Below are 114715 nucleotides of genomic sequence, written 5' to 3'. Positions count from 1 at the left end.
CCCCTATCCCTTGGGGCATATCGGCGACGGCAATCTGCATTTTTCGTTCATGGGGCCCAAAGGCATGGATCAGCAGACGCTGAACCAATATTCGGGGGCCATCACGCGGGCCGTGAACGATCTCATCACCTCCATGGGCGGCTCGATCTCGGCGGAGCACGGCATCGGTGTGGACAAGCTCGACGAGCTCAGTCACTACCGGTCGAAGACCGAGCTCGACATCATGCGAACGATCAAGCGCGCGCTCGATCCGCAGAACATCATGAATCCGGGCAAGGTGCTGCGGCTGTGATGACGCCGCCGCGCCTTACGGCCTGATCGTCATGTTCTCCGGAGGCCCCGGTTTTCGCAGCGGCTCGGCGAGCCTTGCGAACTCGCACAGCAGCGACCGCGTCTTGCGGGGATCGATGATCTCCTCGACCCAGAATTTTTCGGCCGAGCGGAACGGCGAGCGCAGCTTGTTGAGACGCTCCTCGATCTCCCTCAGCTTGCCCGCCTTGTCCTCGGCCGCGTCGATGTCGGCGCGGTAGGCGGCTTCGATGCCGCCCTCGAGCGGGAGCGAGCCCCAATAGGCCGAGGGCCAGGCGTAGCGGATCGAGAACCGGTCGGCGGGCTGATGCACCACGCCGGCGACGCCGAAGGCGTTGCGCAGGATCACGGTGCACCAGGGCACAGTCGTTTGATTTACCGCAGCCATGGCGCGAACACCGTGGCGGATGGTCGCCGCCTTCTCGGCGTCGAGGCCGATCATGAAGCCCGGGCAGTCCATGAGATAGACGACCGGCAGGTGGAAGGTCTCGGCGAAATCCACCCAGCGCACCACTTTCTGGCAGGCATCCGCGGTCCAGGAGCCGCCGTAGTGGAAGCTGTCGCTGGCAAGCACCAGCACCGCCCTGCCCTCGAGCCGGGCGAGACCGACGATGATCGGCTTGCCGAAGTTCTTGGCGACCTCGAAGAACGAGCCCTTGTCGACGACCGACTCGACAATGGGGCGCATCTTGTAGACCTGCTTGCGGTTGCGCGGCACCGCGTTCATCAGCGCTTCCTCGCTGCGCTCCGGATTGTCCGTGCAGGGCAAGGTCGGCGGCAGCTCGTAGACCGATGACGGCAGGTACGAGAGGAAGCGCCGCGCGCAGGCAAAGGCCTCCTCCTCGGTGTCGACGGCATGATCGACCGCGCCGGCACGGGTCTGGATATCGGCGCCGCCAAGCTCCTCCTTGGTGAGGTCCTGCCCGAGCGCCTTCACGACCGGCGGCCCCGCGACGAACATCGCGGACTTCCGGGTCATGATGGAATAGTGGCTGGCGGCAAGCCGCGCCGCACCGAGCCCTGCGACCGAACCGAGGCCGAGCGCGACCACGGGGACGCGCGACAGGTTCTCCGTCGTGAAGCGATACCAGCGCGTGCCACCGATGCCGCCGGGCAGATTGGCCGCGCCCTTGGTCTCGATGGTCTTGACCGAGCCGCCGCCGCCGGAGCCCTCGATGATGCGGACGATGGGCAGACGGAAATCGTGCGCCATCTCCTCCGCCATCAGCGGTTTTGCTGAAATGGAAGCATCAGCCGAACCACCGCGTACCGTAAAATCGTCGCCGACCACGACAACCGTGCGGCCGTCGACGCGCGCACGGCCGAACACGCAGTTCGCCGGCGTCAATTTCTGCAGCTCGCCGCTGGAATCGTACTCGCCGATGCCGGAGACGGCACCGATCTCGTGAAAGCTGCCCTTGTCGGTCAGTCTGTCGATACGCTCCCGAACAGTCAGTCGGCCCTGGTCATGCTGACGCTTGACCTTGTCAACGCCGCCCATCTCCTGCGCGAAGGCTTCGCGCCGGGCTAGCTCGTCGAGTTCCGGCTTCCAGTTCATTCACGCCCCCCGAGTTGATCGGCTTGTTATTATTATGCACGGCCATTGCGACCGGTTTGCGCGGGATGCGGTTGTTGAAGACGTCGCCTTCCGCGCCCTCCATCAGGCTGCCGAGCGAGCGGCCGAGCGCGAGCATCAGCGGCGCGACCTCGGCATGCAGACGCTGCTCGTCATACATCGACGACAGCAGGCCGATCGTGATGACGACGAAGGTCTGGTACTGCGGCGACCAGATCGGCACCGCGAGCCCGTTGATGTGCGGGCTCCAGATGCCGCACGCCGTGACATAGCCGCGCTCGCGCAGAGACTGCCGGTTGGCCTCGATGCGGGGCCTCAGGATCTTTGCAGCCTCGGGGGCTTCCCGTTCCATGTCGTTGATGAAGGCATCGCCCATTTCGGGCGCGAGTGCCGCGGTGTAGGCCGCGCCCGCGGCGGTCGAGGCCATCGAGATGCGGCTGCCGGTCCCCTCATGCAGGCCGAGCGCCGAAGCCGAGCGCGCGAACTGGAGATAAACCAGATGGAAGCGATCGGGGACGACGAAGCCGACCGTGCCCGGAAGCTGGTCGGCGACTTCCTGGAGCCGCTGCCGGATCATACTGCGCAGCTGCGCGCCCTTCATCATCGAGGCGCTCATCGCCACAGCGCTCGGGCCGATGCGATATTTCTGGTCGCGCGGCAGATAGACCAGCTGCCCCATGCGCGTCAGCGTGTGCGTGAGCCGCGACACCGTCGAGCGCGGCAGGCCGCAGCGATTTGAAATCTCGAGATTGCCGAGCCTGCTATCGTGGCCCTCGAAGCATCGCAACACGTCGAACGCGCGCGAGACCACCTGGATGACATCACCTTCGCCAGCATCGCCAGCGAGCGCGCCTTGCCTACTCAACCGCTCTGAACGTCGTCCCATGTTCCCTACCAGTTGTTCCGCTCTGCGGAATTAAATTCCACTTGCAGACGACGCTACCTCAGGCATTTTGCGACGACAACAAAAAGGCGATGGCATGCCAGATATAAAAATCGTCACCGAGGTCGCGGGACGCATCTGCGCCACTCCCGTGCAAGTTGGAGGAACCGTTGCGGATGGCGACGACGTTGTGGTCGTCGAAGCGATGAAGATGGAGATCCCCGTGCCCTCGCCCGCGAGCGGCACGATCACATCGCTTCTCGTCAAGCTCGACGACGTCGTTGCCGAAGGACAGGCGATCGCGATCGTCGCGAACTGACTGCGTTATCCGCCATTTCCGCGACAATCTGTCTGCCTCTTTCCTGCATGCGCGGTACGGCGTTGCCATCGCTCGATCGCGATGACATGATCTGTTTCAAACAAAACTGTGTTTCAAACAAAGAAAGAAAATCTTCGCGGCAAACGCGGGGATCATTGGAGGGAAACATGCTTCGTGGGCTGATCATGCTCGCGCCTGCCTTGGTTGCGGGCATTTCTTTTGCGTCTACACGCTATGCAATCGCCGAAGACATCAAGCTGCCGGCGACATTGACGTTCACCGCCTATGACACCGGAACCGCCGGCTTCAATATCGCGGTCGGCGTCGGCAAGATGATGAAGGACAAATACGGCACCGACGTGCGCGTGCTGCCGGCCGGCAACGACGTCGCGCGACTTGCACCACTGCGTGCCAAGCGTGCAGCGTCCGCGGCAATGGGATCGGGGACCTATTTCGCGCAGGAGGGCGTGTTCGAATTCGGCTCCAAGGAATGGGGTCCGCAGCCGCTTCAGATCATGCTCTCGTCCGTCGACTGCAATTGCGGTTCGCTTGGCGTTGCAGCCGATAGCGGTGTGAAAGATCTGAAAGACCTGAAAGGCAAGCGCGTCGGCTTCGTCGTCGGCTCGCCCGCGCTGAACCAGAACTCGCTCGCCGTGCTCGCCTTCGCAGGGCTGACGCAGAAGGACGTCAAGGCCGTCGAGTTCGCAAGCTACGGCGCAATGTGGAAAGGCCTGATCAACAACGACGTCGATGCCGCCTTCGGCACCACCATCACCGGCCCTGCCAAGGAAGCCGAGACCTCGCCGCGCGGCCTGGTCTGGCCGCCGCTGCCTGCCAAGGATAAGGAAGGCTGGGCGCGGATGCAGAAGGTCGGCTCGTTCTTCTTCCCGCAGACTGCCACCTGCGGCGCCGGCATCACGCCGGAGAAGCCGATCGAGCTCGGCAATTACCCCTACCCGATCTTCGTCGCCTACGCCTCGCAAGCGCCCGATCAGGTCTATGCGATGACCAAGGCGATGATCGTCAATTACGACGCCTACAAGGACTCCGCGCCCGGCGCCGGCGGGCTCGCCGCCGACCGCCAGACCAAGAACTGGGTGGTGCCCGTGCATCCCGGCGCCGTGAAGGCGCTGAAGGAGGCCGGCCAATGGTCCGATGCGCAGGACGCGCACAACAACAAGCTGATCAAGCGGCAGGAGGTGCTTGGCGCAGCCTGGGCCGATTACGGCAAGTCCAACCCGCCGGCGGATGACAAGGCATTCCTCGACGGCTGGATGAAGGCCCGCGCGGCAGCGCTCGCAAAGGCCGACATGCCGAACGGGTTTGAGGAATAGTCTTGCGATGGAGTTGATGGTTGCCCGGACTGCGGTGCACCCCCTTTTCCGCTTGCGACCCTCACCCGGCCCTGCGCACCGACCTCTCCCGCAAGCGGGAGAGGTTAAGCGCGCCCGCGGCCCGATCGGTTCACTCAACAACCACTTTGCTCTAGTCAGCAATTATTAGCCCACGCGCGGGGTCGATCATGTCGTCTGCTTCAGTCTCCACCGCCTCGCAGGACGAGGCCAAGCGGGTCGTGTTCGACGATCCGCACGGCGCCGCCGGCAACATGCAGGAAGCGGAAGTCACGCGCGTCCGCACGCTGCGCGGCGCCTGGCGCTGGACGCTCGTCGTCGCGACCGCGGCGACCATCCTGCTCTGCATCAACCAGCAATTCTCGCTGCGCTTCTTCATCGGCTACACCCAGCTCAACACGGAGTATTTTTACCTCCTGATCGCGCTGATGCTGCCGTTCACCTTCCTGATCTTCCCGGGGACGGAGCGCGCGCCGCTCGACCGCATCCCCTGGTACGACCTCGTCTGCTTCGTCGTCACCTTTGCCGCCGCACTGCTGTTGATGTCGAACGTGCGCAAGGCGGCGGAGGCCGGCTGGGAATTCGGCGGTGCGCCGAACACCGTGATCGCGGCGGGCCTCGTGATGTGGGTGATGCTGATGGAGGCGCTGCGCCGCACCGGCGGCTGGAGCCTGCTGCTAAGCGTGCTCCCCTTCACCGTCTATCCGCTGTTTGCGGAATCCAGCTGGCTCGGACCATTCCGCGGCACGCAGTCGACGCTGGAACAGGCCACCGCCTATCACGTGCTGTCGGGCGAGAGCTTGCTCGGCATCCCCATCCAGGCGTTTGCCGACACCGTCATCGGCTTCCTGGTGTTCGGCACTGCGCTGATGATGACCGGCGCCGGAAAATTCTTCATCAACCTCGCCTTCGCGCTGTGCGGCACGTTTCGCGGAGGCGCGGCCAAGGTCTGCATCTTTGCCAGCGGGCTGCTCGGCATGATGTCGGGCTCGATCATCTCCAACGTGCTGACCGCCGGCACCATGACCATTCCTGTCATGAAGAAGAGCGGCTTCCGCGCATCCTATGCCGGCGCGATCGAGGCCTGCGCCTCGACCGGCGCCGTGCTGGCGCCGCCGGTGATGGGCGCAACCGCCTTCGTGATCGCGCAGTTCCTCAATGTCAGCTACGCCGACGTCGCGATCGCCGCGATCATTCCCGCCGCGCTCTATTACATCGGCCTGTTCATGCAGGTCGACTCCTATGCTGCGCGCCACGGGCTGAAAGGCATTCCGCGCGCCGAGCTGCCGCGGATCATGGATACGATCAAGGACGGCTGGTACTACGTCTTCGTCATCGCGCTCCTGATCGTGATGCTGCTCTATTTCAAGCGCGAGAGCCACGCGCCGTTCTACGCCACCGCGCTGCTGCTGGTGCTCAACCAGCTCTTTTCCAAGGACACGCGATGGACGCTGGGCACGATCGGCAAATTCCTGGAGGTCAACGGACGCACCTTCGTCGAGCTCGTCGGCATCCTCGCCGGCTGCGGCCTGCTGATCGGCGCATTCTCGATGACAGGCGTGGTTTCGAGCCTCGCCAACGATTTGCTGCATATTGCCGGCGACAATCCCTTCCTGCTGCTCGGCATGTGCGCCCTCACCAGTCTCATCCTCGGCCTCGGGCTGACGACGACGGCCTGCTACATCTTCCTCGCCATCCTGGTCGCGCCCGCGCTCGAGAAGCTCGGGCTCAACAGGATGGCCGTGCACATGTTCATCTTCTACTGGGGCATGCTGTCGTCGATCACCCCGCCGGTCGCGATCGCGTCCTTCGCGGCGGCCGGCATCGCGGGCTCCCCGGCGATGAAGACGGGTTGGGAATCGATGTGGGTCGGCAGCATCATCTACTTCATCCCGTTTTTCTTCGTGCTCAATCCGGCACTGGTGCTGCAGGGACCGAGCCCCTATCTCGCTGGTCTCGGCCTGATGGGGCTCGCGGCGTTCGGCACGCTTTTCATCTGCGGCGGCATCCAGGGCTACCAGCCCTTCGTCGGGGATCTGCGCGGCACCGGTGCGCTGGAATGGCCGATCCGCGTGCTGCTGGTGATCGGCGGCTTCGTGGTGGCCACGCCCGGCGGCGGGATCATGCCGCTGTCGCAGATGCAGGTGACGCTGCTAGGGCTCGCCATCCTGGTGCCGACGGCTTTGATCGCCCTGGTTCTGGTCCGTCGGCGGACGATCGTGCCGGACGGGTTGCGCGCACCCTGATTGCGTTGCACAAAGAGAGGCGATGACACCGCTTTCGCCTCTCGCCTCCGCCTGGACCCGCTCGAAACCGCCCTTGCTGCGGTTTCTGGACATTTGCCTCAACGAATTCTCGGCGGAGAGCTCTGGCGCCGTCGCCGACTACATCCCCGAGCTGAGCAAGGCCGACCCTGCCCATTTTGGCATCAGCCTCGCGACGCTGGACGGCCACGTCTATGAGGTCGGCGACTCCAGGGTGCCCTTCACCATCCAGTCGATGTCAAAGCCGTTCGTCTTCGCGCTGGCGCTGGACCTGCTGGGCGCCGGCCGGGTCGAGAGCGCGATCGGCGTCGAGCCCTCCGGCGATCCCTTCAACTCGATCCGGCTCAACTCCGACAACCATCCGTTCAACCCGATGGTCAATGCCGGCGCGATCGCCTGCACCGGGCTGATCTACGACAGCAAGGGCCCGGAGGCCTTCGAGCAGATCCGGCTCGCGCTCAGCCGTTTTGCCGGACGTGACCTCGCCGTGGACGAAGCCGTCTACGCCTCGGAAAGCCAGACCGGCGACCGCAACCGTGCCATCGGCTATCTCCTCAAGACGAACGCCGTGATCTCGGACAATGTCGCCGGCGTGCTCGACGTCTATTTCCGGCAATGCGCGGTGCTGGTCACCGCGCGCGACATCGCCGTGATGGCGGCAACGCTGGCCAACCGAGGCGTCAATCCGGTGACGGGCGAGCAGGTGGTGACGCCCTACGCAATCTCGCGCACGCTGTCGGTGATGACGTCGTCAGGCATGTACGATTATGCCGGCGAATGGATCTACCGGATCGGAATCCCCGCCAAGAGCGGCGTCGGCGGCGGCATCCTCGCCGCCCTGCCTGCCCGCCTCGGGCTCGGCAGCTATTCGCCGAAGCTCGACAAGCACGGCAACAGCGTGCGCGGCATCAAGGTCTGCGAGGCGCTGTCCTCGCATTACGACCTGCACATGCTCAATCGCAGCGACGATGCGCGCAACGCCGTCATCGCCGACTACGACATCGGCAAGAGCCCGTCCCGCCGCGTCCGCCGCCCGCAGGAGCGCGAGATCCTGGCCGGGCATGAGCAGGAGGTGCGGGTCATCGAGCTGGTCGGCACGCTGTCGCTGTCGGCGGTCGACTACGTCTCGCGTCGGCTCGCCGGACAGCCGCGGCCGCAGATCGTGATCTTCGACCTCCACCGCGTCACCTCCACCACCCGCGCCGGAGCGCGGCTTGTGGCCGAAGCGTTCGAAGAGCTCGCGGCGCTGAACGTGACCGTCGTGCTGTCAGGCGTCAGGCGTGCCTCGAAGGAATGGGACAGCCTGCGAGAATGGACGGCGGAGCTGAAGAACGTCCGCGACTTCTATCTGCTCGACACCGCGATCGAATGGGCGGAAGACCAGATCGTCTATCGCTATGGCGGCTCGATCGATTTCCACGAGACCACCGAGCTTGCCGAACAGCCGCTGCTGTCAGGCATGAGCGAGGAAGAGCTGACCGACCTCGCCTCGATCTGCACGATCCGGACCTTTCAATCCGGCGCGAAAATTCTGACCGCAGGCGATCCCGCCGATTCCTTGTTCTTCCTGCGCAGCGGCGCCGTGCATGTCACCCTGCCTGACGGGGTGCGGCTGGCGACGCTGACCGCCGGCATGGCCTTCGGCGAGATGGCGCTGCTGGAGCCGACCCGCTCGGCCGACGTGTACTCGGACATGGCGGCGACGGCGTATGAAGTGCCGCTGAAGGATTTCGAGCGCTTCCGCAGGCAGCACCCGCGCGCGAGCGAGCGTGTCATGCGCAATCTGGCGCAGCTGCTGGCCGACCGCCTGATCGTCGCCAACGCGAAGGTGGATATCCTGACGTCGACGTAGGTGGCCTAGCGACTCGCGGCCTCGCTGAGCCGCCGCTTGATCTTGGCAGCGCTCGCCTTGAGCAGTTCGGACGGCTGCTGGCCGGTCGCTGCACACAGGCAGGCCCAGTAGTAGATGACGTCGCCGAGCTCATCGACCAGCCCCGCCTTGTCGAGCCAGTCATCGCGCAGCAGCTTCTTGATGTGGTCGGCGACCTCGCCGGATTCGCCGGCGAGGCCGAGCCCGAGATAGGACAGCCGCTCGTTGGACGGATGCTCATCGACTTTCGCAATGCTCGCGGCCCAGACCGCATATTCATCGATCGTCATGGACATCCCTCGCCGTGGTTTTCGGATCAGCCCACCACTTCGGTTACGGGCTGGAGGTCGATCTCGAAGGTCTCCAGAAACTTTGACGTCATGATGTAGAAGCCGACCGAAAGTTGCAGCTCGACCAGCGCGGCCGGCGTCAGCTTCGATGCGATCGCCTTGAACGTCGCATCCGTCGGCTTCTTCAGCTTCACGATCTCGTCGGTGAACGCGAGCGCGGCGCGCTGCACCTCATTGAAGCAGGTCGCTGCCTGCCAATTCTCGAGCGCTTCGTTCTGCTCGTCGGTGACCCCGACATTCTTTCCGATGCGCTTGTGCGCGACGATCTCGTACGGCGCCTCGCACAAAATGCCGGTACGGGTGATCGCGAGCTCGCGCACGACGGGATCGAGCTCGCCCTTATGCCGGATGGCTCCGCCGAGCCGGCAGTACTGCTCAAAGTAGCTGGGCGAGTGCGCCATCATGCGGAAGATGTTCGCGTTGCGGTTCTTGTCGAGAATTTCGCGGGTGCGGTCGGATGCCCTGGACGGGTCGCTGTAGGTGATGCGGGCCATGATTTACCTGAAGAATTTCCCTGAGCCTTTGATGCTTTTTGTCGTTAGGGGCGAAAGTTCCACGAAACTCTATTCTTACGCGACCGCAGGAGCAACATCATCGAGTCAAATTGCCGCCGCATTGCTGATCGACCTTGGCACAGTCGATATTCGCCGCGTGGGGACAAATCGCAGTGAGTACTCGAAGTGGGGTGTTCCGAGTAAAATAATTGACCGCCGGGTGCGCAGCGCGCGCAACGATGAGTCACGCCCAAGTCTAGGGAGAAAAAGGCATGAAGGAAGCCACCAAGGGGGCGGCCTCGGAAGCGCTCGCGCATATGCTGGCGGTGATGGCGATGCTCGTCATCGCCAGCATATTGTTCTACGGGCGTTAGCAAGAGTTGCGTAGAGTGTTTTCGTCATTCCGGGGTGGCGCCTCGCACAACGCCAAGCCCAGAAATCCCGTTCCAGGTTCGGTCCCTTGGACCGCCCCCGAATGACGGATCCTACTTTTTCCTTTTGCTGAAAAACGGCACGAGCTTGCCGGCGAACGTCGGGAAGCTCGCGGTGACCTCATCGCCGATAGCTAGATTCGTCTCGCCGTGCGCCATCATGCGAAAGCCCTCGGCGCAATCGACCAGCAGGATGTTGTAGGGTACGTGCGCGCGGGTCTCGGGCGTGGCGGCGCGGCACACCAGCGACGTCGCATACACCCTGCCCTTGCCGCTGGCACGCGCATCGCGCGGATCGGGCGCACCGCACGCCGCGCAAAAGGCGCGATGAAAATATTGCACATGGCTGCATGCGGCGCAGGTCTGGTAGGTGATGGCCTGCTCGCCTTTGGTCCAATCCGCCAGACGCTCGCTCATCGCACCCGCTCCAGAAACATGCTGACGTGCGACGACAGCACGCCGCCGTCGCCGTGCAGCAGTGCAATCGAGGCATCGCGCACCTGCCGATTCGCAGCCCGCTCCGTCATCTGCAAATGCGCCTCGACCAGATGCGCCATGGCGCCGCCGACCCCGCAATGACCGTAGCTGAGCAGCCCGCCATGGGTGTTGAGCGGCATCGCGCCGTCGCAACCGAAATGGCCTGATCGCACGCGGGCGGCGGCCTCGCCGCGGCCGGCAAGGCCGAGGTCTTCCAGCAGCATCGCGAGCGTGATCGTAAAGCTGTCGTAGATCGCGGCGTAGCGCACGTCCGAGATCGCAAGGCCCGTGGCCTCCCTGGCGCGAGCGATGGAGATTTCGGCCCCGAGCTCGCTGAGCGCGGGCGCGGCGGTGACATGCTGATGGGTATGCGCCTGCGCGCAGCCGCGGATGCGCACGCCGGCCTCGCCGGTCCGCTCGCGGCTGACAACGAAGGCGGCGCCGCCGTCGGAGACCGGGCAGCAGTCGAGCAATTTGAGCGGCATCGCCACCGGCTTCGAGGCCATGACATCGGCGACCGTGATGGGGTCGTGGAATTGCGCGCCGGGGTGGGTGCAGGCGTGGGCGCGCATCAGCACGGCGAATTCGGCGAGATCCTCTTCGGTCACGCCGTATTCGTGCATGTAGCGGGTGGCGACCAGGCCGTAATAGGCGGGAATGGTCGGCCCCAGCGGCACCTCGTAGTCGGGATGGCCGACCTGCGCCAAGGCCTGGATCGAGGCGTCGCGGCTTTGCCCGGTGAGGCGATTTTCGCCGGCGACGACGAGCACGTTGCGCGCAACATTTGCCTCGACGAGATGATGCGCCAGCATCGTCATCGCGAGCCCGGTGGCGCCGCCGACCTGCACAGCATGGGCGTAAGACGGGCGGATGCCAAAATGCTCGGCGAAGACGGTGGCCAGCATGATGTGCGGCGAGACGGTCGAATAGCCGCAGAGGATGCCGTCGATCTCGGCGCGCTTCAGCCCGGCATCGTCGAGCGCGGCTTGGGCGGCCTTGCTCATCAGGTCGAGCGAGGACGAGCCTTCGTGCTTGCCGAAAGGCGTGAGGCCGACGCCGGTGATGAAGCTCATATGCCCTCCCTACTCCGGCGGCGAACGCGTGACGCCGTCGCGGACCATGGCGGCGATCTCGTCCTGGGAATAGCCGATCCCGTGAAGAATCTCCGCGCCATGCTCGTTGAGCCGCGGCGCCAGCCTGACAGTCTCGGCCTCGGTCTCGGACCAGCTCGCCGTCACCTTCATGCTGCGGATCGGCCCTTCCGTCGGATGGTTCACGACCGGGAAGAAATTCGTCGCCTCCAGATGCTCGTCGTGCAGGATCGATGCGAGGTCGTGCATCGGCATGACAGGCACGTCGGCCTTGGTCAGCAGATCGATCCACTCGGCCGTGGTACGCGTCTCGAAGATGCGCGCGAGCTCGGCATAGACGACGTCGATGTTGGCGGCGCGGCCGGCGAAGGTCGCGAATTTGGGATCGGCGCGCAGATCGTCGCGGCTCGTTGCCTTGAAGAAATTCTCCCACTGCTTGTCGTTGTAGACGATGACGCTGAGATAGCCGTCCGAGGTCTTGTAGGGCCTGCGGTCGCGCGAGAGGTGGCGGGCGTAGCCGCCCTTGTCGAGCGGCGGCTCATAGGTGAGCCCGCCCATGTGATCGCCCATGACGAAGCCGGCCATGGTCTCGAACATCGGGATGTCGACGCGCTGGCCGCGGCCGGTGCGATCCCGATGCACGAGGCTGGCGCAGATCGCGCCGACGGCGGTGAGACCGACGATACGGTCGACCAGCGCGTTCGGCACGTAGCGCGGCACGCCGTCTCCGGTCTGCGCCATCAAGGCGGGGAGCGCGGTGGCGCCCTGGATCAGATCGTCATAGGCGGGCTTGGCGGCATAAGGCCCGTCCTGGCCGAAGCCGAACACGCCGGCATAGACCAGGCGCGGGTTGATTGCGGAGACGACGTCATAGCCGAGCTGAAGCCGCGCCATCGCCTGCGGGCGGACGTTGTAGACGAGCACGTCGGCGTCCTTCAAAAGCCGCAGCACGGCCTCGCGGCCCGCGGGCTTCTTGAGGTCGAGACAGATCGAGCGCTTGCTGCGGTTGGTGTTGAGGAACACCGGGCCCATGCCGGCATGGCGCATCGGACCGATCAGGCGGGTGACGTCGCCGTCGAGCGATTCCACCTTGATGACGTCGGCACCGTAGTCGCCGAGCATCTGGGTCGCATAGGGCCCCATCAGCACGGTGGTCATGTCGACGACCTTGATGCCCTTCAGCGGCCCCATTCATTCGCTCCCGATTGCGCGGGCTCAAGCGGGCCCCGCGATTTCGGTCCAGCTAAGGGCAGTCATGCCGCGCGCGCAAGGGCGGCCGGCGTATGGCCGCATGCGCGGCGATACGGCCGCTATTTCTTCTGGCGGGATTCGCGGATCTTGATGAGACGGTCGAGCTCGTCGTTCTGCTGGTTGATGCGGTCGGCGATCCGCGACTCGTTCTGCTCGCCGGAAGCGGCCGCGGCCTGCTCGATGAGCTGGCGGATATTGTCCTCGAGGATCGCGATGCGATCGTTGAGGGCTTCCATCGACAGCGAGTCTTCGTAGTCGTTGCTCATGATGCTTTTCCGCAAATCAATCAGGAGCGTCAAGGTGAGCAAAGCGAAGCGTGCACACCTTGATCTAGCGCAAGGAAAAAGGTGGGCACGGCGCAAACGCGCCTTTGCCCACCCTACGAGAGATTACTTCAGCGGCTCCAGCACGGAAACGTAGTTGGCAACGGCGGCGCCGCCCATGTTGAAGATGCCGCCGAGCTTCGCGTTCTTGAGCTGCATGCCCTCGGGCGCCTGCCCGGCGAGCTGCATCGCGGTCATCACGTGCATGGAGACGCCGGTGGCGCCGATCGGGTGGCCCTTGGCCTTCAGGCCGCCGGACGGATTGACCGGCAGCTTGCCGTCCTTGAGCGTCCAGCCTTCCTTGATGGCGCGGGCGCCCTGCCCCCTCGGCGTCAGGCCCATCGCTTCGTATTCGATCAGCTCGGCGACCGTGAAGCAGTCATGGGTCTCGACGAAGGAGAGATCGCTGAGCGCCACGCCCGCCTGCTCCAGCGCGCGCTGCCAGGCGATAGTGCAGCCCTCGAACTGGAGGATGTCGCGCTTGGACATCGGCAGGAAGTCCTGGGCATGCGCGGTGGCGCGGAAGCCGATCGACTTGCTCATGCCCTTGGCGGTCTCGGCATCGGCCAGCACCAGCGCCGCCGCGCCGTCGGAGACGAGCGAGCAGTCGGTGCGCTTCAGGGGACCGGCGACGTAAGGGTTCTTCTCGCTCTCGGCGCGGCAGAAGTCGAAGCCAAAGTCCTTGCGCATCTGGGCGAAGGGGTTGGCCACGCCGTTCTTGTGGTTCTTGGCGGCAATCAGCGCCAGCGCATCGGACTGGTCGCCATATTTCTGGAAGTAGGAGCTGGCGATCTTGCCGAACACGCCGGCGAAGCCGCCGACGGTGTCACCGTCCTCCGGCAGATAGGACGCCTTGAGCAGGTTCTTGCCGATCTCCGGCCCCGGCGTGCGCGTCATCTGCTCGACACCTACGACCAGCACGATCTTGGCCGCGCCTGCGGCGATCGCGCGCAGGCCCTGGTGTACGGCCGCCGACCCGGTCGCGCAGGCGTTCTCGACCCGGGTGGCCGGCTTGAAGCGCAGCTTCGGGTCGGCCTGGAGCACCAGCGAGGCGGTAAAATCCTGCGGCGAGAAGCCGGCGTTGAAATGGCCGAGCACGATCTCGTCGACGTCGCCAGCCGAGATGCCGGCATCCGCCAGCGCCTCGTTGGCAACGCGGGTGACGAGGCTTTCGACGGTTTCGGTGTCGAACTTGCCGAACGGCGTATGCGCCCATCCGACGATGCTGGCGGTCATGGTCTCTTCTCCCTGGGTATCTCGTACTGAGCTAAGTCTTAGCCCAGGGATGGCAAGACTTCACGCAGGTTTAAGGGCCTGAAGGGTGCGCTGGCAGATGGCAGTTATGCCGGCCCAGTTCCCGGCCTTGATCTCCGCCGTCGGGCATAGCCAGGAACCGCCGACCGCGACGACATTGGGCTCGGCGAGCCAGGTCCCCGCATTGGCCTCGCCAATGCCGCCGGTCGGGCAGAACCGCACGTTCGGGAACGGCCCGCCAAGGGCGCGCAGGCCCTTGATGCCGCCCGCCTGCTCGGCCGGGAAGAATTTTGCGACGTCGAGGCCGTAGGACAGCGCCATCATCAGCTCGGACGCCGTGGCAATGCCCGGCGCGAACGGCAAGGAGCTGTGGGCCGCAGCCTTCAGGAGATCGGGGGTCAGGCCCGGGCTGATGCCGAACGCGACGCCGAGCTTCTCGACGCGGGTGAAGTCGGCCGGATTGAGAATCGTGCCGATGCCGACCACCGCCTCGGGGACTTCGGCCATCATCGCCCGCGCCGCCTCGATCGCAACGGGGGTGCGCATGGTCACCTCCAGCGTGCGGACGCCGCCGGCGACCAGCGCACGCGCCAGCGGCACGGCATCCTGGATACGCTCGATGGTGAGCACGGGAATGACGGTCGCGGCCTTGAACAGCGCGGCGAGGTGGTTCTGTTGGGCGGTCGTGGTCATCTTGGCTTTCGTTTCACTTGGTCGCCTGGCGAGAACTCGCCGGCCGGTGCCGCTTCTTCGGTGGCATGGCATAGCCCGGAATGATGGCGCCGGGATAGCAGATCACGAGGCTGGCGAGGCGATGCCCGGCCTGGGCCGCCTCGATCGGATCTGAGCCGCCGAGCCGGGCCGCGATATAGGCCGCGGCAAAGCTGTCGCCGGCCGCCGTGGTGTCGACGACCGGCTTGGTCATGGGCTCGGCCCGGACCTCGCTGGTCCCGCCGGGGAAGCGCAGCAGGCTGACGGGCTCTGCCAGCCGGAACACCAGCTCGGGCGTGGGGATGCGCGCCATCAGTTGGTCGTGGCTCTCGCCGGGATGGAGCGCGAGCAGATCCTCGGTCGAGGTCAGCACGATGTCGGCAGCGGCGAAGGCCGCGGCAAACACCTCGCGCGCGACGTCGCGGTCCGGCCATCCGCGTGCGCGAAAATTGGTGTCGAACACGAAGCGCGTGCCGAGCAGGCGCGCGCGCTTGATCGCCGCGAACAGACGCTCGCGCCCGGGCGCATCGTAGATCGAGAGCGTGATCGCGGAGAGATAGACGATGTCGTAGCTCATCAGCGAGTTGAGCAGCTCGTCCGTCTCCGGCAGGCTCATGAGCTGACGCGCCGCCGCGCTGTCGCGCCAGTGGAAGAACTGGCGCTCGCCCTTCGCATCCGTCTGGATCATGTAGAGGCCGGGCAGCTTGCCCGGCAGCCGCGCGACGCGGCGGGTCCCGACGCCCTCCGCATTCCAGGCCCCGATCATCTCATCGCTCAAGGCGTCGTCGCCGAGCGCGGTGAGATAATCGACCTTGACCTCGAGCCGCGCCAGATACACCGCCGTGTTGAGGGTGTCGCCGCCGAAGCCGCGCGAATACAGGCCGCCGCCCTGCCCTTGCCCGCTGGACGGTCCGGCGGACTGTCCTCCTTGGGCCTGCCGGAGCTCGACCATGCATTCGCCGATGCAAGCAACGCTCGCCATCACTTTACCCGCTCAGTCAGAGATCAGGCGACGAAATTGCCGCCGAGCTCGTCTTCGATGTGAATGCGGATGATGTCGTCGAAGGTCTTCTCGGCGGTGGTGAAGCCGAGCTCCAGCGACCGCTTGGCATTGAAGTTGCGCGGCCAGCCGCCGACGATGCCGACGATGAAGGGATCGGGCTCGCGCTTGATGCGGGCGGCGACCTTTTCGCCCGCGACACGCTTGAGCGCCGCGATCTGCTCGCCGACCGTTGCCGACAGGCCCGGCATGGTCAGATTGCGGCGCGGGCCGACGGTCGCGAGGTCCATGGTGCCGGCATGCAGCAGGAAGCCGACGGCGGAGCGCGGCGTAGCGTGCCAGTGGCGGACGTCCTCGGAAACCGGGAGCACCGCTTCCTTGCCGGCCAGCGGCTCGCGCAGGATGTTGGAGAAGAAGCCCGATGCCGCCTTGTTGGGCAGGCCGGGCCGGATGCAGATGGTCGGCAGGCGAATGCCGATGCCGTCGAGGAAGCCGCGGCGCGAATAATCGGCGAGCAGCAATTCGCCGATCGCCTTCTGGGTGCCGTAGCTGAGCAGCGGGGTGTGGAAGAACTCGTCGCCGATCGCATCCGGGAACGGCGCGCCGAACACCGCGATCGAGGACGTGAACACCACGCGCGGCTTGTAGCCGCCGCCGACAAGGCGGATCGCGTCGAGCAGCATCCGCGTGCCGTCGAGGTTGATGCGGTAGCCCTTGTCGAAATCGAGCTCGGCTTCACCCGAGACGATCGCGGCGAGATGGAAGATCACGTCGGGACGGCCGGCGATCAGCTTCTCGGCAGCGCCAGGGACGGCGAAATCGCCCGAGACGGTCTCGACGGCGAAACCGGCCTTCTCCGGCTTCTTCGGCTCGACCACATCATGCATGGTCAGCTTGGTGACATCGCTCTTGCCGAGCCGGCCGTCGCGCAACAGCCGTTCACACAATTTGCGGCCGACCATGCCGGCGGCGCCCAGAACCAGAATGTGCAAGAGCCTACTCCTTCTTATTGGCCGGAGCGCACCGCCCTTGGGGCGTTCTCCTGGTGCGCTCTCGAGGCAGGCCCCGCGATCATTCCTTCACGGCGCCGGTCATCGCCGACACATAGTACTCTACGAAGAAGGAATAAAGGATAACTACGGGGACCGAGCCGGTCAGGGCCGCCGCCATCAGCGCGCCCCAATGGTAGACGTCGCCGCTGACGAGCTCGGTGATGGCGCCGACGGGAATCGTCTTGTTCTCCGACGAGGAGATGAAGGTCAGCGCGTAGATGAACTCGTTCCAGGACAACGTGAAGGCGAAGATACCGGCGGAGATCACCCCCGGGAGCGACAGCGGCAGCGTGATCTTAACCAGGATCTGGAGCCGCGTCGCACCGTCGATCAGCGCGCATTCCTCGAGCTCGTAGGGAATGGTGCGGAAATAGCCCATCAGGAGCCAGGTGCAGAACGGGATCAGGAAGGTCGGATAAGTCAGGATCAGCGCCAGATTGCCGTCGAACAGGCCAAGCTGGAACACGATCGCCGCCAGCGGAATGAACAGGATCGAGGGCGGCACGAGATAGCCGAGAAAGATCGCAAGGCCGACATAGCGCGAGCCCTTGTAGCGCAGACGTTCGATCGCATAAGCGGCGCAGACGCTGGCAAACAGCGAGATGAAGGTGGAGGACACCGACACGATCACGGTGTTCCACATCCAGAGCGGATAGTCGGTTTCGACGATCAGCTTCTTGATGTGCTCCAGTGTCGGATTCACGATCCAGAACGGATTGTACTTCTCGTAGTCGTACATCTCCGCGTCCGGCTTGAACGTCGCGACCGCCATCCAGTAGAACGGGAACAGCAGGAAGAAGATGATCAGGCCGAGCGGAAGGTAGACGCGGAGAAACTTCCGCGGGAAGCTCTCGAGGTAGTCCATTCCGACGCTTTGGTCGTCCACGGTGGCCATGGTCAGTCCCTCCCGCCCTGTTGCCAGCGAGAGCGCTGAAGCCCGAAGAAGCTGAGCAGGATCGCCGCGACCAGGAACGGAATCATCGCGTTCGAGATCGCCGCGCCCTCACCGAGATTGCCGCCGGTGATGGCGCGCTGGAACGACAGTGTCGCCATCAGATGCGTGGCATTGATCGGCCCGCCCCGTGTGATGGTGTAGATCAGCTGGAAGTCGGTGAACGTCATCAGCACCGAGAACGTCATCACCACCGCGATGATCGGCGACAGCATCGGCAGCGTGATGTGGCGGAAGCGCTGCATGTTGGTGGCGCCGTCGAGATTGGCGGCCTCGTAGAGCGAGGGCGAGATGGTCTGGAGGCCCGCCAGCAGCGTGATCGCCACGAAGGGTACGCCGCGCCAGATATTGGCAGCTATGACCGACCAGCGCGCATTCCAGGGATCGCCGAGGAAATCGATGTAGCGCGTGATCAGGCCCGCCTTGATCAGCACCCAGGAGATGATCGAGAACTGGCTGTCATAGATCCACCAGAACGCGATCGCGGACAGCACCGTCGGCACCACGAAGGGCAGCAGCACGATGGCGCGGATCATCGACTTGAACGGCAGCCGCTCGTTGAGCAACAGCGCCAGGTAAAGTCCGATCGCGAATTTCACGACGCTCGCGAACACCGTGTAGAAGATGGTGTTGAACACCGACAGCCAGAACACCGAGTCCTTCGAGAGCGAGACGAAGTTCGCAAAACCGATATAGCGCCCAGCCCCGCCGATCTTCGTGTCGGTCATGCCGAGCCAAAAGCCCAACGCCAACGGGTAGGCCAGAAACAGGATGAGGATGGCGATTGCCGGCACCATGAACATCGCGCCGAGAAAATTCCGGCTCTCGAATGCTCTGGTCCACAGGCTACTGCGCTTGACCTGCGCGGCGGCGGACTCGGCCATGACTGCCATGTCGGACTTCCCTCGAAAGAAGAGTCGCGGCGTCCGGCGAACCGGACGCCGCGGGGATTGGAGCTGATCAGACCTGGTAGTAGCGCTTGGCGCGCTCGGCGGCGCGCGCGGCCGCCTGCTTCGGCGTCGCCGAGCCCGAAGCCGCCTCGGCGAACATGTCGACGACGACGAAGTCGCCCATCACCGCCGCGGAGGCATAGCCGAGATCGCCGGCAAAGCCGTTGTCGCGGCAGCGCTTCAGGCAGTCGCGATACGGGGTGATCTTCGGGTCCGAGGTCCACACCGGGTTGTCGTTGTAGGCCGGCAGCGGCGGAGACACGTAGCCGTTGGAAGCGACCTCCCAGGCGTCGTAGTTCTCCTTGTCCATCATGAACTTGATGAACTCCTTGACCGCCTTCGGATACTTCGAGTGCTTGTAACCGTAGTAGACCAGCACGTTCTGCTGCTCGGTCGACACGCCAACCGGGCCGATCGGCATCGGCGCGTGGTTCATGTCCTTGGCGATCTCCTGCTGCTTCGGATCGGTCGAGTTCTTGCCGACGGTCCAGATCGAGATGCCGTTCAGCGTGAGGCTGAGTTCGCCGTTGAGGAACGCCTTGTTGTTGTTCGAGTCGTTCCAGGACAGCACGCCGGGGATGAAGGTCTCGTAGAGCTGCTTGACGTATTCGAGCGCGGCGATCGTCTCGGGCGAGTCGATCACGACCTCGTTCTTCTCGTTGACGACCTTGCCGCCGAACGCCCACAGCGCCCACTGGCACCAGCCATTGGCATCGCCCGTGGCATGGCCGAGCGCGAAGCCGGCCGGCGTGTTGTTCTTCTTCAGGGCCTGACACAGCTTGAGGAAGCCGGCGGTGTCCTTCGGGAATTCGTCGAAGCCGGCGGCCTTCACATGGCTGATGCGGTAGTTCAGGCAGCCGCCGGTCGCACCTTGCGGAATGGCGATCCAGCCATTGCCCTTCTTGCCGTACTTCTCGGCGACCGGATACCAGCCGCCATACTGCTTGCCGAGGTAGTCGGCGACGTCGGTCACGTCGATCAGCTTCTCCGGGAATTTGTGGGGATCATCGAGCGTGCCGATGATGAGGTCCGGACCGGCGCCGACATTGGCGGCGACCGCCGCCTTCGGGCGGATGTCTTCCCAGCTTTCGGCCTCGAGCTTCACCTTGACGCCGGTCTTCTCGGAAAACTTCTTGGTCTGCTCGGCGAACTTGTCGAATTCGGCCTGGATGAACTGCTTCCAGCGCAGCACGCGAATAGAGGCGTTCGGCTCGGGGGTGTTGGTCCACTCCGCCGCGCGGACCGGGACGATGCCCGGGCCGGCCAGCAGTGCTGCGCCGCCCAGGCCAGCTTTGAGCACACTACGCCTGTCGAAATCGCTCATCGTTCTCTCCCTTAAATTTTATATTTGTATTGGGTCGTTCTTCGGCGTCGCTACATGCGCTTGCCTGTCGCCTCGTCGAACAAGTGAACCAGCGACGGATCGGGCTTCAGCCGCACCTTGTCGCCCGGATTGAACTGGTGACGCTCGCGGAAGACCGCGACGACCTGCTCGCCGCCGACCTTGGCGAACACCTGGGTCTCCGAGCCGGTCGGCTCGACCACGATGATCTCGGCCTCGGCGCCGTCGTCGGCGATGGTGAAGTGCTCGGGCCGCACGCCGTAGACCGCGGGACGGCCGTCGGAATTGGCCGGCGCGCTCTTGAGCGGCAGCTTGACACCGTTCGGACCTTCGAAGGTCGCGACGCCGTTGACGCGCACATGGCCCTTCAGGAAGTTCATGGCGGGCGAGCCGATGAAGCCGGCGACGAACTGGTTTTCCGGCTTGTCATAGAGCTCGAGCGGAGTGCCCATCTGCTCGACGATGCCGTCATGCATGACGACGATCTTGTCGGCCATGGTCATGGCCTCGATCTGGTCGTGGGTGACGTAGACGGTCGTGGTCTTCAGCCGCTGGTGCAACTCCTTGATCTCGGTGCGCATCGCGACGCGCAGCTTGGCGTCGAGGTTCGACAAGGGCTCGTCGAACAGGAAGACCTGCGGATCGCGCACGATGGCGCGGCCCATGGCGACGCGCTGACGCTGGCCACCGGAGAGCTGGCGCGGATAGCGCTCGAGCAGCGGCGACAGCGCGAGGATCTCGGCGGCGCGCTTGACGCGCTTGTTGATCTCGTCGGAGCTCGCGTTCCGCAGCTTCAGCGAGAAGCCCATGTTCTCGCCGACCGTCATGTGCGGATAGAGCGCGTAGTTCTGGAACACCATCGCAATATCCCGCTCCTTGGGCTGGATATTGTTGACGACGCGGTCACCGATCGAGATCGTGCCGGAGGTGATGTTCTCGAGGCCTGCAAGCATGCGCAGAAGCGTCGACTTGCCGCAGCCGGAGGGGCCAACCAGAACGACGAACTGGCCGTCCTCGATCGGAATCGAAACGCCGTGCAGGACTTCAAAATTGCCGAACGATTTCCGCACATCGCGGATTTGCACAGACGACATCTAGCTCCCTCCTCGAAAGTCCACGACGCCTCTTGCGCCGCGACCGTCTTGTTTTTTCAGACTTCACCGAACGAAGCCCGATCTTACAGGGCGACATTGTCGGCAGTTTGTGCGGTTTTGGCAATTTGTCTTTGGTTAGTCGTTGCTGGTAGCGCTGTCAACGATCCTTTGTTTGCGGCAGTGGCTATGCTAAGAGCAGCAAATGGGTCGAAAACGCACCAAGTCAGGTAAAATCCGGCTGGCGGAAGTTGCCGAGCTTGCCGGCGTCAGCCCGATTACGGCGTCCCGGTTCTTTCGCAATCCGGAGGCGCTGTCGGTCGCCAAGCGGACGCGGGTCGAGAGCGCGGCCAAGGAGCTCGGCTATGTGCCGAACCTGGCGGCGCGGGCGCTGGCCTCGCAGCGCACTGAAGTGATCGGTGTCTTGATTCCGTCACTGACCAACAACGTGTTTTCCGACGTGCTGCGCGGCATCTATGACGCCTCCGAAGGCAGCCGGTACTCGATCCAGTTGTCCAACACACGCTACAGTATTCTCCAGGAGGAGAAGCTGCTGCGCCTGTTTCTCGCGCAGAAGCCGGCCGGACTGATCGTCACCGGCATCGACCAGACCGCGGAATCGCGCGCGATGCTGGAGGCGGCCGACTGCCCGATCGTGCAGATCATGGAGATCGGGCCCAATCCGGTCGACATGATGATCGGCTTTTCACACTATGATGCAGCCCGCGCGGCGATTGCGCACCTGTTCGCGCAAGGCCATCGCAAGATCGGCTTCGTCGGCGCGCGCATGGATCCGCGGGTGCAGCGGCGGCTGGACGGATATGTCTCGGCCATGAAGGACGCCGGACTGTTCGAGCAGCGCCTCGTCGTCACGACGGCGACACCGACCTCGGTGACGCTCGGCGGCGCCCTGTTCACCGATCTGCTGGCGCGGGAGCCCGACATCGATGCGGTGTTCTGCGCCAATGACGACCTCGCGCTCGGGGTGCTGTTCGAATGCCGGCGCCGGGAGATCGCTGTCCCCGAGCAGATCGCGATCGTCGGATTCAACGACCTCGAATTCATGGCCTCCGCCGTCCCTACCCTCACCAGCGTGCGCACCAACCGCTACGAGATGGGCAACACGGCCGCCACCATGCTGATCGAAGCGATCGACGGACGGCGCCCGGAGCAGCCGGTGCTCGATCTCGGCTTCAAGGTGATCGAGCGGCAAAGCTCGTCGTCGCGGCGTTCGGAAAGCAGGCCGGCCGCATCGGGCGCGGGCGCGCCGAACAAAATGATAGCGTTACCAAGTGGCCAAGACTAGTATCGCACTTGTGAGGAAACGACCCGCCAGCGGGACAGCAGATCATCGCTCGCGCCGTTGGGCATCGCACAAGCCGACACCATGAGACGGACGCCAGTGCGTTTGCATTGCAGGAGAAACCAATGACAAAAAAACCAACCAATGGGCACGCGCCCGCCGGCAACGGCGCTCGCCGCCACCTCCGTTCGCAGGAATGGTTCAACAATCCGCATAATCCGGGCATGACCGCGCTCTATATGGAGCGCTACCTGAATTACGGCCTCACCCGCGCCGAACTCCAGTCCGGCAAGCCGATCATCGGCATCGCCCAGACCGGCAACGACCTCTCCCCCTGCAACCGGCACCATATCGAGCTGGCCCACCGCGTCCGCGAAGGCATCCGCGAAGCCGGCGGCATTGCGATGGAATTTCCGACCCACCCGATCCAGGAGACCGGCAAGCGCCCGACCGCGGCGCTCGACCGCAACCTCGCCTATCTCGGCCTGGTCGAGATCCTCTACGGCTACCCGCTCGACGGCGTGGTGCTGACCACCGGCTGCGACAAGACCACGCCGGCCTGCATGATGGCGGCGGCGACCGTGAACCTGCCCGCGATCGTGCTGTCGGGCGGCCCGATGCTGAACGGCTGGCATGCCGGCGAGCGCACCGGCTCCGGCACCATCGTCTGGAAGTCGCGCGAGCGCCTCGCCGCCGGCGAGATCGACTATGAAGAGTTCATGGAGATCGTGGCCTCCTCGGCACCGTCGGTCGGCCATTGCAACACCATGGGCACCGCCTCGACCATGAACGGGCTTGCCGAAGCGCTCGGCTTCTCGCTGCCGGGCTGCTCGGCGATCCCCGCGCCCTATCGCGAGCGCGGCCAGATCGCCTATGAGACGGGAAAACGCATCGTCGACATGGTCTGGGAAGACCTCAAGCCCTCGGACATCCTGACCCGCAAGGCGTTCGAGAACTGCATCGTGATCAACTCGGCGATCGGCGGCTCGACCAACGCGCCGATCCACATCAATGCGCTGGCCCGCCACATCGGCGTCGAGCTGTCGATCGACGACTGGCAGAAGGTCGGCCATGACGTGCCGCTGCTGGTCAACATGCAGCCGGCCGGGTTCTATCTCGGCGAGGAATTCCACCGCGCCGGCGGCGTGCCGGCGGTGGTGCGCGAATTGATGAAGCACAAGCGCATCCACGAGGACGCGGTCACGGTCAACGGCCGCGGCATCGGCGAGAACTGCAAGCATGCGCCGGTCCCCGACAACGACGTGATCTGGAGCTACGACAAGCCGCTGGTGAAGGATGCCGGCTTCCTGGTGCTGAAGGGCAATCTATTCGATTCCGCGATCATGAAGACCAGCGTGATCTCCAAGGAATTCCGCGACCGCTATCTGAGCAACCCTGCGGATCTCAACGCCTTCGAGGGCCGCGCCATCGTGTTCGAGGGTCCCGAGGATTATCACGAGCGGATCGACGATGCCTCGCTGGACATCGACGAACGCTGCGTGCTGTTCATCCGCGGCACCGGCCCGATCGGTTATCCCGGCGGCGCCGAGGTCGTGAACATGCAGCCGCCAGCGGCGCTGATCAAACGCGGCATCCTGTCCCTGCCCTGCATCGGCGACGGCCGCCAGTCCGGCACCTCGGGCTCGCCCTCGATCCTGAACGCCTCGCCGGAAGCCGCCGCCAATGGCGGTCTCGCGATCCTCAGGACCGGTGACAAGGTGCGCATCGACCTGAACAAGGGCAGCGCCAATATTCTCATTTCGGACGACGAGGTGAAGAAGCGCCACGCCGAGCTGATGGCCGATGGCGGCTTCAAGCATCCGGCGAACCAGACGCCGTGGCAGGAGATCTATCGCAACACCGTCGGCCAGCAGTCGACCGGCGCCTGCATGGAGCTCGCCACGCGCTACCAGAACGTCGCCGGCACCTTTGGTGTGGCGCGGGATAATCACTGAAGCAGGCATACGTGGCCCGGGTGAGCGAAGCGACACCCGGGACATCCGCTCCCGGATATCGCGCTCGCGCGCTCATCCGGGCTACGGCAATGAGGAAATCGAGGAGAAGAAGAACATGGCAGACCGCCTCAAAGGAAAGCGCGCCGTCGTCACGGCTGCTGCGGCAGGCATCGGGCGCGCATGCGCCATTGCCTTCGCGCGTGAGGGCGCAACCGTAATCGCGACCGACATCAACGAGAGCGGCATCGCGAGCCTGGCCAAGGAAGGCATCGCCGAGGTCGCGAAGCTCGACGTCCGCAACACCGCCGACGTCAACGCCTTCGCCAAGCGTATTGGCAAGGTCGACATCCTGCTCAACGCGGCGGGCTTCGTGCACCACGGCACCATCCTGGAGTGCTCGGAAGAGGATTTCGACTTCTCGTTCGATCTCAACGTCAAGTCGATGCACCGGACCATCAGGGCGTTCCTGCCCGAGATGCTGGCGGGCGGCGGCGGCAGCATCGTCAACATCTCGTCCTGCGCGGCGCTGCGGCCGCCGGCCAACCGTTATGTCTACAGCGCCTCGAAGGCGGCAGTGTCGCTGCTGACGCGCGCGGTCGCGCTCGACTTCATCACCAAGGGCATCCGCTGCAACTCGATCTGCCCCGGCACCGTCGAGACCCCGTCGATGCTCGACCGCGCCGCAGCGCAAGGTCCGCAGGGCAAGGAAATGTTCGTCTCCCGCCAGAAGATGGGCCGGCTCGGCACCGCCGACGAAATCGCATCCATGGCGGTCTATCTTGGCAGCGACGAAAGCGCCTTCACCACCGGCGTCGACCTCGTCGTCGACGGCGGCTACATGCTCTGATCAACTCCTCATCCCGAGGAGGCGCGACAGCGCCGTCTCGAGGGATGGGCCACGGGCTCTATGGTTCGAGACGCGCGCCGAGTGCGCGCTCCTCACCATGAGGGATAGATAAGGGGATTTTTCAATGAACAAGATCGATCTCAACGACCGCGTCGCTGTCGTCACCGGTGGCGCGCAGGGCTTTGGCCGCGCCATCACCCAGCGCTTCGTTGCATCAGGCGCCAAGGTCGCGATCTGGGATTTCGACTCGGCCCTCGCCGAGAAGACCGCCCGTGAGATCAGCGAGAACGTTCGCGTCTTCAAGGTCGACGTCACCGACGCCGCAGGCGTCGAGCAGGCGCGCGATGCGACGCTCGCCGCCTTCGGCAAGATCGACATCCTCGTCAACAATGCCGGCATCGCCGGCGTCAACAAGCCGGTCTGGGAGACCGATCTCGAGGAATGGCGGAAGGTTCTGCGCATCAACCTCGACGGCCCCTTCATCTGCTGCAAGGCGATCGTGCCGACGATGCTCAAGCAGAAATACGGGCGGATCGTGAACATCGCCTCGATCGCCGGCAAGGAGGGCAATCCCAACGCCTCGCACTATTCGGCGTCCAAGGCCGGACTGATCGCGCTGACGAAATCGCTCGGCAAGGAGCTCGCCGCGCACGACATCCTCGTCAACGCGGTGACGCCGGCGGCGGCGAAGACCGCGATCTTCGACCAGATGACGCAGCAGCATATCGACTTCATGCTCTCGAAGATCCCGAAGGCGCGCTTCGTGCTGGTGGAGGAGCTCGCCGCGATGGCGGCCTGGCTCGCATCCGAGGACTGCGCGTTCTCGACCGGCGCGGTGTTTGATATTTCCGGCGGACGGGCGACCTATTGAGGACACCATGATCCGGGAAGGCGGATGCCTGTGTGGCGCGGTGCGGTTCAAGGCGGAGGGCGAGCCGCTCAACGTGCGCGTCTGCCATTGCCGCCTCTGTCAGAAGGCGATGGGCTCGCCCTATTTCGCCCGCGCGCAGTTCGACCAGCGCGCTCTGACGGTCGAGGGCGAGACCGACCGCTATGCGTCGTCCGAGAACATCGATCGCGTGTTCTGCAAGCGCTGCGGCACGCGCCTGTTCGCCTGGCGCCGTAACGGCACGCTGGCGGGCGTGTCGCTCACGACCTTCGACGACCGCAACGCCTTTGCGCCGACCGAGCACATCTGGGTCTCGGAGAAGCTGGCGTGGCTGAAACTCGACGACGGCCTGACGCAATATCAAACGACCATCCCGACGTGATGTGGCGATCAGCCTGAGGCGCCGGCCGTTTCAACGCGCCGTCCCGTTGTCGTCGCGATCCAGATCCCGGCAAAGACCGCGACGATGCCGGCTGCCAGATTCCAGCGCAGCGGCTCGTTCAGCAGCCAGGCCCCGACCAGCGATGCCGTGATCGGATTGACCGTCACAGAGATCGCGACGCGCGTGGGCGTCGTCCGCTCCAGCGCGAAGGCCCAGAGATAGAAGGTCAGCGCCGCGCCGAAGGCGCCGAGATAGAGGGCCGCCAGCCATTGCGGCGTGCCGAAGCCGGCCACGGGCGCAAAACTGCCGCGGACGCAAGACAGCAAGATGAGGCAGGCCGCGCCCGCCGCCATGCTCACCGTGGTGAAGGCGATCGGCCCGGAGCGCCGGATCAGCGGCTTCGACCAGATGCCGTAGAGCGCCATGCACAGCGCTGCCGCCATCATCAGGAGATCACCGCGCCAGGCGCCTGACGGTGCCGAGGTCAGGTCGGAGAGAAGCGCGACGGCAACCCCGCAAGTTGCGATCACGACACCGATTGATTTGCGCCAGGTCAGCACTTCGGCACCGAGCGCGGCCCCGATCACCAGCGACAGCAGCGGAAGCGTCGACAAGGCGAGCGCGCCGCGCGCCGCGGTCGTGAAGATCAGCGATGCATTGAACAGGATCGGAAACAGGGCGAAGAACAGAACGCCGAGCCCGATGGCGGCGGCCCAGTCCCCTCGCCCCGGCCAGCGATCGCCGCGCAGCAGCGTCAGCGGCAGCAGCAGGAGAAGGCCGATGCCGAAGCGGAACGAGCCGATTGCCAGTGGATCGAGGCTGCTCACGAGATAACGCGTGGCGCCGATCGAGGTGCCGCCAAGGCCGCTCGACAGCACGGCGGCCAGAACGCCAGAAATTTCGCCCACACGTCCTCCCGCCAATGCCTTGAACGCAGCATACGAGGCGCGCCGAAACAGGGAATGGAATTTCCGTCATGCCGGGATAAGATTTCGTCATGACCGCGTCCTCGCTCGATCCCGATCTGCTGAAGGCCTTTCTCAGCGTTGCCGAGTATCGCTCGTTCACGCGTGCGGCCGCGACGCTCAACCGGACGCAGTCGGCGGTCAGCGTCCAGATCAGGCGTCTGGAGCAGCGGCTCGGCACAAAGCTGTTTCAGCGCACCAGAGCCGGCGTCGCGCTGACCGCGGCGGGCGATGAGCTCCTCGTTTATGCAAGGCGGCTGCTCGACCTCAATGCAGAGGCCGTCGATGCGCTGCGGACGCGCAAGCGCGACGCCGTGGTCCGTCTCGGCGTGATGGATGATTACGGCACGATCGTCATTCCGCCCTTGCTCGCAAGCTTTGCCCGAAGCCATCCTGATATCCGGGTCGAGATCGAGACCGGGCTGACCGCGACGATGCCGGCACGGCTCGGCGAAGCCTATGACCTCGTCATCGCCATGCACCCGGAAGGACGCGGCGACGGCGAGTTGCTCCGGCGCGAGCAAGCGGTCTGGGCCGCGGCCAATGCGTATCCTGCCGCAGCGCACGGCACGCTGTCCGTCGCGCTCTACCCGCCGGGCTGCCTGTTCCGGCAATGGGCCGCGGAAGCCCTCGATGCCGTCGGCCGGCCGTGGCGGCTGGCGTTTGTCAGCCGGACGCTTGCAGCGGTGGAGGCGATCGCGGCCCAGGGCCTCGCGGTCACGGTGGTGAAAGCCGGCACCCTGCCCCCTCGCCTGCGCATCCTCTCCGAAGGCGACGGCCTGCCGCCGCTGCCGGCGGGGGACATCCACCTTCATCGCTCGCGCAACCTGTCGCATGCGGGCGGCCTGCTGGCGGATCATTTACAGGTTGGGATTTCGGAACCGGCGTCCCATATGCTGACCTGACGCGTCGCCCCACCACCGGATTGGCCGGATTGGCTGCAAGGCCGCGAGGCAGAACCGGGACGGACGAGCCGTGAACGTTTCCTTCTATGACATTTCGGTGTGGGTGCTGCCGCTGGTGCTCGCCATCACCTTCCACGAGGCCGCGCACGCCTTCGTCGCATACCGTCTCGGTGACAACACGGCTTGGCAGCTCGGCCGCGTCAGCTTCAACCCGCTCCGCCACATCGACCCGTTCGGCACCTTGATCCTGCCGGCGATGCTGCTTTTCGCGCATTCGCCGTTCCTGTTCGGCTATGCCAAGCCGGTGCCGGTCAATTTCCGCAAGCTGAACCACCCGAAGCTCGACATGGTCTGGGTCGCACTGGCCGGGCCGGCCACCAACATCCTGCTGGCGCTCGCGGCGGCCCTCGCCCTCCACGCCCTGCCCTGGGCGCCGGCCGGCTCCGCCCAATGGATCTTCGATAACCTCAAGAATGCACTGCTGATCAACGCGATCCTGGCGGTGTTCAACATGATGCCGATCCCGCCGCTCGACGGCGGACGGGTCGCGGTCGGGCTGTTGCCGCGGCCGCTCGCCATGCCGCTCGCCCGGCTCGAACCGTTCGGGATGTTGATCCTGATCGGCCTGTTGATCCTGCTGCCTCTCGCGGGCTCGCAGTTCGGTCTAAATCTTGATGTTATTTCAGCAATACTGCGAACGTTGACCGGTTATGTGATTCAGGCTGTTCTCTTCCTGACCGGCAATGCGTAGTTGAACAGCGACACCCGAACACACGCCGAAGGGCTCGAGGCCGACTTGGTCAAAGCTGCCGATATGCTGATCGCGCGACGCGCCGATACCCGCGCCCGCGCCGATTTTGCCACCTGGAAGATGATGGCCAAGCTCAACGGGGCATCCGCCCTGCCTCCGGAGGCCCAGGAGTTCCTCGCCAGCTACAAGAACCTGCTGGCGCAGATGAGCGAGGGCGAGGCCACCGAGGCCACCATCGGCGCGATCTACAAGGCCTACTATGCCGAGATGGGCGGCGCGGGAACCCCGCCCGACGTCCGCCCCCGCGCGCCTGAAACCGCGGCGGACAATGTTACCGCTTTCCGCCGCCCGGCCCCGAAGCCGAAGAAGATTGCCTCCTCCGGAGCGGCGGCGTTCGGTGCAGTCCAGAAAAGGCCGCTGCCGGTGGCGCTGATCTTCGCCTGCCTGGTCGTGGTCTATGTCGGGATCCGGCTCTACTGGCGCTGAGCCGACTTCTTCTTTTTCTTCTCGTCCGGCGGCTTGAACATGATCTCGACGGTGCGTTCGAACCGATCGTCGGTCAGCCCGGCAGGCGGTATCGGGAAAGGATCGGACTTGTGGACCATGGAGATCGCGGCGGCGTCGTAAGCCGCATCCCCGGACGACTCGATGACGTCGACCGAAATCACGTTCCCCCTTCGGTTGAGCGCGAAACTCACTTTTGCGGTCTGGTTACTGGGCACCTTGCCCTCCGGATTGACCTTGTGCGCGGATAGATGCGCGCTGATCTTGCGGTTCCAGTCCGCCGTAATCCTCAAGATGTCCTTGCCGATACCGATGACAGGCGCCAGCGCCTTCTCGGCCTCGCGCGCATCCTCATCGAGGGTCTGCCGTGCCGTCGCAACCGATTTCGGCGACGCCTCGGCAGCCGGAGTTTCAATCGCCTGAATCTTCGGTTCGTCTTCCGTCGGCTTCTTCGCGTTGTTCTCGGTCACGACCCGGTCGGGATCCTCGACCTCCTGTGACTGGTCTTTTGGAAGCTCGGTCTCCTTGGTCTCGGCCTTTTGCTCGGGAAGCGCCTGTTGCTCCTGCATGGCCTCGCTGTCGGGCCCGGGCGGCAGATCAGTCTCGGGCGCCTTGGGCGAGGCCATCTCCACGGCGAACTCTGCACCGATCGCGCCAAGGCCATCGTCGTCATCGTCGGTTCGCAAATGGGCCAGCGCAAGCGCAGCGCCGCCCAGATGGAGTCCGAGCGCCGCCACTGCCGCCAAAATCCAAAGCTTCCGGGATGGTCTGGGTTCGTCGGACATCGCGGGCCTCTAAGGCTGGGCGGCGCCTGCCGCGGGCATCCCCGGAGCGCCTTCCAGCGCAACCAGCTTCACCCGGGTATAGCCGCCCGCACGCAAGAGCTCCATGACGCCCATCAACTCGCCATACGGCACCGAACGATCGGCACGCAGGAAAACGTACTTGTCCTTGGCCATGTCGGACATTCCGTCGAGCGTCCCGATCAGCTCGGTCCGGTGGACCGGGTTCTCTCCGATGGCAAGCGTCAGATCCGGCTTGATGCTGAGATAGGTCGGCTTGTCCGGCTTCTTCTGCGGCGTGGCGCTCGACGTCGGCAGATCGATCGGCAGGTCGACCGTGGAGAGCGGCGCTGCGACCATGAAGATGATCAGCAACACCAGGATGACGTCGATGAACGGCGTGACGTTGATGTCATGCGTCTCGGAGAAATCGTCGTCGTCATCGTTGTCTGCGAGCGAAACACCCATGGTTCACTCCGCTGCGCGCGAATGCACGCTGCCGTGGCTGCGGTCGAGATCGCGCGACAGCAACCGCCCCGCCGCACCCGAGGCACGGCTGACGAGCTCGAGGTAGCTCTTCGTCATGCGCGAGAAGTGGTTGTAGATGATGACCGCGGGAATGGCGGCGACGAGACCGATCGCGGTCGCGAGCAGCGCCTCCGCGATGCCGGGCGCGACGACGGCAAGGTTCGTGGTCTGCGACTTCGAGATGCCGATGAAGCTGTTCATGATGCCCCACACGGTGCCGAACAGGCCGACGAAGGGCGACGTGGAGCCGATGCTCGCGAGCACGCCCATGCCGATGCGGATGCGCCGCGCCTCCGCGCGCACGATCTCGGAGAAGCTCGAGGCGGCGCGCTCCTTGATGCCGGCATCGCTGGACAGGCCGGCCGACATCCGCGCCTCGCGCAGCGCCGCCGCCAGGAAGGACGGCAGGACGCCCTGCTTGGCGCCGAGCGCCATCTGCGCTTCCGCGAGCGACCGTGCCTCCGATATCTTCTTCAGCGCCGACCGCAGCCTGGAGGAAGCGGCCGACAATTCGATCGACTTGGCGATGAAGACGGTCCAGGTCATCAGCGAGGCAAACGCAAGCCCGATCATCACCGCCTTCACGACGACGTCGGCCGACATGAACATCACCCAGGGTGACAATTCCTTCATGCCGGGCACGCCAACGGTCACGGCCTCCGCCTTCGCGGCCGCCGGGTTGGTGGCTGCAGGCGATGCCGTCTGAGCAGAGGGAGCTGTTGCAGCGGGAGCGGTCGAAGCCGCAGGCGCGGCGGCCAATGGCGCGGGAGCCGGGCTAGCCGGGGGCGACTGGACCTGTGCCGGCTGGGCCTGTGCCGGCGGCGCCGGTGCGGGCTGTGTCTGGGCAGAAACAGGGGATGCGAGCCAGGCGGCCGCCAGCATCACAGCGGCGGCAAGGCTTGCTTGGGGGGACATGATCTTCATACTTCGGCCCAGTAGCGAATGAGGTTGTGATAGATACCCGTCAATTTGACCGTCTCGGGATCGTCACGCCCGAGCCTTTCCACCAGCGCCTGTATCGCGGTGTCGAGGTCAAAGATCATGCTCCGGGCTTGATCGTCCCGTATCATGCTCTGAAGCCAGAAGAAAGACGCAACCCGCGTTCCGCGGGTCACCGGCGTGACGAGATGCAGGCTGGTCGAGGGATAGAGCACGCAGTCGCCTGCTGGCAACTTGACTTCGTGCGAACCGTAGGTGTCCTCGATCACAAGTTCGCCACCATCATACTCGTCCGGCTCGGCGAGGAACAGCGTGACCGACAGGTCTGTGCGGATGCGAAGACCTGTCAGGCGGTCGCCGCGGATCGCATTGTCGACGTGCAGGCCGAAATGGTGGCCGCTGCTCGCCGCATAGCGGTTGAACAGCGGCGGGAAGATCTGGAGCGGGATCGCCGCTGCCAGGAACCGCGGGTTCGACGTCAACGCCGAAATGATGCGGTGACCGAGCTTGCGCGCGACCTCGCTGTCGGGCGGCAATTGCTCGTTGCGCTTCACGATGGCCGACTGCGCACCCGCGGTGGAGCGGCCGTCCTCCCAGTCGCTGGCGTTCATGATGCGGCGGAAATCCGCCACATCATCTTTGCTGAGAACGCCAGGCAGGCACGTCAACATGATCAGAACTTCGCTGTTGTTACGATGTAGAATGCCCGGCCCGGCGCGACCGCCACGAACGGCGTCGCGCTGCGATAGAGCGTGTCGTAATAGAGCTTGTTGGTGAGGTTCTGGGCGTAGAACTTCATGGTCCAGTTCTTGTCGATCTTCTTCTCGATGAACGCGTCGAAGCGCCAGTAGCTCGGGATCAGCGTGCCGGTGTTGGCGCCGAAGGTGCCGCCATAGACCTTGGAGCGGAACACCGCCTGGCCGCCGAGCTCCCAATCGCCGTCGAACTTGTACTTGCTCAAGAGGCTAAACGACTGGTGGGCGACGTTGGCGAGCGGCAGGCCGACATTGCCGGCGATGTTGCTCTTGGTCACCTTTGACTCCATCAGCACGATGCCGCCGAAGATGCTCCAGCGGTCGGTCAGCTTGCCGCTGGCCTCGATGTCGATACCCTGGATCTGGTAGGCCGCACCCGATGTCAGCGTGGTGCCGACGGTCTCGCGCGCATTGTCCTTGGTGGTCCGGAACAGCGCGCCGCTGACCAGCAGGTGACGGTCGAACAGCTCCCATTTGGTGCCGACTTCCGCCGCCTTGTTCTGTTCGGGCCCGAGGATCGTGGTGCCGGTCGGCGGAGACGAGCCGTAATCCGTGCCGGTTGCGTCGAGCTCGGAACCGAACGGATTGGTCGAGGTCGCATAGGCCGCATAGAGGCTGCCGATCGGAACGGGCTTGTAGACGATGCCGGCGTTGTAGTTGACGAAGTCCGAGTCGACGCTGCTCGAAGCCGCGGCAATCGACGATTTCAGCTTATAGCTGTCCCAGCGCACGCCGCCGTTCACGATGATCGTGTCTTCCCAGTTCGCTGTGTCCATTACGTAGACGGCGCCGCTGTCGACGTTGTAGCGGGTCGGATCGCCGCCGAGCACCGGATTGAACGGGCCGGGAGTGTAGGTGTAGCCGGGTGAGTACATGTTCTGGAGCGTCAGGGCGCCATTGCTGTTGGAGCCGGCACCGAACGCTTCCGACGAAAGGCCGGTGTAGCGGCCAATGCCGATGCGTTCATTGGACACCTCGAGCCCGGTCACCGCCGTATGCTTGACCGATCCCGTGTTGAACTTGAACGCGGCCTCTTCCTGGTTGGCGATGACGTCAACCCACTGGTTGCGGCTCTGCGCGCTCGCGGTGATGGTCCACTTCGTCGGATCAGGATTGGTCGTGATCGGCGACTGCGGCAGCGTGCCGATATATTCCAGCGTCGACTGCTCCATGCGGGTCCGGCTGATCAGGGTGATGTTGTTGGTCGGCTTGTACTCGCCCGTAAGCGTGCCGAAATCCTGCCGCGCGGTCTGGAAGTCGCGATTGAGGAAGCCGTACCAGGTCCCGCGCGGAATGCCCGCTTCCGTGGCCGGCACGTTGCCCTGCTTGTAGTACGGCACGCCGAAATCGGGATAGCCGCTGAGGTCGGTGTGAACGTAGTTCGTGGTGATCTTGATGTCGGTGGTCGGGGTGTACTTGGTCGAGATGAAGGTACCCCAGCGATTGTCGGTCACGAAGTTGCGGCCGGCAACGTTGGCGTCCTGGAACAGGCCGCCAACGCGCACCGAGAAGGTCGGGTCGACGACCTGGTTGACATCGATCGTGACGCGCTTGGTCATGTCGGTGCCGAAGGTGGTCTCGGCGTTCTGGAAGTTGCGATCGGTCGCCTGCTTGGTGACGATGTTGATCGCACCGCCCGCAGTGCCGCGGCCGGCATAGGACGAGGCCGGGCCGCGCAGGATCTCGAGCTGCTCGGTGAAGAAGTTCTCGCGGATCGAGACCGCGGGATCGCGGATGCCGTCGATGAAGACGTCGTTGCGCGCGTCGAAGCCGCGGATGAAGAAGCGGTCGCCGAACGCGTTGCCACCTTCACCCGAGCCCAGCGTCACGCCCGCGGTCGAGCGCCCGATCTCCCTCAGCGTCGTGGCGTTCTTGTCGTCGAGGATTTCCTTGCTGAGCACGGTGATGGTCTTGGGCGTGTTCAGAAGCGGCTCGGGAAACTTGTTCGAAGCCTGGACGCGGTCGACCTTGTAGGGCGCGGCCGGGTCGGCATAGGGATCGGCGTCGGCGGGACCGGACGGCGTCGTGGGAGCCGTCTGCTGGGCCTGCTGGCGCTGTGCGGCGCGGCGAACCGCGTTGCGGGCGCGGACCTGCTCCGGCGTGGGCTTCGAGGCGGCCGGACGCGGACGTTCGACGGGAGCATCGACCGTCACCGGCGGCAGATTCGACTGCTGCGCCTGCGCGCCGCTCGACACCGACGCAGCCGCGATCAGGCTTGCGACTGCCGAAACCTTCTTGCCGGAAATTCCCGCGAACTTGTCATCCGTCGGATTGAACGCTGCGACCGAACGCAACGACTTCGGTGCGACCACCTGCCCCATTACCAAACGCCCCATATTCTTGTTCGCTCATTCACTTCGACGAACGATGGGTGTTGGTATCGGCCGCAAAATAGCCGGTCAATGCGGGCAACCCGCGAGAACCCCGGAATAAGTCCAGATCAAAACGATTCTAAATTGGACTTTGAAATCGTTCTAAATTCAGATTGGATTCATTCTAAAGCGAGCACGAAAAATACTGCCAGATCCGCGCCGCGCGCGCGGCATCAATCACTGCTCGGCGGCTTCATCAGCGAGAACAATTCGTCGACGGTTTTCTGCGCAACGGCGCGCACGCGGTCACTGTTGTCCATGCCGCCGATATTGACGCCGTTGACGACGGCTTTGATCTCGTCGCGGAAGTCGGTCAGGAATCGCAAGGGATCGCGCTGCTCGTTGGCGACGCGTGCGATCAGTCCCGTGATCAGAATCTGACACGCGATCAGCTTGCCGTTCAGCTCGTCCATCCTGCGCTCCCCTTGTGGCGGGGGCCGATATGACCGATGCGGATTTTCCTGACAACCGAAACGCCGCGCTCGCGATTTAGAACCGTTCTTGCAACTCGTCGCGTCCGGCTCATCTGCGAGGCGTGACCCGGCCCGCGCACACCACGTCCGAGCATTACCCAGGATTTGCGCGCGGATCGCTCGCGCCGGGAAAATGCAGCACTGCACACCGCCGCGCCAGAGGGTTGCCTAGGCGATGCAAAGCTTTCCAATTGTTTAGGATTCCCGACCGATAGTGCTGTTTACACTGGAACTTGGCGTGTATTATACAAGCGCGCTGGAACCCTATGATTGCCCCACAATTCGTAGTTTTGGGCACACGAGCCAACGAGCCGATATGAAAAAATCGCGGCCGCTTCTCTGGATTGTCATTGTCGCCGCATTGGCCACTGCGGGTTACTACGGTTGGCAGAAATACGGATCGCCCGAGGGCGGAAAAACCCAGACCGCCCAAAAGGGCCCGCCCCGCGCTTCGGCTATCCCGGTCAGCGTTTCGCCGGTCCAGAAGACCGACTTCCCGGTCTACCTGACCGGTCTCGGCACGGTCCAGGGCTTCAACACCGTGCAGGTCCGGAGCCGGGTTGACGGCCAGATCGACAAGATCGCCTTCACGGAAGGCCAGATCGTCAAGCAGGACGAGCTTCTGGTCTCGATCGACCCCCGGCCCTACCAGGCCACGCTCGACCAGGCCAAGGCCAAGAAGGCACAGGACGAGGCCAACCTCGCCAACGCCAATCTCGAACTCCAGCGCGCCATGAGGCTCGGGGAATTCGCGACCGCGCAGCGGGTCGATACCCAGCGCTCGACGGTCGCCCAGCTCAACGCCCAGATCGCCGCCGACGAAGCCGCGATCTCCAACGCCCAGACCCAGCTCGACTACACCCAGATCAAGGCGCCGATCACCGGCGTGGCCGGGCTGCGCCTCGTCGACATCGGCAACATCGTCAACGCCTCCACGCAGACGGGAATCGTCACGATCTCGCAGGTCGAGCCGATCTCGGTGATCTTCACCGCGCCGGAGGATCAGCTGCCTTATATCAGCGAAGGCCAGAAGGCTGGTGCGCTCAAGGTGATCGCGTTCACCACTGACGGCAAGAAGACGCTGGCCGAGGGCAAGCTCGCGGTCATCAACAACCAGGTCGACACGACCAGCGGGACTATTCGGCTCAAGGCGGTGTTCGACAACAAGGAACACACGCTGTGGCCCGGCCAGTCGGTTTCGACGCGCCTTCTGGTCCGCACCCTGAAGGACGCGACCGTGGTTCCGGACGACGCGGTTCAGCATTCGACCAACGGCCTCTACGCCTATACCGTCAATCAAGACAACAAGGCCGAAGTGCACAAGATCAAGGTCAGCTACGCCATCGACGGTCGTTCGGTGGTCGATGAAGGCTTGAGCCCGGGTCAGCAGGTGATCACCGGCGGTCAGTTCAAGGTCCAGCCCGGAAGCCTCGTCTCGACGGCCGTAGCAAGCTCGGATCCAAGCCAGAACAAGGTACGACAGGAATGACCGAGGGCGGGATTTCGGCACCTTTCATCCGTTATCCCATCGGCACCTCGCTGCTGATGGCGGGCATTCTGTTCGTCGGTCTCGTCGCCTATCCCCTGCTGCCGGTCGCGCCGCTGCCGCAGGTGGACTTCCCGACGATCCAGATCACCGCCAATTTGCCCGGCGGCAGCCCGGAGACGATGGCCTCGTCGGTGGCCCAGCCCCTGGAGCGGCAATTCGCCCAGATCCCCGGCATCGCCCAGATGACCTCGACGAGTTATCTCGGCACCGCCTCGATCACCATCCAGTTCGACCTCAACCGCAGCATCGACGGCGCCGCCAACGACGTGCAAGGCGCCATCAACGCCGCCAGCGGCCAGTTGCCGAAGAACCTGCCCTCACCGCCGACCTACCGCAAGGTCAACCCGGCCGACGCGCCGATCCTGCTGCTGTCGGCGACATCGGAGACGCTGCCGCTGACCAGCGTCAGCGACGCCGTCGACGCCCAGCTCGCCCAGCAGATCAGCCAGCTCTCGGGCGTAGCCCAGGTGTTCATCGGCGGCCAGCAGAAGCCCTCCATCCGCATTCAGATCGACCCGGCGAAACTCGTCGCCAAGGGCCTGTCGATGGAGGACGTGCGCAGCCAGATCGCAATCACCACGGTCGACAGCCCCAAAGGCAATATCGACGGGCCGAAGCGCGCCTATACGATCTACGCCAACGACCAGCTCACCCAGTCCAAGGACTGGAACGACGTCATCATCGCCTATCGCAACGGCGGCCCGTTGCGAATCCGCGACATCGGCCAGGCGGTCAGCGGCGCTGAAGACGCCAAACAGGCGGCCTGGGCCAACGGCAAGCGCGGCGTCTTCCTGGTGGTGTTCAAGCAGCCGGGCGCCAACGTCATCGAGACCGTCGACCGGATCAAGGCGACCTTGCCCCGGCTCGTCGCAGCAATCCCGCCCGCGATCAAGATCGAGCTCATCAGCGACCGCACGACGACGATCCGCGCCGCGGTCGAGGACGTCCAATTCACACTGCTCTTGACCATCGCCCTCGTGGTCATGGTCATATTCATCTTCCTGCGCAGTTTCTGGGCGACGGTCATTCCCACCATCACGGTTCCACTGGCGCTATTGGGCGCGTGTGCGCTCATGTGGGTGGCCGGCTATTCGCTCGATAATCTGTCGCTGATGGCGCTCACCATCGCGGTCGGTTTCGTCGTCGACGACGCCATCGTGATGCTCGAGAACATCACGCGCTACATCGAGGAAGGCGAATCGCCGATGGCGGCCGCCTTCAAGGGCTCCAAGGAAATCGGCTTCACCATCGTCTCGATCAGCATCTCGCTGGTCGCGGTGCTGATCCCGCTGCTGCTGATGGGCGGCATCATCGGACGCCTGTTCCGCGAGTTCGCCGTCGTGCTGGCGATGACCATCTTCGTGTCGATGTTCGTCTCGCTGACGCTGACGCCGATGATGGCTTCGCGGTTCCTGCGCGCCCATGGCGAGGTGACCCACGGCAAGTTCTACCAGTGGAGCGAACGCGGCTTCGACGGCTTGCTGCGCGGCTATGAATACGTGCTCGACCACGCGCTGGCCTGGCGGCGCACCACGCTCACGATTTTCTTCGCCACGCTCGCTTTGTCGGTCTACCTGTTCGTCCTGATCCCGAAGGGCTTCTTCCCGCAGCAGGACGTCGGCCTGATCACCGCGACCTCCGAAGCCTCGCAGGACATCTCTTTCGCCGAGATGCAGCGGCGCCAGGTCGAGCTCGGCAAGATCGTGATGGACGATCCCGACGTCGCCACGATCGCGATGAACATCGGCGGCAGCGGCCGCGCCGGCAACAACGGCAATATGTTCATCACGCTGAAGCCGCGCAACGAGCGCAACGCATCGGCGCAGGAGATAATTGCCCGGCTGCGTCCCAAACTCGAGAAGGTGTCGGGCGCCCGCCTCTACATGCAGGCGGCTCAGGACGTCCGGCTCGGCGGCCGGCCGACGCGTACGCAGTTCGAATTCACGCTACAGGATGCCGATCTCGCCGAGCTCAACGACTGGGCGCCGAGGATCCTCGCCAAGATGCAGACGCTGCCGCAGCTGCGCGACGTCGCGACCGACCAGCAGACGCAGGGCACCACGGTCCAGCTCAAGATCAACCGCGACACCGCATCGCGCTACGGCATCCAGCCGCAGCTGATCGACGACACGCTGTATGACGCGTTCGGACAGCGCCAGGTGACGCAATATTTCACCCAGCTCAACACCTACAAGGTGATCCTCGAGATCCTGCCGGAGTTGCAGGGCAGCCTCGAGAGCCTGAACAAGCTCTATGTGAAATCGCCGCTGACCGGCGACCAGGTGCCGCTGTCGACCTTTGCGACCTGGAGCACCGATCCGGTCCGCCCGCTCTCGATCAGCCATCAGGGCCAATTCCCGGCGATCACGATCAGCTTCAACCTCGCCCAAGGCGTCGCGCTCGGCCAGGCCACCGAGGCCGTGCAGAAGGCGATGGCCGATCTCGGCGCACCTCCGACCCTGAATTCGAGCTTCCAGGGCACCGCGCAGGCATTCCAGCAGTCGCTCGGCACCGTGCCGCTGCTGATCCTCGCAGCCCTCGTCGTGGTCTATTTGATCCTCGGCATCCTCTACGAGAGCTACATCCATCCGATCACGATTCTGTCGACCCTGCCCTCGGCCGGCGTCGGCGCGCTCCTGATCCTGATGGCGGCCGGCTTCGACTTCAGCCTCATTGCATTGATCGGCATCATCCTCCTGATCGGCATCGTGAAGAAGAACGGCATCATGATGGTCGACTTCGCGATTGCCGCCGAGCGCGACGAGCACAAGACGCCGGAGGAATCGATCCGCCAGGCCGCGCTGTTGCGCTTCCGGCCGATCATGATGACGACGATGGCCGCCCTGCTCGGCGGCGTGCCGCTGATGCTCGGCCATGGCACCGGCGCCGAGATCCGCCAGCCGCTCGGCTACGCCATGGTCGGCGGCCTGATCGTCAGCCAGGCGCTGACGCTGTTCACCACCCCGGTGGTCTATCTCTATCTCGACGAGCTCAATAACTGGTTCTCGGGCTGGGGCCGTTCGGGCGACGGCGAAGGTCACGAGACGCAAGAGCACGGCAGCGTTAAGCAAGCCGCCGAGTAAGCTTGCGCCGCGGCTCCCGCGACGCTACAGCGAGGCCCTCGGTTCACGCCAACGCGGTTTCGCCATGTCCATGCAATCCAAACTTGTAGCCCTCGCCGCCGTTCTGCTGTTGTCGACAGGCGGTGCGTCTGCCCAGCAGAGCGCCAAGAAGAACTCCCCTGCCCCGGCCGCTCAGCCCGCGCCTGCCCCGACGCAGCCACAGGCTGACGGTGCTCCGGCGCAGCAGGCGGGCTGGGTCGTGCGCTGCACCAGCGTCAGCCGCGAGGCGCCGCTCGAATGCGCGATGGAGCAGAACGCGGTGCTGACCAAGACCGGCCAGACCATCGTGCTGATCAACATCCGCATCGCGCCCGACACCCGCACGCCGGTGGCGCTGCTGCAATTGCCGCTCGGTCTCAACCTTCCCATCGGCGCCAAGCTCCAGGTCGACGAGGGCAAGTCCGTCGATCTCCAGATCCAGACCTGCGAGAACCGCGGCTGTTACGCCTCGACGCCCATCGCGGCGGACCTGCTGGGCGCCTTGAGGTCCGGCAAGCAGTTGAAGGTCTCCTTCCAGAACATGGCCAAGGAGACGATCGCGATCCCGATGCCGCTGGGCGATTTCGCGGCCGCTTACGACAAGATCAAGTAAGGACTTCCCCGTTACTGCCGGGCCATCTGCGCGTTGCCGACGGCATCGCCGTCGAGCCGCTGGTCGTCGTGCATGGTGACGGTGACGCGCAACAGCCGCCCCTCGAATTCGAACGGCGCCTCGTAGTGCGACACGGGGCTGCCGCGATCGCGGCCGATGTCGAGGCCGGACCACGAGATCAGCGTGTGGAAGCCGAGCTGGGTCTGGAGCGAACCCGCCGGCTCGCCGTCGATCAGCAGCATGTATTCGGTGACGCCGGTACGCGAGCCCTTGGCCGGCGGCTCCTTGCGCACGAGACGCTCGACATGCGCCCCGAGCCGCCGCGCGCCTGGCGGCACTTTCCGGTCCGACCGAACGATCTGATGGCTGCCGCCGATGTTGAGGTCGTGCACGAGGTGGCCGTCCTTGACGTACAGGCTGTAGCCCGACGTCGCATCGCCGTGCGAGATCAAGACGCCATCGCCGCCTTGCACGTCGATCTCGACATGCGCCTCGATCGTGTAGCTGCGGCTGCGCACGTCCGGCGCGACGTCGGTCGGCACGTGGCCCATGCCGGCGTGGAAGACGAAATGGTGACGCGCACCGTGGAAGCGCGCGGCGTTCTCGGCAAAGCGCGGCCCGAAGCGGTCGTCGAGCGGCAGCACCTTGTGCCTCTCGGCCTCCGCCCACCAGGTCGCAATCATCGCGGCGAGACGCTCCGGCTCCCTGGCCGCGAGATCGTTGGTCTCCGAGAAGTCCTCGTCGAGATGGAATAGCTCCCATTTGTCGTTCTCGAACGGCGTGCCCGAGGGATGGAAGGCGACCGCCTTCCACCCGCCCTGCCAAAGCCCGCGATGGCCGAACATCTCGAAATATTGCGGCGAGCTCTTTGAAGGCGCGGACGCATCATTGATCGAGCGCGCAAAGCTCTCGCCTTCCAGCGGCATCTGCGGACAGCCCGCGATTTCATTCGGCGCTTCGATGCCGATCAGTTCGAGCAGCGTCGGCGTGAGGTCGCAGGCGTGGACGAACTGGTGCCGCAGCTCGCCTTTGCTCGCGATCCTGTTCGGCCAGTTGATGACGAAGGGATCGCGGATGCCGCCGCCATGGGTGTTCTGCTTGTAGCGCCGCAGCGGCGTGTTCGACGCCATCGCCCAGCCATGCGGGAAATTGCTGTGGGTGTCGGGCCCGCCGATGTCGTCGATACGGGCAAGCTTCTCCGCGATCGGCTCCGGCTTGAAGTTGAAGGGACCCATCGCATTGACGAAGCCGAGCGGCCCGCCCTCCTGGCTCGCGCCATTGTCGGACATCACGATGATCACAGTGTTGTCGCGGATACCGGCGGTCTCCAGGAACGCGACGAGGCGCGCCAGATGCCGATCGGAATGGTCGAGCATGCCGGCGAAGGCCGCCTGCAGGCGCGTGAACACGCGGCGCTCGTCGGCCGAATGCTCCTCCCACGCCTTCACGCCGTCATTGCGCGCGGGCATCCGCGTTCCCTCCGGCACCAGCCCCATCGCCTTCTGCCGCGCCAGACGCTGCTCGCGCTCGACGTCCCAGCCATGCGCGAAGGCGGCATCGTAGCTCCTGATGATATCGGCCGGCGCCTGGTGCGGCGCATGGCAGGCGCCCAGCGCGACCCAGGTCAGCCAGGGAACGTCAGGACGATCGGCGACGTGATCGCCAATGAAGCGGATCGACTGGTCGATCAGATCCTCGGTCAGGTGATAGCCGTCGGCGTAGGTACCCGGAGGATCGATATGCGTGTTGTCGGAGACAAGCTCGGGCGCGTACTGGTCCGTCTCGGCATCGAGGAAGCCGTAGAAGCGATCAAAACCGCGGCCGAGCGGCCAGCCGTCGAACGGGCCGGTGGCGCCGCTCTCGGTCAGCGGCGTGACGTGCCATTTGCCGACCATGTAGTTGCGATAGCCATGGACGCGCAGCATCTCGGCCAGCGTTCCCGCCTCGCGCGCGATCTTGCCGCGATAGCCGGGATAGCCGGAATCGAAATTGGCCAGACACCCGACGCCGACCGAATGATGGTTGCGCCGGGTCAGCAGCGCCGCGCGCGTCGTCGAGCACATCGCAGTGGTATGGAAGCCCGAGTAGCGCAGCCCTTCAGCGGCGAGCCTGTCGATGGTCGGCGTCTTGATCGCGGAGCCATAGCAACCGAAATCGGAGAAGCCGACGTCGTCGAACAGCACGACCAGGATGTTCGGCGCGCCCGCGGGCGGCCGTGGCGCCTCCGGCCACCAGGGCTTTGAGTCCGCAACCGTCCTGCCGACGGTGCCGCGGAACGGCGCGGTGCTGCCTGCGCTCATCTGCTCCTCCCTGTGCATTTGGCCGCCGCGGTTGACCTGCGGCTCGCCCATAAATTATAATCCGAATTATGATTATGCTTTAGCACGGATGCAAGAGCGGATGCGGCTACTCCGAGAGGAATCCGAACTTCGCGATTTCGACCTGCCGGGCGTTGCCCCCTCGCGCCAGAAACGCAGCCGCGAGACGACGCTGGCGCTGCTCCGCGCCGGCGCCGGCATGCTGCGGACGCGCAGCCTTGCCGAACTCTCGATCGAGATGCTCTGCGCTGAAGTCGGCGCCACCGTCGGCGCCTTCTACAGCCGCTTCGAGAGCAAGGAGGCCTATTTCAACGCGCTGATGGCGCTCGCCGCGCGCGACGGCGAGCAGCGGCTGGGCGAGATCAGGCGGCCGTCAGCGGATACAAGCCTCGACAAGCTCTGCCATGTCATGGTCAGCGGCATCATCGCCTGGATGCGCAATCACGAGGGCGTGCTGCGCGCCGCGCTCCAGCACGACGACACCCGCCCGGACAAATGGACGCCGTTCAAGGCGCTCGCGAAAGCAACCACGATGCGCGCCACCCCTCTCCTGCTGCCGGCCATGGGAAAGGGCCGCAAGGCCGCCAAGACCCGCGCCATCGCCTTCGGCTTCCAGGTCGTGCTGGGCACGCTGGTGAACGCGATCCTCAACGATCCCGGACCGCTGTCGCTTTCGTCGAAAGAGATGGAAACGCGGCTTGCCGGTTGCCTGCTGCTGCTGCTCCAGGCGGAAATTAGTCAGTCTACGCCGAGATAGGCCTTCTGCACCTGCGGGTCCTCCGCGAGTGCCGCGGCCGTCCCAGACAGCACGCTCTTGCCGACCTGAAGCACCGTCGCAAAGTCCGACACCTCCAACGCCAGCTCGATCGACTGCTCGGCGAGCAGGATGGTCAGGCCCTCGCGATGCAAACGGCCGAAGGTCTCGTACATGGACTCGACCACCGCCGGCGCAAGGCCGAGCGATGGCTCATCCAGCATCAGCAGCTTTGGGTCGCTCATCAGCGCGCGGCCGACCGCGAGCATCTGCCGTTCGCCGCCGGACATGGTGCCGGCGCGCTGGTTGCGGCGCTCCTTCAGGCGCGGAAATATCTCGTAGACGCGTTCGAGCAACGTGGCCTGACGGGACTTGTCGTGCAGCGGCGTCGCGCCGAGCATGAGGTTGTTCTCGACGCTCTGCTGCACGAACAGCCGCCATCCTTCCGGCGACAGCGCAAGCCCCTTGCGCACGATCGCAAAAGCCTTCTGGCCGGCGATGTCCTCGCCGCGAAAGCTGATCGAGCCGGAATGCACGGGAATGAGGCCCGCGATCGCGTTCAGCGTCGTGGTCTTGCCGCCGCCATTGGAGCCGAGCAGCGCGACGACGCTGCCTTCGGGCACCTCGAGCGAGACATCGGACACGCCGATGAGGTCGCCGTAGCGCACCTCGAGGTGCTCGATCCTGAGCAATGGTCCGCTCATAGGTCCGGCCCGCCCATCAGCTCGACCGGCGTGTGCCCTGCGGCCGCCTTGGCGGCCCGGGTGCCGAGATAGGCGGCGATCACCGCCGGATTGGAGGTGACCTCGCGCGGCGAGCCGCGGGCGATCTCCTTGCCCTGGTGAAACACCATCACGCGGCTCGCCAGCGACATGATCACTTCCATGATGTGCTCGACGATGACGAGCGTGATGCCGGAACGGTGGATCTCGCGCACGAGATCGATGGCCAGTCTCACCTCATGCGCGTTGAGGCCGGCCATGGCCTCGTCGAGCAACAGCACCTTCGGTTCGGTCGCCAGCGCGCGGGCGATCTCCAGCCGCTTGCGGCCGGGCGTGCCGAGCGAGCGCGCCGGCGCATCCGCGAGCCTGCTCATGCCGACGCGCTCCAGCACCGCGCGCGCCTTGGTTTCGGCCTCGTGGCGGTGCGAGGTGCGCAGGAAGGCGCCGATCATAACGTTCTCGAGCACCGTCATGCCCTCGAAGGTCTGCGGCACCTGGAAGGTGCAGGCCAGCCCAAGCCCGGCGCGCTGCTCCGGCGCGAAGTCGGTGATGTCGGTTCCCTCGAACAGCACGCGGCCTGCGGTGGTCTCGAGGTCGCCGGTGAGGCAGTTGAAGAAGGTCGATTTTCCGGCGCCGTTCGGACCGATCAGGCCGAGAATGTCGCCCTGCTCCAGCGTGACGGACGCATCGTCCACCGCCTTGAAGCTGCCGAACGCCTTTGTGATTCCGCGTGCCTCAAGGAGCATGGCCGGCTCCCTTGTCAGCATTGGTCTTCCTGCGTCCCGCGAAAAGGCTGAGCAGGCCGCCCGGCTGGAAGCGCGCGATCAGAACGATGATCGCGCCGTAGACCACGAAGGTGAGGCCGGCGCCCTTGCCGCCGAGCCAGCTGTTGGAGATCTCCTCCAGTGGCACGAGGATCGCGGCACCGACCAGCGGACCGAACAGCAGCCCTGCCCCGCCCAGTGCCGCCATGATCAGGATCTTCACCGAGATCAGGATGCCGAGGCCGGACTCGGGATCGACGAAGCCGAACATCATCGCATAGAGCGCGCCGGCGACGCTCGTCAGCGCCGCGCTCAGCATGTAGGCATAGAGTTTGGTGCGGCTGGCAGGCGCGCCGAGCGATCTTGCGGCGCGCTCGGAATCCTTGATCGCGCGCAGGTAAAATCCCATCCGGCTGTTGGTCATCCACCAGGTGATCAGCAGCGTGATCACGAGCACGGCGAGGAAGAGATAATAATACGGCAGCGACGACAGGAACGAGAGATCGAAGATGTTGCGCGGCACGGTCGGACCGGAAAGACCGACGGCCGCACCAAGCCATTCGGTGTTGGTCACGATCAGCCGCATGGTCTCGGCCACCGCGATCGTCGCCATGCTGAAATAATGGCCGGACAGCCGCAGCGTCGGCACGCCGACGATCGCGGCAAGCCCGACCGCGAGCACAATACCGCCGGGAATGCCGAACAACGGTGACAGACCGAATTTTGCGTAGGAGCCCATCGCGGCATAGGCGCCGCAGCCGAAGAACACGACATGGCCGACCGAAACCTGGCCGGCATAGCCGCCGACGATGTTCCAGGCCGACGCGGCGATGGCATAGAGCAGCACCAGCGCGCCCAGGCGCTGCTGGAACGGCGAGGACAGCAGCAGCGGATAGGCGATCGCCAATGCGGCGACGACCGAGAGCCAGATCCAGCGCCGCATCACATCTTCCCCATCAGGCCCTGTGGCCGGAACCAGAGGAAGAACAGGAACAGCACATAGACCACGATGTCCTTGTAGACGGCTCCGATCAGATAACCGGACAGCGACTCGATTACGCCGATCAACAGGCCCGCCACGAGCGCGCCCGGCACGCTGCCAAAACCGCCGAGCGACACCGTGACGAAGGCGACGATGCCGAGCGTCTCGCCGACCGTCGGCACGATGTAGAAGAAGTTCGCGATCAGCGCGCCGGCAAGGCCCGTGGCGCCGGCCGCGATGGCCCAGGCGATCGCCTGCATGGTGTCGGGCCGGATGCCCATGAGCTGAGCCGCGGTCTGATCCTCCGCCACTGCCAGCATTTTCGAGCCCAGCGATGTGCGCGTCAGGAGCAGATGGAGGCCGAACGTCACCAGCAGCGCGACGACGCCGGCAAGCAGCCGCGAGGCCTCGATGCGCAGGCCCGCAAACGCATAGGTGCCGCCGACGATGTTCGGAGGCATCGACAGGAAGTTGGCGCCGAACCACCAGAACACGGAATAGCGCAACAGCAGCGCGAGCCCGAACGTGCCGAGGATCTGCGCCAGCATCGGCCCCTTCATGATGTCGCGGATCAGGGCGAAATAGACCACGACGCCGACGGTCGCGAGCACCAAGGTCGCCAGCGGCGCGCCAAGGATCGGCCCTCCCCCCATCAGGGTGTAGACGACATAGGCCACATACATGCCGAGCATGACGAAGTCGCCATGCGCGAAATTGACGATGTTCATCATGCCCCACACCAGCGTGAGGCCAGAAGAAAACAGGGCGTAGACGGCACCGAGCAGAAGCCCGCCGGCGATCACCTGCACGAGAACAAAGGACATGAGCTGCGTTGCTCTGATCAGATCATTCCGGGAAAGGCGGGACGCGCGGTCCCGCCGTCGAGCTCACCAGCCCTTGTAGGGCAGCACCGGCGCCTTCTCGGCATTGGCCTTCGGCCACACCGAGACATAGTTCTCGCCATCCTGAAGCTGGATGATGGCGCCGGACGCGAGGACGTTCTGGCCCTTGTCGTCGAACTTCACGCCCTTGTAGCCGATCATGAGCTGCTCGGGCTTCAGATCCGTCGCCTTCAGCGCGGCCTGGATCTTGGCCGGGTCGGTCGAGCCGGCGCGGTCGATGGCCTCGGCCAGCACGAAGAAGCCCTGCATCTGCCGGGCGACCGTGTCGTCCATCTCCTCGCCGCTCTTCTTCTTGTACATGTCGGCGATGATCGCGGACGCCGAGCCCGACGGCCCCACGACCCAGGACGAGCGGTTGAAGACGCCTTGCGAGATCTTGCCGACCGCCTTGGTGAAGGACGGATCGGAGTAGCCGGCATCGTCGGCCAGCAGCACGGGCGGCTTGTAGTCGAGCGACTGCATGGTCTTGGCGAACAGGATCGCATCCGACGTGTAGCTGATCATGATGACGACGTCGGGCTTCTTGTCCTTGAGCTGGAGCACCTGCCCCTGCAAGTCGGTCGCATTGACGGGATAGGCGACGTCGAGCGCGATCGGCTTACCCTTCTCCTTGAACGCGCCGGCGATCGTGTTGGCGACCGAGGTGCCGTATTCGGTGTTGTCATGGACCAGCGCGACGTTGTCGGTCTTGGCACCCTGCGCCTTGATGTCGGCAAGGAAGTCGACATAGATCTTGGCGAAATCGGTGGCGATCGGCGTGGTGCGGAAGAACCATTTGAAGCCGCGCTCGGTGAGATTGGCGGCGACCGACTCGGAGTTCAGGAAGGGAACGCCGTATTTCTCGGCGATCGCGCTCGAGGTCAGCGTGACGCCGGACTGATAGGAGCCGAACACGGCGGCAACCTTCTCTTCGGTGATCAGGCGCAGTGCCTGGTTCTGGCCCGTCGCCGGGTTGCCCTGGTTGTCGGCGAACACAGCCTCGATCTTGGCGCCGCCGAGGCCGGCAAGGCCGGCGTTCTTCGCCAGCGGCAGGTTGCCAAGCTCCGGATGGGCGTTGTTGATGATGTCCATGGCGACTTCGAGCGCCGCCTTGGCGTGCGCACCGATCGAGGCGGTGCCGCCGGACATCGGCATGATGACGCCGATCTTGACGACCTTATCCTGGGCCTGCGCGCCAGAGCCGAGCGTAAGGGATATCGCGGCCGCGCAAAGCAGCCCGGTGATGTGTTTCAAATTCATCAAATCAGACCTCCCAAAGGGTTTCCCCGCCAAGGTTTTTTTGGAAGCCTTGAGCTAAGCGCCCGCTTCCGTTTGTTTATGCCTGGCTGACTGAGGATGGCATGCCAGCCGGATACCGGCAAGGTGAAACGGGCTAGCATAATGCTGCATGGGAGGAAGCAAACGCGCCGGTGCGGACGGCGTTAAATCTGGCGTCGCACAATTGCCGCCGCGTTTTCCGCGGCAGCAGTAGTCCGGATGGGCGAAGCGATACCCGGAATAGCCGCGGCACCGCTCCCGGATGTCGCTTCGCTCATCCGGGCTACGGATATGCCCGCGGCGCTTCACTCAGCCGACGGCATCGCTCGCCCGCAGCAGCGTCGTGAAGCCGCCATAGATCATGCGCTTGCCGTCGAACGGCATGTCGGCGCCCTTGAACCGCTCATCGGCCATCACCTTCTTGTTGACGGCATCGCGGGTCTCCCGGTCGCGGTAGACAATCCAGGCGAACACCACGACCTCGTCCTCCTTCGCGATCACTGCGCGCGGAAACGAGGTTAACTCGCCATAGGGCACGTCGTCGCCGATGCACTCGACGTAATCGAGCGCGCCGTGCTCCATCCAAACCGCGCAGGCCTTTCGCGCCAGCGCCTTGTAGGCCTCGATCTTGTCCTTCGGCACGGCCAGCACGAAACCATCGACATAGGGCATCACGAATCTCCTTGGGTTGCCTGTCCCGAGGACGCAGCCGCGCAGGGCGATCCGACTCGTGATGGCATCTTCTAGGTGAGGCAAACTGTCGCGAGAATTCGTGCGCTACTTCACATTTGAAGCTCGCGGCGCCGTGACATCATCCCCGGCGTTTACGCTTGCATACCGGCTACTTCAGATTGCAGAAGGCAGCTTTCATGAGCACCCGCCTGTCGTTGCTTTGCGTCCACGGCGTCGGCCATGCGGAGATCGACGCCGAGTTCCGGAAGTCATGGTCCGAGGCCATCATACGCGCAGTTCAGTCAGTCGATCAGAGCCTCAACCCGGCCATCGACTTCCTCTCGTATGACGACCTGTTCGACAAGAGCCCGCCCAACCTCGTCACCTATGGCATCGCATTGGCGAAACTGCTGGCGAGCGCGACCGTCCATGGGATCGGCGATCTGCTCGCGGGCACACGCAGCCTCGACGATGTACCAACCCTGATCAGGTGGACCTCGGGCATGGTCGCCCAGTGGTCGGTGGATGAGCAGTTGCAGACCGCGCTGCGCAGCGCGGTCCTCGACAAGCTGAAGAGCGGCAATTACGACGTTGTCCTGGCTCACAGCCTGGGCTCGCTGATCTGCTACGACACGTTCGTGCGCAATCCCGCTGCGATCAAGGACAAGGTCTTTGTCACGCTCGGCTCGCAGATCGGTAATCCCGCGGTGCGCGACATCTTTGCAGGCCGCATTCAGGACCTTCCCTGCCGAAAATGGTACCATCTCTTCAATCGGGAAGATCGCGTTCTCACCTATCCGCTCGAGATCGCCGCGGATAATTTTCAGCAGGTGCTGACACCGTTCGATGTCCCCAACGATGTCCTGAATCACAATGCGACCTGGTACCTGTCGCGCCCCGAGACCGTCGCCACCGTCTGGCACGACGTGGTGCCGGTGCCAGCGTCACGCTCCATCGTCAGCGCGGCGCGGGGGATTGCCCGCATCGACACCCGGCCGACCCGCCGCGCCCTGCTGATCGGCATCAACGACTATCCCAAACCCGCGGACAGGCTGGAAGGATGCGTCAACGACGTATTCCTCATGAGCTCGGTGCTACAGGAAAGCGGCTTCAAGCCGGACGAAATTCGCGTCGTCCTCAATGAGCGGGCGACGGCGCAGGGCATCATGGAAAGGCTTCACTGGCTGCTCGAGGGCGTCCGCGACGGCGACGAGCGCATGCTGTTCTACTCGGGCCATGGCGCCCAGATTCCCAGATACAGTCCGAGCGGCGCACCGGACAGCGTCGACGAGTGCCTGGTTCCCTATGATTTCGACTGGACGCCAGAGCACGCGATTCTCGATCGCCAGTTCTGCCAGCTCTACTCGCAGCTTCCATACGACTGCTATTTCGTCGCCATGCTCGACTGCTGCCATTCCGGCGGCATGACGCGCGACGGCGGTCCACGCATCCGCGGCCTGACGCCGCCGGACGATATCCGCCACCGGGCGCTGCGGTGGGAAGCCAGCGAAGGCATGTGGGTGCCGCGTGAGTTCCCTCCCCTGAACGAGAGCCTGAGCAAGAGCAAGGACGGCGCCGACTATCTCGGCGACAACGGCGCCACGCAACGGCTCGGGCGCAGCATGGCGCTCCGCACCCAGCCCGACAGGGAATACAACAAGACGCGGGCCGCGCTCGGGCATCACGGCCCTTATCTGCCGATCCTCCTCGAGGCCTGTCAGGAGCAGGAGCTGTCCTACGAATATCGTGACGGCGTCACGTCGTATGGTGCCTACACGTTCTGCATGGCGAAGGTGCTGCGCGAACAGCGCGAGCGCGGCACCAATCCGTCGTTCCAGGAGCTGAGCGAGCTCGTCACGGCCAAACTACGTCGTCTCAAATACAACCAGACGCCCAACCTCGTCGGCGCCAAGACGCGTGTCGGCGCGAAAATTCCATGGGGGGCGGCGGATGCAGGTCGCGGCCAGCGACGGGCGCCGAAGAAGCGCGCCGCCAAGGCCGGCCGGAAGAAGCGCCGCTAGCAGATGAGGATCTCGGGGATTGCCCGGAACTGGCTGGGGAACCTGGATTCGAACCAAGACAAACAGAGTCAGAGTCTGTTGTGCTACCGTTACACCATTCCCCACCGAAGCACTTGATATCACAAGACTTTCTTCGGAAGTGCTGCAAGCCCCGGCAAAAGTTTTGCAAATCACCGGCTCGCAGGCCGCTCATATAGCCGCGTCGGCATTCGCGGTCCAGCCCTTCTGTGAACAACGACGCCTTGTTCTCTCTACGTTCACGGGCGGCGCGGCCGGCCCAACGCTGCCGGGTCGGCGGCGGCCCTCACAAGAAATCCGAGGTGCAATAAGACAGGCTTACGATCGCACCCGGTGCACGCGCCCAAGCTCGGATCGCAAGATTAGCGGCCCTCAAGACCGAGGGCCGTAAGATTTGAATCGCGTCGCGGATCGTTGCGCTCATGGGCTGGTGGAAGATCCGTCCGCGCAGTCGCGCAACCCGCAATGCACGCACCACCGTATCAGGATCGGGAAGCCGTCCCTTATCCTCCAAAAGGCTCCAGGTGAGGTGCTTGAGATCGACGGTCTCCTGGTCGATTTGGGGGAACGATCCTGTTGCCGTGATGGTCGCGTGGCTGGTCATGTCATAGAAGACAAGACCATCGTCTATAGCAACCATGTCGCCCTGGCAGGCGAGATCAAGAAAGAACAGCTGGTCGACGCCCCAGCTTATCGACTTGTAGTTTCGCATCAGACATCCGGCCCGGATGACGTTGGCATTGATCAGCAGGGTCGATGGAACAATCCCGAGCAGTCGGGTCTTGCCCGCCAAATAGAGATCCTCCAGGCACTGCTGGCTCGAATACAGATAAACTTGGCCCCCTCGCCGGTACTTTATACCCCCGTCATGGACCACATGGGATGTGGAGGTCATGAATGCAGCGGTCGGGTACGTCCGCGCCATCTCCGCGAAAGTCGCGAGCGATGCTGGCGCGAGCCAGTCATCGTCATGCAACACTTTGATCCAGCGGCCGCGACATGCGAGCATCGCGTTGTTGGTATTTTCGACCTGGCCCTGGCCGCGGTGGTTCTCGATGACGCGGATACGCCGATCGCTCCGCGCGTATTCGGACAGGATGCTCCAAGCCGCGCCTTCTGGGCCTTCGTCGTCGCTGATCACCATTTCCCAGTCGGAGAACTTCTGCAGCAACACGCTTTCAATCGCACGGCGCACCATCTCCGGTCGGCGGAAGGTTGGTATTGCCACCGAAATGAAGGGCCGCTGTTCCGAACTGTGAAAACTAAGCCGCTCGGCGTGCAACTGGTCCATTTCAGTCGTCCCTCATTCATCGAAACGTCGTGGCCGGATTTGGCATAGCCGCCCACGGCCGGAGCCTTTTGATGAACGTTCTCGAGGCTCGCGTGAATGCTAGGAAGAAGATTCGGACGCGGTCATCGTCCATTCGCAGGACAATGTTCCCGCAGGCCGCGACGTTTCGAAGCGGCTAGCCGGTTGCAACGAAAGACGAATTCCCGTCTGCGGCGAGTCCGAGCGGACTTCAACTGGAATGGTGTCCCGAATATCGACAGCCCGATAAAGACGACCCCGGCCGGGGGGGCTTGATAGGGGTGAAGGCCGGGGCCGCTTGGGGACGCTTGGCCCTTGGCAAAGGCCAAGCGGTTCCAAGCTTACCCTGCCCTCACAGCGCTTCTGTTCGCTTCAGCACATTCCCAGACCAAAATTACCAATCTTTCCCGAACCGATTCCCATACACGAACGTATCTCCAAGGAGGAACGGCTTCTCTATCGTCTTCGATTGGCAGATCATGGGACATGTAGTCTTGACTGACGAAACGGGCTCGCAGAGCAGATTTCTCATTCGGATGGGTGGCATCGGTTGGATGGTCTACGACCGGGAGCGCAGAGGCCCAGCGGTGATTGGAACAGAGTTGGCAGCCAGACTGACGAGGGATCAGGCCGAACGGCTGCTCCATCAGCTTCTCGTTCAGTGGACGATTAACCCCGAGCGGCCAACGTAAGTGCTCTCCCTTGGAGCCGCTGGCCTGGGCGTCGCACTCCCATTTGGCCAGCGGTCCATTTGGACTGCGCCCGATCGCGGCGGGCGAGCCGCAGTTAAGTCCGCCGCATTGCCAATAGTTCCCGCAACGGCATGTGGGGCCTCGCCGGCACTCACCGAGCCTTGACTTGGTCTCCAAGCATTATCTGCTGCTCGGCTAGTGAGCGCCGCAGATGCGAACCACGATCTCACCCGTGCCGCTCGCGATCATCACCTGGCCGTATTCGTCCTGCGGCGGACTCTCCTCATAGCGGAGCGGGATCGTGGTGATCCCTTCCTGCGTCTCGCCGCCCGGCTGCTGCGTGCTCACGTCGAGGATCAGGATCTTCGGATTGATGCCCTGCGGCGAGCGCCTGGTCAGCCGGGCCTGCCAGCCATCGGCCGGTACCCTCACGTCGCCGATCATGACCAGCTTGGGAGGCGCGCCCGGCGCGCGGTCGATCCAGGCCTTGAAGGTGTCTCTCAGCAGGACAGTCATGATGTCTCACCCTTGCCAAGTTGCGGACTGCGACCCCGCCTATCAAATCGACGTAACGTGACGGACAGTTGTCAGGCCCCGACAAATCACCCGAGCACCGCCCGCCGCTCGGACCGGGCTTTCAAGTCCCCGGCCGCGACTTTCGCGCGGATCGCGTCAGCGACCGCCGGAGCCTCACCGCCAAGCGCATTCACAGCCGGCAAGTTTCTTCGCCCCTGGACGATCTTGCCGCCTACTCCAGCTTGATGTTCGCGGCCTCGATCACCTTCTTCCACCGCTCGGTCTCGGAGGCGATGTAGGCCTTGAAAGGTTCGGAATCCACCGCAACCGCGGCCGCGCCGAGCTCGGCCATCTTCTGCACCGTCTCCGGCTGCTGCATGAAGGCACGGATCTCGGCCGAAAGCTTTTCGACGATCGGCTTTGGCGTCGCTGCGGGGACGAAGAAGCCGTGCCAGGCGACGGCCTCGAAGCCCGGCAGGAATTCGGCGACGGCGGGCACCTCGGGATCGAAGGCGGCGCGCTTCGGCGTTGCGGTCGCAAGCATCGCGAGCTGGCCGGTCTTCACCTGCGGCAGCAGCAGCGGCACGTTGTCGAAGGCGAGATCGATCTGGCCGCTCAATAGATCCGTCAGCATCTGGCTGGAGCCCTTGTAGGGCACGTGCACCATCTTGGTGCCGGTCATCTGCTGAAACAGTTCGGCGGCCAGATGCTGCGAGGTGCCGACACCGGCCGAGCCGAACGAGACCTTGTCCGGATTCGCCTTCAGATAGGCGATCAGCTCAGGAACGGAGCGCGCCTTGATCTTGTTGGGATTCACGACGAGGACGTTCGGCACGACGCTGATCTGGGCGACCGGCGCCAGATCCTTGTCCGGCTGGTAGCTGAGCTTCGGCCCGTAGAGCGTGGGATTGATCGCGAGCGCGGAGGTGCTGGCAAGGCCGAGTGTAATGCCGTCCGGCGCTGATTTCGCGAGCCGCGTCACACCGAGGATCGAGCCGGCGCCGCCGACATTCTCGACCACGAACGGCTTGCCGAGCTTCACCTGCAGATGGTTGGACACCATGCGCGCAAAAATATCGGCGGTGCCGCCGGCGGCGAAGGGAACGATCACCGTCACCTGCTTGGACGGATAGCCGTCCTGCGCCGTTGCCGGTGACGCCGCCAGCAACACGGCTGAGGCAAGAACAAGCCACATCGATCTCATCGAAGTTTCCTCTGTTTTCGGTGTTTGTTGATTGGCCGCCGCGAATGAGCGGCGGAGATGGCTAGAATGCGACCTCGTACATCGCCAGGATCGCATCCCGGCCGAGGTCGCGCGGATTGTTGTCGAGCAGGCGGCGGATGGCGTGCGCCTCGTCGGCCATCACGCCGAGATCATTTTTGGGCACGCCGAGCGCCGACAGCCGCATCTCGATGCCGAGATTCTTGCAGAACCCATAGGTCGCCTCGAGCGCAAGCTTCGGATCGCGTTGCTCCGGCAGGCCGAGCGCCGCGAGCACCGCGACCGTCTTCGTCTCCACGGCCGGCATGTTGAAGGCCAGCGTGTGCGGGAAGATTACGGCGCAGGCCAGGCCATGCGCGACGTGGTGGCGCGTGCCGAGCGGATAGGCCACCGCATGGCCGGCGGTGGTGTTCACCGGCCCGAGGCAATAGCCGCCATAGAGCGAGGCCAGGGCAAGACCGGCGCGCGCCTCGCGGTCGCCGCCGTCGGCCACGGCGCGCTTGAGATACTGCCCGACCAGCCGCGCGCCCTCGATCGCGTAGAGATCGATCATCGGATGCGCCTTGCGGCTGGTATAGGCCTCGACGCAATGGGCCAGCGCATCGACGCCGGTCGCCGCGGTGACCTCCTTCGGCACGGTCATGGTCAGATCCGGATCGACGATAGCAATGTCGGCCAGCATGAAACGGCTCTGCACCGCCTGCTTGTTCTGGCTGACGGGATCGGTGACGAGCGCGCGGGTGCCCGCCTCACTGCCGGTGCCCGACGTGGTCGGGATCTGCATCAGCGCGATGCTGCGGCCGGCCACCTTCTCCGGCCCGACGATGTCGGCAAAGGCCACGTCGCTCGTGCACATCACCGCGACCAGCTTGGCCAGATCCATGGCGCTGCCGCCGCCGAAGCCGATGACGAGATCGGGCTTGGCTTCGCGCGCCATCGCCACTGCCTTTTCGAGGTTGGGCAGGTCCGGCTCCGGCTTCACGTCGCCGAACACCTTGACGGCGCCCGGCAGCGCCAGCGCGTCGACGCGGCGTGCGTTGAACGGGTCGGAGATCACCAGCGGCCGTTTGGCGCCGATGCGCTCGGCAAAGCGCGCAGCAGCGGTGATCGTACCGCAGCCGAATTCGAGAACGGCGGGACGCTGGATTTCGATGGGCGTGAAGGCGTTGGTCATCGTGCGCTCGATCTCATGACTTGGATGCGGGAGTGCCACCAGCCAGCCGCTCGGCATAGTCGATGGCCTCGATCAGGCTATGCTCGTTGGCGATGCCCTTGCCGGCGATGTCGAAGGCGGTGCCGTGATCGACGGAGGTGCGGATGATCGGCAGGCCCAGCGTGATGTTGACGCCGGACAGCTCCTGCCAGCGGCCGGTCGCGGGATCGACCTGGAAGCCCAGCAGTTTGACCGGGATGTGCCCCTGGTCGTGATACATCGCGACCGCGGCATCGTATTGACCGGCGCGCAGCTTGACGAAGATGGTATCGCCGGGCACGGGGCCGACGACATCGAGGCCGTCCGCGACCGCTTTCGCGATCGTCGGCGCCGAGACGTCGATGTCCTGCCGCCCGAACAGGCCGCCCTCGCCCGCATGCGGGTTGAGCGCGGCAATCGCGATCTTCGGCTTGGCGATGCCGAGCCGCAGCAGCGCATCGTTGGTGAGATCGATCACCATGCGCAGGCGCTCCGGCGTCAGACGCTTCGGCACGTCTTCCAGCGCGACATGGGTCGAGACATGGCTGACGCGCATGTTGCCGTGGGCGAGCAGCATCACCGAGCCGCGCACGCCGGTGAGATGCGCCAGCATCTCGGTATGGCCGGGGAAGTGATAGCCGGCCTTGTTGAGCGCCTCCTTGTTGAGCGGCGCGGTGACAATCGCGGAAGTTCGCCCGGCCTGCGTCAGGCGCACGCCTTGCTCGATCGCCTTGTAAGCAAAGCGGCCGCCATCGGCGCTGAGCACGCCGGGCTTGATGGGATCACCTTCGGTGTCGGCCTGAAGGAAGCACAGGTTCGGCCAGTCGCGATCCCCGGTCTTCACTTCGGGGATGGCAATGTCGGCGCCGAGCGCGGCCTTCGCGCCATCGAGCGCAGCGCCGCTGCCGATGACCAGCAGGCGCAAATCGCCCGTCGCGATCCGGTCCTTCAGCCCGACGCAGGCCTTGACGATGATCTCGGGCCCGATCCCGGCGGGATCACCCATGGTGATGGCAAGATGACGAGAGGTCATGTCGGACTCCCCATGTTGAGCAAATGATTGTCCCGGAGCAGATCGCGCCACAGCTCGCGCGCGCCGAATGCGCCAGATTTGGAGATGATTTCGACGCCCGCCCAGCGGCCGCCTTGCAGCACCGAGCGCGGCAGCCCCGGCACGATACGCCCCGTCACCCGGAGCGCGCGCGCCCCGAGCGAAACGCATACGGCCTTCAAGGTCTCGCCGCCAGCGACGATCAGGGTTCCCGGCGGATCGAGCACCGCAACCAGCGCCGCCAGCTCGCGCGCGATCCGCTGTGCCGCCTCGGCGCGCGAAAGGCCATCCGCGAGTGCGAATTTCACCAACGCCACGCCATCGTCGGCCAGCTTGCGCTGAACGCGCGCGCCCCCCTCACCCTCGATCAGCGCAACGGTGGCTTCGCCACATGCTGCGAGCTGGGAGGCGGTCGCAGCCTGATCAGAACCGAACAGGCCGAGCACCGGCCGCTTCAACTGGCTCGGCGCATCGGCACGATGGCTGCGGGCGAGCGCGCCGGCGAGCCCGCCGCTTCCGCACCACAGCACCGGCCCCGGCATCCGCCGCGCCATCTCGACGATGCGATCGAGCTCAATGTCACTCTCGGCATCGAAGACCTGAACACCGCCTTGCGGCAGCGTATCAGCCCGACCCTGCCGTGCTTCAATGCCCTCGAGCCGCAATTGCGCGAGGAGATTGTCCCCGACGCGATGCCAGTCGCCTTGCACTGTACGCGCAAATTGCTGGCCACCTACGGTGCGGCGTCCCTGATAGTCGAAGGCCGGCGCGACCACGCACGATGCCCAATGGCCGCTGCGCAGGCAGGCGCCAAGCTCGGCCGCCCAGGCGCCGCGCAGCAGGCTGTCGACCTTCTTGTAGGCGATCGTCCCACCCTGAAGCTGCCGCGCCAGTCGTCCGACGATCTCGACGCTGTCGGCTTTCGACCGCTCGCGGGTGCCGCTGTCGATCGCGAGGCTTTGCGCGCCCGGGATCGCGGGCGCATCCGCCCAAGAGACGTCGAACGGTCCGCACAGGCCGACGAACTCCGCCGCGGTGTCGAGCGCGCCGGTGAGATCGTCGGCAAGCAGGCGAACGCTCGTCATCGTCATGCTGCTCCCGCGCCAAATATCTTGTCGGGATTCATCAGGCCGTTCGGATCGAGCAATCGCTTGATGCCGCGCATCAGCTCGATATCGAGCGGATCGGCGACGCGGGCCAGGCGGCCGCGGTTGGTGATCCCGATGCCGTGCTCGGCGCTGATCGCCCCGCCCTGCGCCGCGGTTTCGTCGTCGACGATCTCGTTGATTTGCGCGACCAGCGCAGCCGTCGCCGCCGGCTCCTGGCAATGCGCGCGGTCGATCAGGGCGATCACGTGGATGTTGCCGTCGCCGATATGGCCGTGCATCACGACCCGCGCATGCGGCACGGCGGCGTTGATCCGGGCTTCGACATTGGTGACGAAAGCGGCCTGACGCTCCAGCGGCACCACGCTGTCGTGCGACACCACATAACCGCTGCGCTTGTTGCCTTCGGACACGCTGTGCCTGACCGCCCAGATCGCCTTCGCCTGCGCAAGACTGGACGCCAGGATGACGTCTTCGGCGAGGCCGGCCTCCATCGCATCGGCGAGCACCGTGGCGAGTGGCTCGTCGAGATCGACGCCCGCGAGCGTGTCGGTCAATTCGACGATCAGGTACCACGGCGTCGTCAGCTCGAACGGGATCGTGACATGCGGCACGGTCTCCGCGATCGCTTCGATCTGCGCGCGCGACATGATCTCGAGGCTGCCGAGCCGGTCACCGACGGCGCCGCGCAGACGCGCCATGATCTCGAGCGCCTGTTCGACCCCTCGCAACTTCAGCAGCGCCAGGGCCGAGCTGCGCGGCGGCGAGAACAGTTTCAGCACCGCCGCGGTAACGATGCCGAGCGTCCCCTCCGCGCCGATGAAGAGCTGCTTGAGCGCGTAACCCGTGTTGTCCTTGCGCAGTGCGCGCAGGCCGTTGAAGACACGCCCGTCGGGCAGCACGACCTCCAGCCCGAGCACGAGATCGCGTGTCGGTCCATAGCGCAGCACGGCCGTGCCGCCGGCATTGGTCGAGATGTTACCGCCGATCTGGCATGACCCCTCGGCGCCCAGGCTCAGGGGAAAGTAGCGATCGACGGCGCGCGCGGCATTCTGGACCTCGGCGAGAATGCAGCCGGCCTCGACCGTGATTGTATTGGCAAGCGGGCTGACGTCGCGCACCGCTCGCATGCGGTCGAGCCGGATGACGACATTGCCGGAGCGATCGTCCGGGGTTGCGGCGCCACACATGCCGGTGTTGCCGCCCTGCGGCACGATCGCGAGCCGCTTATCGGCACAGAACTTGACGACAGCGGCGACCTCGGCGGTCGAGCCGGGCTTCACCACCGCGACCGCGCGGCCGCGATAGCGCCCGCGCCAGTCCACGATATACGGCTCCTGATCGGGCCCGGACGCGATGACGTGCTTATCGCCGACGATCGCGGCAAGCCCGTAAAGCGCAACCTGGAAGGTGTCTGACATCCGATCGCCTCGTCGCCGGTGCCCGCGCTAGCCAGCGGCGGCGAATGCCGCGGCATTCACAAGCAGCTCTTTCTCTTGCTCCGGCGGCAGGGATTCCAGCGGCGGCCGCAGGCGCTTCCATCCAGCATGCTTGGTGCGGTCCGCGGCCAATGCCTTCAACGAGGCCATCTGCGGGAACCGCGAGACCAACTCACGCGCCCTCACGATGCGCGCCTGCGCTGCCTTCAGGGCCGGATCATCGTCACTGTCGCCAAAATGCTTGAAGACGTAAGCAAGACTGCGCGCGACGACATTCGAGGTCGCGGTGATGCATCCCGCGCCGCCCTTGCGCAGCAGCGGCAGCATCAGCGGGTCGGCACCGCCCAGGACCGCGAAGCCGGGGAAACGCTCGACCATCGCGGTCATGTTGGCGAAGTCGCCGGACGAATCCTTGATGCCGGTGAACGTCGCCGGATAAGCCTTGCGCAGCCGCTCGATCAGCGCATGCGAGATCGGCTGCGCCGACATCTGCGGGTAGTGATAGAGGACAACCTTCAGGCGCGCATCGCCGACGCGCTGCACGATCTCGCTGTAGGCGGCATAAACGCCCTCGTCGCTGACGTTCTTGTAATAGAACGGCGGCAGCATCACGACGGTGTCGACGCCGACCGACAGCGCGTGACGCGTCAGCACGATAGTGTCGGTGAACGCGGCGACGCCGGTGCCTGGCAGCAGCTGGTTCGGCTTGATGCCGCCGGCGATCGTGGCCTCCAGCAGCGCGGTGCGCTCGGCGACCGAGAAAGAGTTCGCCTCCCCCGTCGTGCCGAGCATCGCGATGCCGTCGCAGCCCTCATCCAGGAGATAGCGGCAATGCGCGACGAAGCGTGCGTGATCGGGCGCAAGTTCGGCATCGAGCGGTGTCAGCGCGGCGGAGAAGACGCCATGAGGGTGCAGCGAAGATGTCGACAAAACTTCCTCCGATCGCCAGATTGATATTGTTCGGAATGCGAACATTTGTTATTTACTGATGCTGTCGTAAAATCAGCGCGTCCCCGCGTCAAGGGCGACGGCTGTGCTGGCGGGACATTCGAGCATGGCCAAGGTCGAAAAGAAGGCCGCAAAGCGCAAACCGGAAGCTAGCGCGAAGAATCCCAAGAATTATGTCGCTTCCGTCGGCAAGGCCTTTGCCGTGCTCAGGAGTTTCACGAGCGAAACCTTTGAACTCACGCTGAGTGAGATTGCCGCACGGGCCGATCTCGATCGCGGGACCGCGTTCCGCCTGATCCAAACCCTGGTCGAGCTCGGCTATCTCCAGACCGTTCCGCAAAGCCGCCGGTTCCGTCTCGGAGTTGCCTGTCTCGACCTCGGCTACACCGTGCTCTCGCGCGGTTCGTTGCGGCCGATCGTCGAGCCGCTGTTGCGCGATCTCGTCCCGGCCGTGGGCGATGCAGCCTCGCTCGGCATTCTCGACGGCGGCGACGTGGTCTATCTCGCACGCGTCGGTGCCGGTCTCGACCGTCACAAGATGGACCGGCGGCCGGGCACGCGCATTCCCGCCTACAGCGCCGCGCTCGGCCATGTCATGCTGGCGCATCTGGCCCGGGACCAGCAGATCGAGCGACTGGAATTGCGCCCTCGCGTAAAGCTGTCGGAGCGAACGCTGACCGATCTCGACGCCCTGCTCGCCCGGCTCGATCAGGTGAAGAAGAAAGGCCATGCCGTCTCCGACGGCGAGAATGCCTATGGGCTGCGCACGCTGGCAACGCCGATCTTCGACGCCCAGGGTCTTGTGGTCGGCGGCCTGAGCGTCACGGTCGATGCGATGCGCATGGACATGTCGGCCTTCCGCGACCAGGCGCTGCCGCGGCTGATGCAGGTGACGCGCCATGTGCAGGATCTCGCGATCAAGTCGGGATTGACGAGCTGAGTGCTCGTCGCGCCGACTAGACCACGATGTGATCGAAGTCGGCGGCGATCCGCGTGATCGGAAAGACCTTTGTCGCCTCAGCCAGGATCTCTTCGTCCGGATAGCGTCCCGACATATGGACCAGCACGAGCTGTTTGACATTATTTGCCGCGGCAAACGAGGCGGCCTCGGTTGCGGTGAGATGGCCGTAGTCCCGTGCAGTCGATGCGTCGCGATCGAGGAAGGTCGCCTCGATCACCAGCAAATCGGCATCAGCGACATGTTTGGATAGCCCATCCGTGGTTTCGGTGTCGCCGATCACGACGAGCCTTCTACCGCCGCTCGGCGGCCCCAGCACGTCTTCCGGATCGATCGTTCGATCGCCGATCACGACCGGTCGCCCTGCGGCGAGTTCTCCGCGCATGGGACCATCGGGGACGCCAAGCACTTCGAGGCGATCAGACAAGAGATGGCGGCGGGCGGGGCTCTGGAAGACGAAACCGAAGCTGTCGGTGTCGCGGTGCCGGACGGGAAAGCAGTCGATGGTAAAGTCACCGGCGTCGATGACCTGCCCCTCGGCCAGCGGCGCGAACTCCACAGGGATCGGCGCCCTGCCCGCGCCCCACAGGCCCGCGAGCATGCGAATGACGATGTCGAGCGTCCTCGGTCCGGCATGAATAGTCATCGCGTCGGCGCTCTGCCGCAAGCCCAGCGTCGAGAAGAGGCCGGGGATACCGAGCACATGATCGAGATGACCGTGTGTCAGCAGGATGCGGTCGAGCCGCCGAAAGCCGGCGCCGCTGCGCAGCAACTGGCGCTGCGTGCCCTCACCGCAATCAACCAGGATACGCTTGCCGGCGGCCTCCACGAGGAGGGCCGGATGGTTGCGCTCCACTGAGGGAACGCTTGCCGAGGTCCCGAGAAATGTCAGGGCGAACATGGGCGTCAGTGTCCAGAGGCCGGCCGCTCCCCGACAGCACCTCAAGGGTCCGCACGGTGGCTGGCCTCACCGCCCCCAATGCCACGCGAGCAGCAGCGCGTACAGTCCCATCGATCCCGCATAGAGCGTGGCAAGGAGCGCGTACCCCGCGACCTGGCGACCGAGCGCCGCCTTCGGCGTCACCCACCAGTCGAGCGCCCGGAATGCGGCCGGCACGAGGAACCAGCCGAGCAGTTGGGTGCTGACGAGATTGCCGACGAACAGCGACAGCCACACCGGCACGCCGTGGCTGTCGATCAGCGGCGCGCTGATGAAATAGCCCCAGAGGTAGACGACGGGATAGAGCACCAGGAGGACGATGAGGTTGCTCTTCCAGATCAGGCCAGGTCCTTGCTCCGGAGCCTGGACCTTGCCGGACGGGAACCAGAAATTGAAGCCGTAGCTCGCCCGCTTCACGCTCATGCCGGCGTTGAAGCGCTCGCCCTCCTTCAACAGGGTCTGCCGCACGGGCGAGTCGAGCCATGCGTTGAGATTGGCATCGCCGTCGAACGACAGGATGACGATCCATTCATCGTGCAGGCCCGGAATCGGCCGCTCGATCTTGTGGCGCAGGAATCCCCTGAACTCTGCCTCGGCAGCCTGGATGCGCTGTTGCCATTTGAGGAACTCGTCTTCGAGACCATCGGGCACTTTGAAGGAGATGACAGCGGAGACCGCGCTGTCGCGCTGAACGCCGGTGTCGGGCAGGATATGGACATCCTCCGAACCGACGAAGAAACGCTGCACCTCTCCGATCAGCCGCGCCCGCACATCGCTCTGAAGCCAGGCGCGTGCGGCGGCGGGATTCGCGAAACGCAGGATCGTCACCCAGTCCACATGCGCCGGCGGCTGCGGCGGCACCACCTCCTGGCTGAGGAAGCCGGGCCACGCCTTGAGCGCCTCACCGACCTCGCCGTTCCACCGCGCGAACGCGGCAAAGCCGTCGTCCGCGATGCGGCGCTGGATGACGAGCGCGACCGGCTGGCCGGCGGTGTCGGGAGATGCGCTCATGAGCGGCCGTCAGCTCTTCTTGTAGAGACGCTTGCCCATCACCCAGGTCTCGTCGACGCAGCGGTCGTCACCGACCATCATGACGGCGAACAGCATGCTCGCGGTCTCGTCCATGGTGCGCGGTCCGCCGCCGTCGGCGATCAGCGACTGGTGCCAGGGTTGCGCGGCTTGCCCGCCGTTCGGATCGAGCGCGACGAAATCAGCCTCCTTGCCAGGCTCGAAATTGCCGAGCTTGTCGTCGATGTAGAGGCCTTCGGCACCGCCGAGCGTGATCGACCAGAAACCGCGATAGGGCGAGAGCTTGTTGCGCTCGGCTTCCGCAAGGTCCTTGCGCGTGGGGTCGATGCTGCCGTCGAGCAGCGTGTTGTTGCACATGCCGACCTTGTAGGCGTCGTCGAGCACCGAGATCATCGAGAAGCGATTGCCGCCGCCGACATCGGTGCCGAACGACATCTTCACGCGATGCTCCGGATCGGTGGCCCGGCCGAGGCGGAACAGGCCGCTGCCGAGGAACAGGTTCGAGCACGGGCAGAACACCACCGCCGCGCCCTTCTTCGACATGCGGCGGAACTCGTTGTTCGAGAGATAGACGCCGTGGCCGCCGGAGAACTTCGGACCGACCAGGTCGAACTTCTCGTAGACGCCAAGATAGTCCTGGCAATCCGGGTGCTCGACAAGCACGCCGCTGCACTCGGCCGGATTCTCGGAGATGTGGGTATTGACCCAGCAATCCGGATGCTCGTGCTTGAGGCGCTGACATGCCTTCAGAAGCTCCGGCGAGGCGCCGAAGGCGAAGCGCGGCGTGATGGCGTAGAGATTGCGGCCCTTGTTGTGGTACTCGGCGATCAGGCGCTTGCTGTCGCGATAGAAATTCTCCGGGGTATCGACGAAGTCGGCCGGCGCGTTGCGATCGATGCCGGTGAGACCCGCGATCACGCGCATGTTGCGGCGGGCCGCTTCCTCGAACAATTCCTCGGTTGAAACAGGCGAGGAGCTCGTGAACGCCTGGCAGGTGGTGGTGCCGGACGCGAGCAGCGCATCGAGGAAACGCTTCACGCCCTCGCGCGCGTAGTTGCGATCCCGGTATTTGAGCTCTTCCGGATAGACCCACTTCTGGAGCCATGGCAGGAGCTGCTCGCCATACGCGCCGAGCACGCGGGTCTGCGGCAGATGGATGTGACCATCGATGAAGCCCGGGACGATAATGCGGTCCTTGATGTGGGTGATCTCGACGCCCGGATGTGCGGCGGCGATTTTCTCGTAAGGACCGAAGGCCTTGATGACGCCGTCGGTGACGACCATGAGGCCGTCCTGGTGGAAGCGCGCGGCCGCCTGCTCGTTGCCGACATGCTTCCAGGGATCGTCGACGAAGTCGAAGAACGTGCCGCGAATACCGACGGTGGTCATGAACTGGTTCCTTCCTTAAGTCTGTGTGGCCTGGCGCGCCGAGGGCAGCGAGATGGCAAGCAGCGTGCCCGCGACGGCGCAAAGGCCGAGATAGAGCCATCCGATCGGCGCCTGCGTCGCTTCCGGCAGCACCGCAGCGATCGCCATGGCGCCGCTGACCGCGAGATAACAAAGCGCGCTGATGAGGCCGCCGATCAGGCCGTGATCGCGCTCGAACAGGCCGAGCGCCATGCCGTACATCATCGGGCACAGCACGCCGCAGCCGCCGAGCACCAACGCGCCGCCGATCGTGATCGACGCAAAATCGAGACCGAGGGTCATCCCGGTCGCGGTCAGGACCGCGGCACCGGCAAGAAACAGCGCGAAGGCGCCGAACCCCATCACGCGGGCCGGCATGAAGCGCGCGAAATGGGCGCAGCCGAGCTCGCCTGCGAGATTGACGCCGCCAAGGCCGAGCGCAACGAGGCCGTAGATCGCCGCGGAATAGCCGAGGCCGGTCTGGTAGAAGAACGGCGCGACGACGCCGAATGCGAGCTGCGCGCTGGCCGCGGCGGCGAACACCAGCACGAAGGCCAGGAAGCCCGGGCGAACAAGCGCCTCGCGCAAGATACCGGCCGTGCGGCGCGGATCGAACGGCGCGCGCCGCTCCGCAGGCAACGTCTCGGGCAGGAGAAACACGACGATTGCGGCAACGATGGCCGCGGCGATGGCAATGATGACGAAGACGCCGCGCCAGGACGTCAGCTCGACGATGAAGCCGCCAGCCGCCGGTGCGAGCACGGGTGCGAGTCCCCAGGCTGCCCCGAGCAGGCCGGAGATCGCGGTAAGTTCACGGCCGCGAAAACAGTCGGCCGCAACCGCATAGGCGACGACGAGACAGGTACAGCCGCCGACGCCTTGCAAGAAGCGCAGCGCAAGCAACAGCGATGCACTGGTGGCCAACGCACAGGCGATGCTCATCGCGATGAGCACCGAGAGGCCGGCGAGCAGGACGTTGCGGCGGCCAAGCGTATCCGAGGCGATGCCGACCGGCACCAGCGCCAGACTCATGCCGAGCATGTAGGCGGTGACGGTGTTCTGCATCGATGCGGAATCGGTTGCGAGGTCCACCACCATCTGCGGCAGGCCGGGCGTATAGGCATCGAGCGGAATCTGGCTGAACGGCACGACGCACAGCAGGATCGGCACGATCCCACCCTTCGCGCGACCGGCGTCCGAAGCAAGTGCAGTCATGGCTTACGCCCCCTCGATGCCCGCGGGCCCCGTCTTTTCGTGCGCGCAATGAGACGCGACGATGCGGGTTGCGGATATTGACGCGCGGACCGTGCCAGAACTGTGTGTAAAAACTCTTAGGGGTTCCGCTTCAATACGGGCAGCGCCGTGAAGACGGCGTCCATTAACCGTTCGGAAGGCATCGCCGTTTCGAACGCAAGGTCAGCCTCAGCCAGGCGCAGATCAAAGCAGGAAACCCTCGAGAGCTCCGAGAAACTGTCGCGGCGACTGAAGCTGCGGCACGTGGGCGCAACCCTTGATGATCTTGAGTTCGGCGTACGGCAATCCGGCGGCCAGCTCATGCGACATCGGCGGCGGCGTCGCTTCATCGTGCTCGCCGACCAGGACGAGAACCGGGACTTTCACCGCGGCAAGCTCGGCGCGAAGATCGAGACCGGCCAATGCATCGCACGCGGCGCGAAAGACGTCGGGATCCGTCCGCAGGAACGCTGCACGACGATCCTGCATCAGCCCGGGATGCTGCGCCTGAAACTCGGGTGCGAACAGGCGCCGCATCGCGACATCGGTGATGGCCTCCAGTCCTTTCTCGCGCGATGCCTTCGCCATGTTGCGAAACGCTTCGCGGCCGGGCTCAGAAAAGGTTGCGCCGCTGTCGGCGAGAACGAGCTTGCCGGCGACCTCCGGATGCCGGATCGCCATCTGCAAAGCGACGAACCCGCCATAGCCGTTGCCGAGGACGATCGCCGGCGCGCCGCCCGCGGCATCGCGGACGGCCTCAGCCATCCGGTCTGCGACCGCGACAAGTCCGCCCGCGACCGCACCTGAACGGCCGAAGCCCGGCAGCTCCGGCACGATGGTCCGAAACGATCCTTCGAGCTCGGGCACGATCGCATCGAAACTCGCGCGGTCCGACAACAGCGAGTGGAAGAGAAACAGCGGCGGCCCCTCGCCCGATTGCGCTGCGTTGACGGTCCCGTTGGCAAGAAGCCTGTCCATGTCCGGTCTTTCCTTCATTTCGTCGGTCATACGCGTGCCCGAAGGCCCCGACCGATAAATCAACTGTCAGGGAATTCAAGCATTTGGCTCTTGACGTGAAATATCACGACTGAGATATTAACGCCAAGGAGAACTGAAATATGATGCTTTTGCGCGAGAATATCTATGATCGCCTACGATCTGATATTTTAGCATGCCGCTTTGCGCCGGGCGATGAAATGCGCGAACAGGATCTGGCCGAGCGTTATGAAGTGAGCCGGCAACCGGTCCGGGATGCGCTTCTGAGGCTGCAGCGCGAGCATCTGGTGACTGTGCAGCCGCGCCAGGGTTATCGGGTCACTCCGATCTCGCTGTCCGACGCCCGCGACCTCCTGCGCTTCCGTCTTGCACTGGAGCCGGCCTGCGTCACCGAAGCGATCGAGAGCGCACCCGACAGCGTTTTGAAATCGCTCGACGAATTTCGCCGCTTCTCCGGCAACCACGAAGACTTCATCGCCTACAACCGCGCCTTCCACACCGCGCTCGCTCACGCCTCCGGCAATCGCCGCATGGCGACGGCGCTGTGCGACCTGATCGGCCAGGCCGACCGGCTGGTCCGCGTCAGCATCTCCAATCTGAAGGGCCACGACCCGGCAAAGCTCGTCGCCGAGCACGTCGCCCTGATCGACGCCATGCAGCAGCGGGAGACGCGAACCGCGGCGCGCATCATCAAGGCCCATATCGGGGCCACCGAAAAACGCGTTCTGCCGGCGCTCAAGCGCAACGCCGTCATCGTCGAAGAGAGGTCATCATGAACATTCCCTCGAAACCCGCGTCGATCGACGTCGAAATCCACGGCAATTTCATCGATGGACGTGAAGTCGAAGCCGGAGGCGGCACGATGCTGGACGTCCGCAATCCCGCGACCGGCGACGTGATTGCCCGCATTCCCAATTCGACCGCCGAAGATATCGGCCGCGCCATGAAGAGCGCGCGTACCGCGTTCGAAGGCAAGGCGTGGGGCGGGATGGACACGCGCGCGCGTGCCAGACTGGTCAACAAGCTCGCCGACGCGTTCGAGGCCAATCTCGACAGCCTGTACCGGCTGGAGACCCTCAACAACGGCCGCCCGATCAACGAGACCCGCGCCCAGCTCTCCCGCCTGCCCGACTTTTTCCGCTATTTCGCGGGCGTTGCGCTGTCGCGGCGCGATTCCGTGATTCCCGTCGAAGGCGCGTATCTGAACTACACGCTCCGCACGCCGATCGGCATCGTCGCCAATTGCACGCCCTTCAACCACCCGCTGATGATCCTGTGCAAGTCGCTCGCCGTGGTGCTGGCGACCGGATGCGTCACCGTGGTCAAGCCGTCCGAATACACGCCGCTGACGACATTGAAGCTTGCGCAGATCTTCACGGAAGCCGGCCTTCCGCCCGGCGTCTTCAATATCGTGCTGGGCCTCGGCCAGAGCGCCGGCAAGATGCTGGCCGAGCACGGCGACATCAACAAGCTGGTCCTGACCGGCGGCACCGAAGCCGGCCGCATCGCCGGCAGCGCGGCCGCAAAGGTGTTCGCGCATCAGACCATGGAGCTCGGCGGCAAGACGCCGGTGATGGTGTTCGACGATTTCGACGTCGACCGCGCCGTCAACTATGCCGCATTCGGCGCCTTCATCGGCGCCGGCCAGACCTGCGTCTGCGCCTCCCGCCATCTCGTCCAGGCCTCGATCTATGACGAGTTCGTCGAGAAGCTGCAGGCCAAGACCCGCACGATCCGCGTCGGCGACCCCTTCGATGCGAACACCCAAATGGGTCCCGTGATCTCCGCCCGGCAGCGCGACCGCGTTCTCGCCTATGTGGGCTACGGTCACGAGGACGGCGCGCGTCTCGTCGCCGGCGGCGTTGCCGCGAAAGTGCCGGGTCACGACAATGGCTATTTCGTCGAGCCGACCGTGTTCGCCGACGTCACATCCGACATGCGCATCTTCCAGGAGGAAGTGTTCGGTCCGTTCACCTCGGTGACGCCGTTCAGGGACGAGGCCGACGCGCTGCGGCTTGCCAACGACTCGCCGTTCGGCCTCGCCGCCGCGATCCGCACCCGCGACGTCGCCCGCGCGCACCGCGTCGCCGCCTCGGTCAAGGCCGGCATCGTCTGGATCAACGATCATCACCGGCTTGACCCGGCCTCGCCCTGGGGCGGCGTCGACGATTCCGGCATCGGCCGCGAGTGCGGCACCGAAAGCTTCAACGACCACTTCAACACCAAGAGCGTGATGGTCGCGACCCACGAGCAGCCATTCGACTGGTACCGCGACACGGCTAATCAGAAGCGGCTGAACTAACAGAACTGCAAGCGGCCGACCGCCCATAGAAGGCGGGCCGCATCAACCAGAATAACAGTCAAGGGAGAGCGTATATGTCGACATCGGTGAACGCAGGCAGCCGTCTGGATCGGCTGCCGATCGGCCCATTCCACCGCCGCATCATGCTATTGATCGGCATCGGAATGTTTTTCGACGGTTTCGACATCTATATCGCCGGGACGGTGCTCAGCGTGACGCTGAAGACCGGCTTTTCGACGCTCGCCCAGAACGCGGTCTTCATCTCCGCAACCTTCGTCGGCATGATGCTGGGATCGTTCGGCACCGGTTTCCTCGGCGACCGCTACGGACGCCGCTTCACCTATCAATTCAATTTGCTCCTTTTCGGCGTCGCCTCCCTCGCCGCGGCTTTCTCGCCGAACATGGCCTTCCTGATCGCCTGCCGCTTCGTCATGGGCGTCGGGCTCGGTGCGGAGAACGTCGTTGGCTATTCGACGATGACGGAATTCGTGCCCGCGCGCACGCGCGGCAAGTGGCTCGGCTTCACGACCGTGTGCGTCGTCACCGGTTTGCCCGTGGCGCTATTGGTCGCATCCGTGGTGGTGCCGCAATTCGGCTGGCGCTCGATGTTCGTGCTCGGCGGCGTCGGCGCGCTCGTCGTGTGGTACATGCGCAAGTCGCTGCCGGAATCGCCGCGCTGGCTGGAAGCGGTGGGGCGCACCGCCGAGGCCGAAGCGCTGATGCAGGCCATCGAGAAGGAGGCGGCGCAAGGTCAGCCCTTGCCTGCTCCCGCGCCCACCACACCAGCCCCGGTCGCGGCTGATCTGGGCACGCTGTTCACCGCGCCTTTGCTATCGCGGATGATCGTCGGCGCGATCTGCCTGATCACGATCAACACCCTGCTCTACGGCTTCGTCACCTGGCTGCCCGTGTTCTTCGTCAAGCAGGGCCTCTCGATCGCGACCTCGTTCGGCTACTCGCTGCTGATGGCGCTTGGCGCGCCCATCGGCTCGGCGATCGGCGCGTTGACCGCCGACCGCTGGGGCCGGAAGCCGACCATCATTGGCGCGTCCCTGATCACGGTGGCGCTGGGCATCCTCTATCCCTCGATCTCGGATCCGATCCTGCTGCCCGCCGTGGGCTTTGCGCTGACCGTGCCGATCTACGTCCTGGTCGCCCTTCTGTTCGGCATCTACATTCCCGAACTGTTTCCGACCGAGGTCCGCCTGCGCGCGTCCGGTATCGTCAACACGCTGGGCCGCGGCGCCACGATCGTCACACCGTTCCTCGTCGTGTCACTGTTCGAGACGCGGGGCGTGGCCGGCGTCATGGCGCTGATGATCGGACTGCTGGTGGTGCAGATCATCACGGTCTGGGCGCTCGGCATCGAGCCGCGGCATCGCAGTCTCGAAGAGCTGAAGGCCGAGGAAACCGCTTCGCCGGTGCTCAAGGAAGCTTCCTGACACTCTCCACAACGTCATGGCCGGGCTTGTCCCGGCCATCCACGCTTTGACTGCCCAGCACCTAGAACGTGGATGCCCGGGACAAGCCCGGGCATAATGTCTTCCGTAGATTTTTCAAATACGCACGCCTCCCGCCCCGACAGGCGGGCAGATCTGGTTCCCGTTGCGCCGCCTCCTCATCTCGCCGCCAACATTGCATGTTCGATTCCCGGTTCGGTTCGCCGAGACCACGCAATGCAAGGGAGTTCGCGATGACCGCAGAGGCAGCTGACCTGAACTACGGCTCGATCGGCGCACTCCTTGGCGCCCTGTACGCGCGCAAGATCTCTGCGTCAGAATTGCTCGCGCATACGATCGCGCGCATCGAGGCGCTGGACGGGCGGATCAACGCCATCGTCGTTCGCGATTTTGATCGTGCAAGGGACGCCGCGCGCGCCGCCGACGCTGCGCTTGCCCGCGGCGAGCGGCAACCGTTGCTCGGCATCCCCGTGACCTTGAAAGAGCCGTTCAACGTCGCCGGCCTGCCGACGACATGGGGCTTTCCGCATTTCAGGGATTTCCAACCGGCGGAAGATGCCCTCGTCGTCTCGCGGTTGAAGGCCGCAGGCGCCGTCATCATCGGCAAGACCAACATCCCGATCGGCCTCAGGGATTTCCAGAGCTACAACGAGATCTACGGGGCGACGAACAATCCGTGGGATCTCGGCCGCTCGCCCGGCGGCTCCTCGGGCGGATGTGGCGCGGCGCTGGCCGCAGGGTTCGGTCCGCTCTCGATCGGCTCGGATATCGGCGGCTCGATCCGGGTGCCCGCACATTTCTGCGGCGTGTTCGGACACAAGCCGAGCCTCGGCCTGGTCCCGCTGCGCGGCTACAGCCTGCCGCCGGCGCCGCCCGTTCCCGGCCATGGCGATCTGGCTGTCGTCGGACCGATGACGCGCACCGCCGAGGATCTCGCATTGTCGCTCGACGTGATCGCCGGCCCCGACGAGACCCGCGACGGGATCGGCTATCGCCTTGCGCTGCCCGCCCCGCGCCATGACCACCTCAAGGATTTCAGGATCCTCGTGATCGATACCCATCCGCTGATGCCGACGGGCGACGCGGTGCGTTCGGCCATTGGACGGTTGGCTGAACGGCTCGAGCGTACCGGCGCTCGGGTCGCGCGCGCGAGCACGTCGCTGCCCGATCTCGCCGAATCCGCGCGGCTCTACATGAAGCTGTTGAACGCCGCGAGAAGCCCGCGCCTGACACCAGCCGCCCTCGCCGAGGCGCAACACGTTGCCGCAGCACTCGCGCCCGACGACCGCAGCCTGCAGGCCGAACGCGCCCGCGGTTGGGGCATGATCCATCGCGAGTGGCTGGCGATTGATGCGGCCCGCCTGCAACTGCAACAGAAGTGGTATCACCTGTTCCGCGAGTTCGACGCGGTGATCTATCCGGCCGCCGCCGTGCCGGCCTTTCCGCACGATCATTCCGAACCGTTCGACGCACGGCAACTGAACATCGACGGAAAGCTCTATAGTTACTCTGATGCGTGCTTCATCTGGGCCGACCCCGCCTCGACCTGCGGACTGCCGGCGACCGCCGTCCCGATCGAGCACGCGCCGTCGGGCCTGCCGATCGGCGTCCAGATCATCGGGCCATATCTAGAAGATCGGACGACGATTGCGCTGGCCGGATTACTCGAACGCGAGTTCGGAGGCTTCGTGCTACCGCCGTCGCTGCCGCCAATGCATTCGGCGAGCTGACAAAGGCGGTGGTGCCTCGACCGCCTCCACCTCCACATACCGCAGCGCTTGGCGATCAGCGCCATGTCATACACGTACGGCCATCGTCGCTGCATCACCGATACGACGGATCTGCCCGGCACGCGGTAGCACGTCAAAAAATATCCTTTGATTTGAATCAACGCGACCTCGTAGTGAGCGATCACCATTAGCGAGGTGCCTGGGGGCAATTTTACCTAGGAGATCGCCGATGATGAAAATAGTAGTGTTCGGAACAACTGCACTTTTCCTTACAGCATCGTCGATTGCCAGCGCGCAAAACTCGCAAACCTCTGCTTCCACGTCTCCGGATCGGTTAAATGCAGCGGACCGGAACAACCTGACGGACATGAGGATTGACCTGATAAAGGCCGCGTTGCAGCTGACACCTGAGCAGGAAAAGCTTTGGCCGTCTGTAGAAAGCGCTATTCGGGCCAGGGCGGAGGATCGGAAAGCGCGTGTTGCAAAAATCCAGGAAACGGTGGGCAGGCGGGTCGACGAAAGCCGCGTCGACGCGATGCGCAATCGTGACCCCATCGCGTTTCTGCAACGACGATCCGAAGCATTGGCTCAACGATCAGCCGACTTGGATAAACTCGCCGAAGCGTGGCAGCCACTATACAAAACGCTTAATCCCGAACAGAGGCAGCGCATGGCCGCCCTCGCGATCTTTGTACTCCACGATATGAGTGATGTCGTCGAACGACGTCGTGCACAGCTGGAGGACGAGGACTAAGCAACGTCATTCGATTCCGACCTGCAGCGTAGAGTCGGATCATACGCGGTTACCTGGCTTTGCGCCTGGGCGGTGCTTCGCGCGACCGCCCAGGCTCGAAAGCAAGGTCGTTGGCAAGCGCGCGGCGATGACCTCGCGGCGCTAACCGCGCATCTCGCCTTCGCAAATCGCATCACGTCTGCTGCTGACCCGGCGACAGATTGCGCTGCCGCACGAACTTGTTCGGTATCGGGCAAGCGGGCGTGACCTCGTCGCGTCAGGCCGACGATTTTATGGGCATACGGCCTGGGGTCTAGGCCTTTGCCGACTGCGCCTCGACCGCCTGCACTGCCACGCTCGCCACCTGCCGCAGCGCTTCGCGATCCGAGCCCGAAGACGCCATCACACCCATGCCGACCGACACAGCCGAGACATAGCGCGCAAGCGCGGCGGGATCGGACGTCGGCTTCAGATCGCCTTCGGCTTTTGCGCGAATAAAACGGTCGCGGAGCTGGTCCTCGTTCTGGGCGCGGCGGGCGGCGAGTTCGAAGGGAACGTTCTCCGAGCCGGTGCCGCAGGCGATGCCGCCCTGCACAAGCAAGCAGCCGGGCGGATTAGCGGGATCGGTCTGCTTGTCGGCGATGCCCATCAGCATCCGCTCGGCAACTGCGCGGGCGGTGGGGGCGGCAACCACCTCATCCATCCAGACACCGCGCAGCTTGGTGTAGCGGTCGAGCGCGGCCTTCAGCAGGCCTTCCTTGTTGCCGAAGCAGGCGTAGAGGCTCGGGGGATTGATGCCCATGGCCTCGGTGAGCTGGGCAATGGTGGCGCCCTCATAGCCATGGCGCCAAAACACTTCCATCGCCTGGTCCAACGCCGTTTCAGCGTCGAATTCGCGGGGGCGTCCCATGCCCATGTGCCTGTACTCCTCGGAATTGGCAGTCTGACGGAAGCTAACGCCAAATCCTATCTATTTGTTCTAGCTTTATTTTCTCAGCCACTTCCAATTCTTGCGGTATGTCGCTACAATTTTCTTAGTGAATGGTACATAAGTATCTTGCACTGCGACATCCAGCTCCACATCTGTAGTGAACACTACATATCTGGAGCGCGCAAATGCATCCCTCGCAAAACTCCCCCCGCACCGGCCGTTTCCGCCGCCTTCTCGGCGGCGTCGCCATCGTGGGCGCCCTCGCCGTGGCCGGCTCGATCGCGACCGGTCACTACTTCCATGCAGCCCAGGCGACGGCAACGGCCGCCGCGGCTGAACAGGCCGTTTCCGTCACCGTCGCGATGATCGAGCCGCGGCAAACCGTGCTGTGGGACGACTTCTCCGGCCGGCTTGAGGCCATCAACCGCGTCGAGCTCCGCCCGCGCGTCGCGGGTGCGATCCTTGCGACCAATTTTACTGAAGGCGCGCTGGTGAAGGCCGGCGATGTCCTCTTCAAGATCGATCCGGCGCCCTATTCTGCCGAGGTCGACAAGGCCAACGCCCAGCTCGAAGCGGCGAAAGCCCGCGTCGTGTTCACCCAGAGTGAGCTCGAGCGCGGCGCGCAGCTCGTCGGCAATGCCGTGGTCACGCGGCGCGACTATGACCAGCGCGACAACGCCAATCGCGAAGCCATCGCCAACGTCAAGGCCGCCGAGGCGACGCTCCAGACCGCAAAGCTCAATCTCGACTACACCGAGGTACGGGCGCCGGTGGACGGGCGCGTCGGCAAGATCGAGATCACCGTCGGAAATCTCGTCGCCGCCGGCACCGCCTCCCCGGTGCTGACCTCGCTGGTCTCGGTCAATCCGATCTACGCCTCCTTCGATGCGGACGAAGAGGTCGTGCTGCGCGCACTGAACTCGATCGCGGATGCTTCCGGCAAGCGCGGCAATCTCGACCAGATCCCGGTGGAGATGGCGACGTCAGGCGGTCTCTCGGCGAAGGGCCACATCCAGCTGATCGACAACCAGGTCAACGGCCAGAGCGGCACCATCCGGGTCCGCGCGGTGTTCCAGAACGAGGACGGGCGTCTCATCCCCGGCCAGTTCGCCCGCGTGCGCATGGGCCAGCCGAAGCAGCAGACGCTGGTGATGATCGACGAGCGCGCGATCGGCACCGACCAGGACAAGAAGTTCGTGATGGCCGTTGGTGACGACAGCCGTGCGGTCTACCGGCCGATCACCCTCGGCGGCGCCGTCGATGGTTTGCGTATCGTGACGGCGGGGCTGAAGACCGGCGACCGCATCATCGTCAACGGCCTTCAGCGCGTGCGTCCCGGCGCCCTCCTCAAGACGGAGGTCGCCGCGATGGGGGCGCGCGGGCCGCAACAGGCATCGAACCACAGCAACCAGGACGTGGTGCAACGCTAGTTACCTCGTTCCGGGCTACGCCTCGTGCGAGCCCGGAACAGTGAAGTCATCGAACGACCAGGACATCACTTTTCGATTCCAGGGGCGCGGGCCTGGCCCACGTCCTGGAATGACGGGAAAGCTGTCTCTCGCGCAGGGGCAAAGCCATGAATCTCTCGAAGTTCTTTATCGACCGTCCGATTTTTGCCGGCGTGCTGTCGGTCCTGATTTTCCTCGCGGGCCTGATCTCGCTGTTCGCGATGCCGATCTCAGAATATCCGGACGTGGTGCCGCCCTCGGTGCTGGTGCGCGCGACCTATCCCGGCGCCAATCCAAAAGTGATCGCGGAGACGGTGGCGACCCCGATCGAGGAGCAGATCAACGGCGTCGAGGGCATGCTCTACATGTCGAGCCAGGCGACCACCGACGGCGCGATGACGCTGACGGTGACGTTCCGGCTCGGCACCGACCCTGACAAGGCGACGCAGCTGGTGCAGAACCGCGTGCAGCAGGCCGAGCCGCGCCTGCCCGCAGTGGTGCGACAGCTCGGCATCATCACCAAGAAGTCTTCGCCCGACCTCACCATGGTCGTGCATCTGCTGTCGCCGAACAACCGCTACGACATGACGTATTTGCGAAACTATGCGGTGCTCAACGTCAAGGACCGCCTGGCGCGGATCGACGGCGTCGGCGACGTCCAGCTCTACGGCGCCGGTGATTATTCGATGCGGGTCTGGGTCGATCCGCAGAAGGCCGCCGAGCATGGCCTGACCGCAAGCGATATCGTCAAGTCGATCCAGGCGCAGAACGTCGAGGCCGCCGCCGGCGTCGTCGGCTCCTCCCCCAACGTCAAGGGCATCGACCTGCAACTGTCGGTCAATGCGGAAGGACGGCTGGCCAACGAGGAGCAGTTCGGCGACATCGTGGTCAAGACCGGCACGCGCGGCGAAGTCGTGCGCCTGCGTGACGTCGCGCGCATCGAGCTTGGCGCCTCCGAATACGGCCTGCGCTCGCTGCTCGACAACAAGCAGGCCGTGGCGATCCCGATCTTCCAGGCGCCGGGCTCCAACGCGCTGGAGATTTCCGACCACGTTCGCGCCACCATGGCCGAGATCAAGAAGAACATGCCGGAAGGCGTGTCCTACCAGATCGTCTACGATCCCACCCAGTTCGTGCGCTCCTCGATCGAGGCCGTCATCCATACGCTGCTGGAGGCGATCGCGCTGGTGGTGCTGGTGGTGATCCTGTTCCTTCAGACCTGGCGAGCCTCGATCATTCCGCTGCTGGCCGTGCCCGTCTCGATCGTCGGCACCTTCGCGGTGATGCACGTTTTCGGCTTCTCCATCAACGCGCTCAGCCTGTTTGGCCTGGTGCTCGCGATCGGCATCGTCGTCGACGACGCCATCGTCGTGGTCGAGAACGTCGAGCGCAACATCGAGGGCGGGCTGTCGCCGCGCGACGCCACCTATCAGGCCATGCGCGAGGTGTCGGGGCCGATCATCGCGATCGCGATGGTGCTGATCGCGGTGTTCGTGCCGCTCGCCTTCATCTCCGGCCTCACCGGGCAGTTCTACAAGCAGTTCGCGCTGACGATCGCAATCTCGACCGTGATCTCCGCCGTCAACTCGCTGACGCTATCGCCGGCGCTGTCGGCCCTGCTGCTCAAGGGACACAACGAGCCGAAGGACCGGCTGACGCTGATCATGGAAAAGAGCCTCGGCTGGTTCTTCCGTGGCTTCAACAAGGCCTTTGCGCGCTCCTCCGAGAACTACAGCGGCACCGTCACGAAGGTAATCTCGGGCAAGGCTGCGGTGATGGGTCTCTATGTGGTTCTGGTCGGCCTCACGGCCTTCCTGTTCCAGCAGGTGCCGAGCGGCTTCGTACCCGGCCAGGACAAGCAATATCTGGTCGGCTTCTCCCGCCTGCCTGACGGTGCAACGCTCGACCGCACCGAGGAAGTGATCCGCAAGATGAGCGACGTGGCGCTGACCCAGCCCGGTGTCGAGAGCTCCGTGGCCTTCCCCGGCCTGTCGATCTCCGGCTTCACCAACTCGTCCAACGCCGGCATCGTATTCTCGACGTTGAAACCATTCGACGAGCGCAAGGGTCCGGCCCTGAGCGGCAATGCCATCGCGGCCGACCTCAACAAGAAATATGCCGGGATCCAGGAAGCCTTCATCGCCATGTTCCCGCCGCCGCCGGTCAACGGCCTCGGCACCATCGGCGGCTTCAAGCTCCAGATCGAGGACCGTGCCGGTCTCGGCTATGAGGCGCTGAACGAGGCGACGAAGGCGTTCATGGCGGCGATGCAGAAGGCGCCGGAGATCGCCGGCGTGTTCTCGAGCTTCCAGGTCAACGTGCCCCAGCTCTTTGCCGACATCGACCGCACCAAGGCGCTCCAGCTCGGCGTGCCCGTGACCGAGGTGTTCAACACGCTGCAGATTTACCTGGGGTCCTACTACGTCAACGACTTCAACAAGTTTGGCCGCACCTATTCGGTCTACGTCCAGGCCGATGCGCCGTTCCGCGCACGCGCCGACGACATCAGGCAGTTGAAGGTGCGCTCGTCCTCCGGCGACATGGTGCCGTTGTCGGCGCTGCTCAAGATCCGCCAGAGCGCGGGACCTGAGCGTGCGATCCGCTACAACGGTTTTCTGTCCTCCGATATCAACGCAGCGGCAGCTCCCGGATTCTCATCGGGCCAGGCGCAGGAGGCTGCGACGCGGATCGCCGCGGAGACGTTGCCGCCCGGTTTTGCCTTCGAATGGACCGACCTGACCTATCAGGAGTTCATCGCCGGCAATTCCGGCCTCTGGGTATTCCCGCTGGCGATCCTGCTGGTGTTCCTGGTGCTGGCCGCGCTCTACGAGAGCCTGACCCTGCCGCTCTCGATCATCATGATCGTGCCGATGGGGCTGCTGGCGGCGATGTTCGGCGTATGGATCTCCAAGGGTGACAACAACGTCTTCACGCAGATCGGCTTGATCGTGCTGGTGGGCCTCTCCGCCAAGAACGCCATCCTGATCGTCGAATTCGCGCGCGAGCTCGAATTCGCGGGGCGCACGCCGATCCGGGCCGCAATCGAGGCGAGCCGGCTGCGGCTGCGTCCGATCCTGATGACGTCGATGGCGTTCATCATGGGCGTGCTGCCGCTCGTGCTCTCGACTGGCGCCGGCTCGGAGATGCGGCGCGCCATGGGCGTCGCGGTGTTCTCCGGCATGATCGGCGTCACCGTGTTCGGCCTGTTCCTGACGCCGGTGTTCTATGTGCTGCTGCGGACCGTCACCGGCATGAAGCCGCTGGTGCATCATGGCAGCGACACCAGCGCGGCGCCGGTGCAGGGCCTGAATCACGAAGGCGCGGGTCACTAGATCAGGGAAAGGCCCGATATCAGCAACAGAACGAGCACGGTCTTGCGAAAGACCGTCTCGTTGACCCGGTGAAAGGCGAGGACGCCGAGCACGGAGCCCGCGAACAGCGCCGGCAGGCTGATCGCGAGGTCGACGAAGACCTTTGACGACAGATCCTGGTGCCCGACCAGCAGCGCGATCGCAAAGAGCTGCATCGCGGCGATGAACGGTTGCACCAGGCCACGCTGCTCGCTCTTGGGCATGCCGCGCATGTCGCACCAGATCGTGGGGATCGCACCGGCATCGCGGTCAAGCCGCCGACCAGCCCTCCCCCGAACCCGATCAACGCGACCCAGTGCCGGCCGACGGCCTCGCCGGCCGTCACCAGCGTCGGCCGCAGCAGCATGTAGGCCGCATAGAGCGCGACGATGATGCCGAAGCCGCGCCGGAGCAGGTGCGTGTCCGTGGATTGCAACAGCGAGACCGCGATGGGAACGCCGATCAATCCGCCGACGATCAGCAGCAGGCTGCCCTCCCAACGGATGCTGCGCCGAAGCGCCCACAGATTTGTGGCCTGCACGCCGATGCTGCACGCCATCATCAGCGGCACGGCCTCCAGCGGCTGAAACACGCGGAGCAGAATCGCGCCCGCCACGGCCGAGAATGCGAAGCCCGAGAGCCCCGAGACGAAGGCGCCGGCAAAGACGGCAACGCTCACCAAAATGCTGGTCGTGATGTCAGGCACGATGCGTTCTCCGGGTCAATCGTAGGGCGTCTGCGTCGCCGGGACGTCGGCACTCCCCGTGCAGAGCTCGGCATCATGCGAATTCAGGAGAGGCTGAGAGACGGGCCGCGCGTGCGAACGCTCCAGCATAGCCAGCCCGGCCAGTTGAAGCGTGACGAGTGCCGCCGTCAGCGCGACAGCGACGATATTGACGTTACGCGCGTTCGAACGTGGTACGGCCGGTCGCGCGCTCGCGCGGATCAACTCCGTTGGCATTTTCAAAAACATCCTCTTCGCTGCAGACAGGAATAATTTCATTCAAACGCGGCGATTCATGCGGCTGCCCCAGCAAGTGGCGGTAGCGCTGCAACGCGCGTTTCGCGTCGATCTCGCGCTGCGCGCGGAATGCCGCGCCGATGCGGGCGGCGATGTCGCGGAACTTGCCGGCCAGGCCAGTTGACGCCGTTCGCATGACAACCTCATCTCAACTTTTGTGCGAGATTGATTGGATTCACTTCCGCTTGTTGTGAGTTGCTTCACACGAAGCTCGAACGCGCCGAACAAGAAAACGCGTGATCTCTCGTAGAAGAGAACGCGGACAATCGCGTCATACGATCGAACGACCCCCGATAACTTTCTAATGATGCTGCTGCTTGAACCTATTGCGAGCTGGAGCGACTCGCTCGCGCCTTCGAGCGCGCGTCAGTGCACGAGCGGATTGGAGAATCCCGCTGCAAGCTTGACGAGGTCCGCCTGACGCGAAACGCCGGTTTTCGCGAACACCCGATGCAGATGCGTCTTCACCGTTGTCTCGGCGATGCCGAGCGCAACCGCCGTCTCCGGCACGCCGCCGACCTCGACGATCGATTGCAGGACCCTCAACTCCGCAGGGGTCAGCGCGAACGTGCGGTCGATGAGGCCGGCACATGAGCGGCCGTCGAGCTCCGCCTTCCAGATGAACAAGGCACCGACGGCCGAATTGCGCTCCGCCGCGCCTTCGCGCAACAACGAGGGCAGCGCGATGACGTGCGCGACGTAATATGCGCCGTCATGCGACATCAGCGGAATCTTGCGCGCCGCTGCCGCCGCCACGGCAACCTCCCCTGCGTCCCGGAAGATATCGCGCAGGGCCGAATTTGCCGAGGACTGTCTTGCGACCAACCGGCCCGCAACGGATCGCAGGAAATCGTCGGCGGCCAGGATCGTGTCCCCGGCCGGATTGCTGTGAACAATGTTGCAGGAAGCATCGAGCAGGATCACGCCGGCATTCAGCCGATCCACGACGTCGGCGAGCGCGATCGCGCGCTGCTGCTTGCGCTCGATCGCCCGGTTGATCAGCAACGCCCGGCTCGCATGCGGGACCAAAGACTGCATCCGCGCGCGCTGCTCGGCGTCGAGCATCTTCCTGCCCGGGATCACGGTCAGCAGCATCGGACACGGTGACTTCGACTGTTCCAGAACCACGTTGGCGACATCGACGCAGCCCTGGGGCCGCAGCCATTCCTGATAGAACCGCCCGCGGCGATATTCCTCGAAATTCACGAGATCGGGAATGTTGCGAACCTCGCCATAGCGAGGAAGCCGCGCAAGCGGATCGTGGCGGGCGTAGGTCTCGGCATAGAGCTGGATGTAGTGCGGATCGACCCCGCAGTAGTAATGCGTCGCACCTGACTTGCTAACCGGATCCTTCGAGATCAGCCCGCAGGCCTGGCTGCCGATGAACGCATTGAGCTTGACGACGACCTCGCTCCACAACTCAGGGTGGAGACCTGCGTCGTATATATTCTCGATCAGCTCGGACTGTTGGGGAGGTGGGGGCATCGGAACAGCCAATGGTGACTTGGAGACAGCGAAATGTTCTTGATGCCCGGCGGCCTCTGTGAGTCTATCGCGGGAGCAAAAGGTTCAACTTCGGCGGAGATTGATCGATCAGTTGACGAGCGGATTGGAAAATCCAGCCGCGAGCTTGACGAGATCGGCCTGTCGGGAAACCCCGGTCTTGGCGAACACCCGATGCAGATGCGTCTTCGCCGTGGTTTCCGCGATACCGAGCGCCGCCGCCGTTTCCGGCACGCCACCGACCTCGACGATCGACAGGAACACGCGCACCTCGGCCGGCGTGAGATCGAACGTCCGTGCGATCAATTCGCCATAGGACTGCCCGCCGAGCGACACCTTGCGCAGCAGCAGCGCACCGGCGGCATCGACGACCCGCTCGTTGCCATTGCGCAGCACGGATGACAACGGCAGGATATGCGCGACGTAGCGCTCCCCGCTCGGCGACAGCAGGGGAATCGCATGGCCCCTTGCGGCAAGCAGGGCAATTTCGCTGCGGGTCACAAACGCCTCGCGCAGCGTCTGATTGGCCTCCGGGCTGGAGGTCACGAGCTGCCCGGCAACGGTTCGGACCACGTCGTCGGCGGCGAGCAAGGCATGGCCCGCCGAATTCGCATGCACCACCCGGCAGCAGGCATCGAGCAGGAAAATGCCCGACGCAAGGTTGTCCAGAACATCCGCCAATGCCGTCGCCAGTGTCAATTGCGAAGTCATGGCGCGGTTGATCAGCAGCGCGCGGCTGGCATGCGGCACGATCAGCGAGAGGCGATGCTTCATGGCCGGATCCACCATGCGCCGGCCCGACAGCACCGTCATCATCACGGGGCAGCTCGCATTCGATTTCTCGAGCACGACGTTGGCCGCATCGCTGCAGCCCTGCGGCTGCATCCATTCCTGGTAAAAGCGCCCTCTCCTATATTCGTCGAAATTGACGAGATCCGGGATGCTGACGATCTCGCCATGCGGCGGCAGCACCGTCAGCGGGTCGAACTTCGAATGGGTCTCGGAATAGAGCTGGATGTAGTGCGGGTCCGCGCCACAATAATAATGGGTGACGCCGAATTTGCTGATCGAATCCTTGGAAAACAGCCCGCAGGCCTGTCCACCGACGAAGTCGCGGATGCCGGCGACGACGTTATTCCACAGCGCTGGATCGAGGCCGGCGTCATAAATGGACTCGACCAGTTCGGGTAGTTTCCGAGCTTCGTGCATGGCTTGAAATGGCCTGAGTGATCAATATCACCAAACTACCACAACCACAGCATGCGGCGTCCTCCGATCGGAGGAGGCGCCGGCCGGGCAGATGGCGCCCGGCCGGCGGGCATCGTGTTCAGGCCGCCAGGGCTGATGCCGGCTCAGAACGCGACGCGAACGCCGCCCTTCGCCGTGCCGGTGCGGCTCTGGTCGGACATCATCATGCCCTCGACCGCGCCGAACACGGACACGTTGCGGCTGGTGCGGTAGTCGAAGCCGAAGCCCGCGACGGCGCCGACGGTGCTGCGGCTGCCGGGCGTGACGAAGGACAGGTTCTGGCCGAGCAACACCGTGTTGATATTGGCGTCGCCGACGCGCTGAAGCGCGATGACGCCGCCGTGGATGTTGGCCTTGAGCTCGCCGCCGGTGAGGCTCGTGACCCGGGAGAGATCGACCTCGCCGCGCTCCTCGAAATCCTGGAGCGTGCGACCGCCGACCGAGAGCCCTTGCGCCGAACCGGTCTCGCTGTAGCCGTCGAACCAGCCCGCGACGTAGCGCAGCCGCCCTGTCGGCGTGAGCAGATAGCCGTTGCCGATCTCGAGCCTGTAGCCGTAGGCGATCTCCGGGCTGACATACCAGCCGCTGTAGGTCGCCCTCGCCGTCTCCATGCCGCCGACAACCGCGTTGTTCAGCACCAGGCGGCGCGATCTGTTGTCGGCATTGCCGCCCTGGAAGGTGAAGTCGAAGAACTGCGAGGCCCATTCGAACCGGCCATAGGCACCCGCGAACACGTAGCTGGTGTCGACCGACTGCGAGTTGAGATCGACCGAGAGACCGCTCTGCCCGCCGCCGAGAAAGGCGCCGACCAGCCAATTCGGCTGCACTTTGCGATCGATTCCGATCGCCCCGCCCCACGCTATCGAGGTTGCACGCAGCGTCGAGGCCGTCTCGTCCTGAATGCGCTGGCCGCCAAAGCTGTTGACCCAAACCGTGATCGGTGCCGGATCAGTCCAGAGGCTGCGCGGCGCCTTGGTGAAGGGACCAGCCTGCGCCGTCTCCGGCGCATAGGCCATCGCCATCATGTTGCTGCCGGCCGCGCCACTGCCGCCGTCCAGGCGTCCCTGCACCAGCGAGGACACCCCTCCTGTGAAATCCATCAGCGTGCGGTCCGTTTGCGCGAGTGCGGTGGCATCGAGAGTCGCCAGCGTGCCACCGGCAAAGACCGACGGGCCGTTGAAGCTTCCGCCCGAGACATTGGTGTTGATGGTGCCGTTGAAGTTGACGAAGGTCGGCAGCTGGATGCTCGTCAGCGACGACACCCGGCTGCTCAGCGGGATGAAGTTGAGGTTCACGACATCGTTGCCGAAGCCGAAATCGACCACGCCGTTGATCTTCGAGCCCGGCAGCAACGTTAGCGTGTCGGCCCTGTTGGAGAGCTGAATCGCGACCCCGCCGGTGCCGGTGATCGTGCCCGAGTTCGTGACGTTTGATCCGTCGGTCGAGGTAATACCGCGCCTGGCGATGATGGTGCCGGAATTGTTGACTGTCGCCTGCGTCGTCAGGATGCCGTCGCCGTTGACGGTGGAGGCTTGAAGGAGGCCGGTGTTGGTCACGTTCGCCGTAACGGCATTGACGGCTGCGCCCTTCCCGATGATCGTTCCGGAATTGTTGACGTTGCCGAAGTTCGCATTGACACCGCGATCCGCCATCACGGTTCCAGAATTGTCGAGGTTCACGGTAACGCCGCTCAAGCCGAATCCGAGCGTCGTCGAAATAAGCCCGGTGTTAGTCGCGTTGACGGTGCTGGCAAAGATCACCGTAGATCCGCTGGACATTGTCCCGCTGTTCACCACGTTTGCGGTCTGGTTGGCGCTGATGGCGTTGAAGATCCCCGTGATCGTACCGCTGTTGCGGACGGTTGCGTTGCCAGAATCGGCGACAATGGCAACACCAGAGCTGCCGTCGGCTGTGATGGTCCCGGCATTGTCGATGACCGCGGACGTCCCGGCAAAGACCGCCGCATCATGCGCGATCACCGTGCCGCCGGCGAGGTTTGTCAGCTTGACGTTTGCACCATCGATACCGGACGAACCGCCTTGAATGGTCCCGGAGTTGGTGACGTCGGCGAGGTTGCTGGCGGAGATCACGGCTGCCAGCGACGTGGTCGTACGGATCAGTCCGGCGTTGTTGATCGTGATATTGCCCTTCCCGGTCGCCGGGTTCGCGTTCGTCGCGATGGTGTCGGCGCCTGCGGAAATCGTGCCGGATGCCGTATTGATCAGGTTGATATCGCCGGTTCGCGACACGATCGCGTTGCCGGTCGATTGGATCAGGCCCGCATTGCCAACGGAGACAGCTTCGTCCGCGATCACGGCGCTCGCGCCACTGACGGTACCGGAAGCAAAGTTCGACAGGTTGATGTTTCCGGCCGCTATGCCGGCTTCGTGGCCGGAAATCGTGCCGGAATTGTTCACCGTCGCCAGACGATCGGAGAAGATCGCGACGCCCGACGTCCGCGTCTGCGTGATCAGGCCTGAGCTGAGGTTGGTGATGGTTGCATTGCCACTGGTGTCGATGGCCCTGTCCTCGCCCCTGATCGTGCCAGCATTGCTGAGAACGATTGTCGTCGGCGTAATCGCGTTGAAGCCGGCAATCGTCGCCCCGACCAGGTTGGTGATCGTCATATCGCCGCCGGTAATACCCGCGGCATTCGATCCACTGATCGTGCCCGCGTTGATGAAAACGCTGTTGAAGCCAACCTTGAAACCAAAGTTGCTTCCCTGGACCGTCACGCCCGTGCGGATGTCGTAGGAATTGTTGTCGTCGTTGCTGGTACCGTAGCCCGTGCCGCCGCCCTGCTGGGTGTCGGTATCGCTTGCGCACACCACCGTCGCGTTGCTGACCGGCGCGGTTGGCGTACAAGCCGCCATGGCGGGCTCGCTGATGAACACTGGGATGACCAGTGCGGCCAGCGGCAAAAACCGTAGCGATCGCCACGCCAAACGCCATCGCGCAATACGGTCCACACCCGTCACAATCATTTTCGGTCCCTCGGCGCACAGCCTCATTGCCAGCGGCCTCCTTCGACTGGAGGACGCCAGCTCATGCGAATTTGGATTCGCTGAACACCAAGGTAGAAAAGGGCGCCGCTTCCGACTTGGACGGAGGCGACCGGGTCTTCGCCTCAAACGAACCGATGCCCTTTCGTGCCGCACTGATGCAGAGTTGCGACACCATCCCCCGAACGGATTACGCGTGGTCCCAGCCGACCTTCGCCGCGTTCTCCGACCAGACGGCGGCGCGATAGATCTCGCGCCCGCCGTTGTCCCTGACGCGGATCCAGGCATCGCGATCGCGCAGGTCGTCACGCCAGACGAACAGATGTCGCGCCATCTCGTCGGCCACGACGAACGTGGCCTTGGGCTGCTCGAAGACCATGCCGCCCGGATCGATCTTCACGACATTGTCGACCAGGAGATCAAAGAAGAAACGGCGCATTCAACACTCCAACTGCCGGCGCCGCCGCGCCCGCGCGTCTACGATCGGGGTCATCTCAAATCCTTCCTGATTGAAACCGACGGTTTGCTGGAATTCAGTCGCCCGCGTTCACAGAGCTTCGCCGCTCCTGACGCCGCTTGGCGTCGCGCCATAGGCCCGCCGGAAACAGCGGTTGAAATAAGAGAGATCGCCGAAGCCGACGTCGTAGGCGATCGAGCTCACCGGCCGCCCGGCGAAATCGGGCTCGCGCAGCATGCGATGGGCGCGCTTGAGACGCTGCTCGGTCAGGAAGGACGAGAACGTCTTTCCGTCGGCTTCGAACAGACGCTGAAGATAGCGCGTGGTCACACCGAACTCCTGCGCCACGGTCGCGACCGACAGCTCCTGCTGCCAGCAATGGTTGACGATGAAGGATTTCACCTTGCGCAGCCGCGCGGCCCTGACGCCGCGCCGCCCGGCCAGCTCGTGAACCTCATCGGTCGCGCCGAGAACGCGCGCCATCAGATCATGGATATGCGCAACGCCAAGCTGGCGCAGCACGGGCACCGCGAACGCGCGCTCCCGCAGCAGGGACGTCGCATAATCGACCAGCAACCGAAGTCCGGCGGCATGCTCCGGGATGATGCGCATCACGGCATCGTCGATATCCACGATCAGGGGTGCCAGCACCCGCCGCGGCACACGTATCGACAGACAATTCCCAAGCGAGAGACGCTCGTAGATCGTCACGTCCTCCGCGCTCGTCAGCACCGCGTCACCAGGATGCAGCCGCAGATCCCGTCCTCGCGCAGACACTTCGACGATGCCGGATCGGTTGACCATCAGGCCAAGGCTGTCGTTCCCGTCGATGACCAGTTGCTTGGTGCGGATGACGCGCGCTCCGATCAGCCCGCCGATCACCAATTGAGCATCCGGCGAACTATGGGACGTGAGATTCGCCGCGAACGGCTTTTCGTCCGTCGCCTCGACCTCCGATTTCAGCACGCCGCGGCAGTAGAATTCGCGCAGCAGCGGCACGCGCTCGTCTTCGGGAATGTGGTCCGTTGAAACATTATGAATGGAAAATTCGTCCTTGCCGCTCACTGCAATCTCTCCAACCGATGAACAGGATCGGCCACGCGTTGCTGTCTCTCCGCACCCGCGTCCGGTGCCGGCGCGCATTGTTCAGTGGCGCACGCTGCCCTTCTCATTCCAGGTGGCGCCATATACGAAAGTCTCAAACGACATGCGTCCTACGTTCGGAGGACCTGACGATCCCGCTCATCACAATGGATTGAGATTGCATCGTCCGACGGCGCGCGCTGTGAAATGAATCACACGTCGGCGTCGTCGCTGCTCGTCCGCCGTGCAAACGGCGCCGTGAATCCGGCGGCGATCTTCACGAGATCCGCCTGCCTGCCGGCTCCCGTTTTCTCGAACAGGCGGCCGAGATGCGTCTTCACCGTCGTCTCGGCAATGCCGAGCTTTGCCGCAATATCAGGGACGCCGCCGATCTCGACGATCGCCATCAGCACGCGCAATTCCGACGGCGTCAGCCGAAAAGCCGAGGCGATCGCGTCGGGCACGAGCGACGGCAGCATCGCCGCCCTCTGAACGAGGAGGACCGTGGCCGCGACATCGCGCGGCAGATTGCGCTCCCGCTTCAAAGGAAGGGCGTGGATGAGATAGTGTTGTCCATCGGCCGACGTCGCGAGTTCGATCCGGCGGCGACCGCTCGAATGAGCTCCAGAATCCGAGACGATTTCAAACAGGCCGCGGAATATTTTGTCGGTCTGGGTGTTACGGGCGACGATTCTGTCGCCGACCATTGCGAGCAGATTGGCATCGACGAACAACTGCCGGCACGCCGCGTTGGCGTGGACGACCCGGCCGTCTGCGTCGAGCAGGCAGATCGCCGTGCTGAGACCGTCCAGGACCTCGGCAAGGTCGTCCACGGTATGCGAGCGCGCCCGGATCTGCCGGCCCATGATCCTGGAACGCTGGATGTGGGGCGCGAGCAGCCGCATGCGCTCGCGCATCGCGTCATCGACGGTCCCACGCGATCGGTGACGCAACACCTGCAGGACCGTGGTGCGCGTGTCCGACCTTTCGAGCGTGACGGTTGCGAGATCGATCGCGCCCTGCGGCTCGACCCACTCGCGATAGAAGCTCGTCGCCACGAAATCCGCATGAGGCATGACATCGGTCACGCCGATGGTCTGCTCGGCAGCGATAGCGAGGTGGCGATCAAGCAGAGGATCCTGCTCGACATATCTGTCGCGATAGAGCTGGCGGAAGCGGGATTCGGTGCCAAAATGCTGGTGAATCTCGATCGAAAGCCTCGATGCATCGCGGGACAGGATGGTCGCGGCACATCCGCCGACAAAATATGAAACCTGCTCCAGCGCGCCGCTGCGCAGTGCAGGATCGGCCGCGGCATCGTAGATCTCTCCGACGAGCGACGAAAATCGATTTGCCTGGAGGATCGTCATCGCAGCGACGACGCGATCGGCGCGCTGCCCCGGCGGCAAAGGGGGCTCGCGCATTGAAAATCGGTGGAGGCGACAGACCGGTCGACCGTCGCCTTCGACGAGGAAAAAGCAGTGCAGCGAAATGCTGGAATATCGAACATCGTCCTTGCGTAACGTCAACCGCAGGGTGCGGCTTGGACGTTTTCGCCAAAGACTAGGATAAATACGAACAGCGCGCGGACTGTGTGCGTTGTATCACGCGCTCGCGCGCCGCCGGCAGATTTTGTTGCCACCAGTTCCCGCCGGCATCACCGTGGGCGTCGGCCATCTACTTCCGGTTCTCCTCGCAGAACTTCAGCGCGGCGAGCGCCTCGCCGGCGCGCGGGATCTGCATCTCGATGCTGTCCTCGTCATCGTCCTCGAAATCGAGCGAGAGACGCCGGGCCTTGGACAGCCGGTCCATGATCGACTGGTCGTATTCGAAGATGCCGCGCACGGTGGTCTTGTCCATGACCTCCCACTTCGCCTTCTTCATGATGTCGGCGTCGTCGGTGCCGACGTCGGCCCGGAGGATCTCGCCGACCTTGTCCCACTCCCAACCGTCATAGATCATCACGATCACGATGGCCTTTTCGGAATAGGTGATCACGATGACGTAGTCGCGGTTCTCGTCTTCCTTGTCCTTGTAGCCGCGGCTTGCATTGCAATGCGTATCCTGCGTGCGCTTCTCGATGGTCCAGTCGCCGACCCTGGATTGCTGCGCGAGCACCGGCCTGGTGCTCGAGACGGCTGCACCCAGGGCGCCCGCGGTCAGCAAAGCGGCAAGAAGGAATCGTTTCATGTCAGCCTCCAGCGTGTTCCCCGCACGGAGATGACCACCTCTCCCGGCGGCCCGCAAGAGCTTGAGACGGTGCCGGCCTTACACCCGCCGCGGAACGATCGCGATCGGGGTGAAGGTGTAAACTTCCTCGCCGTTCTGGTTGAACATCGTCCATTTCACCAGCGCTATGCCCTGCGGCTTCGACTTCGACGGCGTCAGGCTCATGACCTCGCCGACCAGATGCACACGGTCATTGGGCCGCACCGGGATGGTCCAGCGCAGGCCGTCGACGCCCGCGCCGATCAGCGGGTGCGGACCGAACGGGCGGGCCTGGATCGCAAGGTTCATGGCGATTGCGGCGGTGTGCCATCCCGACGCAGCCAGGCCGTTGAACAGGGTCTGCTTGGCGGCCTCGTGGTCGAGATGCATCGGTTGCGGATCGAATTCGGCTGCAAAGCGCTTGATGTCAGCTTCGGTGACCTGCACCTCGGGGGATTTGAACCGCATTCCGATGGTGAGATCGTCGAACCACTCGACCTGCGCCATGATTTTGCCTCGCAATCTGACGTGCCGCCCGCCGGAGAGGCGCGGCTGAAGGACTGAGGAGGAGCGGATTTAGCGGGTCTGCGGCGCACAAACCAGCCCCCGGTTCCCCGCGAAACCCGTTTCCGAAAACGACGAAACACGCCTGAAACAGATGGCCGGTTATCTAGTTGTCAAAATCATACAGGGACGGCCACCATGCAATTCTTCCTCGACCTCATCCGGGAATATTCTTGCTGCCAGAGCCTCGTCTCCCAGTCACTACGGGGGGATGAGCTATGATCGAGCTGATCTCAGCCCTGCTCGCCCTTTGCAGCGTCGGTGTCTTCGCGGCGCATGCGCTGGACGCCTATCGCACCACGCACTCCTGATCGGAAGTCTTCGCAGGAGTTCGGTTCACCTCCCCGAAGGGAGAGGTGAACCAAGGCGTGCCCGTATGCTCCGGCCCTAGAACGGGCGCCGATAGAAGTGCTCCGAATGCGTTGCCGGCGGAAACCGGTTGGCGAGCGCGATTGCTGCGTTCTCGTCGGTCTCGAGCGCGATCTTCTGCGCCAGCATCACGTCGCCGGGCACGAGAAAGCCTGACGGGACGAAGCACCATCCCATCATCGCATGTCCTTCGTCGTCGATTTCATGAACATTGGCGGCCGTGCCGTAGTGGATGCGATACGTCTTGCCGGTATCGCAGCCGATGACATCGAAATACCGATGCTGCTCGAATTGAGCGCGCTGCGCCGGCGACAGCCAGTCGGCCAAAAGCCGGCGGCCGCGGGCATCCGGCGTGTTCTCGCCGAAGAAGCGCCGATAGAGTTCGCGCAGCGCATGCAGACGCGCACGCGCCGGCGCACGGAGCCAAACTGCCGCGATCATGAGCAGCTCAGATCAACCGCCGACCAGGCGGGGATAGAACAGTGTTTCCTGCGCGGTCGGATCGAATGACTTGATACGGGTGACTTCACCGGGGCCGGTTCGATAGGCGGCGGTGAAGCCGGCTCCGGTCAGCTCACGAAAGCGCTGTTCGGCTCGCGCCAGCGCTTCGGCATTGCCAGGATCAAACTCGTGGCGCGTATCGCCAGTCTGGTCCATCACGATCTGGGTTGCCATCTTGAGTCTCCTCATGCCCAGCCCCGAACCTGATCAAAGCAAACCTCGTGCCCTCAGTTCCTGATGGCAACAACTTTCTCGTGCTGCCGCATCACGCCTTGCTGAACCGATTAACGCGAGGCCGCCGCCCCACCGCCCTCGTCGATCTGCCGTCCCATCAGGGCGATTGCCTTCTGATAGACGCCGGCGGCATTCCAGGCCTCGATCGCGGCAAAATTCGGCTCGCCCGGCTGGTAACCGGCTCCTGCGCGCCAGCCATGCGCTTTCAGGAAATTCGCCGTCGAGTTCAGCGCATTGGCCGCAACCTCGAGATTGCCGGTACCATAGGCCAGGATGTTCTTGGGCATGAACTGGGTCTGGCCGACCTCGCCATGCATGGAGCCGCGGGTCGCCCCCGACAGCGTGCCGCGGTCGATCAGCTTGAGGGCGGCGTAAAGCTGGTCGGTGAAGAATTCGGGACGGCGGCAGTCATAGGCAAGGGTCGCGATCGACGACAGCATGTTCTGGTTGCCACGCTGGCTGCCAAATCCGGTCTCCATGCCCCAGATCGCGATCAGCGGCCCGGGCGGGACGCCGTAGCGCTGCTGGATCGAGGCGAACAAGGCGGCCTGCGACTGCTTGAGCTGCCGCCCCTTGGCGACGATGGTGGTGGCGCCGCGCTTGGCGAGGAACTGGTCGAGCGTCAGCGAAAAACTGCGCTGCCCGCGGTCGGCTGCGATCGTGGCACTGGCGTAATTGGTCTGCATCAGAGCCGAGAGCGCGGTCTGGCCGACGCCCTTGCCCTGCGCCTCCGCGCTGAACTCGCGCTTCCAGGCCTCAAAACCCGCCGGCGAGCTGCCGCATTGCGCAGCCTCGGCCATGGATATCAGCGACATGGGCGCCAGCGAGAGAAGCAGCGCGGCAGCGCCAATCATGGCCGTCGCAACGGTCCTGCCCTTGGTCATTCCTTGGTCCTCTCGCTTAAAGGTGCGCGACCGGCTCGCGCGGGCGCATGATCCTACGTCGGCCCCGATCGCTCAAGCCCCACCCGTCGCAATGGACGCCTTGACACGGGCAAGGCGGCTATTCTCGGCCGTCGCGGCCAAGCAGGAAGTCCACCATGATGCCCTGGTGCTGCTGGTACATGTCCGTGCCGGTGCCCGTCACGCAGCCGGCCTTTCTGGCCGCCGCGATAAAGGGCGAGATCTCGGGCTTTGTGATGACACAGCCGCAATAGGCCGACGGCGCCAGCCGCGCGACATCGACCGGCAGCGGGTCGCCATGCTTCATCCCCGCGGGGGTCGCATTGGCGACAAAATCGAAGCCGGCCGGGTCCTCCGAGCCGATCCGCACGGGCGCCTTGCCGAGCCCGTTGAGCCGGCCGATCAGCCCGTCGCGGCGCCCAATCGCGCTGTCGTGAATTGCGAGATCGCTCACACCGGCCTCGACCAGCGCAAGTGCGATCGCCGATCCCGCGCCGCCGGCGCCGACGAGCAGTGCCCGCATGCCCCGGGGATCGATCCCCCTCGCCCGCGCCGCACCGACGAAACCGAGGCCATCGACCATATCGCCATGCCATGCGCCGTCGGCGCGGCGGCGCATCAGGTTCACGGTGCCCAGGAAATGCGCGCGCTCCGTCGCGCTTGCGCAGGCTCGGTAGCAGGCAAATTTGTGCGGAATGGTCACGACGATACCGTCGAGATTCTTCAGCCGTGTCGCCACAGAGAGAAAATCACCAAGGTCTGCAGCCGAAACCTGGGCCGGCACGAGAATGCCGTCATGGCCGCGCGCGGCGAAGGCGGCTGTTACGCCGGCCGGCGAACGCACCTGCGCGATGGGATCGCCGACGATGACGCAGAGCCGTGTCGCGCCCGTCGGGGCCGGGATCATGCCGGTCAAGCCGGGCCCCCGGAGGTCAATTCCAGCCCGTCCAGATTGCCTTCCTTGCGCCACTTGGCGAGCAGCCGGAGGAACGTCACCGGCCCGCGCCAGTACTGGCTGTTTCGCGCCGCGATCGGATCGAACACGCCCTCGTTGTTGTAGTAGCCCGGCGTGCATTCGGCGAGATAGGTCTGGCGGCCGAGCGCGGCCTTGACGACTTCGTCGACCCAGGCGTTCTCGGCGGCGAGCGTCGGCTCCAGGGTTCGCGCTTTGCGCCTGCGCGCCTCGGCGATCACATAGGCGATGTGCTGCGACTGCTCGTCGATGATGTGCGGAAAATTGGCGCTCTGGCCGGCCTGCACCGTGACGATCAGGAAGCAATTCGGGAAGCCGCGGCTGTAGAAGCCGTGCAACGTCTTGACGCCGTCGCGCCATCGCTCGGACAGGCTCATGCCGTCGCGACCGTAAACCTCGAAACCCATGCGGCGCGCGTAATCGGTGCCGACCTCGAAGCCGCTGGCATGGATCAAGCAGTCGAGCTCGTAGGCCTTGCCGTCGACCACGACGGCGTTCTCGGTGATGCGCTCAACGCCCTGCCCCCTGGTGTCGACGAGATGCACGTTGGGACGATTGAAGGTGTCGAGATATTCGTCGTGGAAGCACGGCCGCTTGCAGAACGCCTTGTACCAGGGTTTGAGCGCCGCCGCGGCAGCTTCGTCCTTCACGACCGTATCGACGCGCGCGCGGATCTCTTCCATCTTGCGGTAGTCTGCCTGCTCGATGACCTTCAGCGCCTCCTCCATCGAGGTCACCGGCTGCGGCTGCCGGCGCGGCGCGAGCAGGATCTCCCCGAGCAGGCCGGTCCAGCCATCCTGCACCAGATCCTGTTCGAACGGCTCACCCGAGATCACCGCGGTGAAATTGTCCATGCGCTCGCGCTGCCAGCCGGGCTTGAGGCTCTGCGCCCAGGTTGCGTCCGTTGGACGGTCGTCGCGCACGCCGATCGCCGATGGCGTGCGCTGGAAGACGTAGAGCTCCTTCGCCGAGCGGCCGAGATGCGGCACGCATTGCACGGCAGTCGCACCGGTACCGATGATGCCGACGCGCTTGTCTGAAAGACCGGCGAGGCCGCCTTCAGATGTCCCGCCGGTGTAGCCATAGTCCCAGCGGCTGGTATGGAAGCTATGGCCCTTGAAGGTTTCAATGCCGGGAATGCCCGGCAGCTTCGGACGGCTCAGCGGGCCACCGGCCAGGATGACGAAGCGCGCGCCGATGCGATCGCCGCGATCGGTCTCCACCAGCCAGCGTGCCTCGTCTTCTTGCCATTCCATCCGTGAGATCACGGTCTGAAACAGCGCCCGCTCATAAAGGCTGAAGTGCCGGCCGATGCGGCGGGAGTGTTCGTAGATTTCGGGCGCCCGCGCATATTTGCGCACCGGCATGTAGCCGGTCTCTTCCAGCAGCGGCAGGTAGATGTAGCTCTCGGTGTCGCAGGCCGCACCGGGGTAACGATTCCAGTACCAGGTGCCGCCGAAATCGGCGGCCTTTTCCACGATCCGGAAATCATCGATGCCGGCTTCGCGCAGGCGAGCGCCGCACAAAAGGCCGCCGAAGCCGCCGCCGACGATGAGCACTTCGGTCTGTTCACTCAGAGGTGCGCGTGCAAATCCGGGATCGGCCCAGGGATCGTCGAGGTAGCGGCCGAAATCGCCTGTGACCTCGACATATTGCGCCTTGCCCTCGGTGCGCAGGCGGCGGTCGCGCTCGTCGCGATAGCGCGCACGGAGCGCGTCAATGTCGACCCTAGATTCGCCGGCTCCACCGGTCTTGTGTCTTTCCGCTGACATCGATTTTCTCCACGGCGAATGCTGCTTCGCCGGCAGCTCAGGTTAGTTAGCCCCGAAAAAGTGACGCATGCAATCACGTCCAATGCTTTTTGCGTGAATGCCGCGTGACGTTCCGCTAACCTCACGCGTAAATCACAAGCGTATGCCGCGCAACGACGCGGCGGTCTGGAGGAGACCATGCAGGGATTGATGATGGACATGCCGCTCCTGATCAGCGGCCTGATCCAGTATGCCGCCGACTATCACGGCGAAGCCGAGATCGTCGCGCGCGAGATCGAGGGCGACATCCATCGCTACACCTATGCGGATGCCCACCCGCGCATCAAGCGCATGGCGCTGGCCCTGAAACGGCTCGGCATGAAGCGTGGTGACCGCGTCGGCACGCTGGCCTGGAATACGCACCGTCATTTCGAGATGTTCTACGCCGCGCCGGGCATGGGCTATGTGCTGCACACCATCAATCCGCGGCTGTTTCCGGAGCAACTCGTCTACATCATCAACCACGCCGAAGACCGGCTGCTGTTCATCGACCGCGCCACGCTGCCGCTCGTCGAGGCGATCGCGCCGCAGCTGAAGACGATCGAGGCCTTCGTCATGATGTCCTCGCGCGAGCGGATGCCGGAGACGAAGCTTGCGAACGTCCATTGCTACGAGGAGCTGCTGGGACGCGAAAACGACGCCGGCTTCGCCTGGCCCGAGTTCGACGAGAAATCCGCGTCCACCATCTGCTATACGTCGGGCACGACGGGTAATCCGAAGGGCGTGATCTACTCGCACCGCGCCGCGATCCTGCAGACCATGACCTGCTGCAATTTTGATTTCCTGCCAGGACATGTCGAAGGCGTGCGCGAGGTGATGATGCCGATGGCGCCGCTGTTCCACGGCAATGGCTGGAACATGCCGTTCACCGCGCCTTACACAGGGTCGAAGCTGGTGCTGCCCGGCCGCAACTACGAGCCCGACAAGCTCTACGAGCTGCTCGAAGGCGAGAGGGTGACGCTGTCGGCCGGCGTGCCGAGCTTCTGGCTGATCCTGCTCGACTGGCTCGGCCGCACCGGCAACAAATTCTCGACGTTGCGCGCGACATTGTCATCCGGATCGGCGCCGCCCCGCGCGATGGTCGAGAAGCTCAAGCGCGACTATGACATCGACTACATCCAGGCCTGGGGCATGACCGAGGCCTTGGGCTGCTCGATGCCAAGCTTGCGGCCGGGCTCCCAGCATCTCGGCGACAAGGAGAAGTTCGACCGGCGCCAGGTGTCGGGCCGGGCCTGCTTCGGCACCGCCTTGCGCATCGTCGACGACGGCGGCAACGAGCTGCCGCGCGACGGCAAGACCGTCGGACATCTGCGGGCGCGTGGCCCCTGGGTCGCCTCCGGCTACATGAAGCTCGATGAAGGCCTCGACCGCGACGGCTGGCTCATCACCGGCGACATGGCGGTGATCGACGCTCAAGGCCACGTCACGCTGACCGACCGCTCCAAGGACGTGATCAAGTCCGGCGGCGAGTGGATCTCCTCGATTCAGCTCGAGGACGTCGCCCTGTCACACCCCGACGTGCTTCAAGCCGCCGTGGTCGCGATCAACCACGAAAAATGGCAGGAGCGCCCCCTGCTCCTCGTCGTTCGCAAGAAAGGCGCGACCGTCGACGGCAAGACGCTGCTCGACCACATGCGTCCCAGGATCGCGAGCTGGTGGCTGCCGGATGCCGTCGAATTTCTGGACGAATTCCCCATGACCGGCACCGGCAAGGTGCTCAAATCCGCGTTACGCGAGAAGTTCAGGGAGTATCGCGTCGCGTGACGATACCTGATCGCGTGCGGACAATTCCGCGCGCGGTCTTCATCTTTTGGTAGATTCGCGGGCGATATATCGGAACGTCGCTAATCCCTTATCGAGGACACCATGGCGTTTTCCGGATTGGGCCTGCATCTCGGCAATCTGTCGCGCCTGTCGAACGCGCAGACGCGCTCGATCAGCCCCGAGAATTTCACCGGCGAAAAGGGCAAGGGCGGCATGTCGGTCGACGGCGCCGCCGCGCGCCAGGCCCGCGATCTCGGCCAGGGCTGGAAAGTCTCTCCTTACGTCGTCATCGAACCGGGCGCGACCTTCACGCTCGCCGACATCGACGGTCAGGGCGCGATCCAGCAGATCTGGATGACCCTGGCGCGCGGGCGGCTGCGCCATTCCATCCTGCGCGTCTATTGGGACGACCAGGAGCTGCCAAGCGTGGAATGTCCGGCCGGCGATTTCTTCGCCTGCGGATGGGAGGAGTTCGCGCAGGTGTCCTCGCTCGCGGTCTGCGTCAATCCCGGCCGCGCCTTCAACTGCTACTGGGAAATGCCGTTCCGCACGCGCGCGCGCTTCACACTGGAGAACCGCAGCGAGGAGCAGCTCACCGTCTACTACCAGATCAACTATACATTGACCGACGTTCCGGAAGAATGCGCGTACTTTCACGCGCAGTTCCGGCGCACCAATCCGCTACCCTATAAGGACGTCTACACCATCCTCGACGGCATCAGCGGCAGCGGCCATTATGTCGGCACCTACATGGCCTGGGGCGTCAACAACAACGGCTGGTGGGGCGAAGGCGAGATCAAGTTCTTCATCGACGGCGACGGCGCGTTCCCGACCATCTGCGGTACCGGCACCGAGGATTATTTTTGCGGCGCCTATAATTTCGATCCCCATGTCGCGCATGCCGGCCAGGGTCAATCCCGCTACGTCGAGTTCACCACCCCCTATGCCGGCCTGCCGCAAGTGATCCGCCCTGACGGCGTCTACAAATCGCAGCAGCGCTTCGGCATGTACCGCTGGCACATCCCCGATCCCGTGCGCTTCCGCTCCGACCTTCGCGTGACGATCCAGGCGCTCGGCTGGCTGCCGGGCGTCAAGGAAGCAAAATATCTTCCGCTACAGGACGACATCGCCTCGGTCGCGTTCTGGTATCAGACGCTGCCGACGGCGCCGTTCCCCAAGCTGCCGGGGCCGGACTATCTCGAAATAGGCTAGTCCACCGCCGATCGATCAAGGAGACCAGAGAGATGCTGTATCCAATGTCGCCCAAGGTCGTCGAGCTCAAGCGCAAGCTCGAGAGTTTCATGGACCGGCACATCTATCCGAACGAGGAGCGCTTCTATCGCGAGGCGGAAGAGCTCGGGCCGTGGAAGGTCTATCCAGTCGTCGAGGAGCTGAAGCCGCTGGCGCGCGCCGAAGGCCTCTGGAATCTGTTCCTGCCGGAGTCCGCCCACGGCGCGGGTCTCACCAATCTCGAATATGCCCCGCTCTGCGAGGTGATGGGGCGCTCGCATCTGGCGCCCGAAGTGTTCAACTGCTCGGCGCCCGACACCGGCAACATGGAGGTGCTGGAGCGCTACGGCACGGAGAAGGACAAGGAGCGCTGGCTGAAGCCGCTCCTCGCCGGTGAGATCCGCTCCTGCTTCGCCATGACCGAGCCGGCGGTGGCCTCGTCCGACGCGACCAACATCGAAAGCTCGATCGTGCGCGACGGCGACCATTACGTCATCAACGGCCGCAAATGGTACACGACCAATGCGACCGACCCGCGCTGCAAGATCTGCATCTTCATGGGTAAGACCGATCCTGACAATGCCGACCGCCACAAGCAGCAATCGATGATCCTGGTGCCGATGGACACGCCGGGCATCGAGGTGAAACGGCCCCTGCCCGTATTCGGCTTCTACGGCGTGCCCGACCGCGCCTCGGAAGTGATCTTCACCAACGTGCGGGTGCCGAAGGAGAACATGCTGCTCGGCGAAGGCCGCGGCTTCGAGATCGCGCAGGGTCGCCTTGGCCCCGGCCGCATCCATCATTGCATGCGGCTGATCGGTCTATCCGAACGCACGCTAGAAAAGATGTGCCGCCGCGTCCGCAGCCGCGTCGCCTTCGGCAAGCCGGTCTCGGAGCAGACAGTGACGCAGGAGCGCATCGCGGAAGCCCGCATCATGATCGAGCAGGCCCGGCTGCTGACGCTCAACGCCGCCTACGCGATGGACACGGTCGGCAACAAGGTGGCGAAAGCCGAGATCGCGATGATCAAGGTCGCCGTGCCCAACATGGCCTGCCAGATCATCGACTGGGCCATCCAGGCCCATGGCGGCGGCGGCACGTCGAACGATTTCGGCTTGACCCAGGCCTACGCGACCGCGCGCCTGCTGCGTCTCGCCGACGGACCGGACGAGGTCCACAGGAACCAGATCGCGCGGTTCGAGCTGAAGAAGTACTCGAATGCCTGACGAGCCATGGGCTCGTCAGGACTGGAGCCTTCGCATTGGGATCGGAGTCTAATCGAAGCCTGGCGTCTCCTCGATGGACGCAGGCGCACTCTGCTTCGAAATTGCTTCGAGTATCGCTCCGAAAATGATGATCGGCAGATAGAACGCAAGCATGATCGTATTCCTCCTGCTGTGACAACCTTGGCCTACAGGCCACGTTCCTCAAATTGACACTCGCCCGCGCTGGAACATTCTCGTCGCGTACAGGGCTACCGACGAAAACGTGGCACAGGGATTATCAGGAGCGCATCGCATCAATCGCATGAGCGATCAGAACGACTGCGCTCGCGGCAATGAGAAATACGAGCAACCAACTCACGTCCGCCTCCGATCCCGGAAGTGAACGCGCTCATCCATGCACAGTCAAAAACCATCGGTCTGGAACCGCTATTCAGCGTCTCGCTGATGCTTCGCGGCAACAAGTGCATCCGCTGTCGGCCCTATCGGCAGAATGCCAAAAGGAGCAACGCGCCGACGACGCAGACCGCTAGGACTAAAAACCAAACGCCCATACAGCTCCCCGACTCACACACGCGAGTCAGGATTAGCTCTACGATTTGGCATTGAAACGCTCGTTGCCGGTTTTCCCCAGGCCAAGTGCGATCCATCCGCTCGCTGCGTTAGTCCAATACCTCCACCGTCGCCGAACGTCCCGCAACGAGCGACATGCCCTCAGGCACAGGGTCCAGCGCGATGCGCACGGGCACGCGCTGGGCGAGACGCACCCAGCTGAAGGTCGGGTTGACGTTGGCAAGCAGGCTGGCGCCGTCGGCACGGTCGCGGTCCTCGATACCGGCGGCGATGCTCTCGACATGGCCTGACAGCGTGACCTTCTCGCCCATCAGACGAACCTGCACCTTGTCGCCGATGCGAATGCGCGCGAGCTTCGTCTCTTCGAAATAGCCCTCCACGTGCAGCGTGTCGGCGTCGACGAGCGCCATGACGCCTTTGCCGGCCGTGACGTAGGCGCCGGGACGCAGATCCATGTTGGTGATGACGCCGTTCACGGAAGCGTGGACCTCGCTGCGATCGAGGTTGAGCTGGGCGACCGCGCGGTCTGCGACGGCCTGATCGAACGCCGCCTTGGCCTGAAGCTGGGTCGCCAGAACCTGCTCCTGCTTCTGCTGCGATACCGCGTCCGTCGTCAGCGCGCTGTAGCGCTTCAAATCGGCATTGGCCTGATCGAGGGTGGCCTGATGACCGGCCACCGACGCATCGGCCTGCCGCAGCGCCAGCGCGAAGCGTTCGCGGTCGATCTTGAACAGCACGTCGCCGCGGTGGACCTTCTGGTTGTCCTTGACCAGCACCTCGGTCACGAAGCCCGACACATCGGGCGCGACCTGCACCACGTCGGCGCGGACCCGGCCATCGCGGGTCCAGGGCTGCTCCATGTAGTAGACCCAGAGTTCGCGGCCGACCGCGAGCGCGGCGACGACGGCCAGGACGGTCAGCGCAATGCGGCCAAGCCAGGCGACATTCCCTTTCATGGCAAAAACTCCGAGAGGTAGACAACGCCGCCGAGAAGACAGACGAAAATCGCGAAATCGAACAGCGCGCGGTGCCAGACCAGGCGATAGAGGTCGAAGCGTTGCATGAGCCGGCGCAGAAGCGCGCTCAGGACGTAAGCGACGATGATCCACAGCAGCAGCGCCGGCACGAGCACGCCGTAGATGTCGATCTGGTATCTCATGCCGCAACACTCTCGCCTGTACGCGGTCGATAGGCCGGCGCGTCGGGAAACAGGCCGCGCCTTATGCCGACGAGGCCGATCAGGGCATCCTCGCGCGCCTTGTCGTTGGGATCCTTCACCGCCCGGGCCAGCGCCTGATCGACGCTTGCCAGAAGCTCGAACGGCATTCTATCGCCCGCATATTTGCGGCAGGCGATGGCCAGCTGGTCGAGCATGTCGTCGATCACGGCAATGGTCGATACCGCCAGGCCATAGCGGGCGCGTCGCAGATCGATGATGTTCAGGCCGATGCGGAGCTGGACAAGGCTGTCGGTGTCGCGGCGATCGCTCTCGGACAGAAAGGCGATCCGCTGCACCAGAAGACCGAGCCGGTGCAGCATGAGGCCCGCAAATTCCGCCCGATCGCGCTTGCCGCGGCGTTCGGCAGCGACCGCGAGCGTCTTCCAGCTCGACAGCACCAGGCGATTGGCGATCCACTCTGCGCCCACGCCGCGCGCGATCCGGGTCACGAGCTCGGCGATAGCGACGCCGACAAAGAACGCGACCGCGGAGTTGGCGTAGGATGCGAAATCCGCGCTGTAGGTCGACTGCAGCGCCAGCAGCGTTGCGGTGTTGGCCGCGAGCGCCATGCCGGTGCCGGCCGTTGCAGGCCGCGCGATCAGGAAGCCGTAGAGCAGGAAGGTCGGCGCCAGCGCGAGAACCAGCACCTCGAGATGGGAGATCGCAGGCACCAGCGCGAACAGGTAGATCGCCACGACCACGATGGCGACCAGCGACCACAGGCCGAAACTGCGGATGAAACGCGCGGGCTCATCCTGTGCGGCAAAGAAGGAACACGCGACCGCCGCCATCATCGGTGCCGACGCGCCGTCCGGCCAGCCGGTCCCGATCCAGAATGCGCAGCAGATCAGGATCGCCGTGGCCGCGCCGGCCGCCGACCACAAGGCAAGGCCGCGGTCGCGATGGCGCACCGGCGCGGCACCGGCCTCGGAATGGAAGGCCAGATCGAGCGTTGAAACATCGTGGCTCCCGGCGATGGCCTCGCTCAGCGCGCGGCAGTCGCGCGAGAGGTCGACCAGCTCGCGCAGCCGCAACAGCAGGCTCGTGGTGATGATCCGCTCCCATGACGTGCTGTCGTCGAGCACCGCCTGACGCTCGGCGATCTCGGCGCGGATCCGCTTTGCCGGCAGCCGCGCGCCGACGTCGCTGGCAATCCACTGCGCCAGATCCTCCAGCAGCCGCTTCAGCTCGGGCTGCCGGCGCAGCGCCTCCTCCCCCAGCGCAGCCAGCCGATCCTCCAGCGAGGCGATCACCGGCAGAAGCATCAGCATGCGCAGCCGGATCTCGGCGAGGCCAGTCACCGCATTGCGATCGGTCAGCCGGTCATACGCAAGATGGGTGGAAAGCGTGTCGATCTCGACGATGTCGGTCGCAAGCTTCAATCGCCTGCCGCGGCGCGTTTCGCTCGTTCCCTGACGAAGCAGCACCGCCTCGCTCAGGCGCTGCGCATCCGACAGCCAGGCGTCGACGCGGTTGGCAACGGCCGGCGCGACGCTGCGAGGAAAGACGATGGTGGAGACGAGGCTCGCGCAGATGATGCCGAGGGAAATCTCCTCCACCCGCGCAACGGCGGTATCGAAGATGGCGCCGGGCTCGGAGACCGAGGGAAAGCCGATCAGCGCGACCGTGTATCCCGCCAGCATGAAGACGTAGCTTCGCGGCGTGCCATCCAGCAGCGACAGATAAAGGCACAGCCCAACCCAGAGCGCGATGGCAAGGCACAGGAGCTCGGGTGCATTGATCAGGTTCGGAACCAGCGCCACCGTCATGATGGCGCCGGCCAGCGTACCCATCACGCGGAAGAACGCCTTCGAGCTGGTCGCGCCCGCCAGCGGCTGCGAGGTGATGTAGACGGTCGCCATCGCCCAATAGGGCCGCGGCAAGTCCATGGCGAGTGCGATGACGAGCGCCAGGATCGACGCGGCAAACGTCTTCAAAGCAAAAATGAGGTCCGCGTGGCGGACCAGGAACGGCTCTTGCGCACGCATGCTATTTCGTCTCTGGACCGGTCTTGGTGTCCTGCAGGCGACTGGCGCGCTGCTCGATGCGCTGAAGAGTCTCGAAGGTTATCGCAAGTTCCTCGGGCCCGATATCCCTCAGCAGGCTTGCCCGAACGCGCCGCAAGATCCGGTTGGTCTCCTCGACCTTGGCCTCGCCCGCTTTCGTCAGATGTAGCGTTTTGGCACGGCGGTCGCTCGGATCCTCGCGGCGTTCAACCAGCCCCTCGGCCTGAAGCAGATCGATCAGGCGGACCAGCGACGGCCCCTCGATGCCGAGCTCGTCGGCGAGCACGCCCTGCCGCACGTTCTCGCCCTGCCGCGACAGCACCAGCAGCGGGATCGCGGTCGCATAGGACAGCCCGTGATCGGAGAGCGCCTGATCGGACTCGCGGCGCCAGACGCGGGCCAGGCGCGCGATGAGCCGGCCGATCTCGGCGTGGATATGAGCCTGCGAGGGAGCCATGCAAATTAGATAGGACGCGAACTATTAGCCTGCAACTATATAACCTCGTATAGTCGGATCGATCACGCAAAAGCGAACGAGGACAACGCAGATGGCATCGGGTTCCGCGACCGGGGCACGGGAGGCGATGGCGGGCGAGAGCGCGCTCACGCTGCTTCCGACCTTCGTCGTCGTGGCCGTGGATGCCACCGGCATGGGCATCATTCTGCCGCTGCTGCCGTTCTATTCGCAGCGGCTCGGCGCAACGCCCTTCCTGCTCGGCGCGCTGATCTCGGTCTATGCCGCCTGCCAGCTCGTTGCCGGCCCCGCGGTCGGCATGCTCTCGGATCGCTACGGGCGGCGGAAGGTTCTGCTGGTCAGCCAGATCGGAACGCTGATCGGGTTCGTGCTGCTCGCGCTGGCCGGCAATCTGACGCTGGTGTTCCTGGCGCGTATCATCGACGGCCTGACGTCAGGCAACATTTCGGTCGCGCACGCCTACGCCGCCGAGCACAGTGCGCCAGCGACCCGGAAGCAGGCGCTCGGCATGACCAGCGGCGCGATCGGGACCGGACTTCTGCTCGGCCCGGCACTGTCGAGCTTTCTGGTGCATTACGGCCAGACCGCGCCGGTCTGGGCCGCAGCAGCGCTCTCGCTGATCAGCATCGTCGCGACGACCGCCCTGCTCCCGCCGGATCACCCGGCATCCGAGCCGCTCCACCAGCACCGCGCGCCCGAGCCGACGCTGATGCGCAGCCTGCTCGGCCTACGCTACGCCTGGCGGCTGCTCGGCCTGCTCATCGTATTCTTCTTCGTCAACTCGATGTTCCTGTCGCAGATCGGCCTGTTCCTATCGGCGCGGTTCTCCTGGGACGGACATCCCTTCGGCGCACGCGAGCTCGGCTGGATGTTCGCCTATGCCGGATTCCTCAACATGGTGGTCCAAGGGCTTCTCATCACGCGCGTGAGCCTGATCGTCTCTGACCGCAGCATCGTGATAGCGGCATTCGCCTGCATGGGCCTCGGATTCGCAGGTCTTGCGGCGCGCGACAATGTCGGCCTGCTCGCAATCAACCTGACACTGATCATCGTCGGCACCATGTTCGCGCGCAGCACGCTGACGGCGGAATTGTCGCGGAGCACCGCGATCAACCGCCAGGGCATGATCATGGGCCTCAACCAGTCGCTGATGTCGGGCGCGAATATCAGCGCGCCCTTGCTGAGCGGCGCGCTGATCGGTCATCGGCTGTTCGTCCCGTGGGCGCTCGCAATGGCGGCGATCGCGGCGATCGGTGCGGCGCTGGCGGGGCAATTGCTGGACACGCCGCGGACGCGCTAGCGCCCTCGCCTCACTTCACCAGATACACGTCCGGATCGGCGCTCGAGCTCGGGTTCTTGAAGGCGTTGCGCAGGGCCGGAGACATCGGGACGTTGTAGTTGATCCCGTTCGGCGGCGTCGGCGATTCCAGCCATTTCCGATAGAGCACCTCGATCTCGGGGCTCGCATAGAGCTCGGCGGTGGCGCGATCGGCCAGCGCCTTGAACGGCGCGTCCTCCCGCCGCAGCATGATCCCGAAAGGCTCGGCCTTGGCAAAGGTCTCCTCGCTGATCATGAACAGGGCCGGCTCCTTCGAGCGCGCGATGGCGACCGCGAGTTGGACGTCGTCGAGCGCGTAGGCCTGGGCGCGGTCGGTTTCGAGCAGCAGGAACGCTTCTGCCTGATCCACGGCCGGCATGATCCTGATGCCGAGATTGCGCTCGGTATTGACCTTGGCGAGCTGGTTCAGGTTGACCGAGCCAGCCACGGCCGTCACCGCCTTGCCCTTGAGATCATCGATGGTGTTGATCTTCGCGGCTTTCTTGGCCGCAAACCGAGTCGCGCTGAGGAAGTGCGTGTTGGTGAAAGCGACCTGCTTCTGGCGATCGGCGTTGTTTGTCGTCGCCGAGCAGTGCAGATCGAGCGTGCCGTTGACCATCAGCGGAATTCGGTTCGACGAAGTCACGGCGAGATAGTCGACGGCGATGTCGGGCATAGCGAGCTGCTTCTTCACGGCATCGACAATCTTGAGGCAGATGTCCATGGCAAAGCCGACCGGCTTCTGGTTGCCGTCGAGATAGCTGAACGGGACCGAAGCCTCCTGATAGCCCAGCGTGATCTTCTTGGTCTCCTTGACCTTCTGGAGCGTGCCCGACAGGTCTTCGGCTGAAGCTGTGCCGGCAAGGCAGGTCAGGGCCAGGATAACGGTGGGAAGACGCATCGGCTGCTCCTAAAGGGGGTCATGGACCGCGCCGGCGCGCAGCCGCGCGTGTGATAACCCAGAGCCGGACCAATCGCCAGACGAGGTTCCGCCTATCAGCTATCGCGGTTTTATATCGGCCGGACCCAAGGGGGCGTCGTCCCCCATCCTATTCGCAGGTGAGCTGCTGCTCGAACCAGCCGCCCAGCCGCTCCGACAGCGGCGGCCATATCCGCTGGAAGCCTTCGAGCTTGCCGACATTGGCGCGGTACATGCCCCGCAGCTCCCGCTCGACGGCCGCGAGATCGACACCGGCACAGACCCCATCCCGCACGATCGACTTGCCGGCAACGACGACCTCCTTCACCAGGGACGCGTTGCCGCGCGCGAACAGCAGTGCCATGGGATCCACGGGCATGATCCGGTCGCGATCGAGACGGTCGAGATCGATCACGACGTAGTCGGCGGGATTGCCGCGCACAAGCTCGCCAGTCCCGGGCGAGCCGGTGGCGCGGCGGCCGTTGCGGATGGCGAGCCCGAACAGCTCGGCCGGCGTCCATGTCGCCCTGAAACCAAGCCCGCCATGGACCATCTGCACCAGTCGCATCTCGCGCAGGATGTCGTCGTCCTCGTCGAGCGCGAGACCATCGACGCCAACCGCGATGGCGCAGCCGCATTCATGCGCGGCGGCGATCGGGGCGAGCCCCGAGCGCAGATGCATGTTCGAGCTGAAATTGGTGACGATCCGTGTGCCCGAGGCCGCGATCATCTCCAGCTCGTCCGGCCTTGCGTGGATGCAGTGCGCCAGCGTCAGCCGCTCCGAGAGGAAGCCGATGTCGCGCAGCCACCGCACCATGTCCGGGAAATTCTGATCGGCCCAGGCGCGCTGATACACGGTTTCCAGGAGATGCATGTGGATGCGGCGGCCGGTTCGCGCCGAGTTTTCCGCCACCGCTTCCAGCAGCGGCTTCGAGCACCATTGCACGCCGGCAGGCCCGAGTTGCACATCAACCATCGGACCGGCGATGGCCGCGGCAATCGCGTCGGTCAGCTCGATATACGCCTTCGGCGACATCGGCGTGCGGACGAAGAGGTCTTCGATCGTCTTGTGGTCTTCGCTGGACAGACCCGAAAGCACCGGTTCGGCGTCGCCATAGACGATCGGGTTCTGGTCGCGCACTGCGATCGCGAAAGCGATGCGGATACCCACGTCAGACGCGGCCTTGGCGACGGCCTTAGCCTCGTCGACCAACGGCATCGTCCCGCTCGGGCGGGTATAGTGAACCATCATGGCCGCGCAGCCGGCCCTCGCCGACCGCGCGAAGGCAGAGGCTGCGGTCAGGTAAGGATCGACCGGCGTACCGAGCGCAGTCCGCAGGATCCAGCTTTCGAGGGGCATACCGACCGCACCGAAGGACGACGCGGTGGCGCGGGCGTGGTCATGGGCGTTGACGAAGGCCGGAATAACGAAGGAGCGCGGCCCACTCGCGGGCCCCACTCCTTCCGAGATGCCGGTGATGACACCACCGTCGTGCCGCAACACGACGTTAGCGCTGATGGCGAGGTCAGGGCCGCGGAACAGGCTGCTTGCCGCAATCTCCGTGGCCATGACCGTCGCTCCAAAGATCTGCCAGAGATCAGTTGGCAGTATACACCAACTCCCGCTCTGCACGCGGCGGCAGGAATTCGCGCGAGAACACCTCTGCCGGGGTCGGCGCGCGGCCGAGCTGATAGCCCTCGACCACGATGCCGATGGCGCGCGTCATGCGCTCGTCCTTGATGTCGCCGATGCCGATCTCCTTCATCTCAGGCGAGACGATCAGCTTGTCGAAGGAATATTGCAGCCGGCGCTTCTCGACCGCGACGTCGATCAGATTGTCATAGTTCAACGCGGCCTTCATGCCGGCGTTCTGGTCCTTGGCGACCGCGATCGCGCCCTTGTTGATGGCGCGCACGAGGCCGGCCACCGCCTTCGGGTTTGACGCGATCAGCTTCTTCGAGACCATCACGCCATTGGAATAGAGATCGAGGCCGTATTCACCGAACGAGAACCATTTGAAGTCCTTGTCGGGGTCCTGACGATTGAGCACGAGGTTGAAATAGCTGGTGATGTTGAAGACGAGGGCCGCATCGATGTCGCCCTTGATCAGCATTGGCTCCTGGAGGTTCGGCGCCATGTTGGAGATCTTGATCTTCTCGCCGTCGAGGCCGTTCTTGCGGGTGAACACCGGCAACAGGCGCGTCGTCGGCGTGCCCTGCGCGCCGCCGAGCGTGTGGCCTTCAAAGTCCTTGATGGTGTTGATGCCGCTGGTCTTCTTGGCGACGATCGCGAAGGGCGGCTGGTTCCACATCATGTAGACCATGACGGGCGCCTCCTGCGGCTTGGTCGAGGCGTTCTGGATGATGGCGTTGACGTCGCCGAAGCCGGCATCATAGGCGCCCGACATCACGCGCGTGACGGTGGCACCAGAGCCCTCGCCCTGATCGATGACGACGTTGAGGCCTTCCTCTTTGAAATAGCCGTTGTCCTTGGCGTAGAAGAACGCGGCGTCGCTGCCTTGGGTCTTCCAGCCCAGCGTGAACTTGATCGTGGTATCCTCGGCCGTGGCAGCGCCCGCGGACAGGGCCAATCCCAGCAGTGCGGCAGTTACGTTTCTCAACATCGAGACCTCCTCAAGCTTCGTTGCGTGACGATTGGAAAAATCAAGTTGCGATCACGTCGTTCTTGCGCGTGGCCCAGCCGGTGACGCGGCCCTCGATCAGCGAAAACACGACGTAGAGCGCGACGCCCAGACCGGCGAGCACGAACAGCCCGGCGAACACCAGCGGCACGTTGAAATTGGAGGACGCGGTCATCATGACGTTGCCGATGCCGCGGTTGGAGGCGACGGTCTCCGACAGCACTGCGCCGACGAAAGCGTAGGAGATCGCGACCTTCAGCGAGGCGAAGAAGAACGGCATCGTCCTGGGCAGCCCGACATTCCAGAGGATGTCGAGCTTGGTGGCGCCGAGCGCCTTCAACACGTCCTCGAGCTCGGGCTCAGTTGTCGCAAGACCCGTGGCGATGTTGACGACGATCGGGAAGAAGCAGATCGACAGTGCGGTCAGCACCGCCGGCACCGTGCCCGAGCCAAACCACAGTACGAAAATAGGTACCACCGCGACCTTGGGGATCGACGAGAAGCCAATCAGCAACGGATAGCAGGTGTCATAAGCGGTCTTGGAAACACCGATGATGGCGCCAAGTGCGACGCCGAGCGCAACGCCAAGGACGAAACCGAACATGGTCGTCGCAAGCGTCTGCACGATGTGCGGCCACAACACGGGGAAGCGTTGGAACAGTGTGGCGAATACCTGCGACGGCCGCGGCAGCACGAGGTCGGACATGCCCGTCATCAGGCAGAACAATTCCCAGGCGACGAAGAACAGCACGATCAGTCCCGCCGACCACGCCTTCTGCCTGACATTGATTCCGAACATCATCAGCCTGTCCCCTGCTCAGCCGCGCTGCGCGCATCCTCGATGAAGGCGCGCAGCTTCTGGTTCAGCGCGACGAAGTCCGGCTCGAAGGTCATGGCGACGGTGCGCGGGCGCGCGAATTCGACGCGGCTGTCGTCGAGAATGCGGCCGGGGCGTGCGCTCATCACACAGATGCGGCTGGCAAGGAAACCGGCCTCGCGCAGATCGTGCGTGACGAGCAGCACCGTCGGCTTGTGCGTCATCCAGAGGTTCTGGAGGATCGCCCACAGCTCCTCGCGGGTGAACTGGTCGAGCGCGCCGAAGGGCTCGTCGAGCAACAGCATGCGCGGCTCGTGGATCAGCGCGCGGCACAGATTGGCGCGCTGGAGCATGCCGCCGGAGAGCTGCCAGGGATAGCGGCTGCCAAACCCCTTGAGGCCGACCTGCTCCAGCAGCGCATTGGCCTTGTCGCGAAACTCGGTCTTGCGCAGCTTGCGGAAGTTCGAGCGGAACGGCTCGACGATCTTCAGCGGCAGCATGATGTTCCGCTCGATCGTCATCCAGGGCAGCATGGTCGGGTTCTGGAACGCCATGCCGACGCGCAACGCCCGCGCCGCGACCTCGCGGCCGCCGACGATGACGACGCCGCTGGTCGGCTGCACCAGGCCGCTGACGAGACGCAGGATGGTCGATTTGCCGCATCCGGACGGGCCGACCAGTGCGACAAACTCGCCGTCGCCGATCTTTAATGTGGTCTTCGAAAGAGCGGGCACCGCGCGGTCGCCGCGCCCGAAGGTCACGGAGGCCTCGGACAGCTCGATGGCGGTCGGGCCGGAGCCTTCAGGAACGGACTGGCCGTCGAATTGGGCGTTGGGTTGCATGCGCATCACAGCCAAAGTGCATGCAAGCTGGATGCCAGCCGCCGCCGCTGGGAAAATCAAGGGCGTGGCCGGATGGCGGGCCCGGTCGCCGGATTCGAATTAGGCAATCTGGACCGCAAACTGCATGCAATTGGAGCGCTGGATTGCGCTGGGCCTGTGCTACAGAGAGGTTTCGACCGCACTCTCAAGGATTCGCCGATGGCGGCGCGCCAGACCAGCAAGACTTCTGAATCATTGGACAAGGTCAGCGTGATCTGCCGCGCGCTCAGGCGCGCGATCATCGAGCAGGCGCTCGAGCCCGGCGCCAAGCTGCCCGAGGATTCGCTCGGCGAGCGCTTTGGCGTCAGCCGCACCATCGCCCGCCACGCATTGGGGCAGCTTGCCGCAGAAGGCCTGGTCGAACTCCGCCGCAACCGGATCGCGGTGGTGGCGACGCCGAGCTGGCAGGAGGCGCGCGATGCCTTCGACATCCGCATCGAGCTCGAACGGCTCGTCGTCCGCCAGCTCGCGGGCAAGCTGACGAAGGCCCAGATCGCCGAGCTGAACGCCCATGTCGACGCCGAGGACCGCGCGCGCGGCGGTACGGACGCGGCCTCGATCCGGCTCGCCACCGAATTCCACATCCTGCTCGCGCATATGACGAACAGCCCGATCCTGGTGCGTTACGTCAGCGAGGTCGCCTATCGCTGCTGCCTGACGCTGTCGCTCTACAGCCGGCCGCATTCGACCGAATGCGCCATCAACGAGCACCGTGCCATCATTGCAGCGCTGGCCAAGGGCGACGAGGCCAAGGTGATGGAATTGATGCATCATCATCTCGATTCCGTGGCCAATCGCGCGCTGGTCGCCCCCACGCCGCAGCGCGGTCGCGATCTGCTGGACATTCTCGCGCCCTATGCCGACGAGGTGACGGGCGCCCGCGTCGTCAAGCTGGCGAAGGTCGCACGGAGGAGCTAAGCCTCAATCCCGCGCTGGACGAGAATGCGCTCGGCGCTGTCGTTCCAGACGTCCATCTTCACGATCTGCCCGCCCCTGACGACGAAGCGATCGACATAACGGTTGCCCTCGAACGGCGCGCCATCCATCCATTCGCCATAGAGCGTGCCGACGCTGTAGACGACCGTCTCGTCCGCGCCGGGGCAGACGTCGAACCGGTCCATCTTCTTCTTGACCCAGCGATAGCGCTTCGCATTGAAGCCGGTCGGCCCGCGCGGATGATCGAACTCGCGCCCGCCTGTGAACGTGATCACCGTGCCCGGCTTCATATAGGCCGCGGCCGCATCGGGATTGGGGATCATCGAGGCCGTGAGATAGGCCTCCACGATCTCGGCGTCGGTCATCGGGCGTTCGGTTTTTGCGGGGGCAGACATGGCGGGTTCTCCGGGGTATCGATATCCTACAATTCATGCCCTAAACTGCATGCACATTTTTTGAACAATCTGGTGGCATAATTGCACACAATCTGGAGCTGCCCATTCCAAAACCTTCCGCTAGGCTATCACAGCTGAATTCGACGCCATGACCACGCAGATCGCCTTCGACCTGATCTTCCGCAACACGCTGTTGCGATCATCCGCCGCCCCCGTCGATATCGGCGTGAAGGACGGCCGCATCGCCGCGATCGGGCCCACCTGTGAAAAGCTTGCCTGCGAGGCCGTCGAGGTCGACGTCGGCGGGCGCCTGGCCCTGCCCGGGTTCGTCGACACCCACATCCACCTCGACAAGGCCTGCCTGCTCGGCCGCTGCGGGCACAATCACGGCAGCGTCTCGGAGGCCATCCGCGCCGTTGCCGGGATGAAGAAGGATTTTACGGTCGAGGACGTCTACGCGCGCGGCGCTCGCGTGCTCGAACGCGCGATCGTGCACGGCACGACGCGGATGCGGACCCATGTCGAGATCGACCCTCGCATCGGCCTGCGCGGCTTCGAGGCGGTCAGGTCGCTGAAGCGCGACTACGCCTGGGCGATCGACCTGTCGCTCTGTGTCTTTCCGCAGGAGGGCCTGACCAACGACCCCGGAACTGAGGAACTGCTGGTCCAGGCGCTGCGCGACGGCGGCGAGGTGATCGGCGGCTGTCCCTACATGGACACCGACCCGAACGCCCATCTCGAGCGCATCTTTGATCTCGCCCAGGCGTTCGACGTCGACGTCGACCTCCATCTCGATTTCGATCTCGATCCCTCCTGGTGGCATCTCGACGAGGTCTGCCGGCAGACCGAGCGGCGCAACTACGGGGGACGCGTTGCGATCGGTCATGCCACAAAACTCTCGGCGCTGCCGCCGGAGCGGCTGAAGGCGGCCACTGCACAACTGGCGAAGGCCGGCGTTGCCGTCACCGTGCTGCCCGCAACCGATCTCTATCTGATGGGCCGCGAAGCCACCCATAACGCACCGCGCGGGCTGACGCTGGCGCACAAGCTTGCCGGCGACGGCGTGCTGTGCTCGGTCGCCACCAACAACGTGCTCAATCCCTTCACGCCCTTTGGCGACGCCTCGCTGCTACGGATGGCGAACTTCTATGCCAATGTCGCGCACGCCTCCGTCAGCGACTTCGACACCTGCCTCGATCTCGTCACCGACCTGCCCGCGCGCCTGATGAACCTCGGCGATTACGGCATCAGGATCGGCAATCCCGCCGATCTGATCGTGCTCGATACGCAGGAAAGCCGTTTTGCCATTGCGGAGCTGCCCGACATCATGATGGGCTTCAAGGCTGGCCGGCAGACTTTTGCGCGGCAGCGGCCCACTCTGTTCAGGCCACGGAGCTAACTCCACCAACGGAGGAACCGGATGACGTTCGACACGATCTTCCTGAACGCACGCTTCGACGGCGGGGCGCGGCATAACATCGCGGTCAAGGACGGCCATATCGCCGCGATCACACCGGCTGACAAGCCGTCCGCCGGCGCCGAGACCATCGACCTCGACAACGCCCTCGTCGTTCCCGGCTTCGTCGAAGGCCACATCCATCTCGACACCAGCTTCTATGGCGACGCCTGGCGTCCGCACAAGCCATGCACCAACGGGTTCAACGTGCATGAGCGCGTCGCCTTCCAGGCCCAGAACATGGCCGTGTCAGCGCCGATGGATGTGCGCGCGCGCAATCAGCTCGATCTCTGCATCGCCCACGGCACCACACAGATGCGCAGCCACGTCATGGTCGACGGCTCGGTCGGCCTGAAATCGCTCGAGACGATTTTGCGCGTGCGCGAGGAATACCAGGGCCTGATTGATATCCAGCTCGTTGCCTTCCCCCAGAGCGGCATCTTGGCGAGCCCCGGTACGCCGCAACTCCTCGACGAAGCCATCGGGCTCGGTGCCGATCTCGTCGGTGGGCTCGATCCTGCGAGCTTCGATCGCGACATCGAGAAGCATCTCGACGTCGTGTTCGGCGTGGCCGGCAAACACGGCGTCGATGTCGACATCCATCTGCACGACATGGGTACGCTGGGCGCGTTCGAAATCGAGCAGATCGCAGCGCGCACGCGCGCGCTCGGCATGGAGGGACACGTTGCAGTCAGTCATGCTTACGGGCTCGGCGATATCTCCATCGATCAGCTCAGGAAGATCGCCGACATTCTCGCCCGCTCCGGCGTCGCGATCATGACCAACGCGCCGGGCGCACGGCCCTTCCCGCCCATCCTCGCCTTGCGCGACGCCGGCGTCACCGTCTTCAGCGGCAACGACAACATCCGCGACTCCTGGTGGCCCTATGGCGACGGCGACATGCTGCGCCGGGCGACGACGCTCGGCTATCGCTCGGGCTTCAACATCGACGAGGAACTGCGCGTCGCTTTCAATATCGTCACCGCAGCAGGCGCCAAGGCGCTCCGCCTCGAAGGCTACGGCCTGCGCCTCGGCGCCAAGGCCGACTTCGTCACGCTGCACGCGGAACATGTTCCCGAGGCCGTCGTCGCGGTGCCGCAGGGGCGCTCCGTCTACAAGGAAGGCCGGCTCGTCGCATTGAACGGTAAGATTGTCGGGAAACGCGACTGACTACCGGCCAATCCCATCCCATTTTACCCGTGATCTCGCTCACAATCCGAGTCCGGTAGAATCCCGGACCGTAACCGCGCGCCTTGCACGACCGCCCTTCCTGATCATACTAGCGGGTGCTCTGATCATCCGCATTCAATTGGGAAGCATGGACATGTTCAGCGCATTCAGCAGCATCGATTACCATTCCATTCGGTCCAGCACGCCCGCCGAAGCGGCTGTCAAGCGACTGAGCGGGATCGGCGAAGTTCTGTCGGGGTTCGACATCTCGGCGATCCAGACGCAGGACGACATCGCCCGCGCGCTCTGGACGCTCGATACCGCCGACAAGTGCATTCGCATGATCCTCGCCGAGTTCCGCAGCGAGCGCACAACGGAAGTCGTTCGCGAGGCCAAAAGCCTGATCGATTTGATCGAGCGCGCCCGCGACGAAATCTCGGACTATCGCGACGGTCGCA

102 protein-coding genes, 1 tRNA gene and 1 pseudogene (2 of these 104 cut by a window edge) are annotated in these 114715 nt (G+C 64.4%); 34 read left to right on the top strand and 70 right to left on the bottom strand.

From position 1 onward, the window contains the following. A protein-coding gene (locus NLM25_RS20225; protein WP_254138113.1) for an FAD-binding oxidoreductase crosses the window boundary here: on the top strand, positions 1-292 show its end. Its footprint begins 1184 nt before the window's first position; 292 of the gene's 1476 nt are visible here — the last part of the coding sequence; its start codon lies off the left edge, out of view; it ends in the stop codon at positions 290-292. A gap of 15 nt (positions 293-307) precedes the next feature. On the opposite strand, the gene NLM25_RS20220 is transcribed toward NLM25_RS20225, so the two are convergent. After that, entirely contained in the window at positions 308-1867 is a 1560-nt protein-coding gene (locus NLM25_RS20220) for an acyl-CoA carboxylase subunit beta (protein ID WP_254138112.1), read from the bottom strand. Further along, the gene (locus NLM25_RS20215; RefSeq protein ID WP_254118599.1) at positions 1797-2771 is read right to left on the bottom strand and encodes an IclR family transcriptional regulator; all 975 of its coding nucleotides are present in this window, start codon (positions 2769-2771) and stop codon (positions 1797-1799) included. Before NLM25_RS20215 ends, NLM25_RS20220 begins: the two co-directional genes overlap by 71 nt. 94 nt (positions 2772-2865) lie before the next feature. Between NLM25_RS20215 and NLM25_RS20210 the strand changes: the two genes are divergently transcribed. The 4 genes from NLM25_RS20210 (at position 2866) to glsA (ending at position 8555) form a co-directional block, all read left to right on the top strand. After that, positions 2866-3087 carry an acetyl-CoA carboxylase biotin carboxyl carrier protein subunit gene (locus NLM25_RS20210; protein WP_254118598.1) on the top strand — a complete coding sequence of 74 codons (222 nt, stop codon included), beginning with the start codon at positions 2866-2868 and terminating at the stop codon, positions 3085-3087. 167 nt (positions 3088-3254) lie between these two features. Further along, the gene (locus tag NLM25_RS20205) at positions 3255-4421 is read left to right on the top strand and encodes a TAXI family TRAP transporter solute-binding subunit (RefSeq protein WP_254138111.1); all 1167 of its coding nucleotides are present in this window, start codon (positions 3255-3257) and stop codon (positions 4419-4421) included. A gap of 188 nt (positions 4422-4609) precedes the next feature. Then, entirely contained in the window at positions 4610-6685 is a 2076-nt protein-coding gene (locus tag NLM25_RS20200) for a TRAP transporter permease (protein WP_254138110.1), read from the top strand. Between the two features lie 22 nt (positions 6686-6707). Then, entirely contained in the window at positions 6708-8555 is a 1848-nt protein-coding gene (gene glsA, locus NLM25_RS20195) for a glutaminase A (protein WP_254138109.1), read from the top strand. A gap of 5 nt (positions 8556-8560) precedes the next feature. Here glsA and NLM25_RS20190 read toward each other — a convergent pair whose 3' ends face one another. The 14 genes from NLM25_RS20190 to NLM25_RS20125 all read right to left on the bottom strand — a co-directional run bounded on the left by NLM25_RS20190 (position 8561) and on the right by NLM25_RS20125 (position 21345). Beyond that, positions 8561-8863, bottom strand: coding sequence for a nucleoside triphosphate pyrophosphohydrolase family protein (locus NLM25_RS20190; protein ID WP_014495972.1), 303 nt, complete (start codon positions 8861-8863; stop codon positions 8561-8563). A gap of 26 nt (positions 8864-8889) precedes the next feature. Continuing rightward, positions 8890-9417, bottom strand: coding sequence for a carboxymuconolactone decarboxylase family protein (locus NLM25_RS20185; protein ID WP_254118594.1), 528 nt, complete (start codon positions 9415-9417; stop codon positions 8890-8892). 485 nt (positions 9418-9902) lie between these two features. Beyond that, the gene (locus tag NLM25_RS20180) at positions 9903-10265 is read right to left on the bottom strand and encodes a Zn-ribbon domain-containing OB-fold protein (protein WP_254138108.1); all 363 of its coding nucleotides are present in this window, start codon (positions 10263-10265) and stop codon (positions 9903-9905) included. After that, on the bottom strand, positions 10262-11398 hold the full coding sequence (locus tag NLM25_RS20175; protein WP_254138107.1) for a thiolase family protein: 1137 nt from the start codon (positions 11396-11398) through the stop codon (positions 10262-10264). Before NLM25_RS20175 ends, NLM25_RS20180 begins: the two co-directional genes overlap by 4 nt. Positions 11399-11407: 9 nt before the next feature. Then, positions 11408-12607: a CaiB/BaiF CoA-transferase family protein gene (locus NLM25_RS20170; RefSeq protein ID WP_254138106.1), complete on the bottom strand. Its 1200-nt coding sequence runs from the start codon at positions 12605-12607 to the stop codon at positions 11408-11410. A 119-nt stretch (positions 12608-12726) separates the two neighbouring features. Further along, positions 12727-12933, bottom strand: a complete 207-nt coding sequence (locus tag NLM25_RS20165; protein ID WP_254118590.1) for a hypothetical protein — start codon at positions 12931-12933, stop codon at positions 12727-12729. A 123-nt stretch (positions 12934-13056) separates the two neighbouring features. After that, positions 13057-14226, bottom strand: a complete 1170-nt coding sequence (locus tag NLM25_RS20160) for an acetyl-CoA acetyltransferase (protein ID WP_254138105.1) — start codon at positions 14224-14226, stop codon at positions 13057-13059. A gap of 60 nt (positions 14227-14286) precedes the next feature. After that, on the bottom strand, positions 14287-14937 hold the full coding sequence (gene eda / locus NLM25_RS20155; RefSeq protein WP_254138104.1) for a bifunctional 4-hydroxy-2-oxoglutarate aldolase/2-dehydro-3-deoxy-phosphogluconate aldolase: 651 nt from the start codon (positions 14935-14937) through the stop codon (positions 14287-14289). A 13-nt stretch (positions 14938-14950) separates the two neighbouring features. Then, positions 14951-15937, bottom strand: a complete 987-nt coding sequence (locus NLM25_RS20150) for a sugar kinase (protein WP_254138103.1) — start codon at positions 15935-15937, stop codon at positions 14951-14953. Between the two features lie 23 nt (positions 15938-15960). Continuing rightward, positions 15961-16947 (bottom strand): D-erythronate dehydrogenase, encoded by a 987-nt coding sequence (denD, locus tag NLM25_RS20145; RefSeq protein ID WP_254138102.1) that lies wholly within the window; start codon positions 16945-16947, stop codon positions 15961-15963. A gap of 79 nt (positions 16948-17026) precedes the next feature. Then, positions 17027-17902: a carbohydrate ABC transporter permease gene (locus NLM25_RS20140; protein ID WP_254118585.1), complete on the bottom strand. Its 876-nt coding sequence runs from the start codon at positions 17900-17902 to the stop codon at positions 17027-17029. 2 nt (positions 17903-17904) lie between these two features. Continuing rightward, the gene (locus NLM25_RS20135) at positions 17905-18852 is read right to left on the bottom strand and encodes a carbohydrate ABC transporter permease (protein WP_254118584.1); all 948 of its coding nucleotides are present in this window, start codon (positions 18850-18852) and stop codon (positions 17905-17907) included. Positions 18853-18919: 67 nt separating this feature from the next. Then, entirely contained in the window at positions 18920-20233 is a 1314-nt protein-coding gene (locus tag NLM25_RS20130) for an ABC transporter substrate-binding protein (RefSeq protein WP_254118583.1), read from the bottom strand. A 50-nt stretch (positions 20234-20283) separates the two neighbouring features. Continuing rightward, positions 20284-21345 (bottom strand): ABC transporter ATP-binding protein, encoded by a 1062-nt coding sequence (locus NLM25_RS20125; protein ID WP_254118582.1) that lies wholly within the window; start codon positions 21343-21345, stop codon positions 20284-20286. A 202-nt stretch (positions 21346-21547) separates the two neighbouring features. Between NLM25_RS20125 and NLM25_RS20120 the strand changes: the two genes are divergently transcribed. From NLM25_RS20120 to NLM25_RS20100, 5 genes are all read left to right on the top strand, one after another. Then, positions 21548-22648 (top strand): LacI family DNA-binding transcriptional regulator, encoded by a 1101-nt coding sequence (locus tag NLM25_RS20120; protein WP_254138101.1) that lies wholly within the window; start codon positions 21548-21550, stop codon positions 22646-22648. A 122-nt stretch (positions 22649-22770) separates the two neighbouring features. Further along, positions 22771-24600: an IlvD/Edd family dehydratase gene (locus NLM25_RS20115; protein WP_254138100.1), complete on the top strand. Its 1830-nt coding sequence runs from the start codon at positions 22771-22773 to the stop codon at positions 24598-24600. A 115-nt stretch (positions 24601-24715) separates the two neighbouring features. Then, positions 24716-25447, top strand: coding sequence for an SDR family oxidoreductase (locus tag NLM25_RS20110; RefSeq protein ID WP_254118579.1), 732 nt, complete (start codon positions 24716-24718; stop codon positions 25445-25447). 124 nt (positions 25448-25571) lie between these two features. Then, positions 25572-26318: an SDR family NAD(P)-dependent oxidoreductase gene (locus NLM25_RS20105; protein ID WP_254118578.1), complete on the top strand. Its 747-nt coding sequence runs from the start codon at positions 25572-25574 to the stop codon at positions 26316-26318. A 7-nt stretch (positions 26319-26325) separates the two neighbouring features. Next, positions 26326-26718 (top strand): GFA family protein, encoded by a 393-nt coding sequence (locus tag NLM25_RS20100; RefSeq protein ID WP_254138099.1) that lies wholly within the window; start codon positions 26326-26328, stop codon positions 26716-26718. A gap of 8 nt (positions 26719-26726) precedes the next feature. Here NLM25_RS20100 and NLM25_RS20095 read toward each other — a convergent pair whose 3' ends face one another. Then, positions 26727-27626 carry a DMT family transporter gene (locus NLM25_RS20095; protein ID WP_254138098.1) on the bottom strand — a complete coding sequence of 300 codons (900 nt, stop codon included), beginning with the start codon at positions 27624-27626 and terminating at the stop codon, positions 26727-26729. Between the two features lie 89 nt (positions 27627-27715). On the opposite strand from NLM25_RS20095, the gene NLM25_RS20090 reads away from it, so the two are divergent. The 3 genes from NLM25_RS20090 (at position 27716) to NLM25_RS20080 (ending at position 29825) form a co-directional block, all read left to right on the top strand. Then, a complete protein-coding gene (locus NLM25_RS20090; protein ID WP_254138097.1) occupies positions 27716-28588 on the top strand; it encodes a LysR family transcriptional regulator in 873 nt (290 codons plus the stop codon). Positions 28589-28658: 70 nt separating this feature from the next. Further along, a complete protein-coding gene (locus tag NLM25_RS20085; RefSeq protein WP_254118574.1) occupies positions 28659-29339 on the top strand; it encodes a site-2 protease family protein in 681 nt (226 codons plus the stop codon). 63 nt (positions 29340-29402) lie between these two features. Beyond that, a complete protein-coding gene (locus NLM25_RS20080; RefSeq protein WP_254124292.1) occupies positions 29403-29825 on the top strand; it encodes a hypothetical protein in 423 nt (140 codons plus the stop codon). On the opposite strand, the gene NLM25_RS20075 is transcribed toward NLM25_RS20080, so the two are convergent. From NLM25_RS20075 to NLM25_RS20050, 6 genes are all read right to left on the bottom strand, one after another. Then, positions 29813-30628, bottom strand: a complete 816-nt coding sequence (locus NLM25_RS20075) for a TonB family protein (protein WP_254118573.1) — start codon at positions 30626-30628, stop codon at positions 29813-29815. The genes NLM25_RS20080 and NLM25_RS20075 overlap by 13 nt on opposite strands. A gap of 9 nt (positions 30629-30637) precedes the next feature. Next, positions 30638-31093: a TonB system transport protein ExbD gene (gene exbD / locus NLM25_RS20070; protein WP_254118572.1), complete on the bottom strand. Its 456-nt coding sequence runs from the start codon at positions 31091-31093 to the stop codon at positions 30638-30640. A 3-nt stretch (positions 31094-31096) separates the two neighbouring features. Next, positions 31097-32077 carry a tonB-system energizer ExbB gene (gene exbB / locus NLM25_RS20065; RefSeq protein ID WP_254138096.1) on the bottom strand — a complete coding sequence of 327 codons (981 nt, stop codon included), beginning with the start codon at positions 32075-32077 and terminating at the stop codon, positions 31097-31099. Continuing rightward, positions 32074-32763 (bottom strand): Fe2+-dependent dioxygenase, encoded by a 690-nt coding sequence (locus NLM25_RS20060; protein ID WP_254118570.1) that lies wholly within the window; start codon positions 32761-32763, stop codon positions 32074-32076. The genes exbB and NLM25_RS20060 overlap by 4 nt, the downstream gene beginning before the upstream one ends. Positions 32764-32765: 2 nt before the next feature. After that, positions 32766-35183, bottom strand: coding sequence for a TonB-dependent siderophore receptor (locus NLM25_RS20055; RefSeq protein ID WP_254138095.1), 2418 nt, complete (start codon positions 35181-35183; stop codon positions 32766-32768). A 209-nt stretch (positions 35184-35392) separates the two neighbouring features. Further along, entirely contained in the window at positions 35393-35632 is a 240-nt protein-coding gene (locus NLM25_RS20050) for a hypothetical protein (protein WP_254138094.1), read from the bottom strand. A gap of 376 nt (positions 35633-36008) precedes the next feature. On the opposite strand from NLM25_RS20050, the gene NLM25_RS20045 reads away from it, so the two are divergent. The 3 genes from NLM25_RS20045 to NLM25_RS20035 all read left to right on the top strand — a co-directional run bounded on the left by NLM25_RS20045 (position 36009) and on the right by NLM25_RS20035 (position 40955). Then, the gene (locus NLM25_RS20045; protein WP_254118568.1) at positions 36009-37181 is read left to right on the top strand and encodes an efflux RND transporter periplasmic adaptor subunit; all 1173 of its coding nucleotides are present in this window, start codon (positions 36009-36011) and stop codon (positions 37179-37181) included. Next, positions 37178-40324 carry a multidrug efflux RND transporter permease subunit gene (locus NLM25_RS20040; protein ID WP_254138093.1) on the top strand — a complete coding sequence of 1049 codons (3147 nt, stop codon included), beginning with the start codon at positions 37178-37180 and terminating at the stop codon, positions 40322-40324. The genes NLM25_RS20045 and NLM25_RS20040 overlap by 4 nt, the downstream gene beginning before the upstream one ends. Positions 40325-40388: 64 nt before the next feature. After that, positions 40389-40955 carry an invasion associated locus B family protein gene (locus NLM25_RS20035; protein WP_254138092.1) on the top strand — a complete coding sequence of 189 codons (567 nt, stop codon included), beginning with the start codon at positions 40389-40391 and terminating at the stop codon, positions 40953-40955. Between the two features lie 11 nt (positions 40956-40966). On the opposite strand, the gene NLM25_RS20030 is transcribed toward NLM25_RS20035, so the two are convergent. Further along, positions 40967-43255 carry an arylsulfatase gene (locus NLM25_RS20030; protein WP_254138091.1) on the bottom strand — a complete coding sequence of 763 codons (2289 nt, stop codon included), beginning with the start codon at positions 43253-43255 and terminating at the stop codon, positions 40967-40969. An 88-nt stretch (positions 43256-43343) separates the two neighbouring features. Between NLM25_RS20030 and NLM25_RS20025 the strand changes: the two genes are divergently transcribed. Continuing rightward, positions 43344-44030: a TetR/AcrR family transcriptional regulator gene (locus tag NLM25_RS20025; protein WP_375167838.1), complete on the top strand. Its 687-nt coding sequence runs from the start codon at positions 43344-43346 to the stop codon at positions 44028-44030. Here NLM25_RS20025 and NLM25_RS20020 read toward each other — a convergent pair. From NLM25_RS20020 to NLM25_RS19995, 6 genes are all read right to left on the bottom strand, one after another. Continuing rightward, positions 44012-44731: an ABC transporter ATP-binding protein gene (locus NLM25_RS20020; protein ID WP_254138089.1), complete on the bottom strand. Its 720-nt coding sequence runs from the start codon at positions 44729-44731 to the stop codon at positions 44012-44014. The genes NLM25_RS20025 and NLM25_RS20020 overlap by 19 nt on opposite strands. Beyond that, entirely contained in the window at positions 44728-45495 is a 768-nt protein-coding gene (locus NLM25_RS20015; protein WP_254138088.1) for an ABC transporter ATP-binding protein, read from the bottom strand. The genes NLM25_RS20020 and NLM25_RS20015 overlap by 4 nt, the downstream gene beginning before the upstream one ends. Further along, a complete protein-coding gene (locus tag NLM25_RS20010; protein ID WP_254118561.1) occupies positions 45485-46456 on the bottom strand; it encodes a branched-chain amino acid ABC transporter permease in 972 nt (323 codons plus the stop codon). The genes NLM25_RS20015 and NLM25_RS20010 overlap by 11 nt, the downstream gene beginning before the upstream one ends. After that, positions 46456-47319 (bottom strand): branched-chain amino acid ABC transporter permease, encoded by an 864-nt coding sequence (locus NLM25_RS20005; RefSeq protein ID WP_254118560.1) that lies wholly within the window; start codon positions 47317-47319, stop codon positions 46456-46458. Before NLM25_RS20005 ends, NLM25_RS20010 begins: the two co-directional genes overlap by 1 nt. Positions 47320-47382: 63 nt before the next feature. Further along, positions 47383-48636, bottom strand: coding sequence for an ABC transporter substrate-binding protein (locus NLM25_RS20000; RefSeq protein ID WP_254138087.1), 1254 nt, complete (start codon positions 48634-48636; stop codon positions 47383-47385). Positions 48637-48963: 327 nt separating this feature from the next. Continuing rightward, complete coding sequence (locus NLM25_RS19995; RefSeq protein ID WP_254138086.1) at positions 48964-49326, bottom strand: DUF1428 domain-containing protein; 363 nt, start codon at positions 49324-49326, stop codon at positions 48964-48966. Positions 49327-49523: 197 nt separating this feature from the next. Between NLM25_RS19995 and NLM25_RS19990 the strand changes: the two genes are divergently transcribed. Next, the gene (locus tag NLM25_RS19990; RefSeq protein ID WP_254138085.1) at positions 49524-51347 is read left to right on the top strand and encodes a caspase family protein; all 1824 of its coding nucleotides are present in this window, start codon (positions 49524-49526) and stop codon (positions 51345-51347) included. Between the two features lie 30 nt (positions 51348-51377). Here the strand turns inward: NLM25_RS19990 and NLM25_RS19985 are convergent. The 9 genes from NLM25_RS19985 to NLM25_RS19945 all read right to left on the bottom strand — a co-directional run bounded on the left by NLM25_RS19985 (position 51378) and on the right by NLM25_RS19945 (position 60822). Next, a tRNA-Gln gene (locus NLM25_RS19985) sits at positions 51378-51451 on the bottom strand. A 200-nt stretch (positions 51452-51651) separates the two neighbouring features. Next, positions 51652-52656 (bottom strand): glycosyltransferase family 2 protein, encoded by a 1005-nt coding sequence (locus tag NLM25_RS19980; protein ID WP_254138084.1) that lies wholly within the window; start codon positions 52654-52656, stop codon positions 51652-51654. 905 nt (positions 52657-53561) lie between these two features. Beyond that, entirely contained in the window at positions 53562-53882 is a 321-nt protein-coding gene (locus NLM25_RS19975; RefSeq protein WP_254138083.1) for a hypothetical protein, read from the bottom strand. A gap of 232 nt (positions 53883-54114) precedes the next feature. Further along, a complete protein-coding gene (locus NLM25_RS19970) occupies positions 54115-55086 on the bottom strand; it encodes a tripartite tricarboxylate transporter substrate binding protein (protein ID WP_254138082.1) in 972 nt (323 codons plus the stop codon). Positions 55087-55147: 61 nt separating this feature from the next. After that, positions 55148-56278, bottom strand: a complete 1131-nt coding sequence (locus NLM25_RS19965; RefSeq protein WP_254138081.1) for an iron-containing alcohol dehydrogenase — start codon at positions 56276-56278, stop codon at positions 55148-55150. Positions 56279-56291: 13 nt separating this feature from the next. After that, positions 56292-57329, bottom strand: a complete 1038-nt coding sequence (gene pdxA / locus NLM25_RS19960) for a 4-hydroxythreonine-4-phosphate dehydrogenase PdxA (protein ID WP_254138080.1) — start codon at positions 57327-57329, stop codon at positions 56292-56294. Further along, entirely contained in the window at positions 57326-58432 is a 1107-nt protein-coding gene (locus NLM25_RS19955) for a four-carbon acid sugar kinase family protein (protein ID WP_254138079.1), read from the bottom strand. Before NLM25_RS19955 ends, pdxA begins: the two co-directional genes overlap by 4 nt. A 2-nt stretch (positions 58433-58434) precedes the next feature. Further along, positions 58435-59874 carry an FAD-binding oxidoreductase gene (locus tag NLM25_RS19950; RefSeq protein WP_254138078.1) on the bottom strand — a complete coding sequence of 480 codons (1440 nt, stop codon included), beginning with the start codon at positions 59872-59874 and terminating at the stop codon, positions 58435-58437. A 27-nt stretch (positions 59875-59901) separates the two neighbouring features. Then, on the bottom strand, positions 59902-60822 hold the full coding sequence (locus NLM25_RS19945; RefSeq protein ID WP_254138077.1) for a dihydrodipicolinate synthase family protein: 921 nt from the start codon (positions 60820-60822) through the stop codon (positions 59902-59904). Between the two features lie 124 nt (positions 60823-60946). On the opposite strand from NLM25_RS19945, the gene NLM25_RS19940 reads away from it, so the two are divergent. Then, positions 60947-61780, top strand: a complete 834-nt coding sequence (locus NLM25_RS19940; protein WP_254138076.1) for an IclR family transcriptional regulator — start codon at positions 60947-60949, stop codon at positions 61778-61780. Positions 61781-61796: 16 nt separating this feature from the next. Here the strand turns inward: NLM25_RS19940 and rnz are convergent, their stop codons facing one another. The 5 genes from rnz to NLM25_RS19915 form a co-directional block, all read right to left on the bottom strand. Further along, positions 61797-62699, bottom strand: coding sequence for a ribonuclease Z (rnz, locus tag NLM25_RS19935; RefSeq protein WP_254138075.1), 903 nt, complete (start codon positions 62697-62699; stop codon positions 61797-61799). Positions 62700-62765: 66 nt separating this feature from the next. Next, on the bottom strand, positions 62766-63749 hold the full coding sequence (locus NLM25_RS19930) for an antibiotic biosynthesis monooxygenase (RefSeq protein WP_254138074.1): 984 nt from the start codon (positions 63747-63749) through the stop codon (positions 62766-62768). Positions 63750-63758: 9 nt separating this feature from the next. Beyond that, positions 63759-65156 carry a guanine deaminase gene (guaD, locus tag NLM25_RS19925; protein WP_254138073.1) on the bottom strand — a complete coding sequence of 466 codons (1398 nt, stop codon included), beginning with the start codon at positions 65154-65156 and terminating at the stop codon, positions 63759-63761. 15 nt (positions 65157-65171) lie between these two features. Then, a complete protein-coding gene (locus NLM25_RS19920; RefSeq protein WP_254118536.1) occupies positions 65172-66389 on the bottom strand; it encodes a multidrug effflux MFS transporter in 1218 nt (405 codons plus the stop codon). 222 nt (positions 66390-66611) lie between these two features. Further along, the gene (locus NLM25_RS19915; protein ID WP_254138072.1) at positions 66612-67385 is read right to left on the bottom strand and encodes an alpha/beta fold hydrolase; all 774 of its coding nucleotides are present in this window, start codon (positions 67383-67385) and stop codon (positions 66612-66614) included. Between the two features lie 143 nt (positions 67386-67528). On the opposite strand from NLM25_RS19915, the gene NLM25_RS19910 reads away from it, so the two are divergent. The 5 genes from NLM25_RS19910 (at position 67529) to NLM25_RS19890 (ending at position 73649) form a co-directional block, all read left to right on the top strand. After that, complete coding sequence (locus NLM25_RS19910) at positions 67529-68179, top strand: GntR family transcriptional regulator (protein WP_254141223.1); 651 nt, start codon at positions 67529-67531, stop codon at positions 68177-68179. Beyond that, on the top strand, positions 68176-69705 hold the full coding sequence (locus tag NLM25_RS19905; protein ID WP_254138071.1) for an aldehyde dehydrogenase: 1530 nt from the start codon (positions 68176-68178) through the stop codon (positions 69703-69705). Before NLM25_RS19910 ends, NLM25_RS19905 begins: the two co-directional genes overlap by 4 nt. A 74-nt stretch (positions 69706-69779) precedes the next feature. Then, on the top strand, positions 69780-71147 hold the full coding sequence (locus tag NLM25_RS19900; RefSeq protein ID WP_254118533.1) for an MFS transporter: 1368 nt from the start codon (positions 69780-69782) through the stop codon (positions 71145-71147). Between the two features lie 251 nt (positions 71148-71398). Further along, the gene (locus NLM25_RS19895) at positions 71399-72895 is read left to right on the top strand and encodes an amidase (protein WP_254138070.1); all 1497 of its coding nucleotides are present in this window, start codon (positions 71399-71401) and stop codon (positions 72893-72895) included. A gap of 229 nt (positions 72896-73124) precedes the next feature. Next, positions 73125-73649 carry a Spy/CpxP family protein refolding chaperone gene (locus NLM25_RS19890; protein WP_254138069.1) on the top strand — a complete coding sequence of 175 codons (525 nt, stop codon included), beginning with the start codon at positions 73125-73127 and terminating at the stop codon, positions 73647-73649. A 292-nt stretch (positions 73650-73941) separates the two neighbouring features. Here the strand turns inward: NLM25_RS19890 and NLM25_RS19885 are convergent, their stop codons facing one another. Next, positions 73942-74544, bottom strand: coding sequence for a TetR/AcrR family transcriptional regulator (locus NLM25_RS19885; protein ID WP_254118528.1), 603 nt, complete (start codon positions 74542-74544; stop codon positions 73942-73944). A gap of 200 nt (positions 74545-74744) precedes the next feature. Between NLM25_RS19885 and NLM25_RS19880 the strand changes: the two genes are divergently transcribed. Together NLM25_RS19880 and NLM25_RS19875 are read left to right on the top strand one after the other, a co-directional pair. Continuing rightward, the gene (locus NLM25_RS19880; RefSeq protein WP_254118527.1) at positions 74745-75989 is read left to right on the top strand and encodes an efflux RND transporter periplasmic adaptor subunit; all 1245 of its coding nucleotides are present in this window, start codon (positions 74745-74747) and stop codon (positions 75987-75989) included. Positions 75990-76135: 146 nt separating this feature from the next. Beyond that, on the top strand, positions 76136-79339 hold the full coding sequence (locus tag NLM25_RS19875) for an efflux RND transporter permease subunit (protein ID WP_254138068.1): 3204 nt from the start codon (positions 76136-76138) through the stop codon (positions 79337-79339). On the opposite strand, the pseudogene NLM25_RS19870 reads toward NLM25_RS19875, so the two are convergent. From NLM25_RS19870 to NLM25_RS19800, 15 genes and pseudogenes are all read right to left on the bottom strand, one after another. Further along, positions 79336-80063 (bottom strand): annotated as a pseudogene (locus tag NLM25_RS19870) (sulfite exporter TauE/SafE family protein). The gene NLM25_RS19875 and the pseudogene NLM25_RS19870 sit on opposite strands and share 4 nt — an antisense overlap. A gap of 193 nt (positions 80064-80256) precedes the next feature. After that, positions 80257-80514 carry a hypothetical protein gene (locus tag NLM25_RS19865; protein ID WP_254138067.1) on the bottom strand — a complete coding sequence of 86 codons (258 nt, stop codon included), beginning with the start codon at positions 80512-80514 and terminating at the stop codon, positions 80257-80259. Between the two features lie 230 nt (positions 80515-80744). Continuing rightward, positions 80745-81863: a helix-turn-helix transcriptional regulator gene (locus NLM25_RS19860; protein WP_254138066.1), complete on the bottom strand. Its 1119-nt coding sequence runs from the start codon at positions 81861-81863 to the stop codon at positions 80745-80747. A 108-nt stretch (positions 81864-81971) separates the two neighbouring features. Further along, positions 81972-83090, bottom strand: coding sequence for a helix-turn-helix transcriptional regulator (locus NLM25_RS19855; protein ID WP_254138065.1), 1119 nt, complete (start codon positions 83088-83090; stop codon positions 81972-81974). Positions 83091-83233: 143 nt separating this feature from the next. Next, positions 83234-86002: an autotransporter domain-containing protein gene (locus NLM25_RS19850; protein ID WP_254138064.1), complete on the bottom strand. Its 2769-nt coding sequence runs from the start codon at positions 86000-86002 to the stop codon at positions 83234-83236. Positions 86003-86321: 319 nt separating this feature from the next. After that, positions 86322-86570 (bottom strand): DUF6894 family protein, encoded by a 249-nt coding sequence (locus NLM25_RS19845; RefSeq protein WP_254138063.1) that lies wholly within the window; start codon positions 86568-86570, stop codon positions 86322-86324. Positions 86571-86678: 108 nt separating this feature from the next. Beyond that, positions 86679-87653 (bottom strand): AraC family transcriptional regulator, encoded by a 975-nt coding sequence (locus NLM25_RS19840; RefSeq protein ID WP_254138062.1) that lies wholly within the window; start codon positions 87651-87653, stop codon positions 86679-86681. A gap of 230 nt (positions 87654-87883) precedes the next feature. Next, the gene (locus NLM25_RS19835; protein WP_254141222.1) at positions 87884-89041 is read right to left on the bottom strand and encodes a LuxR C-terminal-related transcriptional regulator; all 1158 of its coding nucleotides are present in this window, start codon (positions 89039-89041) and stop codon (positions 87884-87886) included. A gap of 307 nt (positions 89042-89348) precedes the next feature. Next, complete coding sequence (locus NLM25_RS19830; protein ID WP_254118518.1) at positions 89349-89861, bottom strand: hypothetical protein; 513 nt, start codon at positions 89859-89861, stop codon at positions 89349-89351. 78 nt (positions 89862-89939) lie between these two features. Next, a complete protein-coding gene (locus NLM25_RS19825) occupies positions 89940-90386 on the bottom strand; it encodes a MaoC family dehydratase (RefSeq protein WP_254138061.1) in 447 nt (148 codons plus the stop codon). A 444-nt stretch (positions 90387-90830) separates the two neighbouring features. Further along, positions 90831-91253 carry a hypothetical protein gene (locus NLM25_RS19820; protein WP_254118516.1) on the bottom strand — a complete coding sequence of 141 codons (423 nt, stop codon included), beginning with the start codon at positions 91251-91253 and terminating at the stop codon, positions 90831-90833. A 12-nt stretch (positions 91254-91265) separates the two neighbouring features. Beyond that, positions 91266-91487 carry a hypothetical protein gene (locus NLM25_RS19815; protein ID WP_211409289.1) on the bottom strand — a complete coding sequence of 74 codons (222 nt, stop codon included), beginning with the start codon at positions 91485-91487 and terminating at the stop codon, positions 91266-91268. 110 nt (positions 91488-91597) lie between these two features. Continuing rightward, positions 91598-92431: a lytic transglycosylase domain-containing protein gene (locus tag NLM25_RS19810; RefSeq protein ID WP_254118515.1), complete on the bottom strand. Its 834-nt coding sequence runs from the start codon at positions 92429-92431 to the stop codon at positions 91598-91600. A gap of 118 nt (positions 92432-92549) precedes the next feature. Further along, a complete protein-coding gene (locus tag NLM25_RS19805) occupies positions 92550-93356 on the bottom strand; it encodes a shikimate dehydrogenase (RefSeq protein WP_254141221.1) in 807 nt (268 codons plus the stop codon). A 5-nt stretch (positions 93357-93361) separates the two neighbouring features. After that, on the bottom strand, positions 93362-95194 hold the full coding sequence (locus tag NLM25_RS19800; RefSeq protein WP_254138060.1) for an NAD(P)/FAD-dependent oxidoreductase: 1833 nt from the start codon (positions 95192-95194) through the stop codon (positions 93362-93364). A 177-nt stretch (positions 95195-95371) separates the two neighbouring features. On the opposite strand from NLM25_RS19800, the gene NLM25_RS19795 reads away from it, so the two are divergent. From NLM25_RS19795 to NLM25_RS19785, 3 genes are all read left to right on the top strand, one after another. Next, positions 95372-96997 (top strand): long-chain fatty acid--CoA ligase, encoded by a 1626-nt coding sequence (locus NLM25_RS19795; RefSeq protein ID WP_254138059.1) that lies wholly within the window; start codon positions 95372-95374, stop codon positions 96995-96997. Between the two features lie 102 nt (positions 96998-97099). Next, positions 97100-98209 carry a glycoside hydrolase family 172 protein gene (locus NLM25_RS19790; protein WP_254138058.1) on the top strand — a complete coding sequence of 370 codons (1110 nt, stop codon included), beginning with the start codon at positions 97100-97102 and terminating at the stop codon, positions 98207-98209. Positions 98210-98241: 32 nt separating this feature from the next. After that, positions 98242-99453 (top strand): acyl-CoA dehydrogenase family protein, encoded by a 1212-nt coding sequence (locus tag NLM25_RS19785; RefSeq protein WP_254118511.1) that lies wholly within the window; start codon positions 98242-98244, stop codon positions 99451-99453. A 659-nt stretch (positions 99454-100112) separates the two neighbouring features. Here the strand turns inward: NLM25_RS19785 and NLM25_RS19780 are convergent. From NLM25_RS19780 to NLM25_RS19765, 4 genes are read right to left on the bottom strand one after another with little or no spacing between them, the layout of a single operon-like run. Then, positions 100113-100979: an HlyD family secretion protein gene (locus NLM25_RS19780; protein WP_254118510.1), complete on the bottom strand. Its 867-nt coding sequence runs from the start codon at positions 100977-100979 to the stop codon at positions 100113-100115. Further along, positions 100976-101182, bottom strand: coding sequence for a DUF1656 domain-containing protein (locus tag NLM25_RS19775; RefSeq protein WP_254138057.1), 207 nt, complete (start codon positions 101180-101182; stop codon positions 100976-100978). The genes NLM25_RS19780 and NLM25_RS19775 overlap by 4 nt, the downstream gene beginning before the upstream one ends. Beyond that, positions 101179-103230: an FUSC family protein gene (locus tag NLM25_RS19770; protein ID WP_254138056.1), complete on the bottom strand. Its 2052-nt coding sequence runs from the start codon at positions 103228-103230 to the stop codon at positions 101179-101181. The genes NLM25_RS19775 and NLM25_RS19770 overlap by 4 nt, the downstream gene beginning before the upstream one ends. Position 103231: 1 nt before the next feature. Then, positions 103232-103705, bottom strand: coding sequence for a MarR family winged helix-turn-helix transcriptional regulator (locus NLM25_RS19765; protein ID WP_254138055.1), 474 nt, complete (start codon positions 103703-103705; stop codon positions 103232-103234). Positions 103706-103796: 91 nt separating this feature from the next. Here NLM25_RS19765 and NLM25_RS19760 point away from each other — a divergent pair, with 91 nt between their 5' ends. Continuing rightward, a complete protein-coding gene (locus NLM25_RS19760) occupies positions 103797-105023 on the top strand; it encodes an MFS transporter (protein ID WP_254138054.1) in 1227 nt (408 codons plus the stop codon). Between the two features lie 10 nt (positions 105024-105033). Here NLM25_RS19760 and NLM25_RS19755 read toward each other — a convergent pair whose 3' ends face one another. From NLM25_RS19755 to NLM25_RS19735, 5 genes are all read right to left on the bottom strand, one after another. Beyond that, on the bottom strand, positions 105034-105942 hold the full coding sequence (locus tag NLM25_RS19755; protein ID WP_254138053.1) for an amino acid ABC transporter substrate-binding protein: 909 nt from the start codon (positions 105940-105942) through the stop codon (positions 105034-105036). A 148-nt stretch (positions 105943-106090) separates the two neighbouring features. Next, positions 106091-107530, bottom strand: a complete 1440-nt coding sequence (locus NLM25_RS19750) for an amidohydrolase family protein (RefSeq protein WP_254138052.1) — start codon at positions 107528-107530, stop codon at positions 106091-106093. Positions 107531-107558: 28 nt separating this feature from the next. Further along, the gene (locus NLM25_RS19745) at positions 107559-108584 is read right to left on the bottom strand and encodes an ABC transporter substrate-binding protein (RefSeq protein WP_254138051.1); all 1026 of its coding nucleotides are present in this window, start codon (positions 108582-108584) and stop codon (positions 107559-107561) included. A 40-nt stretch (positions 108585-108624) separates the two neighbouring features. After that, positions 108625-109401, bottom strand: coding sequence for an ABC transporter permease (locus NLM25_RS19740; protein WP_254141220.1), 777 nt, complete (start codon positions 109399-109401; stop codon positions 108625-108627). Positions 109402-109403: 2 nt separating this feature from the next. Further along, entirely contained in the window at positions 109404-110261 is an 858-nt protein-coding gene (locus NLM25_RS19735; protein ID WP_254138050.1) for an ABC transporter ATP-binding protein, read from the bottom strand. Between the two features lie 198 nt (positions 110262-110459). Here NLM25_RS19735 and NLM25_RS19730 point away from each other — a divergent pair, with 198 nt between their 5' ends. After that, positions 110460-111218, top strand: coding sequence for a GntR family transcriptional regulator (locus NLM25_RS19730; RefSeq protein ID WP_254138049.1), 759 nt, complete (start codon positions 110460-110462; stop codon positions 111216-111218). Here NLM25_RS19730 and NLM25_RS19725 read toward each other — a convergent pair. Continuing rightward, positions 111215-111631 carry a nuclear transport factor 2 family protein gene (locus NLM25_RS19725; protein WP_254138048.1) on the bottom strand — a complete coding sequence of 139 codons (417 nt, stop codon included), beginning with the start codon at positions 111629-111631 and terminating at the stop codon, positions 111215-111217. The two genes, NLM25_RS19730 and NLM25_RS19725, sit on opposite strands and share 4 nt — an antisense overlap. Before the next feature lie 148 nt (positions 111632-111779). Here NLM25_RS19725 and NLM25_RS19720 point away from each other — a divergent pair, with 148 nt between their 5' ends. The 3 genes from NLM25_RS19720 to NLM25_RS19710 form a co-directional block, all read left to right on the top strand. After that, positions 111780-113030: an amidohydrolase family protein gene (locus tag NLM25_RS19720; RefSeq protein WP_254138047.1), complete on the top strand. Its 1251-nt coding sequence runs from the start codon at positions 111780-111782 to the stop codon at positions 113028-113030. A gap of 21 nt (positions 113031-113051) precedes the next feature. Beyond that, complete coding sequence (locus tag NLM25_RS19715) at positions 113052-114257, top strand: amidohydrolase family protein (protein ID WP_254138046.1); 1206 nt, start codon at positions 113052-113054, stop codon at positions 114255-114257. 154 nt (positions 114258-114411) lie between these two features. Continuing rightward, positions 114412-114715: the 5' portion of a hypothetical protein gene (locus tag NLM25_RS19710; RefSeq protein ID WP_254138045.1), read on the top strand. Its footprint extends 26 nt past the window's final position; only the first 304 of its 330 coding nucleotides appear in the window; the start codon lies at positions 114412-114414; the stop codon falls past the right edge of the window.

Source organism: Bradyrhizobium sp. CCGB01 (assembly GCF_024199795.1).
Taxonomy (GTDB): Bacteria; Pseudomonadota; Alphaproteobacteria; order Rhizobiales; family Xanthobacteraceae; genus Bradyrhizobium.
This window is presented reverse-complemented; position numbering and strand designations above follow the sequence as displayed.

What these genes read in the sequence shown, in the direction of transcription:
- NLM25_RS20220 (WP_254138112.1), bottom strand. Translation starts at nt 1,867, where the DNA reads ATGAACTGGAAGCCGGAACTCGACGAGCTAGCCCGGCGCGAAGCCTTC.
- NLM25_RS20215 (WP_254118599.1), bottom strand. Translation starts at nt 2,771, where the DNA reads ATGGGACGACGTTCAGAGCGGTTGAGTAGGCAAGGCGCGCTCGCTGGC.
- NLM25_RS20210 (WP_254118598.1), top strand. Translation starts at nt 2,866, where the DNA reads ATGCCAGATATAAAAATCGTCACCGAGGTCGCGGGACGCATCTGCGCC.
- NLM25_RS20205 (WP_254138111.1), top strand. Translation starts at nt 3,255, where the DNA reads ATGCTTCGTGGGCTGATCATGCTCGCGCCTGCCTTGGTTGCGGGCATT.
- NLM25_RS20200 (WP_254138110.1), top strand. Translation starts at nt 4,610, where the DNA reads ATGTCGTCTGCTTCAGTCTCCACCGCCTCGCAGGACGAGGCCAAGCGG.
- glsA (WP_254138109.1), top strand. Translation starts at nt 6,708, where the DNA reads ATGACACCGCTTTCGCCTCTCGCCTCCGCCTGGACCCGCTCGAAACCG.
- NLM25_RS20190 (WP_014495972.1), bottom strand. Translation starts at nt 8,863, where the DNA reads ATGACGATCGATGAATATGCGGTCTGGGCCGCGAGCATTGCGAAAGTC.
- NLM25_RS20185 (WP_254118594.1), bottom strand. Translation starts at nt 9,417, where the DNA reads ATGGCCCGCATCACCTACAGCGACCCGTCCAGGGCATCCGACCGCACC.
- NLM25_RS20180 (WP_254138108.1), bottom strand. Translation starts at nt 10,265, where the DNA reads ATGAGCGAGCGTCTGGCGGATTGGACCAAAGGCGAGCAGGCCATCACC.
- NLM25_RS20175 (WP_254138107.1), bottom strand. Translation starts at nt 11,398, where the DNA reads ATGAGCTTCATCACCGGCGTCGGCCTCACGCCTTTCGGCAAGCACGAA.
- NLM25_RS20170 (WP_254138106.1), bottom strand. Translation starts at nt 12,607, where the DNA reads ATGGGGCCGCTGAAGGGCATCAAGGTCGTCGACATGACCACCGTGCTG.
- NLM25_RS20165 (WP_254118590.1), bottom strand. Translation starts at nt 12,933, where the DNA reads ATGAGCAACGACTACGAAGACTCGCTGTCGATGGAAGCCCTCAACGAT.
- NLM25_RS20160 (WP_254138105.1), bottom strand. Translation starts at nt 14,226, where the DNA reads ATGACCGCCAGCATCGTCGGATGGGCGCATACGCCGTTCGGCAAGTTC.
- eda (WP_254138104.1), bottom strand. Translation starts at nt 14,937, where the DNA reads ATGACCACGACCGCCCAACAGAACCACCTCGCCGCGCTGTTCAAGGCC.
- NLM25_RS20150 (WP_254138103.1), bottom strand. Translation starts at nt 15,937, where the DNA reads ATGGCGAGCGTTGCTTGCATCGGCGAATGCATGGTCGAGCTCCGGCAG.
- NLM25_RS20140 (WP_254118585.1), bottom strand. Translation starts at nt 17,902, where the DNA reads ATGGCCACCGTGGACGACCAAAGCGTCGGAATGGACTACCTCGAGAGC.
- NLM25_RS20135 (WP_254118584.1), bottom strand. Translation starts at nt 18,852, where the DNA reads ATGGCAGTCATGGCCGAGTCCGCCGCCGCGCAGGTCAAGCGCAGTAGC.
- NLM25_RS20130 (WP_254118583.1), bottom strand. Translation starts at nt 20,233, where the DNA reads ATGAGCGATTTCGACAGGCGTAGTGTGCTCAAAGCTGGCCTGGGCGGC.
- NLM25_RS20125 (WP_254118582.1), bottom strand. Translation starts at nt 21,345, where the DNA reads ATGTCGTCTGTGCAAATCCGCGATGTGCGGAAATCGTTCGGCAATTTT.
- NLM25_RS20120 (WP_254138101.1), top strand. Translation starts at nt 21,548, where the DNA reads ATGGGTCGAAAACGCACCAAGTCAGGTAAAATCCGGCTGGCGGAAGTT.
- NLM25_RS20115 (WP_254138100.1), top strand. Translation starts at nt 22,771, where the DNA reads ATGACAAAAAAACCAACCAATGGGCACGCGCCCGCCGGCAACGGCGCT.
- NLM25_RS20110 (WP_254118579.1), top strand. Translation starts at nt 24,716, where the DNA reads ATGGCAGACCGCCTCAAAGGAAAGCGCGCCGTCGTCACGGCTGCTGCG.
- NLM25_RS20105 (WP_254118578.1), top strand. Translation starts at nt 25,572, where the DNA reads ATGAACAAGATCGATCTCAACGACCGCGTCGCTGTCGTCACCGGTGGC.
- NLM25_RS20100 (WP_254138099.1), top strand. Translation starts at nt 26,326, where the DNA reads ATGATCCGGGAAGGCGGATGCCTGTGTGGCGCGGTGCGGTTCAAGGCG.
- NLM25_RS20090 (WP_254138097.1), top strand. Translation starts at nt 27,716, where the DNA reads ATGACCGCGTCCTCGCTCGATCCCGATCTGCTGAAGGCCTTTCTCAGC.
- NLM25_RS20080 (WP_254124292.1), top strand. Translation starts at nt 29,403, where the DNA reads ATGCTGATCGCGCGACGCGCCGATACCCGCGCCCGCGCCGATTTTGCC.
- NLM25_RS20075 (WP_254118573.1), bottom strand. Translation starts at nt 30,628, where the DNA reads ATGTCCGACGAACCCAGACCATCCCGGAAGCTTTGGATTTTGGCGGCA.
- exbD (WP_254118572.1), bottom strand. Translation starts at nt 31,093, where the DNA reads ATGGGTGTTTCGCTCGCAGACAACGATGACGACGACGATTTCTCCGAG.
- exbB (WP_254138096.1), bottom strand. Translation starts at nt 32,077, where the DNA reads ATGAAGATCATGTCCCCCCAAGCAAGCCTTGCCGCCGCTGTGATGCTG.
- NLM25_RS20060 (WP_254118570.1), bottom strand. Translation starts at nt 32,763, where the DNA reads ATGTTGACGTGCCTGCCTGGCGTTCTCAGCAAAGATGATGTGGCGGAT.
- NLM25_RS20055 (WP_254138095.1), bottom strand. Translation starts at nt 35,183, where the DNA reads ATGGGGCGTTTGGTAATGGGGCAGGTGGTCGCACCGAAGTCGTTGCGT.
- NLM25_RS20050 (WP_254138094.1), bottom strand. Translation starts at nt 35,632, where the DNA reads ATGGACGAGCTGAACGGCAAGCTGATCGCGTGTCAGATTCTGATCACG.
- NLM25_RS20045 (WP_254118568.1), top strand. Translation starts at nt 36,009, where the DNA reads ATGAAAAAATCGCGGCCGCTTCTCTGGATTGTCATTGTCGCCGCATTG.
- NLM25_RS20040 (WP_254138093.1), top strand. Translation starts at nt 37,178, where the DNA reads ATGACCGAGGGCGGGATTTCGGCACCTTTCATCCGTTATCCCATCGGC.
- NLM25_RS20035 (WP_254138092.1), top strand. Translation starts at nt 40,389, where the DNA reads ATGTCCATGCAATCCAAACTTGTAGCCCTCGCCGCCGTTCTGCTGTTG.
- NLM25_RS20030 (WP_254138091.1), bottom strand. Translation starts at nt 43,255, where the DNA reads ATGAGCGCAGGCAGCACCGCGCCGTTCCGCGGCACCGTCGGCAGGACG.
- NLM25_RS20025 (WP_375167838.1), top strand. Translation starts at nt 43,344, where the DNA reads ATGCAAGAGCGGATGCGGCTACTCCGAGAGGAATCCGAACTTCGCGAT.
- NLM25_RS20020 (WP_254138089.1), bottom strand. Translation starts at nt 44,731, where the DNA reads ATGAGCGGACCATTGCTCAGGATCGAGCACCTCGAGGTGCGCTACGGC.
- NLM25_RS20015 (WP_254138088.1), bottom strand. Translation starts at nt 45,495, where the DNA reads ATGCTCCTTGAGGCACGCGGAATCACAAAGGCGTTCGGCAGCTTCAAG.
- NLM25_RS20010 (WP_254118561.1), bottom strand. Translation starts at nt 46,456, where the DNA reads ATGCGGCGCTGGATCTGGCTCTCGGTCGTCGCCGCATTGGCGATCGCC.
- NLM25_RS20005 (WP_254118560.1), bottom strand. Translation starts at nt 47,319, where the DNA reads ATGTCCTTTGTTCTCGTGCAGGTGATCGCCGGCGGGCTTCTGCTCGGT.
- NLM25_RS20000 (WP_254138087.1), bottom strand. Translation starts at nt 48,636, where the DNA reads ATGAATTTGAAACACATCACCGGGCTGCTTTGCGCGGCCGCGATATCC.
- NLM25_RS19995 (WP_254138086.1), bottom strand. Translation starts at nt 49,326, where the DNA reads ATGCCCTATGTCGATGGTTTCGTGCTGGCCGTGCCGAAGGACAAGATC.
- NLM25_RS19990 (WP_254138085.1), top strand. Translation starts at nt 49,524, where the DNA reads ATGAGCACCCGCCTGTCGTTGCTTTGCGTCCACGGCGTCGGCCATGCG.
- NLM25_RS19980 (WP_254138084.1), bottom strand. Translation starts at nt 52,656, where the DNA reads ATGGACCAGTTGCACGCCGAGCGGCTTAGTTTTCACAGTTCGGAACAG.
- NLM25_RS19975 (WP_254138083.1), bottom strand. Translation starts at nt 53,882, where the DNA reads ATGACTGTCCTGCTGAGAGACACCTTCAAGGCCTGGATCGACCGCGCG.
- NLM25_RS19970 (WP_254138082.1), bottom strand. Translation starts at nt 55,086, where the DNA reads ATGAGATCGATGTGGCTTGTTCTTGCCTCAGCCGTGTTGCTGGCGGCG.
- NLM25_RS19965 (WP_254138081.1), bottom strand. Translation starts at nt 56,278, where the DNA reads ATGACCAACGCCTTCACGCCCATCGAAATCCAGCGTCCCGCCGTTCTC.
- pdxA (WP_254138080.1), bottom strand. Translation starts at nt 57,329, where the DNA reads ATGACCTCTCGTCATCTTGCCATCACCATGGGTGATCCCGCCGGGATC.
- NLM25_RS19955 (WP_254138079.1), bottom strand. Translation starts at nt 58,432, where the DNA reads ATGACGAGCGTTCGCCTGCTTGCCGACGATCTCACCGGCGCGCTCGAC.
- NLM25_RS19950 (WP_254138078.1), bottom strand. Translation starts at nt 59,874, where the DNA reads ATGTCAGACACCTTCCAGGTTGCGCTTTACGGGCTTGCCGCGATCGTC.
- NLM25_RS19940 (WP_254138076.1), top strand. Translation starts at nt 60,947, where the DNA reads ATGGCCAAGGTCGAAAAGAAGGCCGCAAAGCGCAAACCGGAAGCTAGC.
- rnz (WP_254138075.1), bottom strand. Translation starts at nt 62,699, where the DNA reads ATGTTCGCCCTGACATTTCTCGGGACCTCGGCAAGCGTTCCCTCAGTG.
- NLM25_RS19930 (WP_254138074.1), bottom strand. Translation starts at nt 63,749, where the DNA reads ATGAGCGCATCTCCCGACACCGCCGGCCAGCCGGTCGCGCTCGTCATC.
- guaD (WP_254138073.1), bottom strand. Translation starts at nt 65,156, where the DNA reads ATGACCACCGTCGGTATTCGCGGCACGTTCTTCGACTTCGTCGACGAT.
- NLM25_RS19920 (WP_254118536.1), bottom strand. Translation starts at nt 66,389, where the DNA reads ATGACTGCACTTGCTTCGGACGCCGGTCGCGCGAAGGGTGGGATCGTG.
- NLM25_RS19915 (WP_254138072.1), bottom strand. Translation starts at nt 67,385, where the DNA reads ATGGACAGGCTTCTTGCCAACGGGACCGTCAACGCAGCGCAATCGGGC.
- NLM25_RS19910 (WP_254141223.1), top strand. Translation starts at nt 67,529, where the DNA reads ATGCTTTTGCGCGAGAATATCTATGATCGCCTACGATCTGATATTTTA.
- NLM25_RS19905 (WP_254138071.1), top strand. Translation starts at nt 68,176, where the DNA reads ATGAACATTCCCTCGAAACCCGCGTCGATCGACGTCGAAATCCACGGC.
- NLM25_RS19900 (WP_254118533.1), top strand. Translation starts at nt 69,780, where the DNA reads ATGTCGACATCGGTGAACGCAGGCAGCCGTCTGGATCGGCTGCCGATC.
- NLM25_RS19895 (WP_254138070.1), top strand. Translation starts at nt 71,399, where the DNA reads ATGACCGCAGAGGCAGCTGACCTGAACTACGGCTCGATCGGCGCACTC.
- NLM25_RS19890 (WP_254138069.1), top strand. Translation starts at nt 73,125, where the DNA reads ATGATGAAAATAGTAGTGTTCGGAACAACTGCACTTTTCCTTACAGCA.
- NLM25_RS19885 (WP_254118528.1), bottom strand. Translation starts at nt 74,544, where the DNA reads ATGGGCATGGGACGCCCCCGCGAATTCGACGCTGAAACGGCGTTGGAC.
- NLM25_RS19880 (WP_254118527.1), top strand. Translation starts at nt 74,745, where the DNA reads ATGCATCCCTCGCAAAACTCCCCCCGCACCGGCCGTTTCCGCCGCCTT.
- NLM25_RS19875 (WP_254138068.1), top strand. Translation starts at nt 76,136, where the DNA reads ATGAATCTCTCGAAGTTCTTTATCGACCGTCCGATTTTTGCCGGCGTG.
- NLM25_RS19865 (WP_254138067.1), bottom strand. Translation starts at nt 80,514, where the DNA reads ATGCGAACGGCGTCAACTGGCCTGGCCGGCAAGTTCCGCGACATCGCC.
- NLM25_RS19860 (WP_254138066.1), bottom strand. Translation starts at nt 81,863, where the DNA reads ATGCCCCCACCTCCCCAACAGTCCGAGCTGATCGAGAATATATACGAC.
- NLM25_RS19855 (WP_254138065.1), bottom strand. Translation starts at nt 83,090, where the DNA reads ATGCACGAAGCTCGGAAACTACCCGAACTGGTCGAGTCCATTTATGAC.
- NLM25_RS19850 (WP_254138064.1), bottom strand. Translation starts at nt 86,002, where the DNA reads ATGGCGGCTTGTACGCCAACCGCGCCGGTCAGCAACGCGACGGTGGTG.
- NLM25_RS19845 (WP_254138063.1), bottom strand. Translation starts at nt 86,570, where the DNA reads ATGCGCCGTTTCTTCTTTGATCTCCTGGTCGACAATGTCGTGAAGATC.
- NLM25_RS19835 (WP_254141222.1), bottom strand. Translation starts at nt 89,041, where the DNA reads ATGACGATCCTCCAGGCAAATCGATTTTCGTCGCTCGTCGGAGAGATC.
- NLM25_RS19830 (WP_254118518.1), bottom strand. Translation starts at nt 89,861, where the DNA reads ATGAAACGATTCCTTCTTGCCGCTTTGCTGACCGCGGGCGCCCTGGGT.
- NLM25_RS19825 (WP_254138061.1), bottom strand. Translation starts at nt 90,386, where the DNA reads ATGGCGCAGGTCGAGTGGTTCGACGATCTCACCATCGGAATGCGGTTC.
- NLM25_RS19820 (WP_254118516.1), bottom strand. Translation starts at nt 91,253, where the DNA reads ATGATCGCGGCAGTTTGGCTCCGTGCGCCGGCGCGTGCGCGTCTGCAT.
- NLM25_RS19815 (WP_211409289.1), bottom strand. Translation starts at nt 91,487, where the DNA reads ATGGCAACCCAGATCGTGATGGACCAGACTGGCGATACGCGCCACGAG.
- NLM25_RS19810 (WP_254118515.1), bottom strand. Translation starts at nt 92,431, where the DNA reads ATGACCAAGGGCAGGACCGTTGCGACGGCCATGATTGGCGCTGCCGCG.
- NLM25_RS19805 (WP_254141221.1), bottom strand. Translation starts at nt 93,356, where the DNA reads ATGATCCCGGCCCCGACGGGCGCGACACGGCTCTGCGTCATCGTCGGC.
- NLM25_RS19800 (WP_254138060.1), bottom strand. Translation starts at nt 95,194, where the DNA reads ATGTCAGCGGAAAGACACAAGACCGGTGGAGCCGGCGAATCTAGGGTC.
- NLM25_RS19795 (WP_254138059.1), top strand. Translation starts at nt 95,372, where the DNA reads ATGCAGGGATTGATGATGGACATGCCGCTCCTGATCAGCGGCCTGATC.
- NLM25_RS19790 (WP_254138058.1), top strand. Translation starts at nt 97,100, where the DNA reads ATGGCGTTTTCCGGATTGGGCCTGCATCTCGGCAATCTGTCGCGCCTG.
- NLM25_RS19785 (WP_254118511.1), top strand. Translation starts at nt 98,242, where the DNA reads ATGCTGTATCCAATGTCGCCCAAGGTCGTCGAGCTCAAGCGCAAGCTC.
- NLM25_RS19780 (WP_254118510.1), bottom strand. Translation starts at nt 100,979, where the DNA reads ATGAAAGGGAATGTCGCCTGGCTTGGCCGCATTGCGCTGACCGTCCTG.
- NLM25_RS19775 (WP_254138057.1), bottom strand. Translation starts at nt 101,182, where the DNA reads ATGAGATACCAGATCGACATCTACGGCGTGCTCGTGCCGGCGCTGCTG.
- NLM25_RS19770 (WP_254138056.1), bottom strand. Translation starts at nt 103,230, where the DNA reads ATGCGTGCGCAAGAGCCGTTCCTGGTCCGCCACGCGGACCTCATTTTT.
- NLM25_RS19765 (WP_254138055.1), bottom strand. Translation starts at nt 103,705, where the DNA reads ATGGCTCCCTCGCAGGCTCATATCCACGCCGAGATCGGCCGGCTCATC.
- NLM25_RS19760 (WP_254138054.1), top strand. Translation starts at nt 103,797, where the DNA reads ATGGCATCGGGTTCCGCGACCGGGGCACGGGAGGCGATGGCGGGCGAG.
- NLM25_RS19755 (WP_254138053.1), bottom strand. Translation starts at nt 105,942, where the DNA reads ATGCGTCTTCCCACCGTTATCCTGGCCCTGACCTGCCTTGCCGGCACA.
- NLM25_RS19750 (WP_254138052.1), bottom strand. Translation starts at nt 107,530, where the DNA reads ATGGCCACGGAGATTGCGGCAAGCAGCCTGTTCCGCGGCCCTGACCTC.
- NLM25_RS19745 (WP_254138051.1), bottom strand. Translation starts at nt 108,584, where the DNA reads ATGTTGAGAAACGTAACTGCCGCACTGCTGGGATTGGCCCTGTCCGCG.
- NLM25_RS19740 (WP_254141220.1), bottom strand. Translation starts at nt 109,401, where the DNA reads ATGTTCGGAATCAATGTCAGGCAGAAGGCGTGGTCGGCGGGACTGATC.
- NLM25_RS19735 (WP_254138050.1), bottom strand. Translation starts at nt 110,261, where the DNA reads ATGCAACCCAACGCCCAATTCGACGGCCAGTCCGTTCCTGAAGGCTCC.
- NLM25_RS19730 (WP_254138049.1), top strand. Translation starts at nt 110,460, where the DNA reads ATGGCGGCGCGCCAGACCAGCAAGACTTCTGAATCATTGGACAAGGTC.
- NLM25_RS19725 (WP_254138048.1), bottom strand. Translation starts at nt 111,631, where the DNA reads ATGTCTGCCCCCGCAAAAACCGAACGCCCGATGACCGACGCCGAGATC.
- NLM25_RS19720 (WP_254138047.1), top strand. Translation starts at nt 111,780, where the DNA reads ATGACCACGCAGATCGCCTTCGACCTGATCTTCCGCAACACGCTGTTG.
- NLM25_RS19715 (WP_254138046.1), top strand. Translation starts at nt 113,052, where the DNA reads ATGACGTTCGACACGATCTTCCTGAACGCACGCTTCGACGGCGGGGCG.